Origin of the sequence: Lutibacter agarilyticus (assembly GCF_900188235.1) — a bacterium.
Classification (GTDB): Bacteria; Bacteroidota; Bacteroidia; order Flavobacteriales; family Flavobacteriaceae; genus Lutibacter; species Lutibacter agarilyticus.
The window spans coordinates 230,687-346,029 of the sequence record NZ_FZNT01000004.1 but is presented as its reverse complement, the minus strand read 5'-3'; the positions used below and the strand labels follow the sequence as shown (position 1 = coordinate 346,029).

The window sequence follows — 115,343 nt, the reverse complement described above, 5'->3', positions numbered from 1 at the left end:
ACAGGAAGTCTACGTAGAAAAGCACAGTGGTTGTATCGTTACCCAAATCATACCATTGTTGGTTTGCGAGGTAATGTAAATTCACGCCTTCAAAAGTTAGAAGATAATGATTGGGATGGAGCAATTTTTGCTAAAATTGGTTTAAAAAGATTGAGGTTATTGCCTCCACAAGAAGAACATATAATTTTAGATTGGATGGTTCCTGCGCCTGCGCAAGGAGCGGTAATGGTTGCTGCACTTGATAAGGATGAAGAATTATTAGAGTTTGTAAAACAAATTAATCACGAAGAAACTGCAAAATGTGTAAAAATTGAGCGTGATTTTTTACGTGTTTTAGAAGGTGGTTGTACAGCTCCAATTGGAGCATTGGCGTTAATTATAAAAGAAGAAGTAAAATTTAAAGCTTGTTTATTTAGCCCTGACGGAAGAAATAAAATGGAGTTTTCAAAAACGGTTCCTGTAGATAATGCTTGGGATTTAGGAGAATATGGTGCTAAATTTTTGTTAGAAAGAGGCGCTAAAAATTTAATGCGCTCTATTCATAATGAAGACATTGAAAAATCAACGCTTATTTATTCAACCAAAAGTTTATCCTTAGATCAAACAAATCAATTAGATTCAAAAATTGGGGTTGCAAGTAGCGATTTTATAACTATTAGAAATAATAGGTTAAAACCCGTTATTGTTAAAAAGCCAATTAAAAATGTGGTATTTACCAGTCAAAATGCAGTTGAAGCATTGTTAAATAACTTTGATGCTTTAGAACTAAATTTTGAAAATATTTATTGTGTTGGTAGAAGAACAAAAAGACTTATTGAAAAAAGAATAGGAAAAGTTAAGCAATCAGAAAACGATGCTCAAAAGTTAGCTGCGTATTTGGTTGATAATTTAGAAGATAAAAACATTACATTCTTCTGTGGAAATAAAAGAAGAGATGAATTACCTACTATTTTAACTGAAAACAGTATTACAGTAAACGAAGTGGAGTGTTATAAAACACAATTAACACCTCGAAAAATTGAAGAAAAATACAAAGGAATTCTTTTTTATAGCCCATCAGGGATTGAGAGTTATTTAAAAGATAATTCAACAAGTACAAGTGTTGCTTTTTGTATTGGAGATACTACTGCAGCCGAGGCTATAAAACATTTTGAAAACGTAATTGTTTCAAAAGTTTCAACAGTTGAAAGCTTATTGAAATCTGTAAATGCACATTTTGAAGAAATAGAAGAATCACAAAAAAATCAACAATGATAAATAGAACCAGACGTTTAAGGAAAACGGAAAACATTCGTCGTTTAGTTAGAGAACATAAATTAACTATTGACGATTTAATTTATCCTTTATTTATTGAAGAAGGAGAAAATATTGAAACGGAAATTGTTTCGATGCCCGGAATTAAACGTTTTTCATTAGATACTATTTCAAAAGAATTAGATGAGGTTGTTGCTTTAGATATACCAGCAGTTTTATTATTTGGAATTCCTTCTGAAAAAGATGATACTGGTTCTGAAACTTGGAATGATGACGGAATTATGCAACAAGCGGTTCGTTTCATAAAAAAGAATTACCCAAGTTTATATGTAATTACGGATGTTTGTTTTTGTGAATACACAAGCCACGGACATTGCGGAATTATTCACGAAAATGACGTTGATAATGATGCTACACTTGTAAATATTGCAAAACAGGTAATATCTCATGCAAAGGCAGGAGTTGATATGGTGGCGCCTTCAGGAATGATGGATGGTATGATTTTAAGTATTCGTGAAGCATTGGATAATACAGGTTTTCCAAACTTACCAATCATGTCGTATGCGGTAAAATACTCATCAGCTTTTTACGGTCCTTTTAGAGATGCGGCAGATTCTGCTCCAACTTTTGGTGATAGAAGAACCTATCAAATGGATCCTTCAAACAGAGATGAAGGTTTGCGTGAAGCTACTTTTGACGATCAAGAAGGTGCTGATATTTTAATGGTAAAACCAGCATTGGCTTATTTAGATATTATTCGTGATTTAAAAAACAATTTCGACCGACCAATAGCGTGTTATAATGTAAGTGGTGAATATGCCATGATAAAGGCTGCAGCTGAAAAAGGTTGGATTGATGGTGATCGTGTAATGATGGAAAGTTTACTATCTATGAAAAGAGCAGGAGCCGATATTATTATTACGTATTTTGCGAAAGATGTTGCAAAATTATTATTGAAAAAATAAAAACTATTGAGCAAAAATAGGTTACTGAGTCTTTCGATTAAGCTCAAAATAAACTAATTAGAAGTGATGAGTAATTTCAACTTCGCTCAATTACCAAAAAATAACAGATTATGAAGATAGATAAATCAATTGAATTATATACAAGAGGTAAAAAAAATCTAGTTGGAGCGGTAAATTCACCAGTAAGAGCATTTAAGTCTGTTGGTGGAGTTCCTATTTTTATTGATCGAGCTAAAGGAAGTAAAATATTCGATGTTGATGGCAATGAGTATGTAGATATGGTACTTTCTTATGGACCAATGATTTTAGGTCACAGAAATAGCACTGTTGAAAAAACGGTAAAAAAATACATGAAAAATGGTTACACTTTTGGGGCTTCTACCAAAGGTGAAATTATAATGGCAGAGTTAGTTTGTGATGCTTTTCCAGGAATGGATAAAGTTCGTTTTGTAAACTCAGGAACGGAAGCAGTTTTAAGTGCAATTCGTTTGGCGAGAGCTTTTACAGGAAAAAATAAAATTATAAAATTTGCAGGCTGTTACCATGGGCATTCAGATGCATTATTAGTTGCAGCAGGTTCAGGTTTGGCAACATTAAGTATTCCAGGAAGTAAAGGAGTGCCAGATGAAGCTGTAAAAAATACTTTAATTGCAGAATTCAACAATATTAAAAGTGTAGAGCGCCATTTAAGAAATGATGATGTTGCTGCCATAATTATTGAGCCAATTGCTGGTAATATGGGGGTAATTCAACCTTCAGCTAAATTTATAAAAGAATTAAAAGAACTTACAAAAGCAAGTGGTATTTTACTAATTGCTGATGAGGTTATGACAGGTTTTCGTTCTCAATTTGGTGGAGCTCAAGAGTTATTAGGTTTTGAAGCAGATATTACTTGTTTAGGTAAAGTTGTAGGTGGTGGTTTTCCAGTAGGAGCTTATGGAGCTAGAAATGAAATTATGGAAATGGTAGCGCCGTTAGGAGATATGTACCAAGCCGGAACTTTGTCAGGAAACCCAATTGCAATGAGTTGTGGAATTGCGACTTTAAAAGAGTTGAAAAATCAAGATCCTTATAAAGATTTTGAAAAAACAGCAGCGTTTTTAGAGCGTGAAATGAAAATGGCAGCAAAAGCAAATGGTATTGATTTACAAGTGAATAGATTCGGTTCTATGATCAATCCATTTTTTACAAAAACAAGAGTAGTTGACTTTAAAACAGCTCAAACAAGTGATACCGATAAGTTTAAAACTTTCTTCTGGAAGATGATGGAAAATGGTGTGTTTTTGCCTCCATCTCAGTTTGAATCTTGGTTTTTATCGACTGCAATGACAAAAAGAGATATTTACAAAGTGAGATCTGCAATTCAAATAGCAATGAAAGCTGTTGCAAATAAATTTAATAAATAAGAGTATACACCTAACTAAAAATACGACATAAGATAGATGATTAAGAACGATTTATTTTTAAGAGCCTTAAAAGGTGAAACAGTTGAGCGTCCACCAGTTTGGATGATGCGTCAGGCAGGAAGATATTTACCTGAGTTTATTGCAATTCGTGAGAAATACGACTTTTTTACACGTTGTAGAACTCCAGAATTGGCTTCGGAAATTACAGTACAACCAATTCGAAGATACGGAATGGATGCCGCTATTTTATTTTCTGATATTTTAGTAATTCCGCAGGCAATGAATATTGAGGTTGAAATGAAACCTGGAATAGGACCTTGGTTGCCAAATCCTATTCGTTCTCAAAAAGATGTAGATAATGTAATTGTACCAGATGTTACTGTTGAATTAGGCTACGTTATGGAAGCTATTAAAGCTACTAAAGAGTTGTTGAATGATGAAATTCCTTTAATTGGTTTTGCGGGGTCTCCTTGGACAATTTTATGTTACTGTGTTCAAGGTCAAGGGTCTAAAAACTTTGATAAAGCCAAAGAGTTTTGTTTTACACAACCAGTTGCTGCTCATACTTTATTACAGAAAATTACAGATACCACTATTGCTTATTTGAAAGAAAAAGTAAAATCGGGCGTAAATGCTGTTCAAATATTTGATTCTTGGGGAGGAATGTTATCTCCAACTGATTATCAAGAATTTTCTTGGCAGTATATCAATCAAATTATTGAGGCATTGAAAGATGATGCTCCGGTAATTGCCTTTGGAAAAGGATGTTGGTTTGCTTTAGAGGATATGGCAAATTCAAATGCATCAGCTTTAGGTGTAGATTGGACAGTTGCACCACAAGTTGCAAGAAAGTTAACAGGAAATAAAATAACTTTACAAGGTAACTTTGATCCGGTTCGTTTATTATCACCCCCAAAAGTGATTAAAACCGTGGTGAAAGAAATGATTGATGGTTTTGGAAAAGATAAATATATTGTGAATTTAGGTCACGGTATTTTACCACATGTACCATTAGACCACGCCAAAGCATTTATTGATGCTGTAAAGGAGTATAAATAGTTGTTAGTTTTTAGTTGTTAGTTTTTGATGAATATGAAACTAACAATAAGTAGCCAACAACCAACAACTAGACGCAAATGAAAAACTTAATTCAAAAATATAACATTCCAGGACCAAGATATACTAGTTATCCAACGGTGCCTTTTTGGGATAAAGAAGGTATAGCTCAGCAAGATTGGGAACGTACAGTTAAAAAATCGTTTGACGAAAGTAATCAAGTAGAAGGGATTAGCTTATATATTCATTTACCGTTTTGTGAAAGTTTATGTACGTTTTGTGCGTGTCATAAAAAAATAACCAAACGTCACGAAGTTGAACAACCGTATATGGATACCGTTTTAAAAGAATGGGATTTATATTGTGATTTATTGGTTGAACGACCAAAAATTAGAGAAATTCATTTAGGTGGTGGAACTCCTACTTTTTTTTCTTCGAAAAATTTAAAAAAGCTAATCAACGGTATATTTAAAAGAGCTGATAAGTTTGAAACCTTCGACTTCAGTTATGAAGGACATCCAAATCATACTTCCGAAGAACAATTGCAAACTTTATACGATTTAGGTTCACGTAGAAATAGTTTTGGAATTCAAGATTATGATCCTAAAGTTCAAAAAGCAATTCATAGAGTTCAGAGTTTTGAGCAAGTAAAACGTGTAAATGATTTGTCACGTAAAATTGGATATGAATCTATAAGTCACGACTTAATTTTCGGATTGCCGTTTCAAACAGAAGAAAGCATTAGAAATACCATAAAAAATACTATTGAATTAAAACCAGATAGAATAGCGTATTATAGCTATGCACACGTACCTTGGATAAAAGGTGTTGGTCAGCGTGGTTTTGATGAAAATGATTTACCTAAAGACAATGAAAAGCGTTATTTATACGAATTAGGAAAGCAGTTGTTTTTTGATAATGGCTATATTGAAGTAGGAATGGATCATTTTGCTTTACCAACTGATTCATTACACAAGGCTATGGAATCTAAAAAGTTACACCGTAATTTTATGGGTTATACAGCTGGTAAAACCGAATTAATGATCGGTTTGGGGATGTCTTCAATTTCAGATTCTTGGTATGCGTTTGCTCAAAATGAAAAAGATGTTGATGTATATACCGAAAAAGTAAATAGTGGTGTAATTCCAATATTTAGAGGTCATTTATTAACCGAACAAGATTTAATTGTAAGAAAACACATTTTAAATTTAATGTGTAACCTAGAAACTGAATGGAAAATTGGTTTAGACGTTACAATTAAAAATGAAATTATTGAACGTTTGCAAGAAATGATTGATGATGGTTTACTTGAAGTTTCTGATACTAAAATAACAGTAAAAGAGGAGGGAAGAATGTTTGTACGTAATATTTGTATGGCTTTTGACCTTAGACTACTTGAAAATAAACCTGATACGAGGGTTTTTTCAATGACTATATAAAAAAAGATTATAAACAAAAAAACCGAGCTAAGAGCTCGGTTTTTTTGTTTATAATATAGTGTATTATTCTCCTAAGGTTCTCATATAGCTTACTATGTACCACATATCATCTTCGTCTGGCATTTTCTTTTCAAAGTTAGGCATGTCATCTCTACCAATATAACTTTTGTAAAATAAAGCTCCATCAGATTGTGCTTGAAATTCTTCCGAAGAAAAATCTCCTAAATCGCCTTCAACTTCATCAGCTTTTTGACCATCACCTAAACCTTCTTTACCGTGGCAAGATTTACAATGTTTACCGTATAACATTTTTCCGTCAGAAATGTTGTCATCACTGGCTTCGGTAGGATTCGTCATTTTTTCATATTTAGCAGGTACAACCCACTCTTCTTGCACTAATTTAGTGAAAGAAAATAGACCAAGGGTAATTACCCCAATCAGCATTAAGATTTTGAATTTTTTCATTTTTTTAGGATTTTATTTTATTCGTTATTAATTAAATATCAAAAACAATACCAAATTTTTTAGGTTTTGTTGTGTTATTCTTCTGTTGCTAAATTAATACTTTTTCCTTCTTTTTTTATTTTAAATAGGTTAAAAATTGTATAAATGTAATTAGCCCAAACACCTAAAAGTAAAATACTTAAAACAATATACATCCACAGTGGAGCTGATTCAGACCATAGGGTGTTTTTTACTTTTTTTACAGGTGTAATTTTATGACTACCCCAATTTATAAATTTTTCTTGAGCTACGTTACCAAATTCATCGTGATCTTCAATGTTTGCTATAACAGTTACATCACCATCACCGTCGCCTGGGATATTGGTTGGGAATTCAAATTCAAATACACCATCTTCAATACTTCCTTCTTTAATTGGCATATTAGACAACATACCTTTAACAAAAATTGTAATATCAGCTTCTTCTAAAGGTACTTTTGTTTGTAGGCTGTCAAGGGTAAGCGTATAAGCTTTAACTATAACTGTTTTAACACTATCAATTTCTTTCAAATTTAGTTCTAAGTGTAAATCTTTTACAGCTAAACTTTTTTTAGCGCTTTTTAATCCTTTAGAACCTATAAAACGTGCTGTTAAATTTATGAATCCATCTTCATCTAATTCATAATTTTGGCTTGAAGGAAGCGTGAGTTTAGCTATTCCTTCTTTTGAAGTGAATGCTGTTCCTAATAATAATTCTTCATCGTTTAAAACATTGTAAAAATAAATTTCAGCTTCAAAAACTGGTATTTTATCTTTTCTGTCTTTTTTGTTTTGAACTATAAAACTAACTTCTAACAAGCGTGAATTATCACTTTGTTTGAACGAATTAAATTTATAAACCGTTTTATATTTACGAACATCAAATTCTTCTTTTTGTTCTTCTTGCTGTGCAAAACCTAAGTTGCTGAACAATAGAATTGCAATAAAAGAAGCGTAAAATGTATGTTTCATGAGATTACTTTTCATAATTTCTAATTTTATGACTATTACTTAACTGCTTTTTTAGGCTGCCTTTTATTATACTTTTTTTGGTCTCTTTCATAATCTATTATTCCAGACATTGGTATAATAGGAACAAACTTAATAAGCAATGTAAATAGCAAACAAAATGCTGCAATACCAGTTAGGCTTAATGAATATTCAACCCAAGTAGCAGAATAGTTTACAAATTCAGCTCTAGTATCTTGAATTGGTAAATAAGGTGTTTCTAATGTTGGAACAACAATTAAAAAACGATTTAACCACAATCCTAATACGGCAATAATGGCTGCAAAAGTGATGGATTTTATAGTTCTAAATTTTTTAAAAAACAAGATCACTATTGGCACTAAAACTCCAATGTAATTTGCGAAAATAAATTCCCAAAAATAACGGTTAAATAATGTATCTAACAAATGAACATCGTTTTCTTTATGACTAAACCAACGTGCGAAATATTCACTAAATGTAAAGTATCCAAAAAGTAACGACATTACGAGTAATACAATACCTGCAGCAATAAAATGTACTTTTCTAATATATCTTTCTAAATGAAAATATTTTCTAATAGCATACATTGAAATAATAATAACACCAACGCCAGAATACAAACCAGCAATAATAAAGTAAGGTGCAAATATAGTGCTATTCCATCCTGGTTGAAGGGTTAAACTAAATATCCAGGCAAGTACGGTATAGGCTACAATTGCCAATACAATTATCATTACAGACATTGTTCTTGTAATTTTATGTAACCGTTCTCTTTGTTCGGTTGTGTCTTGGTAATTTAATGCTAAAATTCGGTAAGCTTTCTTTTGCCACTTAGCGACTTTTAACTCTTTATTGTCTCTAAGGATTGCAAAATCTGGAATAAAAGTTAAGTATAAGTAAATAAAACATCCAACTAAATCTGTCATAATAGCAATAATATCCCAAGTAATAGGTGATTGAATTCTTGGGTATAAAAATAAATAATGAAGCCTATCCAATCTACCAATACATAGTAATATGAAAATAGGGCCAATTATTAAAGACAATACTGTAATTAATTCTACAATTCGAGACACAGAATTTTTCCATGGAGTTTTAAAAAAATGTAATATTCCTGAAATAAATGCTCCCGAATAACTAATTCCAACAAAAAATATAAAGTTAATAATGTAAATACCCCAAACTACATTGTCTCTCATTCCTGTTACAATATGACCATTTATCAATTGTACTAAAAAAGCATAAAATCCTACTAAAATAATTGCAACTAAGCAGCCAATCCAAATTTTAGTTTTTAAGCTATAATTTTCTAAAGCCGGAGAAAATTCTTTAACCAATTCTCTTTTTCTTTTATCTATATCCATAATTAAGAGTTGTTAAATTAAATTTTTCCGTCTTTTTTTAATTGTTGAACATAAGGAACGTCTTTATAACGTTCAATAATATCTTCATCTACATTAAATCCACGTTCAAGTGGAAATTGTCTATTCACAGCAGGTAAGTAATACACATTTGGCTTGGTACCTAAATGCTCTAAATGACGATAGCCACCACGATCTTTAATTAATTCTGAAAAACGAACAGTTTCATCTCCATTGGTAACAATGTCTTCATTTTTATCTCCAAAATAAATGACGCCCATAGGACATGATTGTGCGCAATGTGGTAATTTTCCTTGACGTAACATATCCGGACAAAAATCACATTTCATAACGGTGCCTTCTGCTGCGGGAACGCTTGTTTCTGGTGAATATGGTTGAGAAGTGTCTTTAAATTTATCTTTATGTCCCCAGTTGAATTGACGAGCAGAGTATGGGCAACTTGTTACACAAAATTTGCATCCAATACACCGGTCGTTATCAACAAGAACAATATTGTCATCTCTTTTAAATGTTGCACCCGTAGGACAAACAGTAACACAAGGAGGTTCATCACAATGAAAACAAGGTTTAGGTAACCAATAAGGTGAAGCTTCTGGATTATCTTGAATTAGTTGTACTTTCATAAACTCTTCATTATAATCTAAATCATGAGCTTTTTGACAGCCTTCAACGCATTTTCGTGCATTTTTACATTTAGCCAAATCTATTACCATTACAAATTTTCTATCTGGAATACCTTTTCTAGATTCTGAAGGTGTAATGTGAGCTTCTGGATATTTGTTAACATTTTCAGCGTCAACTTCAACCATTTTTCCGTCAGGAGTTAATAGTCTAATTTTTTCTTTTGAAGTTGATGTTTCTTCAGAAGTTAAATTTGAAATAAGTGAAGTACCTGCAACAGCTGTAACACTTGACAGTAATCCCAATTTCAGGAATTTACGTCTATCTGTGCTACTCTTTTCATTTTTATTGTTTTTCATAATACATCTTGTCAAATAAATTTAACATTTAATACAATGAAACAGGCTGTTTTTTATTATGAAAAAATAGTTTAAAGATAAATTATGTTTGAGTATCAGCCTGTTTCAGTGTGTATATTATTTTTAAAAATTGTAAATTCGGGTAATATTAAATCCAATTAAAATATCTCCTTTAAAGAAATCATTTTGATTGTACACATAGTTTTCTTGTGGAACTATACCCCAGTAGTTTGTAGCGAAAATTTGAAATGCGTGTGCTGCAGTATTAAATTCAGCACCTATACTAATCCCTGGTTTAGGTGTTTTTAAAGCATTTGAGCTAATAGGGTCTTGGTAACTAACTAAAGGCTGACTGTAATCAATTAATATATTTGTTCCTGGAGATACTTTAAATTTACCACCTAGAGCAATTCCAAACACATCATTTTTCATAGTTGTAGGAACCGCATTTACATGCGATAAACTAGCCGCAAATTGTAATGATACATTGTTGCTAAAACGTCTGGCAATTATTATTTGGTTGAAGAAAGAGTATCTATCTTGAACCATATTAAAATCTCCTTTAGGAAGTGCACTTATAGTTGCATTTCCATAATAAGTTATACTTAAAGGTGTACTGTTAGATCTTGTTTGTTGTAAAATAGCCCCTTTTATACTAAAATCTTGAAGCCTTTTATCTTTAGTTGTACCAAAACCAACTGATAATCGGTTTAAAATTGAGTAAGCTACGCCTATTCTAATATTTGAACGCCCCCAAAAACCAACTAAATCATTGGTTCCAGTTACCAATCCAAATCTATGTTGCATTGACACTTCAAAAGAGCCTTTATTGTACAAGTTTACACTTGGATTGTCAATAACAGCTGAGCTTTCAAAAGTAGGTCGAGCAAGCTTTTCTTTCACTTTTTTTTCTTTAACATCTTCATCTTGGGAAAACCCTATGAAAGGAAGCATTAAAAAAATAAAAAAGAAGGTTGTATATTTTTTCATAAGTAAAGTCTTAAATATTAATTGTTCTCAGCGCCTTGGTCAATCCATGCGTAAATTATTGCAACATCTTCATCACTTAATTCAAAACCTACATTTAATGGGTGTCCAATACCCGGAAGACTTTGAAAAAGTTTGCTGTTTAATGGGTCACCAGCAATAACATAATCTGGAACCAACGCATTATATGAATATCCTGCCCTTAAATCAGGGTTTAATGAACTTGTATGGCACGTAATACAATTGGTTGTAAATATTGGTTGAACTTGAGTGCTAAACGAAACATTTTCTGGAAGATCTGGTATTTCAGGAATATCAATTGGTCTATCAATCAATTCATCATAATAACAAGAAAAGCACAGTAAACTTAAGCTGCTAACGAGAACTATTTGGAATAGTTTTTTCATTTGTTTTTATTTTTAATGTTAGATTAACTTTTACTTATTAATCTCAATTTTGAAATTATAAGTTAAAAATAGCAATCTATAAATAGTTAAATAATAAGGTTTAGGAAGGAAGAAATCTACTTCCTAAACCTTTATCAATATCTAATAATTATTGCAATGCTTGTATTGAATTTTTAAGTAAAGCTTTAGCATATTTTGGATTATGAACACCATTACTTTTATCTTCTTGTAAAGTTTTCCAGTTCCAAGTTGCCTGAGCAACAGCAATAGGATAAGTTCCTGAAACGGTACTTCCTGATTCTGTTAATGAGCCAGCGGCAATTAATAAACCTTTTAAAGTTTCAAAATCAGCAGTAAAATCGGTAACTTCAGTTGGAGCTCCGTTTGTATGGCAAGTTGTACATGCATTTTTTGTTGGCCACATTGAATGTAATCCATCAGTGTCGTCAGTCGTAGTACCCATATGGCAAGAAACACAATTTGATGCAACTCCATTTAATCCTGTTCTATGACTATTATCTCCATCAGCTCCAATTCCTGGATATGCTTCAGAACCAGCTATATTTGCTCCTAAAATCCCTTCTAATATAGTAGATTGAGGTCCGTGGTGAGGCCCAAATCGTGAACTTGTAATTGTATAATCATCAACCCCTGAAGGAATCACATAGGAATTTCTTGGTTGATGACATGTAGTACAATTATTACTAGTTCCTTCAAAATCAACAACAGTTGTTCCATCATATACTAATACAACAGGATCAATATTTCTTAAAGCGAAATCTTGTCCATCAGTTTCGAAATCAAATGTACGATGTTCACTATGGCAGGTTTTACAACTTATAGTTTGTTTGCCAAATGGATATGATAAATCATCTGGGTATCCATCGCCTGGGTTAATAGGATATCCTGCAACATAGTCCTTATAACCATCACTAGTATGGCATTGCGCACAAGATCCTCTATTTGTATAATCTGATGTGTTTATTTCATCACCAGTACCACGATCGGTATGAAGAGGATCTAAGCCGTGTAATGATAAGTCATATGAAGCATAAATAGGGTCTCTATGGCTGTCTGAGTGACAGGCTAAACAAGAGGCCGTACTATCAACACCATCAATACCGTCAATACCATCAATGCCATCTATACCGTTTTCACCAGCTATTCCTTGTTCACCCTGTATAGGGTCGCTAGTACATTGAATAAACATTAAACTTGATGCTAAAATGATCAAGAAGCCTATTAATTTTAAATTTTTCATAATATTAGATATTTGTTTGATTTTAATTTCTATATAAATTTAGCTACAACTATTTTTAATTTATATGATATTTGTCATAAATAATAAAACATTAAAACTCAGTAAATCAGCTGATTAAGTCTTATTTAGATTGGTTAAAAGTAATATTTATGACTTTTGAGGATATAATGTTACTATGTACTGTAATTTTTGTTACTAAAACGTTTTTTAATTTTGTTTATGAGGTATTGGTTATTTTAAAAAATTATATTTTTATTATTTGTAGACTAGATATGCATATAATTAGGTAAATATTAGACTGTAAATAGCTTTTAAATTTAGATATGTTTAATTTCTCATATAGCAGATTTTTAATAACATATTTGTTATACTATTTTTGAGCTAATATTTTTGTAAATTTGCTCTTCTAAAAAAAACATCATGTCAAGATTTGAAATAAAGCTTCCAAAAATGGGTGAAAGTGTTGCAGAAGCAACTATTACTTCATGGTTAAAAAACGTTGGAGATCGTATTGATTTGGATGAAGCCATAGTTGAAATTGCTACTGATAAAGTAGATTCAGAAGTGCCTAGTGAAGTTGAAGGAACCATAGTAGAGATTTTGTTTGATGTAGATGCTGTTGTTAAAGTAGGAGAAACTATTGCTATTATTGAAACTCTAGAAGATGAAGCTAATTCGGGAAACCAAGTTACAGAAGAAGTTCAGAAAGTTTCTGAAGTTGAAATGTTAGAAACTGAGATTCATAATGTAATTGAAGCTTCAACTATTCAGAAAGTATCTGACTCAGGGAAATTCTTTTCGCCTTTAGTACGAAATATTGCCACTAAAGAAGGAATTTCAATGGAGGAATTAGAAGCAATTATTGGTACAGGTAAGGATGATAGAGTTACAAAAAATGACATTTTAGCTTACATTGATAGCGGTAGACAATCGGAAGATCAAAAAGTAGCTGTAACTAAAAAGGCTCTAGAAACTAAAATTGAAGTAGTGTCAGAAAAAGTTCCTTTAGCAGTTGTAAAAAAATCAACTACACCAGTTTCAGTAAATGGAGAAGATGAGATTATAGAAATGAGCCGGATGGGGAAATTAATTGCGCACCATATGGTTGAGTCTATTCAGACTTCAGCACACGTACAATCTTTTATTGAGGTTGATGTAACCAATATTGTAAATTGGAGAAATAAAGTTAAAGATGAGTTTTATAAGCGTGAAGGTGAAAAAATCACTTATACTCCAATTTTTATGCAGGCTGTAGCGATTGCTATTAAAGAGCACCCAATGATTAATATTTCAGTAGATGGTGATAAAATTATTAAGCGTAAAGCTATTAATTTAGGAATGGCAGCTGCCTTAAGCGACGGAAATTTAATTGTGCCAGTGATTAAAAATGCAGACCAATTAAATTTAGTTGGTATTACAAAAGCTGTGAATGATTTAGCTTCAAGAGCTAGAAAAGGAAAATTAAATCCTGATGACATTCAAGGAGGTACCTACACCGTTACAAATGTTGGTAGTTTTGGAAGTGTTTTTGGAACACCAATTATCAATCAACCACAAGTTGCAATTTTAGCTTTAGGAGCCGTAAGAAAAGTGCCAGCAGTTATTGAAACACCTGAAGGTGATTTTATTGGAATAAGACATAAGATGTTTATTTCACATTCTTATGACCACAGGGTGGTTAATGGCGCTTTAGGAGGTATGTTTATAAAAACAATAAAAGATAGTTTAGAAGCTTGGGATATAGATACCAAATTCTAAACTACCTTTATTAGTATAATCTCAGATTGTTTTTTCTGATTTAAAACTTTTCAGTCTTAAATTTTTGTCCGCCTAAAGATGCTTCATACATTAAGCCTCCAATTGCTTTTGTAAATACCATTATTCCATCTCTGTATTCAGCATCTAATGAAACGCCAGATTTTAAAGCAATAGCTGAAACTTGAGCGGCAAATTCAAATTTATTACCAACAAAACGTTCATAAGCTTCTTTATTTTCAAAAAAGATGACTTCAGCATATTTTTGACCACCAGCCTGAAACCCAATAGTAACTTGAGTCATTTTACAATCTGCTACGGCGGTACCTCCTTTAAAAACAGTTCCTCTGCCTGTTGCTCCACCAACCCCTAAGCCACCCTTTCCAATTCCTGAAAAAATAGCATAGCCATATGCTGAGTTAAAATATTTAGTTATTTCACTATTTGTTTTTTTAAAATCGGCAATTGTTTTAGTTGCTTTGTTAACATCATTTTTTTGAGCAGTTCCAATAAAAGAACAGCATGCAAAAACAATGGTTAAAAGTGTGATTTTTATTTTCATACGAATAATTTTAAGTTAAACACAAAAATAAATATAGTTTAATTTTCTTATATTTTTAGAAACAAATAAAGTATTTAACTTTCATTTACTTTAAGTCTAGCAGTTGCGCTTGTTTTATTTGTATCGTATTTGTTATTTATAAATTTTAAATAACCAACAATTGCAATCATAGCAGCGTTATCTGTAGTAAACTCAAACTTTGGAATATAGGTTGTCCATCCATATTTAGACTCAGTTTCTTTTAAAACTTTTCGTATTTCTGAATTAGCACTTACTCCACCAGCAATTGCTACGTGTTTAATACCAGTTTCTTTAACGGCTAATTTAATTTTATCAAACAAAATTTCAACAATAGTATGTTGAATAGATGCACAAATATCGTTAAGGTTTTCTTCAATAAATACTGGGTTTTCTTTTACTTGCTTCTGAAGAAAATATAATATAGCTGTTTTTAATCCGCTAAAACTAAAATTCAATCCATCAACTTTGGGTTTGGTAAATTTATACGCTTTAGGGTTTCCTAAACGGGCATATTTATCAACTAAAGGTCCGCCAGGATAAGGAAGTCCTAATATTTTGGCAGACTTGTCATAAGCTTCTCCAACAGCATCATCCAATGTTTCACCTAAAACTTCCATGGTAAAATAATCAGAGATTTTAACAATTTGTGTATGACCACCACTTATGGTTAAGCATAAAAAAGGAAATGGAGGTTTTTGTTGGTTTTCATCTTCAATAAAATGCGCTAAAACGTGTCCTTGCATATGATTTACAGCAATTAAAGGAATGTTTAAAGCTAATGAAAGTGACTTGGCAAAAGAGGTTCCAACTAATAAAGAACCCATTAATCCAGGTCCGCGCGTAAAAGCTATGGCATTTAAGTCTTTTTTGTCGATATTTGCTTGTTGAATTGCTTGTTGAATAACAGGAACAATGTTTTGTTGGTGCGCACGTGAGGCTAATTCAGGAACAACACCGCCATATTTAGCGTGAATTTCTTGGTTAGCAACAACATTTGATAGTATTTTGCCGTTGCAAATTACTGATGCACTGGTATCATCACAAGAAGATTCAATACCGAGAATATAGGTTGATTTATTTTTAATCATTTAATAACAAATTAGGGCACGAAAATTGCCTTAAAAATGCAAATTTAACGCAAATCAAACGAATTAAAAAAATAGTAGTTAGGATATTAAAAGTTTTGCTAATTATATTAGCTGTACTTAGTCTATTATTGTCGCTTCCTTTTGTGCAAACAAAATTAGGAAATAGCGCTACTTCATTTCTTCAAAAAGAATTCGACGTGGATATAAAAGTTGAAAGAATTGATATGTCAATTCTAGGAAGTGTTCAGTTTGAAAATGTATTGATTAAAGATCACCATGCCGATTCATTAATTTATGTTGAAAATTTAGAAAGTTCATTATATAGTTTCACCAAAATAATGAATAATAAATTAGAGTTTGGAAGCATTTCATTAGATAACTTTATGCTAAATATTAAAACCTACAAAAATGAAGTTGATGATGGTTTAACTGTTTTTGTAGATAAATTTAGTAGTGAAGATGATAGTGAAACACCTTCAACGTTTAAATTAACTTCAGATGCGCTTTTTTTAAATAAAGGTTATGTTGAAATTATTGATGAAAATATTGAAAATGTAACACCTATATTTTTTAAGAACATAAAAGGTTTGGGTAACGATTTTAAAATTGAAGGCCCTAATGTGAGTGTGGCAATTTCCGATTTTAGTTTTGTAGAAAATCATAATATAAATGTAACCTCTTTTTCTTCCAATTTTTATTACACAAAATCAGCGATGCAATTTCTAAACACAATTTTAGAAACAGATACATCAAACCTTGCTGCTGATATTGAATTTAATTATAAAAGAGAAGATTTTTCAGACTTTAATAATAAAGTAAATATTTTAGGAACTTTAAAAGAATCTCATATTTCATTAACCGATTTAAAATCGTTTTATAATGAAATTGGGACTGAAGATGTACTTTATTTAACAGCAAATATTTCGGGACAGTTAAATAGTTTAGTTATTAAAAATTTGAAGTTAAAATCAGAAGCCAATGCAATTATTGATGGAGATTTACATTTGGTAAATTCGTTTAATACTGAAAATGGTTTTTCGTTAGAAGCAGATTTTAATAATTTAACATCAGATTATGAGCATTTAAAAATATTGTTACCAAATTTATTGGGAGCTAATTTACCGGTAGCCTTAAAAGACTTAGGGAATTTTAAATTAAAAGGAAAAACGTATGTTACTTCAAACCTTATAAGTGCTAAGGTTTTAATTGACACAGAACTAGGTGTAGCAGAAACAGATCTTGAGCTTTCTGATCTTCATAATATTGAAAATGCTTCTTATAAAGGTTCCATAAAAACAATCGATTTTAAATTAGGTACAATTTTAAATGATGATTTAATGGGGATTGTTTCTTTGGATGCTGAAATTGACGGAGAAGGCTTTAGTTTTGATAATATAAATAGTTCAATAAAAGGTGTTATTTCTAAATTTGAATACAACACCTATCCATATAAAAATGTTTCTGTAAATGGGATTGTTAAAAACAAGCATTTTAATGGTGAAATGGAAGTAAATGATGATAACATTAAGTTGAATTTTAATGGTTTGGCAGATTTCTCAAAAGATGTCTATAAGTTTGATTTTAAAACAGCAGTTGATTATTGCGATTTATACAAACTAAATATATTTAAAAGAGATACAATTTCAATTTTAAAAGGAGATATAGATATTAATTTCACAGGAAACAAATTAGATAATTTGGTGGGTGAAATTAATTTTAAAAACTCATTATATACAAACCAAAAGGGAGATTATTTCTTTAAAGATTTTGCAATTACTTCTTCTAATATCGATAGTATTAGAACGGTTACCATTAATTCACCTGAAATAATACAAGGGGAAGTTACGGGGCAATTTAAATTTAATGAATTAGGTAAATTAGTTCAAAACTCCATAGGAAGTATTTATACAAATTATGAGCCTTTTAAAGTTACGCAAAATCAATATTTAGATTTTAGGTTTGAAATTTATAATAAAATAGTTGAATTGTTTTTACCTGAAGTGGTACTTTCGGCAAATACATTTATTAACGGAACCATTGATGCAGATAAAAACCTATTTAAGTTAAAAGTTAAATCGCCAAGAGTAAAGGCTTATTCAGCGCAAATTGATTCTGTACTATTACAAATTGATAATAAAAACCCGTTGTTTAACACACAGTTAATTATCGATAATATAAAGTCGAATATTTACAACGTTTCGGATTTGTATTTGGTAAATAAAACATTAAACGATACACTTTATTTTGGAGCTCAATTTAAAGGAGGTAAATATAAAACAGAAACATATAATTTAGCATTTTACCATACGTTTAATAAAGAAAATCAATCAGTTGTTGGTGTACAAAAATCCAGTTTTAATTTTAAAAACAATGAATGGTTTATAAATCCGAATAATAATGACGATAATAAGTTAGTTGTTAACGCTGCTAGCAAAACCTATACCTTTAGCCCATTTTTAATAAGTTCAAAAGAACAAAGTATTGATTTTTCAGGGGTTATAAATGATACCATTTCAAAAGATTTAAAGTTTAATTTTAAAAATGTTAATTTAGATGCTATTACCCCCGAAATAGATAGTTTAAATTTAGAAGGAATTATAAATGGAAATATTCAATATACCGAGTTTAACGAAATGGTGCGTCCTTCAGTAAATCTCTCAGTTACAAATTTTAACATCAACAATTCTTACCAAGGAAATTTAGATATCAATGTTGAGGGTAAAAACTCCGTAACCCAATATTTGTTAGATATTTCTTTAGAGCGTGAAAATGAGGTTAATTTTTCAGCAATAGGTGAAATTGATTTTGCAACACCAAAACCTACACTTGATGTTGTTATAAACTTTGAAGAATTCAAATTAGATGCTTTTAGTCCTTTGGGAGAAGATGTGTTTAATAAAATACGAGGGTATGCCTATGGGACTGTTCATGCAACAGGCCTAGTTTCAAACCCAACAATGGAAGGCGACTTGTTTTTAGATGAAGCAGGAATGTATTTTCCTTATTTAAATGTAAATTATGACTTTTTAGGTACAAGTGTAATTAACTTCCGTAACCAAACATTCGATTTTGAAGATGTTACTTTGAGAGATGTTAAACACGGAACAAAAGCCAGTTTAACAGGAACACTAAAACATCAAAATTTTGAGGTCTGGAGCTTAAATTTAGCTGTAGAATCAAATAATATATTGGTACTAGATACCGAGGAAGAAGAAACGTCACTTTATTATGGAACTGCCTATTTTGACGGCAATGCGACCATAGTTGGTCCTACCGATAAATTGCTGATTGATATCACAGGAAAAACCAATAAAGGCACACATTTTATTATGCCAATTAGCGATGTGAAAACTGCGGAAACATCTCAGCTAATTCGTTTTATAAACACAGATCCTTTTGTTGAAGATGAAGAAATTAGAAAGGCTTTTATTTCAGATAAATTAAAAGGATTAACGATGAATTTTAATTTAGAAGTAACAAAAGAGGCTGTTTTTGAAATGGTAATTGATAAAGTTTCACGAAGTTATTTGAAAGGAAGTGGTGAAGGGAATTTACAAATTGAACTTGATACTAAAGACAAGTTTAATATGTACGGTGATTTTGTGATTGACAATGGTATTTATGATTTTAAATATGGAGGTTTTATAAGTAAACCTTTTTCTGTTAAAAAAGGAGGTGTTATTTCTTGGAGCGGAGATCCTTTAACTGCAAATATGGACATACAAGCCATATATAGAGTTTCAGCAAATCCTAGAACACTGCTAGAAAACTTAAATTCTAGTCGAAAAATACCGGTTGATTTAATTACTCGTTTTACAGGAGAATTATTCAATTCAACTATAGATTTTGATATTGAAATACCTAATTCAAGTTCAACAGTAGCATCAGAGTTAGCTTTTAAATTAAGTAATGATAAAACCACACAGTTTATAGCGTTACTAGTTACGGGTAGTTTTTATAATGAAGGAGATTTAGGCGCAAATAGCAATACCGTTTTGTATGGTACAGGTATGGATATGCTAACAAATGCTTTTGATAATATTTTGAATAGTGACGATAGCCGATTTAGATTAACACCTGTTTATACTGTTGGAGAAAACAATGCTGTTGATAATTTAGATATCAATGATCAAGTTTCATTAGCGCTAGATTATCAGGTAAATGAAAGGATTTTAATCAACGGAAAGGTTGGAATGCCAATTGGTACAGGAACACAAACGGATATTATAGGTGAGGTAAATGTTGAGTTTTTAATGAATGAAGCAGGAACACTGCGTTCATCCGTTTTTAATCGTCAAAATGACATTCAATATTCAAATCAAGATGAAGAGGGCTATACGCAGGGTGTTGGTTTAAATTATCAAATTGATTTTGATAATAGCAAAGAACTGTTAGAAAAGTTATCTTTGAAAAAGAAAAAAGTAATAGATTCGGTTGGAATAAACAACCAAGCGATTGACACTATAAAAAACCAAAAATTAGTTAATTTTAAAACCAAAAAAAAGCAAGAAGATGAGTAAACCAACATTAGTAATTTTAGCAGCTGGAGTAGGAAGTAGATACGGGGGATTGAAACAATTAGATACATTTTCAGATCAAGGAGATACAATTTTAGATTTTTCAATTTACGATGCAATTCAGGCTGGTTTTGGAAAAGTAGTTTTTATTATTAGAAAATCTATTGAGGAAGATTTTAAAGCCTTTTTCAATCCAAAATTAGAAGGAAAAATAGATGTTGAATATGTTTTTCAAGAAACAGATAGTATTCCAGAAAGATTTAAAGAAAACAACCGAGAAAAACCTTGGGGAACGGGTCATGCATTGTTGATGGCTAAAGATGCGGTTACTGAAAATTTTGCAGTGATTAATGCTGATGATTTTTATGGAAGAGAAGCTTTTGAAGGAATTGCTGAAGCATTAAGAAATACCGATAAAAATTCAACAAGTTTTAATATGATGGGCTATGTATTAAAAAACACAATTTCTGATTATGGTTTTGTATCAAGAGGCGAATGTACTGTTAATCACGAAGGTTTTTTAGCAGGAATTGTAGAACGTACGCATATTGAAAAAGTAAACGGAGAATTAGTGTTTAAAGACGCTAACGAAACTTTAAAGCCAATTTCAGAGGAAACCATTGTAGCAATGAACTTTTTTGGGTTTACACCAAAATATTTCGATATCTCAGCATCTATGTTTGAAGCCTTTTTAGAAAAAAATTACAAAGAACCAAAAGCTGAGTTTTTTATTCCGTTGGTGGTAAACACTGTAATTGTTGATAAAACAGCGACTATGGAAGTGTTGAAATCAAACGCACGTTGGTTTGGGGTTACTTATAAAGAAGATAAGCCGTATGTAACTTCTGAAATTCAAAAATTAAAAGATTCAGGTGTGTACCCTAAATATTTATGGTCTTAAATTATAATAAGATATCTTTTTATTAAACATTAGTTAAAGGTTGTTTTATGAAAATAATGAATCTTTGAGTAAAATTAAAAAGAAATTAGCAAGTTAAAATAGCTGATAAATTGCACAATTTAAATAATGTAAAAATTCAATTTTAATTTGTAGATTCGATAAATAAAAATAAGAAGTAGTTTTTATACATATTAGTATTTTGTAAAAAAACAATATTCAAAAACATAACTATTAACTAATGAGTAAAAAAATAAAAAAAATTGGGGTAATGACTTCTGGAGGTGATGCTCCAGGAATGAATGCCGCTATTAGAGCAGTTGTTAGAGCTTGTTCATATTATAATGTAGAATGTGTGGGTATTTATAGAGGATACCAAGGGATGATTGAAGGAGATTTTGAACCAATGTCTTCTAGAAGCGTAAGTAACATTATAAACCGAGGAGGAACCATTTTAAAATCTGCACGATCAAATGATTTTAGAACAGTTGAAGGACGTGCAAAAGCCTATAAAAATTTAATAGCAGCAAATATTGATGCTATTGTTTTAATTGGTGGAGACGGAACATTTACAGGTGGAATGGTATTTAATGAAGAATATAAATTCCCTTGTATAGGAATACCAGGAACTATTGATAACGATATTTTTGGAACAAATTATACTATTGGATACGATACAGCTTTAAACACAGTTGTTGATGTTATTGATAAAATTAGAGATACAGCAAGTTCTCACAATAGATTGTTTTTTGTTGAAGTAATGGGGCGTGATGCTGGATTTATTGCTTTAAACGCGGGTGTTGGCGCAGGTGCCGAAGAAATATTAATTCCTGAAGAAGATTTAGGTTTAGAGCGTTTATTAGAATCATTAAAGCGAAGTAAGCGCTCAGGGAAATCTTCAAGTATTGTAGTGGTTTCTGAAGGAGATAAAATTGGTAAAAATGTTTTTGAGTTAGCCAATTATGTTGAGGAGAACATGCCAAAATACGATGTGAGAGTATCTGTTTTAGGTCATATGCAACGTGGAGGTTCACCAAGTTGTTATGATAGGGTTTTAGCAAGTAGATTGGGTGTAAAAGCTGTTGAATTATTATTAGATGGGCAAACAAATTTAATGGTTGGAATTATTAATAATAAAATTGAAACTACAGTTTTAGAAAAAGCTATAAAAGAGCATCATAGTATAAATAAAGAACTTTTAAGAGTTAGTGATATTATGTCTATTTAATTGAAATGATTAAAGTAGGTATTAATGGGTTTGGAAGAATAGGTAGCCTAGCTTTCAGGTCAATTATAAATCGAAATAATATTGAGGTTGTAGCTATAAATGATCTACTTTCTGTAGATCATTTAGCGTATTTGTTGAAATATGATTCTGTTCACGGTAAATTTAATGGTAGTATTCAAACAACTGAAAATTCGTTAATTGTTAACGGAAAAGTTATTAGGATTACTTCTCAAAAAAAACCTGAACTCATAAAATGGGACGATTTAAATGTAGATTTTGTAATTGAATCAACAGGTAATTTTACCAACAAAGATCAGGCGCAGTTACACCTTAAAGGAGGTGCTAAAAAAGTGGTAATTTCAGCGCCATCAAAAGATGCACCTATGTTTGTAATGGGAGTAAATCATACCAATTTATTGAAGACGGATGTTGTTTTTTCAAATGCTTCTTGTACAACCAACTGTTTAGCCCCAATTGTAAAAGTTTTACATAATAATTTTGGAATAGTTGAAGGCTTGGTTACAACCGTGCATTCAACAACAGCCAGTCAAAATACAGTAGATGGACCTTCAGAAAAATGGAGGAGAGGAAGAGCCGCTTTAAATAATATGATACCAACATCAACAAGTGCTTCAGATGCCTTGTTACATATTATTCCTGAAATGAAAGGTAAAATATTAGCAATGGCAGTTCGTGTTCCTATAGTTGATGTTTCTTTGATAGATTTAACGGTCCGTTTAGAAAACGCGACTTCTTACCATGAAATTAAAAATGCAATGAAACTTGCTTCTGAAAATGAATTGAAAGGCATTTTAGGATATACTGAAGATGAAGTGGTTTCTCAGGATTTTGTATCTGAATCTAGAACTTCAGTTTTTGACGCAAGTGCAGGGCTTGAGTTGAATAAAAACTTTTACAAAATTATAGCTTGGTACGATAATGAATTTGGCTATGCAACTAAAATAGTAGATTTAATACAATATTCAGCTTCATTATAGAAAAATAGTAAATACAAGAATAATACAACATAATATGGAAATAGCAATTATTGCTCACGATGGTAAAAAAACCGAAATGGTTCAGTTTTTAATGGATTTTAAAGCTTTGATAATAGCTAAAAATATTCAACTAATTTCTACAGGAACAACAGGTAAACATGCTGAAAAAGCAGGTTTGAAAGTAAGTAAATATTTATCGGGGCCTTATGGTGGAGATGCCCAAATAGCCTCAAGAGTTGCTGAAGGAAAAACAGATATGGTGTTCTTTTTTAGAGATCCGTTAGGAATGCATCCGCATGAACCAGACATCGCTATGCTTATGCGATTGTGTGATGTTCATGACGTGCCTTTAGCTACAAATCCTGCAACTGCTGAATTATTAATTAAAGCATTATAATAACGCCTTATTTTACTGCAATCATAGAAATTTCAACACCAACAAATTTTGGTAAGTTGGCTACTTCAACAGTTTCGCGAGCCGGAGCTGTTTCTGCATTAAAATAAGTACCATAAATAGCGTTTATTTTTGAAAAGTCATTCATATCAGCAATAAAGATTGATGATTTAATAACGTTTTCAAAAGTCATATCGGCGGCATCTAAAACAGCTTTCAAGTTTTCCATAACTTGTGTTGTTTCGTCTTCAATGGAAGCATTATTTAATGCTCCTGTTAAAGGGTTTAATGCAATTTGACCAGAAGTGTATAAAGTGTCTCCAGTTAATATTGCTTGGTTGTATGGGCCAATAGGAGCGGGTGCATTGGTGGTATTTATTATTTTTTTCATAATATCTAAAAATTAAAATAATCTTCTATCAGGTAATTGTCTTTGGTCGTATTTTAAATCACTTAGCATAGATGATTTAATTCCTATAAAGAAATAGTAGGTTTGTCTATTTCCAAAAGGAACCCAGTTGAACGACATCTTCCAACTATCTAAATCTCTTGCAAATCTTAATTGGGTATAACTAAAGCCTCCACCTTTAAAATCGTAACCCGAAGAAACTCCAACATCCCATTTAGGTGTTAGCTCAACATCTCCAGAAAACATAATGGAATTAGATGAGATTTCATTTTGTCTATTAGAATTTAAGTAATTAACAGCGTACGCAATTTTCAATGTCCACGGAAATCTAGCTGCATATAGTTTCGTTTTTTTAGTTTCTCTTTGACTGCTTTTATCTCTTCTGTCATTACTAAGATCTAGATCTTCACCAAATATACCGTCCGAGTTGTTATCAATAGCATTTTGTTGCTGAGAATTTGATTTTCCTTTTAATTCTTTACTAGAGAAGGAGTAATTCATTGTTAGACCAGCATTGGTTAATCTAAAAAGACTTCCTCCATTTTTTATATTGGCAGTATTTATTCTTTGACCATTAATACTTAACGCATAAGGATCTAAGGTTGCATTAAAATTAACTTGCATTTTTTTATCAAAAAGAAAAGTACCAGCACTCATTCTAACAGGACTCCATTTCATTGAGTCTGAAGCTATGTTATATGAGGTGCTAAAATTCAAGTTGTTAAGTAAAGTTACTTTTCTTGCTTCCGCTTCAACTGAATCTTTTGATGCCATTTTAGCTTCAAGAGTGTTGTTTAATGTAAAGTTTAAACTGTTTGAGATACCTCTACCAGGACTTCCATAAATACCATTTGCATAAGGAGAGTATTCTAGAAAATCATCATCAGGATCTGAACTTTGTTGCACTTCTTCGTAATATTCAAAATCAGGTCGATAACTGTATGAAACAGAAGGTCTCATTACGTGTCTAATGGCTTGTAAATTTCCTTTCTTGAAATTAACCATTCCGTAAACTGTAGTCGAAAGTGAAGCTCCTGCGGAAACTTCCCTAAAGGCATTAAACCCTTGAATAGTATCTGATACAACAGTGTCTTCGGTTTGGTCATAGGTTTTATTAATTCTATCAAAATACCAAACTTCTTTATAATTAGCATTTGGCGAAACTGTAAAATATTTCAAAAGTTTTAAATTGGTATTTAAAGAAGCATTGTGTTGCATTCCCGCTTTTGCAGTATCAAACATTTCTTTTTTGAAAAAGAATTCATCTGTAGTTGACATTCTCACATCTCCTCTTAGCGCATAGGTAAGTCCCATTTTTTGAATTGCATTCTTTTTTGCACCAGTTTTTCCTGCAAAAGGATAAATACGATCCATATTTAATAATAAGGAAGGTAGTGACATATTAATTACTTCGGTATTGGTGTTTTGAGAATGTGTTGCCGAAGCTGAAAAATTAAAAGGAGTACCTACTATTTTTTTATAAAATGAAATAGAGGAACTTAATGTGTTGTTAAGGAACGAGTTGTTGTTGAATTCATTTAAAGATTGTCTGTAATATTTACTACTACCTAAATTTACAGAAGCTGAAAACCTTGAATTTGGACTGGCTTTCGAATCTTGACTATGACTCCAACTAATATTGTAATTAGATGATTTTGAATAATCTTCAAAACCACGCAACCCATTAATTAAATATTCATACCTAAAACTAAAGTTTCCACTAAATTTATAGCGATAAGAATAGCTTGATTGCGTTCGAACTCCCCAACTTCCATTGGTGTAAATGTCGGCTAATACCGCTAAATCTACATAGTCATTTACGGCAAAATAATAACCTCCATTTTGTAAGAAAAATCCTTGCTCCTTACTATCACCCCAAGTTGGCATTAAAAAACCAGAGGCTCTACCTTCAGTTAAAGGAATGTATGCAAATGGTAAAAATAATGGTGTTGGAACATCTTGAATAACTAAATTACTAAAACCAACTACAATCTTTTTGTCTGGTACAATTTTAGCTTTTTTAGTTTGTATATAATAATCAGGTTTTTCTTTGTCTGAAGTAGTAAATTTGATATCTCTAACATAAATTACACTATCATTCTCTTTCTTAGTTACCTGACCTTTAATAATAACACCTTCCTGTTCTGTTAATAAACCAAAAATCTTTGCTTTTTCAGTTTTAAAATTAAAAATAATAGAATCTTGAGTGGTAGATTCTGCGCCTTGGGTAAATACAGGTAACTGAGAATATGTACCAATACTATCTTTTATACCTTTCGCTACAACTATATTGGTATTATTGTCTATTTCAATAAAACCAGCAACCAAGTCAATATCTTTATAATGTACGTGTGCATTATCGTACAAAAGTATTTTATTGTTTTTAATATCTTGTCTTATTAAACTGTCAGCGGTATGATCAATAATACCTTCTAAAAGTTCTTTTGGTTTTGAAATACTATCTTTTTTCTGAAGGCTTAAACTATCTAGTTTAGGAGCAACAAGCGTGTCTTTTGTGAAAACCTGGTTAGTATCAACTTTAGTAATAGGTATTTCAATATTGGAACTTTGCTTAATTTCTTGCGAATAAGAATTGGTTTTAACGCCACATAAAGCAACAACTAAAACTAAAATAGAGAATATGTATTTACAACGTATTATAATAATGATTTTTTATAAAAGTATGGTTAAAATTGGGCAGAAACCATAAGTTTTTTTAAATTAGCGTACTTAAATTTTATTCATATTTTTACGGTTGTAAATGTATGGCTCAATAATTGTATCACCAAATTACAGCAGACAAAAATAATTAAAATAATTGATGAACTCACTACTCTTTTATAAAATTAAAATAAGCGCAAATTTTAAACTGCTTTTTACATTTTTTATTTCATTTTTATTCTTAAATAATGGAATAATTGCGCAAAACCAAGATTTTATTGTGGTGCTTGATGCTGGTCATGGAGGTAAAGATCCAGGTAAAGTAGGTTATAAAAATCATAAAGAAAAAGACATTGCATTAAAAATTGTTTTAGAGGTAGGTAAATTGTTAGAAAACGAAAAAAATATTAAAGTAGTTTATACGCGTAAAACTGATGTTTTTATAGGTTTAAAAGAACGTGGAAAAATTGCCAATAAAGCTGATGCTAATTTATTTGTTTCAATTCATTGTAATGCTCATCATACACAAGCTTCTGGAGCTGAAACTTGGGCTTTAGGAACACACGCAAATAAGCAAAATTTTGAGGTAGCAAAAGCTGAAAACTCAGTAATTTTGTTAGAGGATAATTATAAGGTAAATTATAAAGGGTTTGACCCAAACTCACCAGAGTCTGTAATTGGATTGACATTAATGCAAGAAGAATATTTAGATCAGAGTATTTTATTGGCAAGTATGCTTCAAAATGGCTTTTCAACCGATTTGAAACGAAAAGATAGAGGTGTAAAACAAGCAGGTTTTGTAGTTCTACATCAAACATATATGCCAAGTGTTTTAATTGAAACAGGTTTTATCACCAACAAAGCAGAAGGTACTTTTTTAGGTTCTAAGGCAGGTCAATCAAAATTTTCAACATCTATTTATAACGGAATTTTAAAATATTACAAACAGTTAACTTTAAACACTGTAAATGGAGATAATATTGTTGTGAATTCAACCGAAAATAAAGTTGTTGAGAACACTTCAAAAGAGCATATGCATTCAGCTCAATTTAAGGTTCAGGTGGCTTCAGGTACTCGAAAACTTGAAACAAAATCATATAATTTTAAAGGTCTTAAAGGTATTGAAAGAGTAAAAGTAGGCAATAGTTACAAATACTATTTAGGAAATACTTCAAATTACAATGAGATTATAGATCTACAACGTTTGGCTAAGTCTAAAGGATATAAGACTGCATTTATAGTGGCTTTTAAAGATGGTAAAAAAGTTGATTTAGAATACGTCTTAAAAAAATCGTAGACTGTTTATTTACTACTCCCAAAAATTATTAGTAATATTGCTCTTCATAAAATAAGCATTTTGAAGATTTCTAGAGAATTAAAAACAGGTATTGTTTCAGTTAGCGTAATAGCTTTATTTATATGGGGTTATAACTTTATGAAGGGGCTTAATTTATTTGATGGCCAACTAAAAACATACTATACTGAATATAATAATGTTCAAGGTTTAAATACAGCAAGTGTTGTAACTATTAATGGTGTTGATGTTGGTAAGGTAGTTGATATAAAATTTAATAAAGACCCAAAAAAAAGAGGTCAATTAATTGTTGAATTTAGTGTTGTTAACGACTTCCAGTTTTCGAAAAAAAGTGTTGCTAAAATTTACAGCGCCAGTTTAATGGGGGGGAAATCTTTGGCAATTATACCTTCTTATGAAGGTGAAATGGCAGTTCCAGGTGATAATTTAAAAGGGGAAATAGAATCTGATATCTTTTCTTCGGTAACAGAAAAATTAAATCCGCTTCAAGCTAAGGTTGAGCATGTTATTGTGAGTGCAGATTCATTAATGACTGGTTTAAACAATACGTTAGATTATGAAGCTAGAGAAAATGTAAAATTAAGCCTAGAACGTCTAAACGTTTCTATACTAAATATTCAAGATTTAACCGTTTCATTAAATAAAATGGTTCAAAAAAATGGAGATAAATTAGAAAGTACATTATCAAATGCAGAAGTTTTAACAGCAAACTTGGCAAAATTATCAGACACATTGGTAAATGCAAACTTTGGTGTTACAGTTAAAAATTTAGAGACTTCAATTGCTAGTATAAATTCAATTTTAGCAAATTTAGAAGCAGGTGAAGGTACTATGGGTAAACTATTAACCGATGATGAAATGTACTTAAACCTTACAAACGCTTCAAAAGAATTAGAAGAATTACTACGTGAAGTAAAATTACATCCAAAACGTTTTGTACATCTTTCTGTTTTTGGAAAGAAAGATAAAGGTTATAATCCTGAAGTTGAACCAGAACAAGAAAACAAAGAGTAGCTTTTTAGTAAGCCATTATTCTAAAATAGTATGAAAAGATTGTTAAATGCTGAAGAAATAGTTGAAAATATTCTACTAAATTTACATTCTCATCAATTTTGTGAAATATTTGGCATGAAGTATGAGAAAGCGTTAAATAATGCTAAATTGCCTTCCTTAAATTCGGCATCAATAATAAAAAGGAATTGAGAAGATAATAATTGGAACCATTAATAATTAAATTGTATGAATTATATAGATAACATACTGTTTGCAGTGCTTCTTTTTTTAGGAATCGGATTTTTTATACGAAATATTAAAAAAATTAGCAGAAATATTAAACTGGGGAAAATTGTTGATAGGTCTGATAGAAAAAAGAATCGATTAAAAAATATGGTAATGATTGCTTTAGGGCAATCTAAAATGGTAAAACGACCTATTTCAGGAATTTTACATATAATTGTATATGTAGGTTTTATTATAATTAATATTGAAGTAATTGAAATTATTATTGATGGCCTTTTTGGAACACATCGTGTTTTACGATTTTTAGGTGGTTTTTATAGTTTCTTAATAGGTTCTTTTGAAATATTAGCGTTTTTAGTGTTAGTTTCCGTAATTGTTTTTTGGATAAGAAGAATGGTGTTAAGAATTCCTCGTTTTTGGAATAAAGAAATGAAAGGTTTTCCAAAAAATGATGCTTTGTACATTTTGTATTTTGAAATGATATTAATGTCGTTATTCTTATTAATGAATGCAACCGATGTACCTTTTCAACAAGTAAATGCAGGAAATCCTATAAGTCAGTTTTTAGTTCCTTTTTTCGAAAATTTTAATGCTGGTACTTTATTTTTAATAGAGCGTTCAGCTTGGTGGCTACATATCATAGGTGTTTTAATTTTCTTAAATTATTTATATTACTCAAAGCACTTACATATTTTATTAGCATTTCCAAACACCTATTTTGCTAATTTAAATCCAATAGGTCAGTTAACTAATTTGGAAGCTGTTACTAATGAAGTCAAATTAATGATGGATCCAACAGCCGATCCATTTGCTTCAGCTCCTGAAGGATCCGAGGATGAAGTTCTAGGGAAATTTGGAGCAAGTGATGTAACCGATTTAAACTGGGTACAATTAATGAATGCTTATACCTGTACAGAATGCGGGCGTTGTACATCATCTTGTCCGGCAAATTTAACAGGAAAAGAATTATCTCCAAGAGCTATTATGATGAAAACGCGTGATAGGTTAGAAGAGGTTGGAAAAAATATAGATAAAAATGGTGAATTTAAAGACGATGGTAAGCAATTACTAAACGATTATATTGCTCCTGAAGAATTATGGGCTTGTACAAGTTGTAATGCCTGTGTTGAAGAATGCCCGGTAAATATTGATCCACTTTCAATAATTATGGATATGCGTAGGTATTTAGTGATGGAGCAGTCAGCTGCTTCACCAGAATTAAATATGATGATGACAAATATTGAAAACAATGGAGCACCTTGGCAATACAACCAAATGGATAGATTAAATTGGAAAGACGAATAACAGAACTATAAAAATTAAAATTTAAATTAAAAACAAGAAGAATGAAAAAAGAAGATGTTGAAAAACTTTTACACGACAAAGTTGAAGATGGATTACATATTAGTCCTATTTTGCCTGAAGGAATTAAAAATTATTTAATTGATATTGACGGAACTGTAACCGAAGATGTACCTAATGAAGAGCCAGAAAGAATGGGGACTTGTGAGCCATTTCCAGATGCTTTAGCTACTTTAAACAGATGGTATGATGAAGGGCATATGATTTGTTTCTTTACATCAAGAACTGAAGAGCACAGAGAAGTTACTGAAACTTGGTTAAACAAACACGGGTTTAAATTCCATAGCTTATTAATGGGGAAACCTCGTGGAGGAAACTATCATTGGATTGATAATCACTTAGTAAAAGCAACAAGATACAGAGGTCAATTCACAGATTTAGTAGCAAAAGAAGTTACTATTGAAGTTTTTGACGACGGAAAACACGAATAAAAACCAATAAACAAATGAAAGTACCTACAATGGCAGAAATGTCAGCACAAGGAAAACACCCCGAAGTTCTATTTTGGGTGGGTTGTGCTGGAAGTTTTGATGATAGAGCGAAAAAAATTACAAAAGCTTTTGTGAAAATTTTGAACAAAGCAAATGTAGCATTTGCTGTTTTAGGTACAGAGGAAAGCTGTTCAGGAGATCCCGCAAAACGTGCAGGGAACGAATTTTTATTTCAAATGCAAGCAATGACTAATATTGAAGTGTTGAATGCATATGAAATAAAAAAAATTGTAACAGCTTGTCCTCATTGTTTTAATACCCTTAAAAACGAATATCCTCAATTAGGTGGTAACTATGAAGTAGTTCACCATACCGAATTGTTAAAATCATTGTTAGATGATGGTAGATTAACTATTGAAGGAGGTAAGTTTAAAGGGAAACGTATTACTTTTCACGACCCTTGTTATTTAGGAAGAGCAAACAATGTGTACGAAGCACCACGTGACTTAATTCAAAAATTAGATGTTGAATTGGTTGAAATGAAGCGTTGTAAAACAAACGGTTTATGTTGTGGAGCAGGAGGAGCACAAATGTTTAAAGAACCTGAAAATGGTAATAAAGACATTAATGTTGAGCGAACTGAAGAAGCAATTGAAGTGCAACCAAACATTATAGCAACAGGATGCCCGTTTTGTAATACAATGCTTACAGATGGTGTAAAAGCAACTGAAAAAGAAGATACTATTGAAGTGTTAGATATTGCTGAACTTATTGCTAACGCTGAAGATTTATAAAATTATGATACTAAAAAAAGGATTCTTTTTCATTATTGTTTTTATTTCATTAAATGTATTTTCTCAAGAAACCACTTTAGACAAAGTATCACAAGAAACTTGTGAATATTTAGATAGTGATGAAATGAAAAGTTTAGACGTGGATAAACGCACTGAAAAACTAGGTTTGTTTATTCTTAATTTATACAATAAATACGAAGAAGAATTTAATAAAGATGGTATTGTTGTAAATTTTTATGACGGAAGTGATGCAGCCTCAAAATTTGGAGAACAGGTTGGTATTAATATGGCTAAATTTTGTCCGGATGCTTTAATCGCTTTAGCTGAAGACATTAACGAAGAACCTGTTGAAGAACTTTTTGAAGTAACTGGTTCACTAGTTGGTGTGGTTGGAGATGAGTTTAGTACCGTAATTTTAAAAGATGAAGAAGGTAAAACACAAAAGTTTTTGTGGTTACAAAATTTTAAAGGTTCTGATCAATTAATTCAATCATTAGAAAATTTAAATGCATCATCTAACGTTACTTTGATTTACAATAACATTGAATGCTACTCACCTCAATTAAAAGATTACATCATTAGAAAGGTAATTGTGGAATTAACTTTTGTTGACTAATAAACAAAACTTTACCATCGTTTTTTAAGTTATAAAATGATAAAAAACTATATTCAGGCTGCTCGTTTAAGAACCTTGCCGTTATCCCTTTCAGGAATTATTGTTGGAAGTTTTATCGCTGCTTCCGAAGGGTTTTTTAATTGGCTTATTTGCTTACTCGCTTTATTAACAACCACCGGATTTCAAATTATTTCAAACTTTGCAAATGATTATGGTGATGGTGTAAAGGGAACTGATAATGAAGACCGAATAGGTCCAAAAAGAGCCATACAAAGTGGGGCTATTACACCAAATCAAATGCTATCGGCTATTAAAATTTCAGTAATAATTACTTTCATTGTTGCAATAGCCTTAATTTATGTTTCTTTTGGAAAAGATGATTTCTTAAACTTACTTTTGTTTTTTGTTTTAGGAATTATGAGTATTGTTGCTGCAATTAAATATACAATGGGTAAAAATGCATATGGTTATAGTGGATTTGGAGATGTATTTGTATTTTTATTTTTTGGTTTATTAAGTGTTTGTGGAAGTTATTACTTATATACAAAAACAATAAATTACACCGTTTTTTTACCTGCAATTTCAATAGGTTTACTAAGTGTAGGTGTTTTAAATTTAAATAATTTAAGAGATAGAGCGTCTGATATTAAAGCTGGTAAAAATACGCTGGTTGTAAAAATAGGAGCTGAGTTTGGAAAGTATTATCATTATTATTTATTAATAGCGTCATTATTAGTAGCCTTATTATACACAATGCTTCAATATACATCGCCATTTCAATTGTTGTTTTTATTGGCTTATATACCAATTATGAAGCATTTTCAAGTAGTGTATCAAAATAAATTTCCAAAGTTATTAGATCCAGAACTTAAAAAGTTAGCCTTAAGTACGTTTTTATTTGCATTACTTTTTGGAATAGGATTACTATTAAGTTAAAATAGCGTTATAATTATTACATAATTTATCGTTCTAAAAACTATATTTGTAACTGCAAATTTCAGGAATGAAAAATCAATTTTTTGGCATATTTTTCTATTTATTATACTTGTTGGCTATGATCAGGCCAATAATGCCTATTATTGAGTACCATGCCAATTACGATTATATTGCCAGTGTTTTATGTGAAAATAGAGACAAACCTTATTTGCAGTGTAACGGAAAGTGTTATTTAGAAAAACAGCTAAAAAAAACAAACCACAACTCTCACGATCATAAATCTACAATTCCTCAAATAAATTTTGACGATTATCCAGTAAGCCCTATCAATGAGTTTACGTATCAGTTACTATATACAAAAGAATATAATAATGAGTCAAATTCTATGATTCATTACAGTAAGCAAGAGTTTCTAATTACTGAATTTAAGCCTCCACAATTAATTGTTTCCTAAATATTTTACGAAAATTAGTAATAAATAGACAACTTTTTATCAAGCTTTTTCTTGGTTTAAAGGTGTTTTAGCTATGCGTAATTTTTAAATTAAATCTATAATTAATGCATTGTGTTTTTTATAAGAAGCCAATTCATTAAAAATTATAGATACATATTATGTAGATTACTACTAAAAAACAATCAAAATAATTTATTTTATAATGAAACAAAATATACTGCTATCTATAATAGCATTCATGTTTGTGTGTTTATTAAACGCGCAATCAACCAAAATAACAGGGAAAATTATTGATGAAAATTCAAATACACCAATTGAATTTGCAACCATAAAAGTATTAAAAACAAACAAATTTTCAATCTCAAATTCTAACGGAACATTTGCTATTGACGCTAATGAAGGAGATGCAATTGAAGTAACTCATCTTAGTTATAAAACTAAAAACACCAATCTTAAAAACAATCAAACTATTTCATTACAATTAGCACAAATTGAATTGAATGAAATTATTGTTTCTTCGAACCCTTTAGAAGATATTTCACATTCTGAAGTAATTGTAGATCAATTAAAAAGAGTAACACAACCAAGAAGTGTAGGCGATTTATTTAGAGATATTAAAGGATTCGGAATTGTAAAAAGAGGTGCTTATGCTTCTGAACCTGTATTTAGATCTTTTAAATACGAACAATTAAATGTTCAGTATGATGGAGGTATGAAAATTTTAAATGCGTGTCCAAATCGTATGGATCCTATTACAACGCATGTAATTCCAGAGGAAGTTGCTAAAATTGAAATTGTAAAAGGACCTTTTACAGTTCGTTTCGGTCAAAATTTTGGAGGGGTTATAAATATTGTAACCAATTCAAGAGCAAATACCGATAATGGTTTTCGAGGAAGCATTCAATCGGGTTTTGAATCTAACGGAGAAAATACTGCAACTGCAGCTTCCTTTTCATATTTTGCAAATAAAGTAGATATCCACGTAGTGGGTTCTTATCGCGATTTTGGTAATTATAAAGATGGAAACGGTACAGAAGTTCCTTCTTCATTTAAAACAGCTGATTATTCTGTAAAAATAGGTGTTGACCCAACCGAAAATCAACGTGTACAATTTACATGGAGACAATCTTTTGCACGTGATATTTTACATGCAGGTTTGCCAATGGATTCGCCTTTTGATAATAGTTTACTAGGAGGAATTGATTATAAATTAACTGAAATTTCAGAAAAAATAGAAAGCTTTACAGCTAAAGTATTTTATTCGTATGTAGATCATTTAATGACAAACGAAGAGCGTCCTAGTTTTAAAATGACTGACGCAGCTTCTCCTGTTCAATCAACAACTTATGGTGGAAAAGTAGAATTGGTAATTCGTCCTTCAGAAAAAACAAAGATTTTTACCGGAATTGATGCGAATTTCATTGGAAGAGAAGGAAACAGAACACGAATTGTGAAAATAATGAATGGTATGCCATTGCCAACACCAAAAACTTTTGTAGATAAAATTTGGCAAGATGCTACCCTAAATGATGTTGGTGTTTTTGGTGAAGGAAAATTTATTGTTGCCAATAATTTAACATTAACCACCGGAGTTAGAGCCGATTTTATTAATACCGGTATTGATGATCCTGCTGCAGATTTTGAAGCGTTGTATGGTGGTGAAATTAAAGATCAAAATGAAGTAAATATTAGTGCAAATGCATCATTAAAATATCAGCACAACAAATTTCAAGCACAATTTGCGTTAGGAAGAGGTGTAAGAACAGCGAATATGATAGAGCGTTATATCAACCATTTTAATGTTGGTGTAGATCCTTATGAATATGTTGGAAATCCAAACTTAAACCCTGAAATTAACAATCAAATTGAACTGTCTTTTATGCAAAATTTCAAGTTTATTGAAATAGGAGCTTCTGTGTTTTATTCGTTCTTACAAGATTATATTTCTGCGGAAGTAAATCCTGATATTCCACGTAAATTTATGCCTACTACACCACCAGTATACGCAAAACAGTTTATAAATCTAGACAAAGCTATGCAAACCGGATTTGAGTTTAACTTTAAATTAAAAGCTACCAAAAAATTAGCATTCACTTCAGATTTATCATATACCTATGCTCAAAATAAAGATTTTGATGAGCCGCTTCCTCAAATACCACCATTCATGGCAATTTTAGGATTGAAGTTTGAAGAAAGTAACTACTTTTTAGCGCTAAGTTCTAGGCTTGTTGCAAAACAAGACAGAATCTCAACTACGTTTATGGAAGAGGAAAGTCCGTCTTTTACAACCGTTGATTTTAGAGCTGGGTACCAACCTGTACAAGGGTTGTCAATTGGTGCTGCCGTGTTAAATATCTTTGATGAAGCGTATTATGAGCACTTAAATTATTCATATAAAAATTCAAGCATACTTTCGGGCAGAATTTATGAACCTGGAAGAAATTTTACCGTATTTGTTAAGTACAGTTTTTAATTGCTACTTAGTTGTTTATAAACCTCGAAAATAGAAATGTTTTCGAGGTTTTTTTTGTGAATTATTTTAGTTAAATTGCATAAACAACTAATTATACTACCACATGAAAATAACATATTTAGGACACGCAAGTTTAAGTATTGAAACCAAAGACAAAACATTATTAATTGATCCATTTATTACAGGAAACGAATTAGCTTCTCACATAGATATAAATAAGCTACAAGCTGATTATATTTTAATAAGCCACGCACACGAAGATCATATTTTAGATGTAGAAGTCATTGCCAAACGAACAGGAGCTAAAATTATTTCAAATTACGAAATAGTATCTTATTTTGGAAATAAAGGAATTGAAGGGCACCCTATGAACCACGGTGGTAAATGGACGTTTGATTTTGGTACAGTGCATTATACAAATGCCGTGCATTCAAGTTCTTTTCCTGACGGAAGTTATGGAGGACAACCAGGAGGTTTTGTAATAGAAACAAATCACCATAGATTGTATATTGCTGGAGACACCGCTTTAACCTATGATATGAAGTTAATTCCAGATGTAATTGGAGAACTAGATATTGCAATATTACCAGTTGGAGATAATTTTACTATGGGGGTTAAAGAAGCTTTAAAAGCAAGTTCATTTTTAAACTGTAATAAAGTTTTAGGTTATCATTTTGATACGTTCGGTTATATAAAAATAGATCATAAAGCTGCTATTGAACGCTTTTCAAAATCGAAAAAGGAACTATTTTTATTGGAAATTGGAAAGTATTTAAAGCTATAATTTTATAAAAAACGATACGATCTAAAATTTTAAAACTATGACTATCTTTTTTTATGTGATATTAATTCTAATTTTACTTGTTATTATTTTAGCAAACATTGCTCCTAAAAATTACGATGTAAGTAGAAGTGTCATTATTAAAAAACCGTTGCCTGAAGTTTTTACTTTTTTAAAACTATTAAAAAATCAGGATGAATGGTCTCCTTGGGCAGAAAAGGATCCTGCTATGAGAAAAACATTTACAGGAACAGATGGTGAAGTAGGTTTTGTATCTGCATGGGTTGGAAACAAGGAAGTTGGAGAGGGAGAGCAAGAATTAACAGGTATTATTGAAAATGAAGTAGTGAAATCACAATTACGTTTTTTAAAACCATTTAAATCTACATCTGACGCCTATTTAAAAGTTTTTGAAGATGAAAATGGAACTAAAGTTGTTTGGGGTTTTTCTGGAAAAAATAAATTTCCTTTGAGTATAATGATGCTGTTTATGAATATGGATAAATCTGTTGGGAAAGATTTTGAATATGGATTAAAGAAATTAAAAGAAATTTTAGAAGCTTAAATAATGAAAACATATAAAAATTGTCAAAGTTGTGCGATGCCTTTAAGTAAAGATCCTAAAGGTAAAGGAGGAGGTAAAAATGCAGATGGAAATCCTAGTTATAAGTATTGCAGCTATTGTTATGATGATGGAAAATTTTTGCAACCAGATATTACAGCCATAGAAATGCAGGCTTTTGTAAAAGAACAGCTTATAGAAATGGGTGGTTTTATGAAACTGTTTGCAGGTTTATTTTCAAAAGGAATTCCAAAATTAGAACGTTGGAAAAGTAAATAGAGTTTTCAATATTTTTTATCGTACAAGTTTTTAAATAGTTGTATTTTTCAGCTTTAAATATACAATGAAGGCAGCATTCAAAAAATACAGCTTAAATTTTAAGCAAGCCAGCGGTACTTCTCGTGGAATTTTAAAAACAAAGGAAACTTATTTTTTAAAATTAGCGTCTGCAAATAAAATTGGCATTGGAGAATGTGCTATTTTTAGAGGATTAAGCATTGATGATAGACCTGATTATGAAGATAAACTAAAATGGTTATGCAATCATATTCATTTAGATGAAGCTGTTTTATTGAATGAATTAATTGAGTTTCCTTCTATTCAATTTGGATTAGAGCAAGCATTTTTATCTTTAAAAAGCAGCAATCCATTTAAATTATTTCCTTCAAAATTCACTGAAGCTGAAGCTGCTATTAATATCAACGGATTGATATGGATGGGGAATGAAGCTTTTATGAATCAACAAATTCAAGATAAAATTGAAGCTGGATTTTCAACCATTAAAATGAAAATAGGCGCTATTGATTTTGAAACCGAATTAAAACTGTTAAAAAGTATTCGGGCTAGTTTTTCTTCCGAAGAAATTGAACTAAGGGTTGATGCAAATGGTGCTTTTCAACCGAATGAAGCATTAGAAAAATTAAAGAAATTAACTGATTTCGAAATTCACTCTATTGAACAGCCTATAAAACAAGGTCAAGTTGAAGAAATGGCTGAACTATGCTCAAAAACACCCTTGCCAATAGCTTTAGATGAAGAATTAATAGGTGTTTTTAATGTAACAAAAAAGGAAAAACTACTACAAATAATACAACCTCAATACATTATTTTAAAGCCAAGTTTAGTTGGCGGAATTAAAGGAAGTGAAGCGTGGATTCGCTTAGCTGAAAAACAGCAAATTGGTTGGTGGATAACTTCTGCATTAGAAAGCAATATTGGTTTAAATGCAATTGCACAATGGACCTATATTTTTCGAAATAAGATGCCGCAAGGTTTAGGAACAGGTAGTTTATTTACAAATAATGTAAAAAGCCCTTTGGAAGTAAAACAGGGACATTTAGTTTATAGCAAAAGTGAAAACTGGAATTTTAATATTTTATAACGCATGAAATTTATACAACAAGCTTACAAAGGAGAAAATAATTGGTGGGCATATCTTTTAACCATTTTTCTACTGTTTTTTGGTTGGCAATTAATTGGAATTCTTCCATTAGTTGGCGTTGCATTTTTTTATTCTGAAGATGTGGGTGAGTTTTCAAGTGCAGCGCTTGATAATTTTACAACATTAGGCATCAATTCAAATTTGTACTTAGGTTTAATGATTTTCACCTTTTTTGCTGGACTAGTATTTTTGTTGTTAGGTATTAAAACTATACACAAACGAAAAATAATTTCAGTAATTACAACACGTAAAAAAATAGATTGGAGTCGGTTTTTTTATGCATTTACAGTTTGGGCAATCATTGGGCTAGCTACTTTTTTTATAGACTATTTTATGTCGCCAAACGATTATGTTTTCAATTTTCAACCAATGCAATTTTTTATATTATTGATCATTTCCCTTTTATTTCTACCACTTCAAACAAGTATGGAAGAGGTGTTGTTTCGAGGTTATTTAATGCAAGGTTTTGGAACGTGGTTTAAAAATAGTTTTGTAGCACTTTTAATAACCTCAGTTATTTTTGGATTGTTACACGGTGCAAATCCTGAAGTTGAAAAATTGGGTTGGATTGTAATGATCTATTATATTGGAACCGGTTTTTTATTAGGGATTTTTACATTAATGGATGAAGGAATTGAATTGTCTTTGGGATTTCATGCAGCAAATAATATTATTGCAGCGGTGTTGGTAACTTCAAAATGGGCTGCGTTTCAAACTGAAGCATTGTTTTTAGATATTGCAGAACCGAATATTGATTTTGAATTCTTTTTGCCTTTTATTGTATTTTATCCGTTTGTTATTTTTGTGTTTTCAAAAAAATATGGTTGGACTAATTGGAAAGAAAAATTGTTTGGCACTGTAAGAAAACCAATCGTGTTAAATGAAGATGAATTTATAGCTTAAATTTTTTAAATCCTTTGAATTCAAACTAAATGAACGAATCAAAACCATTTCATAAGGCATTTAAATTACAAGGTAAATCTTTTAATTCTGCGGAAGAACTGATTGGTTTTTCGTTGTCGATTTCAGATGAAATTCATTTGTTTTTAAAAGAGTGGTTCAATAAAAAACAGTTTGTTGAAGTTAAAACTTCAGGATCAACAGGAACACCAAAAAAAATTAAACTTCAAAAGTCGCACATGAGACAAAGTGCGAAAGCAACCGGAGATTTTTTTAATTTGGGTGAAGGAACTACTGCGTTGTTGTGTATGTCTTCAACATATATTGCAGGTAAAATGATGTTAGTTAGAGCGCTAGAATTAGGGTGGGAGTTAGACGTAGTTGAGCCAGAATCTAATCCGTTAAAAGGAATTAAAAAGAATTATGATTTTTGCGCAATGGTTCCAATTCAGTTGTACAATTCATTAGATAAAATTTACAAGGTGAAGCAATTAATTGTTGGAGGCGGTATAGTTTCAAATGATTTGTTAAGTAAAATTCAACATTGTTCAACAGCTATTTTTGCAACTTATGGAATGACAGAAACGGTTACACATATTGCAGTAAAAAAGTTGAATAATTTTAAGAATGTTATTTCGAGTTCAAATGTCATTTCGAGCGCAGTCGAGAAATCTAACAAAAACGAAAACGCCAATGTTATTTCAAATGAATCTAAGCAATCACTTTATAAATTGTTGCCAAACATTTCAATAAAAATTGATGATAGAGGCTGTTTAGTTATTAAGGCTCCAAAACTTTCAAATGAAGAAATTATTACCAACGATTTGGTTGAAATTATTTCAGACACAGCATTTAAATGGTTAGGACGGTTTGATAGTGTTATAAATTCTGGAGGAATAAAGTTAATACCCGAACAAATTGAATTAAAAATTTCAAGTGTAATTCAACCTCGTTTTTTTGTAGCAGGAATTACAGATGCTGTTTTAGGAGAAAAATTAGTACTAATTGTTGAAGGTGAAAAAGAGGATACTATTTTAAACGATGTTAGAAGTTTAAAAACACTTTCTAAATACGAAATTCCGAAGGAAATTTTCTTTGTTAAAAAGTTTAAAGAAACACCTACTCAAAAAATAAATAGAATTAAAACGTTAAAGTTAATTAGTAGTACTTGCTAAGAATTTTAATGATCACTAATAATTTTATTGCAACAACGCCAATATAAAACCAAAAAGGGGTTTTAGTAACTTCTTTTAATTCGTAATACGCCAATTTAATTGCATCGGGCATTGTACTTAAATCATAAGTTTGTTTGCAATTATTACAAACCGATTTTCCAAATTTAGAACCTGCAAAAAAAGGGATTTGTAACAAGTGCTTGTAACTACCAAAAACAAAAACTACGGTATTGTTTTTAGTAGTGCAATTTGGACAAATTACTTTAGAAGCCGTTTCTCTATTTAATTCAGTGTTTTTTTTACCTGCTAAGAACATAGCTTACATTTGCAAAGAATGATACACATTTTGTACATCATCATCTTCCTCTAAACGTTCTAATAATTTCTCAACATCGGCTTGTTGATCTTCACTAAGCTTCACGGTAGTAGTTGGAATTCTTTCAAATCCTGAAGATAAAATTTCGATATTATTATCCTCAAAATAACTCTGAAGCGCTCCAAATTGTTCAAAAGGAGCATAAATTACAATTCCATCTTCATCTTCAAAAACTTCCTCAACATCAAAGTCAATTAATTCAAGCTCTAGTTCTTCTAATTCAGTAGTAATATTTTCTTTATTTAAAGTAAAAGTACACGTATGGTCAAACATAAAAACTACAGAACCAGAAGTTCCTAAGTTTCCGTCACATTTATTAAATGCAGCTCTAACATTAGCAACCGTTCTATTGTTATTATCTGTGGCAGTTTCAACAACAACAGCAATACCGTGTGGTGCATAGCCCTCAAATAAAACTTCTTTATAATTACTAGTATCTTTATCTGCAGCTTTTTTTATGGCGCGTTCAACATTTTCTTTCGGCATGTTTGCTGCCTTTGCATTTTGCATTACAGCCCTTAAACGAGCGTTTGTATCAGGATTTCCACCTCCATCATTAATAGCCATCACAATATCTTTACCTATTCTGGTAAAAGTTTTTGCCATTGCTGACCAACGTTTCATTTTTCTTCCTTTTCTAAGTTCAAAGGCTCTTCCCATAATTTGTGTTTATTTAAGTGGTGCAAATGTAAAAATAACTCGGTGTATTCACAATAAATTTACACTTGAATTACGCCTAAATTAAATTGTTTTGTAATAGGCGCGTGGTTTGCGGCTTCAATACCCATACTAATCCATTTTCTAGTGTCTAACGGATTGATAACACCGTCTGTCCATAAGCGTGCAGCGGCGTAATAAGGTGAGGTTTGTGCGTCGTATTTGGCTTCAATTGAGGCTAAAATTTCTTGTTCTTTTTCAGGTGTAATTACTTCACCTTGTTTTTTTAAGGAAGCAGTTTCAATTTGTAGCAAAACTTTAGCCGCTTGTGAACCACCCATAACAGCCAGTCGTGCCGATGGCCAAGCAACAATCAATCTAGGGTCGTAAGCTTTCCCGCACATTGCGTAGTTTCCGGCTCCATAAGAATTCCCTATAATAATGGTAAATTTTGGAACTACAGAATTACTTACAGCATTTACCATTTTGGCACCATCTTTAATAATTCCTCCATGTTCACTTTTACTTCCTACCATAAATCCGGTAACATCTTGTAAAAATACTAGAGGAATTTTCTTTTGATTACAATTCGCAATAAAACGCGTGGCTTTGTCTGCACTATCTGAATAAATGACTCCACCAAATTGCATTTCTTTTTGTCCGTTTTTTACAACTTTTCGTTGATTTGCAACTATTCCAACGGCCCAGCCATCAATGCGAGCATAGGCGCAAATAATGGTTTTTCCATAGTCTTTTTTATATTCTTCAAATTCTGAGTTGTCTACAATACGTTCAATAATTGATCGCATTTCATATTGATCGGTTCTTGTTTTTGGTAGAATTCCTAAAATATCTTCAGGATTTTCATTAGGTTGCTTTGCATTAACTCTGTTATAACCGGCTTTTTCAAAATCGCCAATTTTGCCAACAATTCTTCTAATTTTATCTAAAGCATCTTTGTCATCTGCAGCTTTATAGTCGGTTACGCCACTAATTTCACAGTGTGTTGTTGCACCACCTAAGGTTTCATTATCTATGCTTTCTCCAATAGCCGCTTTTACCAAATAACTTCCTGCTAAAAATATACTCGCTGTTTTATCTACAATCATAGCTTCATCGCTCATAATTGGTAAATAAGCACCTCCAGCTACACAACTTCCCATAATTGCAGAAATTTGTGTAATTCCCATACTGCTCATGATCGCATTGTTTCTAAAAATGCGTCCAAAATGTTCTTTATCAGGAAAAATCTCATCTTGCATTGGTAAATAAACACCTGCACTATCTACCAGATAAATAATCGGAATTTTATTTTCAATAGAAATTTCTTGAGCTCTTAAATTCTTTTTTCCTGTGATAGGAAACCAAGCTCCGGCCTTTACCGTTGCATCATTGGCAACTACAATACATTGCTTGCCTTCAATATATCCAATTTTTACAACTACACCACCAGACGGACAACCACCGTGTTCTTTGTACATATCTTCACCAACAAGCGCACCTATTTCAATAGATTCAGCATCTTTATCAAACAGATAATCAATACGTTCTCTGGCTGTTAATTTGCCTTTTGCTTTGTGTTTTTCAATTTTAGCATCACCACCACCTTTGTAAACCTTTAAAAGTTTTTTTTGTAAATCTTTTAGTTGAAGCTTGTTAAAATCTTCGTTTTTATTGAAGTTAATGTCCATTTATTTATGCAATTTATACGACTGCTAAAGTACAAAATGAATGTTAAATAACGTTAAATATATACCTAAACAATAATTACCTGGGTAATTATTAAATATTTTGCGTATTATTGTATAGAATTTAAAGCTAAAAAATAAAAACAATATGAGTAAAACAACTAAAATTATTTACTGGAGTTCAACAATTTTATTAAGTGCATTATTAATAACGTCCGCAGGAATGTATGTGTTTAACAATGTGGTTGTATCAGAAATGTTTAAAACATTTGGTTATCCAACATATATAATATATCCATTAGCAATTGCAAAAGTAGCTGCAGTTATTGTACTTCTTTCACAAAAACAATCAAATATTAAAGAATGGGCATATGCAGCCTTATTTTTTGAATTTATATTAGCATTTTTTGCACATTTTATGATTGGTGATGGTGAGCAAATGGGTGCAGTAATGGCAATAGCATTGTTATTGATTTCTTATTTCTTCGGAAAAAAAATATTTATTTCTAAAACAATTTAATTATGAAAAAAATTATCACAATAGGAGCAAGTTCAAGTAAAGCATCTATCAACAAAATATTAGCCGAATATACTGGCGATTTAGTAAACAATGTTGAAGTATTAAAAATAGATTTAAATAATTACGAAATGCCAATTTTTTCAGTTGATATTGAAGCAGAAAGTGGTCTTCCAGAGAAAGCAATTGAATTAAATGAAGTGTTCAATAAAGCTGATGGTTTTATAATTTCTTTTGCTGAACACAACGGTGCATACTCAGCTGCTTTTAAAAATGTTTTTGATTGGTTAACACGAATTGAAGGGAAGATTTGGAGAGAAAAGCCTATGTTGTTATTAGCAACTTCGCCTGGAGCTAGAGGAGGCTCAACAGTTTTAGATATTGCTTTAGGAAGATTTCCTTATATGGGTGGAAATATTATAGGAAGCTTATCGGTACCTTCATTTTTTGATAATTTTAAAGAAGGAGTATTGGTAAATAAAGAGTTAAAATCAGCTCTTGATGCATTAGTGAATGACTTTAAAAAGGAAATTTAGAAATGGCCGAATTTTCAAAAGAAATAAATTCAACGTTTCCCAATGAACGTGTAAAGGCTTTGTTAAACATAAAGTTTACGGCCAACTATTTAGATACCATTGGAGCAAGCATGCTAAAACCTTTTAATATTTCTGAACAGCAATACAATATCCTTCGAATTTTAAGAGGCGCTAAAGAAGCGATAACTGTAAACTCAGTGAAAGAAAGAATGGTGCAAAAATCGCCAAATTCTACACGTTTAATGGATAAGTTGTGCGATAAAGGTTTAATTGAACGCACACGATGTGAAAACGATAGGCGCGTAGTGTATGTTAAAATTAATGCAAAAGGGTTGGCTTTGTTAGAAGAAATTAAAATAGATGATTTTGATAATTATTTAAATTCAATTTCAGATAAAGAGGCTAAAGTTCTAAATGAATTATTAGATAAAATAAGAGAAAAATGAAATACAACATATATAAAGCAAACGAAAGAGGTACCGCTGATCACGGCTGGTTAAAAGCAAATTTTTCGTTTAGTTTTGCGCATTATTACAATCCGCAGAACATAAATTTTGGAGTATTAAGAGTTTTAAACGACGATTATATTGCCGGAGGAATGGGCTTTGGAACGCATCCGCATGACAATATGGAAATTATTTCAATTCCGTTAAAAGGCGCTTTAAAACATAGAGATTCTATGAGTAATAAATGGATTCCTTTGTATACGGGTGAAGTTCAGGTTATGTCGGCAGGTACTGGGATTCAACATTCAGAAATGAATAATCATCCAACGGAAGAAGTAAATTTATTTCAAATATGGATACTACCACAACAGCAAAATGTGACTCCAAGATACAATCAAAAAAAGTTTGAAAGTTCAGAGCGCTTTAATAAATTACAAATCCTAGTTTCTTCCATAGATAATCCTGTTGAAGGTTCTTTAACAATTCATCAAAATGCAAAAATTGCACGCATAGATTTAGACGAGAATAGCCTTTTTACTTATGAAGTAGTTGACAAAAACAACGGCGTTTATGTTATGGTAATTGAAGGTGAACTATCTATAGAAAACGAAGTGTTAACTAAAAGAGATGCTATTGGTATTGAACAAACCAATAGTATTAAAATTGAATCAAAAACAACATCAGAATTGTTATTTATTGAAGTTCCAATGAAATTTTAATTTGAACTAAATTTTGATCCGTCATTTTCATTAGAGAAACAAAACGACTGGGAAGTGGGTAAAATAAATGAAAATTCACTTCCTTTTCCGAAGGTGCTTTCTACAAATATTTCACCACCTTGTTTTTCTATAAATTCTTGGCAAAGTAATAAACCTAAACCTGTACCTTTCTCATCTTCTGTTCCTAGGAATGATTCGGTTTTATCAATTCTAAAAAGAGTTTTTAATTTATTAGGATGCATTCCCATTCCTGTATCCGAAACTGTAATTTTATGAAAGCATTTTTCATTATAAAAAATTGATTTTGAAGAAATCTTAATTTGTCCATTTCTTTCTGTAAATTTTATAGCATTTGAGATTAAATTTCGAAATACAATAGCTGTTAAATCTGGATCAGCAATTACAATTGAATTTTCTTCAATAGCATTTATAAAAGTTATGTCTTTTAATTTGGCCATATTATGAAGTTGCTCAAACAATTCATGAAATGTAGCTCTAACATTTAAAGTGTTTTTTTGTAAAATGATTTTTCCAGATTGAGACATGGACCATTTTAGTAAATCAGTGAGTAAATGATTTAGTTGTTCTGAAGATTTTTGAGTAGCTTTTAGAAGTTTTTTTCGGTTTTCATTATCCATAGCGTCATATTCGTTAATAATTAAGTCTAAAATTACTTTTTGTGACCCCAACGGATTTTTTAAATCGTGTGCAATTATAGAAAAAAACTGATCTTTCATGTTGTTCAGTTTTTTTAATTTTTGTTCAGATTCAATTAATAATTTTTCTTGTTGTTTTTTCTCAGTAATATCATAAGCATTCAAAATTACCGTATTGCTAGATTTTGGAGTTATTCTGGCTGAAAACCAATGTTGTTTATTTTTAATTTCAAGCGGATATTCAATATTTACTAAGCGCTGCTCTTTAGTACACTTTTCAATTGCATTTTTAAATTGAATTGCTTGTTCATTGCTAAATACTTCAAATATATTTTTACCAATAATCTCTTCTTCAGGAAGATACAATAATTCTTTATTAGAATAGTTGATGCTTAAATACTCACCTTCAATGCTAAATTCAACAATTACGCTATCAATAGATCCTAAAATAGCTTTCATCTCTTTTTCATTATGTCGAATTTTTAATAATGCTTTTGAAATGATTAAAATTAGGAAGCTAATAATAAAAATACTGATGATTAATATGATTAAAAGGGCTTTGTCTTGATCTAAGTAATTATCCCATCCACCTACTGGTATCGCTGCCAATTCCCAGTTTCCAATAGGCAAGTTTATTGCTGTAATTACAGGGCTTTTATTAAAAATAGAGGCATCTCCCCAAAAAATAGCACCATTTTTTCCATTACCATTATAACCTCTTAGTGCAAATAAAAAACCGCTTTCAAGCATTTTTAAATGAGCCTCTTCTAATAATTTATTTTTTTTAATTACAATATCTGTAACCCCCCAAAAATCATTTTCCTCTATGGTTTTTTTATTAAAAATAGGAGTGTAACTAACAAAAGCAGACCCGCCCTCAACTAATTCAACGGGGCCTGCCACAAAAGTGAGCCGAGTTTTAATGGTTTCTTCAACAATTTCTTTTCTTTCAGGGTGCTTAAGTAAATTTAATCCTATTGCAGATTCATGATTTTTAAGTGGATAAATAGCATTTAAAACACAATTTTTTGAAAGTGCCATTGAATTAATAACAGTATCGTTTTTTATATACTCTTTAGCTAATTCATTAAACTCATCATTAGAAATATTTGGATTTAATCCAACGTATGCGGCAACTCCTCGGGTATAATAAATTCTAGAATATAAGGCTTTTTCTAAGTTAGATTTTTTGCTAGTCATTAAATCTAATAGATTCGCTCTTTCATCTTTTTCCCATTGACCTTTAGCATAACGGGTGTAGCTTATTGCTAATAGCAATAAAACTACAAAAGTGATAAAAGCATAAATAAATGGATATAGTTTTTTTTTGGAGATTGCATTACGCTTTTTCATTGCGAATATTTTTTGTTAGAATACTTGGTAAGTGCTAATTTAATAATTAATCAGTTTATAATTAGCGAATAATTTTATTTATTGTGCTTTTTTTTAATTAAAGATTATTTACAGTAAAACTTGTTAGAATAAAAACAATTAATTTTACGATATTTGCACACTTAATTATTCTTTTTAAGAATAGTAATAAAAACAATATAAATAATGAATAAAAATACAGTATTAGGTTGGGCTACATTAGTAATGATATTAATGGGGATTTTATTAATAGCCTTAGGCGCATTTAGATATGATGATGTTGCAGGATGGGGATTTGCAGCTGTAGGTGTTGGTTTTTTTGCCAATGCTTGGGTTTTTAACGCTTTAAAAGGTAGAATGTAGTTACGTTTAAAGTTAGAAATTCGAAATTAGAAAAGGGTTAAAGCTGAATTTTTTTAACAATTCAATAGATTAACCATTAAATAAAATACATTTCAATAAATAAAAAATTATAATATATTATGTCAGACGATAAGAAAGTAATCTTTTCTATGTCCGCCCTAAGTAAAACTTACCAAGGGGCAAACAAACAAGTATTAAAAGATATCTATTTAAGCTTTTTTTACGGAGCTAAAATTGGAATTTTAGGTTTAAATGGTTCAGGTAAATCAACACTTTTAAAGATTATTGCTGGAATTGAAAAAAATTACCAAGGTGATGTAGTTTTTGCTCCAGGATATTCAGTTGGATACTTATCTCAAGAACCAAAATTAGATGAAGATAAAACAGTTATTGATATTGTAAAAGAAGGTGTTGCTGAAACCGTTGCAATTTTAGACGAATACAATAAAATTAACGATATGTTTGGTTTGGAAGAAGTGTATTCTGATCCAGATAAAATGGAAAAACTAATGGCGCAACAAGCAGTACTTCAAGATAAAATTGATGCTGCTAATGCTTGGGAGTTAGATACAAAATTGGAAATTGCAATGGATGCTTTACGTACGCCAGATGGTAATACTCCAATTAAAAACTTATCAGGTGGTGAACGCCGTAGAGTTGCTTTATGTAGATTGTTACTTCAAGAGCCAGATGTGTTATTATTAGATGAGCCAACAAACCATTTAGATGCTGAATCTGTACATTGGCTAGAACACCATTTACAACAATATAAGGGAACCGTAATTGCAGTAACGCACGATAGATATTTCTTAGATAACGTAGCTGGATGGATTTTAGAATTAGATAGAGGAGAAGGTATTCCTTGGAAAGGAAATTACTCTTCTTGGCTAGATCAAAAATCAAAGCGTTTGGCACAAGAATCTAAAACAGCTTCTAAACGTCAAAAAACATTAGAGCGAGAGTTAGAATGGGTACGTCAAGGAGCAAAAGGTCGTCAAACAAAGCAAAAAGCACGTTTAAAGAACTACGACAAATTAATGAGTCAAGACCAAAACCAATTGGATGAAAAATTAGAAATTTACATTCCTAATGGACCGCGTTTAGGTACCAATGTTATTGAAGCCTCTGGTGTTTCAAAAGCGTATGGTGATAAATTATTATATGAAGATTTAAACTTTAACCTACCTCAAGCTGGAATTGTTGGTGTTATTGGTCCGAATGGTGCTGGTAAAACTACTATTTTTAGAATGATTATGGGAGAAGAAACATCTGATAAAGGAGCATTTAATGTGGGTGAAACTTCTAAAATTTCTTATGTAGATCAAAGTCACTCAGATATTGATCCTGAAAAATCAATTTGGCAAAATTTTTCTGATGAACAAGAATTAATTATGATGGGTGGTAAGCAAGTGAATTCTCGTGCTTATTTAAGTCGTTTTAATTTCTCGGGAAGTGAGCAAAATAAAAAAGTGAATACCTTATCTGGTGGTGAGCGTAACCGTTTACATTTAGCTATGACTTTACGAGAAGAAGGAAACGTATTGTTGTTAGATGAGCCAACCAATGATTTGGATGTGAATACGTTGCGTGCTTTGGAAGAAGGTTTAGAAAACTTTGCAGGTTGTGCAGTAGTTATTAGTCACGACCGTTGGTTTTTAGACAGAATTTGTACGCATATTTTAGCTTTTGAAGGAGATTCTCAGGTATATTTCTTTGAAGGTTCGTTCTCTGATTATGAAGAGAATAAGAAAAAACGTTTAGGAGGAGATTTAATGCCAAAACGAATTAAGTATAAAAAATTAGTTAGATAATAATTGATAAGACATTAGAAGCCGTCTCATAACTTGAGACGGTTTTTTTTATTAAATGATTTGTATAAAAATGGGTCATTTTGTATCTTTAGGTATTGATAATCAAATATATGAATACAAATTTTCAATCCTATAATCAACAGCAAAGTTGGCTTTTTCCACCTTCTATTGAAGAGCTTATTGCTGATGATCATCCTGTTCGAATAGTCAATGGAATAGTTGAGCAACTCGACTTAAGTTTACTGGTAGAAGAATATAGTAAAGAAGGAAAACCAAGTTACCATCCAAAAATGATGCTCAAGGTAATGGTCTATGCCTATATGGATAATACCTATTCTAGCCGTAAGATAGAAAAGGCGATGCGAGAGAACATCAACTTTATGTGGCTTGCTGCGCAACAAGTTGCAGACCATAATACCATTGCACGTTTTCGCAGTAAAAAACTGAAGACTATTTTTAAAGACATTTTTAAACAAGTTGTTTTACTTTTAGCAGAAGAAGGACTTGTCACCCTCAAAGAAGTATTTACAGATGGTACAAAAATAGAGTCTATAGCAGGGAGATATACCTTTGTTTGGGGCAATTCCATCAAGACGCGCAAAGAGAAAATGGCAGAACAATTGGAAGCGATGTGGAAATATGCACAAAGCATTGCAGATGAAGAAGATGATGATCCCACTCCACCTGACTTCAAAAAAATTGATAAAGAAAAGGTTGCGGAAACAGCCCGAAAAATAGAGAAAATCATTCGTAAAAACCCAAAAGCTTCCACCAAGTCAAAAGCTAAATTACGGTATATTCAGAAAAACTTCCCACAGAATCTGGACAAGTACGAAAAGCAACAAGAAATCCTTGCAGAACGTGGAAGCTACAGCAAAACAGATCCCGATGCTACTTTTATGCGAATGAAAGATGACCATATGCAGAACGGACAACTTAAACCTGGCTACAACGTACAAGTGAGTTCAGAGTCACAGTTTGTTATCCACTACACCTTGCATCAGACTACCAACGACCTTAATACATTAAAACCACACCTTAATACTTTTGAATATTTATATGAATTTTTACCAGAACAATTGACCGCTGATGCAGGTTATGGAAGCGAAGAAAATTATGAGTTTTTAGAGCAAAAAAAGATAAACACCTATGTGAAATACAACACTTTTGATAAAGAACAAGGTATTTTAAAGTCAAAGCGAAAAAAGAAAAACGAGGACTTCAACAGAGATAAACTATATTACAACCAAGAGCAAGACCACTATATCTGTCCAATGGGTCAAACTATGGAAAAAATAGGTGAGCGAAAGAGAAAAACCAAATCAGGTTATGCACAAACTAGTAGCATATATAGCGCACAAAACTGTCAAGATTGTCAATTGCGAGGCGCTTGTTTTAAGGCAAAAGGAAATAGAATTGTAGAGCGGAATCACAAACTAGAGGCATACAAGGAAAAAGCAAAAAGGAATTTGCTTAGCGAAATAGGTGAACTAAAACGCAAACAGCGTACCGCTGATGTAGAACCTGTTTTTGCACACATAAAATCCAATCGAAATTTTAAACGATTTACCCATAAAGGAATAGAAAAAGCTGAATTAGAGTTCGGATTACACGCATTAGCACATAATATAAGAAAGAAATGTGCCTAATAAATGGCAACTTCTTGCCAAAAATTAAAACCTCCTAAAATTACCGATAGAAATTAAAAATAAAAAAAACCGCCCCAATTTAATTTTGAGACGGCTTCTATGCATTATTTTGAAAGATGTTTTCTAAAAATATTTTAAAACATCATTCTGAATTTATTTCAACCAAAAGCAGTCTGTAAAATCAGTCAGCATATGAAACAATAATCCTATTGCAATAATTCTTGTTTTTGAAGGAATTAAAAGAATAGTGTAAACAGCAATCGCATAGTAGGAGTGTAGCGGATGATAATTAATACTACATCTGTTCGGGTCAAATAATGGAGTGGCCACCAAATGATCTAAATCTACGAACATAGTTAGTGTGAAAATCAACCAAACTTTTTTCCATTCTTTTTTGAAAAAAATATAAGCAATGAGTCCTGGAACCAAGAAATGCATTCCGTAATGAATGATAAATCTTAATGCTTCCAATTTAAAATGTAATTTGTTGACTTTCTAAATAATTTAGCGCATTTGGACCTTCCATAAATAACAAATCCAACATACTTAGGTTTTGAATAAATCCATTATGTTCTTCAAAAACTTGAATGTAACGTTCTAATTGAAAAGGTTTTTCGCCTTTTGCGATGGCTAAGTTTCTTAAATCAGTACTAGTTGATTCAACTGAATATTCTGTAGTTTTAATGGTAGGTATTTCAACTTGTAAGCTGTCCATAATAAACTCGTGACACTTCAAATTAAGATCTAATAAAAAAGTAGTTTGTTTTTTAAAAACAGTCATTAAATCATCTATATAAAATTCAAAAAAAGGAGATGAGTTGTAAGCTGTTTGGAGTGTTTTTAAATGCAATTTATCCCAGCTATCTTTATAATCAATTTTAACATCTTTTGTTTTTTGTTTGATGCCTTTATTGTGTTGAACAGGAACATTTAATAAATGTTTACCGTTTGCAGTGTTTATATAACAACGGTTTCTATAGGTTTGCTTTTGAAAATTATCTTCAACTTCAAACATAATCTTAGATGAATTTACAATACCAACATATTGTATAATGGGCGAAAAGTAAGTTGGTTGAACTAAAATCATTGCTAAAAGTTAAATCGCTTTTTTGAAACAGTTCAAAAAAGCGATTATCTATATTGTTATTTATTTTCTTTTCTTCTTTTTCTGTAAATACTTACTCCATACCAAAGCGCTAAAGCAGCTAAAAAGTAATACAAATACGAGACAGGTTTACCGTTTCCGTGAACCGTTGTAAACAAGCGTTCCCATCTAATTTTATTGGAAATTCCTTGTCCATTGGTATCCCAACTAAACCAAATAAAAACGGGTTTTCCAACAACGTGGTCAAAAGGAACATATCCCCAATAACGCGCATCTTCAGAATTATGACGGTTATCACCCATCATCCAATAATAATTTTGTTTGAAGGTGTACGAAGTTGCTAACTTTCCGTTGATATAAATTTCATCACCATTTACCGTTAATTGATTGTGCTCGTACTCTTCAATAATTCTTTTGTAAAAAGGTAAGGAAGCAGCATTTAATTCAACCGTTTTCCCTTCTTCAGGAATATAAATTGGTCCAAAATTATCTTTGCTCCAAGGATATCTTGAATCATGTGGAAAAACACTAGCATCGTAATTTCCGCTTGGTTCAATTTCTTTGGTTACACTTTTAATTAAGGGGTTCTTTGCTAATTTAGCCGCATTTTCATCAGTTAAATTTAAGTAATAAAAATTACCCATATTTTGACCTTCGGTGATGTTATATCGTTTTAACATAGTCCCACTTAACTGTTGCCCTTCAGTTTCTACTTTGTGATAGTATTGTGTTTTTGCTCTGTCTGGAAGTACAGTTTTTTCACCATTAATGTAAATATACCCGTTTCTAATTTCTAAAGAATCACCTGCAATACCAACACATCGTTTTACGTAGTTAGATTTTTTATCAATAGGTTTTTGTATATGAATGTTTGACTTGTCAAAAAAGCGTTGAACGGTATCAACAGGCCAGCTAAAAACTACAATTTCATTTCGTTTTATATGTTGAAAACCAGGAACCCTCATATAAGGAAGTTGTGGTTTTTGAAGATATGATTTTGTTCCTACAAAAGGTAACGAATCATGAACCATAGGAGCAGCAATAGGAGTCATTGGAACTCTAGCTCCGTAATGAAACTTACTTACAAAAAGAAAATCACCAATTAATAACGACTTTTCTAAAGAAGAAGTAGGAATTGTATAGGGTTGCATTACATAAGTATGTACCAAAGTTGCAGCTATAATTGCAAAAGCTATTGAACTTACCCATTCTCCTAATTCAGTTCTTGGTTTTAAGCTTCTGTCTTCAATATAAGTTACATCAGCAACATAATTTAAATAGAAGTTGTAAAAGCCTAGCGTAACAACCGCTAAAATTGTATCAATATTAGAGTTTCTACCAAAGCTTCTAGCAGTTTCAATCCAAACTATTGGAAACATTAGTAAGTTAATAACAGGTATAAAAAGTAAAATAACCCACCAAGTTGGTCGGTTAATAATTTTCATTAAAACAATTGCGTTGTATATAGGTACAATTGCTTCCCAAGGTTTTCTTCCAGCTTTACTGTATAATTTCCAAGTTCCAGCAAAGTGGATTAGTTGAAGGATTAGAAAAGCAATGAATAATTCGGTTATGGTCATCATAATTATTTTTTAGTTTTATTTTAAGCCTAAAACATCTTTCATTGTAAAAATACCGTGTTTTCCAACAAGCCATTCAGCGGCAATTACAGCGCCTAAAGCAAATCCGTCTCTATTATGAGCTGTGTGTTTAATATCAATGGTATCAACTTCAGATGTATATGCTACAGTATGTGTTCCTGGAACATCAGGAATACGTTTTGCTACTATAGGTATTTCAAGTTCACTATTTGTTACATCTAAAGCCCAATTAGTTTTAGATGTATGCTTGATAATATCTTCAGCTAAAGTAATGGCAGTACCACTAGGAGCATCTAATTTTTTGGTGTGGTGAATTTCTTCCATTGAAATTTGATACTGGCTTAAATTTTTCATCATTTTGGCTAAAGTCTCATTCAATTCAAAAAAGATATTAACGCCTAAGCTAAAGTTTGAAGCATAAATAAAACCACCATTATTTTGTTTACAAAGTTCGGTAGCTTCTGAAAATTTATCTAGCCAGCCTGTTGTACCACTAACTACAGGTACATTGTTTGTTAAACAAGTTGAAATATTGTTAAATGCTACTGAAGGAATGCTAAAATCAATAGCAACGTCAGCTAAGGAAATATCGTAACTTTTAGTGTTTTCATCGACTTTTAAAACAATTTCATGACCTCTTTTTAAGGCTATTTGTTCAATTGTTTGACCCATTCTACCATAACCTAGTAAAGCTATTTTCATTTATTTAATTTTTAGTTTTTAATTATCAATTGAGCGTTCTTGCATTTAATTTTTTAAAACAAAGTGTTCTACAATTGACTTTAAAAGTTGTAATTTATTGAACCAACAAATACAGATTTATTGGTTACATGATTTTTAATTAATTTGGGTTTGAAGGATAAATTATCATCTACATTATGTTGAAGTAAATGTGCATTTACACTTGCCTCAACTATTTGTAAAACATACAAACCAACGGTAATTAGTAATGATAAATCGCGATCACTTTTATACGATTCTTGTGCTGAAATTAAAGTGTCTTCTGATAAAAATGGATTACCGTTTAACCCATTATAATCATCAGGTTTACCATTAGTTCTTAATTTGTATGCCTCTCTGTATTTTAAATAATTATCGTTGTTCCAAACATAAAAGTAAACACCTGTTCCTAAAGCAGCGTAAACAATAGGAATCTTCCAATACTTTTTATTGTAAGCTTGTCCCATTCCAGGTACAACAGCCGAATAAAAGGCAGCCTTAGCTGGTGATAATGGATTAAAATCGTTTGATTTTGAAATAATAGTATCTTTTGCTCTAACAGTTATTTCTCCTTGAGAAAATCCTTGAAATACCGTTAAAGTAGTTACAATTAAAAAGAGATATAGTTGTTTTTTTAACACTATTGTAATAATTTTTTTAGACGATTAAAATCTTCTTCGGAATGAAAAGGGATAATGATTTTTCCTTTGTCTTCCCCAGATAATTTAACGTCAATTTTATGACCAAAGTATTCACTAAATGTTTTTAATCCTTTACTAACAAATTTAGGAGTCTCAACTTTTTTAGAACTTGGTTCAGGAGTTGTTTCAACACCTTCTTTTATACTTTTTACCAATTGTTCCGTTTGGCGAACAGATAGTTTTTCTTGAATAATTTTTTCGTAAATTGTTAGTTGGTCCTCAGAATTTTCAATATTAATTAAAGCTCTTCCATGTCCCATGGATAAAAATCCATCACGCATTCCTGTTTGTACAATTGGATCGAGTTTTAATAAACGTAAATAGTTACTAATAGTTGAACGTTTTTTACCAACTCGTTTGCTCATTTCTTCCTGAGTTAAATCGATTTCATCAATTAAACGTTGGTAAGATAAGGCTACTTCAATCGGATCTAAATCTTTACGTTGAATGTTTTCAACCAATGCCATTTCAAGCATTTCTTGGTCGTTCGCAATTCTAATATAAGCAGGTACTGTTTTATTTCCAATTAATTTTGAAGCTCTAAATCTACGTTCTCCTGAAACAAGTTGAAATTTATTTCCTTCTAATTTCCGAACAGTTATTGGTTGAATTACTCCAAGTTCTTTGATAGAACTGGCTAATTCCTGTAAAGCTTCGTCGTTAAAGTAAGTTCTAGGTTGGTAAGGGTTTACTTCAATAAAATCTAATTCAATCTCAAGAATATTCCCAACAACTTTATCTGCATTTTGATCACTTGCTGAAGAAATATCTGATTTTGTTTCTTTTAATAAGGCAGATAATCCTCTTCCAAGAGCTTGTTTTTTAATTGCTTTTGCCATCCTTATTATGGTTTTTTAAAATTTCGTTTGCTAAGTTAATATAATTTACGGCACCTCTGCTTGTAGCGTCATAGGCTATAATACTTTCGCCATAACTTGGTGCTTCGCTTAGCCTTACATTACGTTGAATTATAGTTTTAAAAACCATATCTTGAAAATGTTTTTTAACTTCTTCAACAACTTGATTTGATAAACGCAAACGGGAATCGTACATAGTTAATAACAAGCCTTCAATATCTAATTCCGGATTGTGAATATTTTGAATACTTTTTATGGTATTTAGTAATTTACCTAAACCTTCTAAAGCAAAATATTCGCATTGAATAGGAATGATTACTGAGTCTGCTGCTACTAAGGCGTTTAGTGTAATTAAACCTAAAGAAGGAGCACAGTCAATTAAAATATAATCATAATCATTTTTAATATCTTCTAGTGCTTGCTTTAGCATAAATTCTCGATTCTCCTTATCAACAAGTTCAATTTCAATAGCTACTAGATCTATATGAGCAGGTATTAAAGATACATTTGGTGAAGTAGTTTCAATAATTGCTTCTTTTGCAGTAATTGCATGTTCCAATAGTTGGTAAGTTCCACCTTCAACGTCTTCAACTATAACTCCGAGACCTGAAGAGGCATTTGCTTGTGGATCAGCATCAATTAATAATACTTTTTTTTCCAAAACACCCAAAGATGCAGCTAAGTTTACAGTTGTTGTAGTTTTACCTACGCCACCTTTTTGATTGGCAATAGCAATAATTTTACCCATAAAAAATATTAAATTATTTTAAGTTGTAAAAATACAATTATTTATGGTTTTTAAAAGGGAATATTGTTAACAAACAAATAAAAGAAAAGAGGTTGAATTTTCAACCTCTTTATGCGTATTATCAGTTTTTTAATGGAATATTTTCTAAAATTGTTAACAGAAATTTCCAGAATTTTTGTGAAGATTTAATGTGAGCTCTTTCATCAGGTGAATGTGCTCCTTGAATTGTTGGACCAAAAGAAATCATATCCATTTCTGGGTAATTAGTTCCTAAAATACCACATTCTAATCCGGCATGGCAGGCAACTACATTTGCTTTTTCTCCAAACATTTCTTCATATTTATTACTAAGAACTTTTAAAATAGGCGAATCAATATTTGGTTTCCATCCAGGGTATGAGCCTGATTGAGTCACGGTATAACCTGCAAGTTCAAAAGTAGCTGTTAGTGCGTTTGCCAAATCTGTTTTTGAAGTTTCAACAGAAGATCTGGTTAAGCATAGAATGGTAATATCTTCATCTTTTACAATAATACGAGCCACATTATTTGAAGTTTCAACCAAACCTTCCATATCATGACTCATACGATACACTCCATTGTGAGCAATATAAATAGCTTTTAGTAAATTAGACTGACTAATGGTTGTCATTACCTTAGCAGGAACATCAATTTGTGTCACTTCTATTTCTAAGTTAGGATCAACTGTTTTAAACTCAGTCTTAATATCTTTGGTAACTTTTTTAATTAACTTTAAAAAAGCATTTTTTTGAGAATTGTAAACAGCAATTTTAGCAAAACTTTCTCTAGGAATAGCATTTCTTAGACTTCCACCATTGATTTCTGATACTCTAAGAAAATCTTGTGCCTCATATAAAACACGGTTCATAATTTTATTGGCATTTCCTAGGCCCTTATCAATATCCATTCCTGAGTGCCCTCCGTTTAATCCGGTTACAGCAATTGAATATCCAGTGCTATTTGTAGGTGTGTTAACTTCATTATAAGTGTTTTCAGCAGTAATATCTATACCTCCAGCGCATCCTATATCAATTTCATCGTCTTCTTCGGTATCTAAATTTAACAAAATTTCACCATCTAAATACCCAGCCTGAAGTCCCATTGCTCCAGTCATTCCAGTTTCTTCATCAATTGTAAACAGCCCTTCAATAGCAGGGTGTTTAATGTCTTTTGAAGCTAAAATACTCATAATAGCAGCAACGCCTAATCCGTTATCGGCCCCAAGTGTTGTTCCTTCAGCTTTTACCCATTCACCATCAATTTTCATTTTAATTCCCTCGGTATCAAAATCAAAAATGGTATCTGAATTTTTTTGGTGCACCATATCTAAATGCGATTGCAATACAACAGTTTTTCTGTTTTCGAAACCTTTAGAGGCAGGTTTCTTAATAATTACATTTCCAACAGGATCAACTATAGTCTCTAGGTTTAATTTGTTTCCAAAATCAACCATAAATTGTATTACTTTTTCTTCTTTTTTTGAACCTCTCGGAACCGAATTTAAATCGGCAAAATTATTCCATAAAACTGAAGGTTCAAGAGCTCTTACTTCTTTGCTCATAATTAATATTTTTAGTTATTTATAGTATTTCAATTATTGTTTCACTAAGTGGTTTTCTCACTTTCTTCATATTTCTCATCACATCATCATCTGCACCATATCCTACTGGAAGCATTAAAATGGAAGTTAAATTTTTGGCTGACAAATTTAACAGTTCATCAACTTTAGAAGGAACAAAACCTTCCATTGGGCAACAGTCAATTTTTTCAACAGCACAAACGGTCATTAAATTTCCTAATGCAATATATGCTTGGTAAATGGCAGATTGTTGTTTTTCTTCAAGAGTTTTGTTTTCATACATTTCAAGCAATTGTTTTCTGAAATCTGAAATGACATCTTCTTCAATGTTTCTAACTTTTTTTTCTAAGTCGAAATAATTGTTAATGTCTTCGGAAGTAGTATCGTTTTCAATACAAAAAACTAAAAGATGTGAAGCATCAGCAACTTGGCGTTGATAATAAGAGCAGGCTACAAATTTTTCTTGCAATTCTTTATTGCTAATTACAATCATTTTTAATGGTTGTAAACCAAAAGAAGTTGCAGTTAAATTAAATGCTTGTTTTAGTGTTTCAACTTGTTGGTTTGATAGTTTTTTAGATGGGTCGAACTTTTTAGTTGCGTACCTCCATTCTAAACTATTAATTATGTTCATTTATATAAAAAATTTAGGACTACAAAATTACTTAAATTAGATTAGAATTAAAGAACCTTTTTATTGTATTTTCGTAAGTAAAAGTTAATTTTTAACTTTATGGTTCTATTCAAATGCTATGAAAGAAAACTTACTTCATTTTATATGGAAATTTCAACTATTTTCAAATAAAAAATTACAAACTGTTACATCTGAAAATATTCAGGTTGTAGCCACTGGTTTGCACAATTTTAACACAGGTCCCGATTTTTCGAATGCTAAGATAATTATCAACAATCAGCTTTGGGCTGGAAATGTTGAAATTCATGTAAAATCATCCGATTGGTATTTGCACGCACATGAAACAGATGAAAATTACGATGCGGTTATTTTACACGTTGTTTGGGAACATGATGTAGATGTATTTAGAAAGTCAAATACCGTTATTCCTACGTTAGCATTAAAAAACTATATTTCAACACAGGTATTAGATAATTATCAAGCGCTTTTTAGTAAAAATAAAAAATGGATTAATTGTGAAAATGAAATTTCATTGATTGATGACTTTCTAGTTTCTCACTGGCTTGAACGTTTGTATTTTGAACGTTTAGAAGAAAAATCAGCAAAAATACAAGAAGTACTAAAATTAACAAATAACAATTGGGAAGCTGTTTTGTTTGTCCTTTTTGCTAAAAACTTCGGACTGAAAATTAATGGTGAAGCTTTTTTTAATTTTGCCACTTCTTTTGATTTTTCAATAGTTAGAAAATTGTCAACTAGCAGGTTACAATTAGAAGCATTATTTTTTGGACAGGCGGGTTTGTTGTTTAATAGTTGTGAGTCAGTGTATTTTGAAAATTTAAAAAGAGAATATGAATATTTGAAAATAAAATTCAAGTTGACTTCAATTTCAAAAGGACAGGTACATTTTTTTAGATTGCGACCAAATAATTTTCCAACCATTCGGCTTTCACAGTTAGTTTCATTGTATCATTTGTATCAAAATTTATTTTCAAAAATAATTGAAATTGAAACAATTGAGGATTATTATAGTTTATTTGATTTAGGAACTTCAGCCTTTTGGGAAACACATTATACGTTTGAAACGGAGTCTAAAAAAAGTGCTAAAAAATTATCGAAAGCATTTGTAGATTTATTATTGATAAATACAATTATTCCTTTAAAATTTAAACATTTACAAAGTTTAGGTAAAACAGATTTTAGTTCTTTAATAGCTATTGTTGAGGAAATAAAACCTGAAAAGAACAGTATTATTTCAAAGTTTGAAGCTTGCAAAATTAAATCAGATAGTGCTTTTAAAACACAGGCTTTATTGCAGTTGAAAAATAATTACTGTAGTAAACAATTGTGTTTACAATGTGAAATAGGAAAAGAAGTATTAAAAAATTAATGTTTAGGGTACCAATTGGCCAAACGAACTTCAATATTTTTATTTTTTTCGTTCACTAATTTTTTAAACTGTTTTACATCACTTAAACCATTCGTACCTCGGTAATGATAAGGGTAAACAACTTTAGGCTTAAATTCTAAAACGGCGCTAGCTGCCTGTTCAACTGTCATTGTGTAAGGTAAATTCATACACACAAACGCAATGTCAATATTTTCTAACATTCTCATTTCAGGAATATCCTCAGTATCTCCTGAAATGTAAATCTGTAGATTGTCAATGTTTAATAAATAGCCATTTCCTCTACCTTTTGGGTGTTTTTTACTAGGTGGGTCAACGGGTAAATTATACATTGGGACAGCTTTTATGTAAAAATCTAAACGGTGAATTCCTTGCCCGTTGTTCAATATATTTATTTGTGATTTGTATTTTTCAGGAAGTTTATCAGCTACAGCTTGTGGTGTTATAAAAATTGCTTTTGAAGTATTTATTGAATCTAAAGTTTCTAAATCTAAATGATCTCCGTGAATATCTGTAATTAAAATAATATCGGGAGCTTTTATGTTGTTATATAATTTTGAGTCTCCGTAAGGATCAACATAAATAGTTTTATCTTGAAACGTTAGCACCATACTACCGTGCAAAATAGGCTGAATTTTTAGAGTTCCAATTTCAGTTTTAAAAATTTCAAACGTTTGCGAATGAATAGTAATAATATTCAATAATAAAACTATGTATAAGTAAGTCAATTTGTTAGGTTTCATAGGAGAAATATAAATGAATTAAAGGTAGTACTTTTTTCTATTTTAATTAAATTTGCACCAAAATTTTAAAAAATAGATATGAAAAATTTTAAATTATTACTAGGTGTTTTACTTATTTCAACTACTTTATTTGCGCAACATTCAGAGGAGGAATTAGAAAATAATTCTCATAATGAAGGAACACACACAGTATCTCATGGTAAAAATATGATTGCAATTGACTACGGAATTGATCATATTAAAGAAGGTGTAAAACACGGTGATGCTATTGATGAAGAAGGACATTGGGTTTCAAGTATTGGAATAGATTATTTTAGAGGGATTTCTGAAAAATGGGGTGTTGGAGTTAAATTTGATATTCAATTAGGGCATTATATTATACCTCATAAAGAAAATTTAGAACGTGAAAATGCATTTATTGCATTGGCTGTTGGTTCATATAAAATACTACCTAAATGGGGAGTTTTTGCAGGAGCAGGTGTAGAATTCGAGAAAAATGAAAACTTAGGGGTTATAAGAGTTGGTACAGAATATCTATTTCATTTAAAACATGGTTGGGCAATACCAGTCGGTTTCTTTTGGGATATAAAAGAAGGATACGATGTTTACGCCTTTACTGTAGGTATAGCAAAACACTTTTAAGATTTTTTTTAAAAGTAAACTATTTATAAAAATCTTTAACCCAAGCCACAACTTGGTTTTCGGTTAAAAATTCTGAATTAGAAACAAACAACTAGTTTATTAGCTAGTTGTCTGTTTTTTTTATTTCTTTTTCAAGTAAATGTTCATTTTTGAAGAAAAAACCCACATTTATATTTCTTACTTTTAATTTTACCTATAGTTGATTCAATAATTTTTACAGTATGATTTTAGTTTAATAGCTTACAATAAATGCATGTTATGTGTCAATCCATATTCTTATTTTTCATTTCAAACTACTTGTTTAATGTTTGACAAATAGATAAGTATGCTAACCTATTGAATTCTATACGAAAGTTATAAAAATATGCTTGATAAATGAGTTGTATACAAAAAAGGCTGCAACAAATTTGTTGCAGCCTTTTTACTGTATGTAAATAGATAATATGTTAATAATTAAAAACAGTATTTGTTTTCAGCAATAACTTTTTCAGCAATAACTTTTCTTAAAGCAATAGGGTTTGGGTTGTTTACATATTTAGTAAATCGTTTTAAGCCCATTAACATCATGCGCTGTTCGTCTCCTTCAGCAACATATAAAATAGCTTCTTTACCAAAACTACTAGCAGTTTCAACAGCATTGAATAAATTTAATTTTGCCATAGCAATTTGACATTCAGCTTCTTTTTCTGAAGTTGATTTTACTATTTTTTCAGCTTTTAAAATAGCAGATTCAGCCATGTAAATTTCAATCATAATTTCAGCAGCAGCTAAAATTAATTGTTGGTGATTGTCTAACTCCATCCCAAAAGTTTGAACAGCTTTTCCGGCTACCATTAAAAAAGCTTTTTTTAGTTTTTCTACCATTGCTTTTTCTTCTGATAAAATTTCGGAGAAATCTGGAGTTTCAAATGATGGAATTCCCATTAAACTATTTCCAACTTCCATAGCAGGTGTAATTACATCAATTTCACCTTTCATTGCTTTTTTAAGCAACATTCCCACCGTTAAAAGTCTGTTTATTTCATTGGTTCCTTCATAGATTCGTGTGATACGAGCATCTCTCCAAGCACTTTCCATTGGTGTATCTTTAGAGAATCCCATTCCACCAAAAATTTGAATTCCCTCATCAGAAACAAATTGAGAAACTTCTGAAGCATAAACTTTTATAATGGCACATTCAATAGCATATTCTTGAAAAGCCGCTAATTCAGCATCTTGATGCGATTTTCCATCAGCTAGCAAACGATCAATCATATTTTGAATGTCTTTTGCAGCTCTATAACAACCAGCATCAATTGCAAAAGTTTTAGTACTCATTTCAGCATATTTTTTTTGAATAGCACCAAAATTTGAAATAGCTGTTTTAAATTGTTTACGTTCGTTACCGTAATTTACAGCTTCAGTGATAATTCTTCTACTGGCATCTAAACAAGCAGCACCTAATTTTATTCGACCAACATTTAAAGAATTCATGGCTATTTTAAAACCTTTTCCTCTTTCAGACAACATATTTTCAATAGGAATTAACGTATCGCTAAAAAACACTTGTCGAGTAGAAGAGGCGTGAATACCTAATTTTTGTTCCTCAGCACCTAAGGTAACGCCGTTCGGATTTTCTTTATCGAACACCATGATAAAAGCTGTAATGTTTTTATCATCTTCAATACGAGCAAAAACAATAAAAATTTCAGCAAAACCTGCGTTTGAAATCCACATTTTTTGTCCGTTAATTTTATAATGTTTTCCATCAGCAGTTAGTTCGGCAGTTGTTTTTCCTGAATTGGCATCACTACCTGCGCCAGGTTCAGTTAAACAATAAGCACCAAATTTTTCTCCTGAAGTTAGTAAAGGTAAATAGGTGTTCTTTTGATCTTCAGTTCCGTATAAAAAAATAGGCATAGTTCCAATACCAGTATGTGCCCCAAAGGCTGTACCTACAGATCCTGTTGCTGAAGACATATAATCTGTCACCAACATTGTAGAAACAAATCCCATTCCAATTCCTCCGTATTTTTCAGGGATTGAAACACCTAAAAACCCCATTTCTCCAGCTTTACGCATTACTTCTTCAGTAAGTGCATAATCTTTATTTTCGAAACGTTCTTTGTAAGGCCAAACTTCGCGATCAATAAAATCAATAACCGCTTCTTTCATCATTTTTTGCTCGTCGTTAAATTCTTCGGAAATAAATATATCTTCAGATTTTAATTCTTTTATAAGAAATTCTCCTCCTTTTATTGTTGCCATTTTATGCCCTCTTTTATCCCCAAAGGGGAAATTTCTATAAGAGAGAAATAGTTTTTATAGTTAGACTTTTATTTTTTTAAGCCTTCCCTTTGGGAAGGTTTGGATGGGCGTTTATTTCAATAATTCATAAACTCCTGCAGCTCCTTGTCCAGTTCCAACACACATAGTTACAATACCATATTTGTTTTTACGTCGTCTCATTTCATTCAGAAGTTGAACAGATAATTTTGCTCCTGTACAACCAAGTGGATGACCCAAAGCAATTGCACCTCCGTTTACATTTACAATATCTTGGTTGATATTTAACTCACGCATAACAGCCAATGATTGTGATGCAAAAGCCTCATTTAATTCAATTAAATCAATATCATTAAGTGTTAAGTTCGCTTGTTTTAATGCTTTCGGTATTGCTTTTACAGGTCCTATTCCCATAATTCTAGGTTCAACACCTACTGCAGCAAAAGAAACCATACGAGCAATAGGTTCAATATTTAGTTCTTTTACCATTTCTTCGCTCATTACTAATAAAAAAGCTGCACCGTCACTCATTTGACTAGAGTTACCAGCCGTAACAGTTCCACCTTGTTCAAATACGGGTCTTAGTTTAGATAATGCTTCAATTGAAGTTCCTTTACGCGGACCTTCATCAACTGAAACAGCATAATTCTTTGTTTGTTTTTTACCGTTTTCATCTAAAAAAATATTTTCAACGGTGATTGGAACTATATCATCATCAAACTTGTGTTGAGCTTGTGCTTCTAAAGCTTTCATATGAGAACCAAAAGCAAATGCATCTTGGTCTTCACGAGAAACTTTAAATTGAGTTGCAACTGCTTCAGCAGTTAAACCCATTCCCCAATAATAATCTTCGTGACCTTCTTTGGCAGATTTATAATTTGGAACTGGACGGTAACCACCCATTGGAATATAACTCATACTTTCAACACCACCGGCAATAATACAATCGGCCATTCCAGATTGTATTTTAGCAACTGCAATACTTACAGTTTCTAACCCTGATGCACAATAACGATTTACCGTCATTCCGGGAACATCTTCAATTTTTAATCCCATTAATGAAATTAAACGTCCCATATTTAAACCTTGTTCGGCTTCAGGCATGGCGTTACCAACAATTACATCGTCAATTCTTTTTTTATCTAACTGAGGTATATCTTTTAATAAATGTTCAATAGTTTCAGCGGCCAATTCATCAGGTCTTTTAAACCTAAAAACTCCTCGTGGAGCTTTACCCACTGCTGTTCTATATCCTTGTACTATATATGCTGTTTTCATCATTTAGTTTTTAGTTATTGGTTTTTAGTTGTTAGTTAATTTGATTAAGACTTCGACTCCGCTAAGTCACACCAAACTTTTAGACTTTTTAACTTTCAACTTTTAAACTCTAGTTACGTAATGGTTTACCTGTTTTTAACATATGCTCAATACGCTCTAATGTTTTGCGTTCAGCACACAAACTCATAAAAGCTTCGCGTTCAAGATCTAGTAAGTATTGTTCTGAGACCAGAGTAGGCTCAGATAAGTCTCCACCAGCCATTACATAACCTAATTTATTGGCTATTTTTTGATCGTGTTCTGAAGCAAATTTTCCATTCACCAAACTATCTGTTCCAACTAAAAACATACCCAATGCTTGTTGCCCATAAACTTGAACTTTTTTAGGAACAGGTTGTGTGTAACCGTCTTGAAGCATTTGAATTGCATGGCGTTTTGCTGTTGCAATTTGTCGGTCTTTATTCACAACAACAATATCTTTATGTTTTTTAAAGAAACCTAAATCATACGCTTCGTGAGCTGAAGTTGCTACTTTGGCCATTGCAACATTGATAAAATAATCCCGTAATTTATTTAACTTAACGTCATCTTTTAATAACCCTTCGGAAGCTCTTAAAGCCATTTCTTTTGAACCAGCACCTCCAGGAATAATTCCAACTCCAAATTCAACCAAACCAATATAAGTTTCTGCAGCGGCTATTACTTTATCGGCATGCATACTTAATTCGCAACCACCACCAAATGTATATCCGTGTGGAGCAATAATGGTTGGACATGATGAATAACGCAATCTCATTACGGTATCTTGAAAATATTTGACTGAGAAATTTAATTCATCATATTCTTGTTCAACAGCCATCATAAAAACCATTGCTAAATTGGCTCCAACTGTAAAGTTTGCAGCTTGGTTTCCAAGAATTACAGCATCGTATTCAGTTTCAGCTAAATCAATCCCTTTATTAATGGCTTGTAAAACTTCGCCACCAAGTGTATTCATTTTAGATTGAAATTCGATGTTTAAAACACCATCTCCTAAATGTTGAATGGATGCTCCTGAATTTGACCAAATAGTTTTTGCCTCTCTTATATTATCAAGAATTATAAAACTATCCTGACCAGGGATTTTAACCTGCTCTTTTGAAGCAATATCATAATAATACTTAGCTCCTTCGCAAACTGTGTAGAACGATTTATGTCCGTCAGCAACCATTTCAGTTACCCAATTTGCAACAGGAATGTTTTCGGCTTGCATTAGCTCAATACCTTTTTCAACACCAATAGCGTCCCAAATTTGGAAAGGTCCGTGTTCCCAACCAAAACCAGCTTTCATGGCATCGTCTAAACGGTATAATTCATCTGAAATTTCAGGAATTCTATTTTGAACATAGCCAAACATTGCGGCAAAATTCTTACGATAAAATTCACCTGCTTTGTCTTTTCCTTTTACCAACACTTTAAAACGATCAATAACTTTATCAATAGTTTTGGTAAGTTCAAGCGTTGCAAATTTTGCTTTTTTACTTGGTTTGTATTCCAGTGTTTCTAAATCTAAAGCTTGAATAGATTTTTTTCCACCTTCAACTACTTTTTTATAAAAACCTTGGTTTGTTTTGCTTCCTAACCACTTGTTTTCCATCATTGTATTAATGAAGGAAGGCAGTTTAAACAGTTCGTGCGACTCGTCGTTAGGGCAGTTTTCATAAATACCGTTGGCAACATGTACTAGTGTATCTAAACCAACTACATCAACAGTTCTAAAGGTCGCAGATTTTGGTCTACCAATAACAGGCCCAGTTAATTTATCAACTTCTTCAACAGTTAAACCTAATTCTTTTACCTGATGAAATAAACTCATGATTCCAAATATACCGACTCTATTTCCAATAAATGCAGGAGTATCTTTTGCTAAAACCGAAGTTTTTCCTAAGAATTTCTCTCCATATAGCATTAAAAAGTCAGTAACTTCTTGCGAACAATTTGGACCAGGAACCACTTCAAATAATTTTAAATAGCGTGGCGGATTAAAAAAATGTGTTACTGCAAAGTGCTTTTGAAAGTCTTCACTTCGCCCTTCATTCATTTGAATGATAGGAATTCCAGAAGTGTTTGAAGTTATTAATGTTCCGGGCTTTCTATATTTTTCAATCTTTTCAAAAACCGATTTTTTAATGTCTAAGCGTTCAATAACCACTTCAATTATCCAATCTACATCTTTAATTTTATGTAAATCATCGTCTAAATTTCCTGTTGAAATTCTACTCGCAAACTTTTGGTTGTAAATAGGTGACGGTTTTGATTTTAAAGCGGCCTTTAAACTGTCGTTTACCAATCTATTTCTAACAAATTTATTTTCAAGTGTAAGTCCTTTTGCTTTTTCGGCATCGTTCAGTTCAAACGGAACAATATCGAGCAGCAAAACTTCAACACCTATATTTGCGAAATGACAAGCAATACCAGATCCCATAATTCCGGAACCTATTACGGCAATTTTTTTTATTGGTCTTTTCATGTTAAGTTTATTTTATTTAGTAGGTATAGTATCAAAAATTGATTTCTCTGCAATTAGCTTGTTAATAGTTTTGGTTACTTCAAAAAAGTTTTCAATTTGTTGAGCGGTTAACTGGTTTTTTACAGTTTCGTTGAATTGAATTACATATTGTTTTGAAGCATTTCTTTTTGTTAAACCAAAATCTGTTAATTTTATAAGTACGCTTCGGCCATCATCGGGGTTTTTTTCTCGGTAAATAGCTCCCTTTTCTTCCATACTTTTTAAAATTCTAGATAAACTAGTAGGTTCCATTCCCATTTGTGGTCCTAATGCAGTTGAGGGAGTTCCATGTTCCTTATCAATATTCAACAAAACAAAAGCCATAGCCATAGTACTATCATGTTTTACAGCCTGTTCATTATACATTTTAGCTACCGCTTGCCAAGTGGCTCTAAGTGCGTGATCTATAGTTTGTTCTTTTTGCATTTACCAAATATATAAAAAAATACTATGCACGCATAATAAATAATTAAAATTTCTGTTTGTGTAGGTTTTGTTTGGTTTTTTAAAAAAAAATAGATAAGTTTAAAAAACTAAACTACAAAATTAAAATATTATGGCTTCATTAGAATATGTTGGGAAAATTATAAAGCAAGAAAATATAGATACAGTTAATGAGAACATACTACAAAAAACTTTTGTTATCAATGTTCAGAATGCATATGATTCCTATTATACAAGGTTTACAGATGTTGAAAAACCCGATTCCATTATTTTTGTTACCAAAACGCCGAATTCATTTGAGAAAATTTTAAGAGTTACCGCAGGTATTAATAGAAAGTATGGATTGAATTTAGATGGCGCTAAATGTGAAGTAAAAATAGGGGCAAGAAAGTTAAACGGTATTCGTGTAAAAGGGATTAATAGATACCCAGATATTGCTCAAGTTCAACAATATTACAAAGATGAAGGGTATGATTTTGCTAAAAGTGAAAAATTTAAAAATACAGATTCTTTAATACGTATCAATCGATTTTTTAATATAGAAAAACTAGCTGAAGGAATTTTTAAATCGAATGTTGAAGACGACGTTTATTACGTTACCGTACCAAGATATATGACTTGGGACGAATTTAGAACTATTACTTTTGAAATTAAGAATAATATGTCTGATAAAAATTATGATATAGCTAAAGGAATTGTATACATAGACGGAGGTATTAAAGAGTTTTTACGTATTGTAAAACCTAAGTTCACATTAGAAAGTATTCAATTAATTAGAGATAAGTACATTCAAAAACTTCAAGAATAATTTCAAAATACTACCAATTTCTCGTAAAGTAAGTTTATTTTCGTCTGTCGAATTAAAAACGAACAAATGAAAAATGTCTTAACTGTTGAGAGCGTATCTAAAACCTACGGAAAATATACAGCTCTCAACAATGTTTCAATTTCAGTTCCCAAAGGAAGTGTTTTTGGATTACTAGGTCCTAACGGAGCTGGAAAAACTTCATTAATAAGAATCATTAATCAAATAACATTACCCGATAGTGGTCGTATTTTATTGAATGGTGAAAACCTGCAACCACACCATGTGCTTGATATTGGGTATTTGCCTGAAGAACGCGGTTTGTACAAGCGGATGAAAGTTGGGGATCAGGCTTTGTATTTAGCACAACTAAAAGGAATGTCTTATGCTGATGCTAAAAAGAAACTGAAATATTGGTTCGAAAAATTCGAAATTACAGAGTGGTGGCATAAAAAAATTGAAGAGCTTTCAAAAGGAATGGCGCAAAAAGTACAGTTTATTGTTACGGTTATGCATGCTCCAAAATTGTTGATTTTTGATGAGCCTTTTAGTGGTTTTGACCCTATTAATGCCAATTTAATTAAAGATGAAATTTTAAAATTACGTGATGAAGGTGCTACCATTATATTTTCAACCCATAGAATGGAATCTGTTGAAGAATTATGTGATTATATTGCTTTAATTGATAAATCGAATAAAATTTTAGACGGAAAATTAAACGATATTAAACAAGAATTTAAAACCAATCAGTTTGAAGTTGGTTTAGCTTGTGAAAATAAAGAAGTACTTCTGCAAGATATCAATGCTCAATTTTTAACACAAAATTCACCAACACTATCTTTTAATGAAGATGTGCGTTTATTGGTGAATTTAAAGGAAGAAGAATCCTCTAAAGATTTAATTCAATTCTTAAATAACAAAGCACAAATAACTCATTTTACTGAAATTATTCCGAGTGCAAATGATATTTTTCTAAAAGCCGTAGCTAACAATGAATAAGTTAAAGTTAATTATCAAAAGAGAATTTTTAGCAAAAGTTAAAAATAAATCGTTCATAGTTATGACTATTTTAAGTCCGCTTTTAATGGTAGGTTTTATCATGTTAATGCTATTTTTAAATGAAAAAAATAGTGAAGAAATTAGAACCATTGCTGTTGTTGATGAATCTGAAATATTAACATCTGTTTTTGAAGATACAGAAGCTACAAAGTACATTAATTTAACTAGTTTAGGTTTAGATGAAGCAAAAGTAAAGACGGAAGAATTGTATTATGGTTTGGTATATATTCCAAAAAACGATTCATTAAAAAATCTTTCCGAAGGAATTTCATTTTATTCGGTTGATGCACCAAGTATCAATGTTATAAGTAGTATTGAACATAAATTAGAACGTAAAATAAGAGACCTTAAAATAGAACAATTACAAGTAGACATTGCTCAAATAAAAGCAGCTGAAACCAAGGTAAGCATTGCTTCTGAAAATTTTACAGGAGAAAAATCTTCAAAAGTTGGTAGTATTCTTCGTATGATTGCAGGTGGTGGCTTTGGTTATTTAATTTTTATGTTCATTATTATTTATGGTACCTCTGTAATGCGTAGTGTTATTGAAGAAAAAAATAGTCGCATTATTGAAGTTATTATTTCTTCAGTTAAGCCTTTTCAACTAATGATGGGGAAAATATTGGGGAATGCTTTTGCAGGTATTTTACAGTTTGTAATTTGGGCAATTTCCGCAGGTTTATTAATGTATTTAGTTTCGTTAATTTTTGGGGTTGAAGCAACAACTTCAAGTACTGCGATGGGACAAATGAATCCTGAAATGATGCAGCAGGTTCAAGACTCAGCTTCAAACAATGATTTACAAATAGCTTTTTTAGAAATGAAGAATTTACCAATTTTAACCATCTTTTTTTCATTTATAGTCTATTTTTTAGGAGGTTATTTAATTTATAGTTCCATTTATGCTGCAATTGGCGCTGCTGTTGACAGTGAAACAGATACGCAACAATTTATGTTGCCAGTAATGTTGCCTTTGGTTATAGCTATTTATGTAGGTTTTTCAGTAATTGAAAATCCACACGGACCAATTGCAGTTGCGTTTTCATTATTTCCGCTAACATCTCCAATAGTGATGCTTATGCGAATTCCTTTTGGAGTTCCTTGGTGGCAAATTTTAACGTCTATGTTTTTATTAATTATTACCTTTATAGGAATTGTTTGGTTTGCAGCTAAAATTTACAGGATAGGAATATTAATGTATGGCAAAAAACCAAGTTATAAAGAGTTGTATAAATGGTTAAAATATTAAAAAGGTGAATAAAATTAACGAATTTTTAAATTACACTTTTGATTTCACAGATCAAGTTCATATCTCTGTAAAGGCAATGTTAGTAGTTGCTTTGGCTTTTTTTATTACAAATAATATATTAAAATTTTCCAGAAAAATTATTAATAAACGGTTAGAAGAAGGTGACAAAGGTAAATTTAAAACGGTATTTACTTTTTTAAAATATTTTATTTATGTACTGGTAATTATTATAGCTTTAGAATCTTCAGGAATTCAAGTAAGTGTACTTTTAGCAGGTTCAGCAGCTTTATTAGTAGGACTTGGTTTAGGGCTTCAAACATTATTTCAAGATATTATTTCAGGTATTTTTATTTTGTTGGATAAGTCATTGCACGTAAATGATATTGTTGAAATTGATGATAAAGTAGGAAAAATATTCGAAATTAATTTAAGAACAACACGGGCGGTTACTATTGATAATAGAGTGTTAATTATTCCTAACCATGTGTTTTTAACACATAGTTTATTTAACTGGACTCAAAACAGTGTGGAAACCACAGAAGTCTTAACTGTTGGAGTAGCTTACGGTTCTGATGTTGAAAAGGTTAAGCAATTATTAATTCAAGTGGCAACTGAGCATTCAAGAGTTTTAAAAAATCCAAAACCAGATGTGTTATTTATGGATTTTGCTGATAGTGCCTTAATATTTAGGCTAGTTTTTTCAATTAATAATAGTTTTGCACACCTTAAAATTAAAAGTGATTTACGCTTTGCTATTGATAAAAAATTTAGAGAACAGAAAGTTCAAATACCTTTTCCACAAAGAGATATTCACCTTTATAACAATAGCGAAAAATAACATATAAATTAAAATTAATAATCTTGGAACGCTTTTTGAATAAATACAGTGAAATATAATTCAAAAGTCAATAACCAAAAACACCACTACATGTCTAAAATATTAATAATAGAAGATGAAGCGGCTATTCGCCGAGTTTTAACAAAAATAATTGCTGAAGAAAATGATTCGTATGAAGTTGAAAATGCCGAAGATGGTTTAGAAGGCTTAGAAAAAATTGCAAAAGCAGATTTCGATTTAGTTTTATGTGATATTAAAATGCCAAAAATGGATGGTGTTGAAGTTTTAGAAAAAATTAAAAAGCTAAAACCTGAAATTCCAGTAGTGATGATATCAGGTCACGGAGATTTGGATACTGCCGTAAACACCATGCGTTTAGGAGCCTTTGATTATATTTCAAAACCACCAGATTTAAACCGTTTATTAAATACTGTTCGAAATGCTTTAGATAGAAAAGAGTTGGTGGTTGAAAATACCTTGCTAAAGAAAAAAGTGAGCAAAAAATATGAGATGATTGGAGAAAGTGAAGCCATTACTCATATTAAAAATATGATTGAAAAAGTGGCGCCAACGGATGCTAGAGTTTTAATTACTGGACCAAATGGTACGGGTAAAGAACTGGTAGCTCATTGGTTACACGAAAAAAGTGACAGAACAAAAGCGCCAATGGTTGAAGTGAATTGTGCAGCAATTCCTTCGGAATTAATTGAAAGCGAGTTGTTTGGTCACGTTAAAGGTTCTTTTACCGGAGCAAATAAAGACAGGGCAGGAAAGTTTGAAGCAGCCAATGGAGGAACAATTTTTTTGGATGAAATAGGAGATATGAGTTTATCTGCTCAAGCCAAAGTTTTGCGTGCTTTACAAGAAAATAAAATTTCACGAGTGGGTAGTGATAAAGATATTAAGGTAAATGTAAGAGTAATTGCTGCCACTAATAAAGACCTAAAAAAGGAAATTTCTGAAGGTAATTTTAGAGAAGATTTATACCATAGATTGGCGGTTATTTTAATCCATGTACCTGCTTTAAATGAAAGAAGAGAGGATATTCCACATTTGGTAGATTTCTTTTCTAAGCAAATTGCTTCTGAACAAGGAACAGCTACAAAAACATTTTCAAACGAAGCAATAGCATTATTACAAGCCTACGATTGGACAGGTAACATTCGTGAACTAAGAAATGTTGTTGAACGGTTGATTATTTTAGGAGAAAAGCAAGTTTCTGAAAATGATGTTCGGTTATTTGCAAGTAAATAATAAATAAAAAGGAGGCATTTAAGCCTCCTTTTTATTTATTAAATCCCCATAAATTTTTCGAATAATTTATAAAACTTCTCAGGCTCTTCTAAATATGGATTGTGACCGCTTTGTTCAAACATTTCAAAAGTGGCTTGTGGCATAAACAGTTTGTACTGCACATTAAATTCAGGAGTTGAAACGCCATCATATCTACCAGCAGTTATTAAAGTTGGAGCGGTTACATTTTTTAGTTTTCTTCTAAAATCAATATCAATCATATCACCGCTTACTTCAAAATCGCCATCACGACCAATTATTTGAGCGTACACATCATTATTCCAGTTTCGGTATTTTTCTTTTGGTGAATTTCCTCTTATTTTAGTGTTGTGGTAATAAATATATTTTGTTGGAAAATCACCATATACTCTCATTAATTCTGGGTCGCTTGAAACATAACCTAGTGTTCTTAAAGAATCTACTTTTACCCATTTTTCAGGAAAATGTTTTTTTGCATATTCATTATAACTATCACAATTGGCTTGCCACATCAATCCGCTATGGAAACCAGAAATAAGCACTAGTTTATTGGTGCTTTCAGGATATTTAATCGCATAATTTTGAGCAGGTACTGTTCCGTAGGAATGACCAACTACTGAAATTTTGGAAAAACCTAAGTGCTTTCTAATTTTTTCAATTAAATCGGTATCGTTTTCAACAGAATATTCTTCCTTGTTTTTTGCATTGTCAGATTTTCCTCTTCCTAAAAAATCAAAAAAGACTAAGGTATTTGTGTTATAATAATGTCCAAAAGCACCTTGCATATAATCGTGAGAATTTCCTGGTCCGCCAGGTAAAAAAAAGATTGGATCACCTGAACCTTTTACTTCAATATTAATTTGATATCCATCAATAATAATAAATTTTGATTCATATTTTTCAAAAATATCAGAATCAACTTGGGCGTTTAAGGTTCCAATACAGATAAATAGGATTATAAATTTTAAAGAATGATTCATACGTTTATATTTTAGTCAAATGTATTGTTTTTTGTTAAAACTATTGATTTTTGCCATTAATAAAATAATATAAAACTTGAAGTTTTGTTCCATTTTTTAGTATTTTGTAAAAAATAAATACAGCTAAAAAAATGAATACATACAAAGTAAAAAAAACAATTAATTTAAAAAATATAGCTACAAAAGAAGTTGAAGAAAATGCAGAAAAGAAACTAAAAAAGGTACGTAAAAAGCTAAGTAAACTTCAAGATACCATGTATGCTGAAGGTAAATATGCCGCTTTAATTTGTTTGCAAGGAATGGATACTTCAGGAAAAGACAGCTTGATTCGTGAAGTTTTTAAAGAAGTAAATGCGCGAGGTGTTGAGGTACATAGTTTTAAAGTACCTACTGAAAATGAATTAAAACACGATTTTATGTGGAGGCATTATATAGCTTTACCTGCAAAAGGTAAAATAGGTGTTTTTAATAGAACGCATTATGAAAATGTGTTAGTTACACGTGTGCATCCCGAATATGTTTTTAGTGAAAATATTCCATCAATTAAAAGTATTGAAGATTTAAACGAGGATTTTTACAATAGCCGAATGGAAGCAATCAATAATTTTGAAAATTTCATTGTAAATAGCGGCACCATTGTTTTAAAATTTTTCTTACACCTTTCTAAAGAAGAACAAAAAAACAGGTTGTTAAGAAGGTTGCGTTTAAAACAAAAGAATTGGAAATTTTCACCAGGAGATTTAAAAGAACGAAAATTATGGGACAACTACCAATTTTGCTATCAAGAGTTGTTAAATAAAACCTCAAAAAAACAGGCGCCTTGGTTCGTAATTCCTGCAGATGATAAGCCAACAGCACGTTTAAGAGTTGCTGAAATTATTTTAGAGAATTTAAAGTCTTATAATTTTAAAGAACCAGAACTTGCTGAAAAGTATCAAGTTCATTTAAATGAATACCGTACACAACTAGAAAACGAATAAATTTCATCATTAAATATTTGTTAAAAAGTAAGGAAAACCTCTTTAGTTATTTTGTGAATCGTAAATTACAAATCGTATATTTACAACTTAATATTACTTAAAAAACTATGGAATTAAAGTTAGAAAAACCAATTATATTTTTTGATTTAGAAACAACAGGAATTAACATTGCAAAAGATAGAATTGTAGAAATTTCAATATTAAAAGTATTACCTAACGGAAACAAAGAAAGCAAAACTTGGTTGGTAAATCCAGAAATGGAAATACCTAAAGAAGCGTCAGACATTCACGGAATTACAAACGAAAAAGTAGTTACAGAACCAACTTTTAATGAGTTAGCTTTAAAAGTAAGTGAAATGATTAAAGGTTGTGATTTAGCTGGTTTTAACTCAAACAGATTCGATATTCCATTATTGGCAGAAGAAATGTTAAGAGCCAATGTAGATTTTGATATGAAAGGTAGGGTAGCTGTTGATGTGCAAGTAATTTTTCATAAAAAAGAAGAACGAACTTTAAGTGCTGGTTACAAATTTTATTGTGAAAAAAGTTTAGAGAATGCACACTCGGCCGAGGCAGATACAATGGCAACTTATGAAATTTTAAAAGCTCAGTTAGATAAATACGAAGATATTGAAAATAATATTAACTATTTAAGTGAGTATTCAACCTTTAAAAAACGTTCAGATTTTGCCGGTTTTATACAGTTTGATGATGACGATGATGAAATTTTTACGTTTGGAAAATATAAAGGTCAAAAAGTAGCTGATATTTTGAAGAAAGACAAAGGCTATTATTCTTGGATTCAAAATGCAGATTTTCCGTTATATACCAAAAAGGTTTTAAAAGAAATTAAAGAACGAATGTTTCCTCGTAAAGAGAAAAATACATTGAACGATTTACAAAATAAATTCAATCAAAAATTATAATTATGTATTTGAATTTTGAAGATTTAGATGATGCTGCAAGAGTTTGGGTTTACCAATCAAGCCGCGAGTTTTCTGAAAATGAAGTTGAAGAAATTAGTTTAAAAATTGAAGCTTTTATTCAGAAATGGCAACGTCATGGTGAGGATTTAAAAGCTTCATATCAAGTTAAATACAATCAATTTATTGTAATTGCTGTTGATGAAATTTTTAATAATATTTCAGGTTGTTCAATTGATGCTTCAGTAAACTTTATAAAAACACTTGAAAATGAATTTTCAGTAGATTTAACCAATAAATTGAATATTTCATTTAAAGATGATAGCAATATAAATATTGTTTCAATGGCCGATTTTCAAAAATACGCAAAGCTTCAAAAAATTACTTCAAACACCATTGTTTTTAACAATATGATTACTTCAAAAAGTGATTTTAAAACCAATTGGGAAGTTCCTGCTAGTGAAAGTTGGCACAAGCGTTTTTTAGTATCTTAAAAAGTAACATAATTAAAAGGGTTTTGTTTTAATGATTAAAAAAATTCTATTCATAGTACTTATAATGAATGGTTTGTTTTTAAAGGCTCAAGGTATTGACCCTTTAAAAACAACAGATTCTATAGCGCAAAAACAATGGGTTGATGCTATTATAGATTCTATGACCGTTGAGGAAAAAATAGGGCAACTATTTATGGTAGCTGCTTATTCAAATAAAGATGAAAAACATGAAAAATTCATCACCAATTTAATTGAGAAATACCATATTGGCGCACTTATTTTCTTCCAAGATCAACCATTAAAACAAGCACAGCTTACCAATAAATACCAATCATTATCAAAATACCCTTTGCTAATTGGTATTGATGGTGAATGGGGATTAAATATGCGTTTAAAAAGCACATTCAGGTATCCCTGGAATATGACGTTGGGCGCAGTAAGCAACAATGCATTAATTACGGCTTTTGGTGTTCAGGTTGCAAAGCATTGTAACAGCATGGGAATTCATATGAATTTCGCTCCAGTTGTTGATGTAAATATAAATCCGAATAATCCCATTATTGGAAATCGTTCTTTTGGTGAAAATCCAGAGAATGTTGCCCAAAAATCTATTGCATTTACCAAAGGTTTACAAAGTTTAAATGTATTGGCAAGTGCCAAGCATTTTCCTGGGCACGGAGACACAGATACCGATTCTCACTTAGCGTTACCTTTTATTGAATTTACTAAAGAAAGGTTAGATTCTGTTGAATTGTACCCGTTTCGTAAAATAATTAATGAAGGTGTTGCAGGTATTATGGTGGCGCATTTAAGTGTGCCAAATTTAGAACCAAACAAAGAGCTACCATCCTCTTTGTCAAAATCTATTGTTACAGATTTGCTTCAAAATGAAATGCAATTTAAAGGACTTGTAATTACTGATGCTATGAATATGAAAGCGTCGGCTAATTTTTCTTCCTCACAAGAAATTAATTTGGCAGCTATTTTAGCAGGAAATGATTTGTTAGATGTCCCTTTAAATATTCCAGAAACAGTTGAACGTTTCAAGCAAGCATTAGCTTCTGGGGAATTAACAGAAGAACGATTAAATCATTCAGTTCTAAAAATCTTAAAAACAAAATATTGGGCAGGTTTAAATAATTATAAGCCTATTGAAACAGAACACCTTATTGAAGATTTGAATACAGCAGAAGATGAGTTGTTACATCGTAAATTAGTAGAGAATTCTGTGACTTTACTGAAAAATGAGGAAGTTATTTTTCCTATTCAAAACTTAGATAAAAAGAAAATTGCTTATGTGAAGTTGGGTGATTCAAAAAATGATTCATTTGTGAATATGCTTAATAATTATGCGCAAGTTGATGTTATTTCAGAAACTAACTTAGATGAATTATTGGTGAAGTTAAAACCGTATAATTTAATTATTGTTGGTTTTCATAAGTCAAATGTAAATCCTTGGAAAGATTATAAATTTAGGTATGTAGATTTGGTTTGGCTGCAAGAAATAGCCCGAGAAAATAAAGTGATTTTAGATGTTTTTGCAAGCCCTTATAGTTTATTGCAGATAAAAACGTTTCAAAATATTGAAGGTATAGTTGTTTCTTATCAAAATAGTGAAGTTGCCCAAGAGGTTTCTGCTCAAATGCTTTTTGGAGCTTTAGATATTAAAGGGAAACTTCCTTTATCAATTAAAAATGTTTTTTCTGAAGGGCACGGATTAATGTCAACTTCATTAAATCGGTTAGGGTATTCTATTCCTGAAGATGTAGGAATGAGTAGTTCTAAATTAAAAAAAATAGATTCTATTGCAAGCGTAGTTTTAAAAGATGAAATGGCGCCTGGTTTACAAGTGTTAGTGGCCAGAAAAGGAAAAGTGATTTACAATAAAAGTTTTGGGTACCACACTTCTGAAAAAAAAATACGAGTTCAAAATTCTGATATTTACGACGTCGCTTCTTTGACAAAAATATTGGCTTCTTTACCTTTAATTATGGAATTGGAAGAAAATAAAACACTATCACTTGAGAGCACTTTGGGAGAACTTCTACCAAAATTCAAGAATTCAAATAAAGATACTTTAACAGTGAAGGAAGTCCTTTCTCATTATGGACGTTTGCACGCGTGGATTCCTTTTTATCTTAGAACGCTTGACAGTATTACAAAAAAACCTTCTGAAGCATATTATAGTCAAGTTCGATCTAAAAATTATGCATTAAAAGTAGCTGAAAATTTATATTTAAGAACCGACTATAAAGATTCTATTATCAACATTATAGCAAAAGAGGAACAAAGAGAACATGAAGGTTATAAGTACAGTGATTTGTCCTATTATATTTTTAAAGATTATATGGAAAAATACTATAGGAAAGATTTAGCCACACTCACAGAATCCCATTTTTATAAATCTTTAGGAGCAAATAGAACAAGTTATTTGCCGTTGAAAAAATTTAATAAGAGTGAAATTATTCCAACTGAAAATGATGATTATTATCGATTTCAATTAGTTCATGGGTATGTTCACGATATGGGTGCTGCAATGCAGGGAGGAATCGGTGGCCACGCTGGTTTGTTTTCAAATGCCAATGATATTGCCAAAATAATGCAAATGTACCTTCAAAAAGGGTATTATGGAGGAAAACGTTATTTTCAACCAAAGACTATTGATAAATTTAATCATAGGTATTATGCTGAAGATGAGGTAAGAAAAGGTGTTGGTTTTGATAAGCCACAAATTAAAGAGATAGAAAAAGCAACGTGTGGATGCGTGTCTGATTCAAGTTTTGGGCATAGCGGATTTACAGGGACCTATACTTGGGCAGATCCAGAATCTGAAATAGTGTATGTGTTTTTATCGAATAGAATATTTCCTACAGCAAGTAATAAGGACCTGATTCGTTACAATATTAGAACTGATATTCAGCAGTTTATACAAGATGCAATTATTGAGGAATAGGAGTTGTTTTTGTTGAAATAATCCCTAGGGCAACTGAAAAAACAATATAAATTAACGCATAATTTATAGTGAAGAAATAATAAATAACGGCAGACTGCAAAAGATATATAAACGGAAATAAGGTGGTTATTAATGCAAACCGAATTGTGTTTGTAAATAAAATATCGGTGATGCCTGCTTGTAATTTTTTCCAAATTAATAAAGGAACAATACTATTTATTTTTGCTACTAATTGTAACGGATAAAACCAGTTTGTTGGTTGTTGTTTCTTTGTAGTTGATTCAGGTAGTTTATCTATGTTTTTCAATAGATCATTGGCTGTTGAAGGATTTAAATAATCAATTCCGTTAGCTTCTAATTTAGAAATAATAGCATCATAATTTTCAATAGCATCAACATGTAGCGTTAATTTTTTCATAGCATTTGAAACCACTGAAATAAGTTCCGAGAATTTTAAATCGGGATTTTTAACATTTATATAGTCATTAGCTTTAATAGGTTCTCCATAGTAAATAGTTGTACTGCACGGATACGCTAAATGAGCATCAAAGTTAATTCCAACAGGGATAATTTGAATTTCTAAATCTGGATATTTTTGAAGTGTTCCTAAAATGATTCTTGCAAATCCTTTTTTTAACGGTATAATTCTTCTTTCAATATGATGTTCACCTTCAGCAAAAATTTCTAACCCTTTTTTCTGTTTTAATATTTCAAAGCATTTTTCAAAAATGGCTAAGTTTTTTTGAATGGTGTTCAATCCATCTCTAACTCTGTAAACAGGAAGCATATTTAATGAATCAAAAATTGTTGCTATTTTTTCATTTTTAAACACAGCAGCTCTTGTTAAAAAATGAGTGTTTCTAGCGTTTGTTGTTGGTACTAGAATGGCATCAACCAATCCATTTTGATGGTTTGGAATAAATAGTACAGCACCTTTTTTAGGAATATTTTCTTTACCATACACTGTAATTTTCTTCATCAGAAAAAACAGTCCAATTTTCACATAACTTTTCACAAGTTGATACCAAACAATTTTCAACATGACTATTCTTTTATTTTTTGTTTAGACCAATAGGTTGCTAAAGCCAAGCCTGAAAAGATATCCCAAATTGCCCAAAAAGCAACTAACAAAGCCATACCACCTAATCCGTTAAAAAAACTAAAAATAAGTAGCAAACCCAATCCTGAATTTTGAATACCTGTTTCTATAGCCAACGTTTTTTGATCTCGAAATGAGAGTCTCATAGATTTTGCAAAGTAAAATCCTGTGAAATAAGCTAATAGATTGTGAGCTATTACAATAATTAATACATAATGTATGTAGTTCATGAAAATGCTTAAGTTGTCGTAAAAAGCAACAATAATAAAAATCATGAATATAATTAGAGAAACAGGTTTCAATATTTTCATCAACTTTTTTGCTAATACAGGTTTGTTTTTTCGAACGAACATTCCAATAATTAATGGTAGTCCTAAGATTAATAGCACAAGTTTTACCAATTCAAACGGATCTAATGCTACTGTTTTTAAAATTTGAGCTGTTGGCGCATATAAATTCCCCCAAAAATGGAGGTTAAAAGGTGTCATTACTAAAGAAATAAGTGTAGCAAAAGCAGTTAAACTAACAGATAGCGCAGCATTTCCTTTTGCCATTTGTGTCATGAAATTTGAAATATTTCCACCCGGGCATGCTGCAACCATCATCATTCCTAAAGCAATACTTGGCATTGGATTGATTAATTTTATAAAAATAAAAGTAACCAGTGGAAGTAGCAGAAATTGAGATAGGATACCAGTGAATAGAATTTTAGGATTTTTAAATAAGCGCTTAAAATCGTTTTTGGTAATGCCTAATGCAACTCCAAACATAATAATTGCAAGCGTACTATTTAACACCCACAATCCTTCTGTATTAAAATTAATTTTGAGCGCATCTAAATTTTCGTTCATACTAGTTTTTAAAGGCGTATTCAATAATATTAGCCCCCATTTTTAGTGATTTTTCTCGGGTTTCAGCATCATCATTATGTACTTCTTCATCTTCCCAGCCATCACTTAAATCAGCTTCGTAATCGTAAAAACAAATCAATCTTCCTTCATAAAAAAGGCCGAAAGCTTGAGGAGGTTTATTGTCGTGTTCGTGAATTTTTGGTAAGCCATTTTCAAAAGAAAATGTTTGATGAAAAATAGGGTGGTTGTAGGGTATTTCTTGAAATTCTAGCGTTGGAAATAACAGTTTCATTTCCCTTCTAATATAAGTATCTAAGCCATAATTATCAGAAACATGTAAAAACCCGCCAGAGATTAAATAGCTTTTTAAATTTTCTTTAGCTTCTTCAGAAAAGAGTACATTTCCGTGTCCTGTCATAAACAGAATTGGATAGTTAAAAACATCAATACTTGTAGCTTCAACAGTTTCAGGATTACTATTGATGTTTGTGTGAATAGCATTATTGCAAAATTCAATTAAGTTGGGTAATGCGGTAGGATTTGCATACCAATCTCCGCCACCATCATACTTTAAAATGGCAACTTGTTGTGCTGGAGCTAAATACGAACAACCCAGCATAAAAGTTGTAAATAAAACTTTTATGTGTTGTTTTTTTAAGAAGAATTTTACAATATGAAGTATTTTCATGCACCTACTCATTTACAAAAGCAACACTGTGAACTGCAACAACACCCGCCGTTTCAGTTCGTAATCTGCTTAATCCCAAAGATACAGGAATAAAGTCATGAACCAAACTTTGCTCAATTTCTTTGGGTGAAAAGTCGCCTTCAGGTCCTATAAGTATGGTTGTTTCCTGTGCTGGTTTTAATTCGTTTTTCAGCGATTTTTTGTCGGTTTCTTCGCAGTGCGCTATAAATAACTGACCTTCAAAAGTTGAATTTATAAACTCTTTAAATAATATAGGCTCATTTAGTTTTGGAAAATGATATTTCAACGATTGTTTAGCTGCTGAATGAATTATTTTTTCCATTCTATCAACCTTCAGTACTTTTCGTTCAGAATGATCACAAATAATAGGTGTTATTTCATCAATACCAATTTCAGTAGCTTTTTCTAAAAACCACTCAAAACGATCGTTTAATTTTGTGGGTGCTATGGCAATATGCACATAATAATTCCAAGGTTTTTCTTGGTCTTCAAAATTTACAATTTTAACTAAGCACTTTTTATCGTTAGCTATTTGTACTTCAGAAGTAAAAAGTTGACCTTTACCATTGGTAATATAAACTGTATCCCCTTGTTGCTTGCGTAATACACGCACAATATGTCTGCTTTCGGTTTTGTCAAAAGTAAATAGCTCTGTACTTGTTTCTATGTCTGAATTAAAAAATAATTGCATTAAAAGTCTTTTCTAAAGGTACATCTTCTTTTATAAGTTTCTTGTCCAAAACCACTCCAAAGCGCACTTACAGCTGTGTTGTTAGCTAATTCTGGAGTTCTAAAGCAATTTTCAACCTTTAATTTATTAAAAGTTTTATAAAACTCATTAAAAATAATAGAAGGTACTCCTTTATTGTGATGTTTAGGAACCGTACCAATTAAGAAAAATAACATGTCTTTACTCGAATTTTTTGCTTTTAATAAGTGGTACCAACCAAAAGGGAAAATTTCTCCTTTTGCTTTTTGTAAAGCTTTTGAAAATGAAGGCATTGTAATGGCAAATGCAATTAATTTATCGTCTTTATCAGTTACAAATTTTATGTATTCAGGATTTATAAACTGAATGTATTTTTTTCTGAAATAAGCTTTTTGTGCAGGTGAAATTGGAACGAATGATTCTAACGAAACATAACTTTCGTTAAAAACATCAAACATTTCATCAACATAAGGCATTACATCTTTAGTGCGTGTAAAGTTAAGGGGTTTAAAGCCATATCTTTTTTCAACCATAGCACTTACTCTTTCAAGTTTTTTGTTTTCTACATTTTTAAACGAGAACTTGTTTTCAACATATTCTTTTTCAACATTAAAGCCTAATTCTTTTAAATGATCAATATAGTATGGGTAGTTGTACCAAGAAGCCATTGTACCAATATGATTGTAGCCTTCAGTTAAAAAACCAACTTCATCTAAATTTGAAAAGCCCATTGGACCTTCCATATATTCCAAATGGTGTTCCTTTCCAATTTCTTCAGCTTTTTTAAGTAGAAGTTTACTAACTTCTTTGTCATCAATAAAATCGAGCCAACCAAAACGTACTTTATTTACATCTTCTTTTAGGTCGAAGTTGTTGATAATAATTACTATTCTACCTACAATTTCATTGTTTTTAATCGCTACAAAAAAACGAGCTGTAGCATTTTCAAATACGGGATTTATAGTTTTATCGAAGGCTTCAAGTTGACCATTTATTAATGGCGGCACCCAGTATGGATTGTCTTTATACAATTTAAAAGGAAATTTTACAAATGCTTTCATTTCCTTTTTATCAACTATTTCTTTTATTGTAATCATTGTAATTTTACTGTTTTTTATGAATTTCCTCCAAATAATCTTGAGAAGAAGCCTCTTTTATTTTTTGCTTTTCGGGTAGGTGCATTTGTTTGAATTAATGCATCTTGATGCCTATCTAACCTCCATGAAACACCTGCTGAAGCGTACACATAAGAATATTCAGCAACTAAATTAGTTCTTACAGAAGCATCTAATTGTAAATTTGGAGAAAAAAGGTAGGCAGCACCAGTACCAAGTTGGTAATTATTGGTATAAGTTTTTTGGTATTTCCCTACATTTTCAATAAAGAAGGACCACCTATGGTTGATAGCATAGGTCATGGTAACAATGTACGAGTACAACATATTTTCAGTAGTAATTTCATCAACTATTAAATTGGTTAAAAGCACCAATCTGTCTGAAAAATCATTTTGTAACAATACAGCTCCTTTAAATGTAATACCTTCTTTTTTGTAATCTTCGCTTAAAAAATTGGTATTTACACCACCATAAATACCTACTGAAGGAATTAACCGTTTTGTATCAAAAGAATTTCTTGCTTTCCAACTTCTAATTTCTTTTGATTTATCAGTGTATTTTTGTTCGTAAATTAAATATTTAGCGCCAAATCTTAAATCGCTAATACCGCTTATTTTTTCTGAAATATCCAACGGATAATTTAGTTCATCGCCTTGGTAAGCTACATTTAAATTTACCTCAAGTCGCTCAATAAATTTACTAAACCTAAAAAAAAGTTCACCTCCAAATGTGTTGGTGCTTTCAAAAAGATTTTTAGTGTTGCTGTCACGGTAAAAAAGTCCTGCTTCAAACTGGTAAACATCTGTTCCTACGCCATAAGGACTTTCTGAAAAACCAGGTCTTTTAGAGTTAATAATATCAGTGTATTGTGCATGTATATTTTGAAAACTAATTAAAATAAACAATGCAAATAAAACTCTTTTCATAAATAGCGTATATTAATGGTGTAAATATAAGATTTTATATAATTAAACGTTTTAGTTACTGTCAAATTGTTATTTTTGAAAATTATATAAAACATATTTATTTTGATAGGATTTTTAAGAACAATCGCGATTTTTATCATTATTTATTATGCGTTCAAGTTTTTTAGCAGGTATATTGCTCCAATTTTCTTGAAAAAAGTAATTAGTAATGTAGAAAAAAAATATAAAGCACAGCAAGAGCAACAGCAAAATGCAACTACCGATGGAAAAGTTGGAGAAACGGTTATTGCGAAAAAGCCTTCAAATCAAAAAGAAGGAAATAAAAGTGTAGGTGAGTATGTTGATTTTGAAGAGGTAAAAGAAGATTAGTTTATGGATTTTTCATTTAAAAAGTTAGTACCTTACGTAATTGCAATTGCTACCTTTATTTTTGTTGCGTTGGCTTATTTTTCTCCAGTTTTAGAAGGGAAAAAGATTCAACAAGGTGATATTACACAGTTTATTGGCTCTTCAAAAGAAATTAAAGATTTCAGAAAAGACACAGGAGAAGAACCTTATTGGACAAATGCTACTTTTGGAGGAATGCCATCGTATGTGGTAAGTGCTTATTATCCAAATGATTTTATCAAGAAAATAGATAAAGCGTTGCGTTTTTTACCGCATCCAGCTAATTATTTGTTTTTATACTTTTTAGGATTTTTTGTACTACTATTAGTTTTAAAAGTTGATTGGAAACTAGCTATTTTTGGTGCGCTAGGTTTTGGATTATCTACTTATTTAATTATAATTTTAGGAGTTGGCCACAATGCAAAAGCACACGCAATTGCTTATATGCCGTTGGTTTTAGCCGGAATTTTATTGGTGTTTCAAAAAAAGTATTTAAGCGGTTTTATTGTAACAGCTTTGGCAATGGCGTTGGAAATAGCGGCGAGTCATATTCAAATGACATATTACTTGTTGTTTTTAGTGCTTATTTTTGGAATTGTAGAATTAATTGAAGCTGTTAAACATAAAGAATTACCATTGTTCTTTAAAAATATAGCTGTTTTAACAGTTGCTGTAATTTTAGCAATTGGTGTAAATGCTACAGGTTTGTTGGCTACACAAGAATATGCAAAACACAGTACGCGAAGTAAAAGTGAGTTAACTATCAATCCTGATGGTTCTCCTAAAGAAGCTACCAATGGTTTATCTAAAGACTATATTACAGAATATAGTTACGGAAAAAGTGAAACGTTTAATTTGTTTATTCCTCGTTTTAAGGGAGGTACGCGTCATGAAGTTGTTGAAGATAGTGAGTTGCGCAGTTTTTTACAAACTTCAGTTAGTAAAGGTTTAAGCGCTAATGACGCCAATTATTTAATGCAAATTTCATCTATGTATTGGGGAGATCAACCTATTGTTGCTGCTCCGGCATATATTGGTGCGTTATTTATTTTCTTGTTTGTATTGGCATTGTTTTTAGTGAAGGGAAAATTGAAAAATTGGTTGGTTGCGGCTACCGTATTTTCCATTTTATTAAGTTGGGGAAAAAACCTAGAGTTTTTAACCAATTTCTTTATTGATTATGTTCCAATGTACAATAAATTTAGAGCGGTTTCTTCTATTCAGGTAATTGCCGAATTGACCATTCCTTTATTAGGAATTTTAGGTTTGAAAGAAATTTTAAATTCAGAAATAACTAAAGAAACAAAACTAAATGCATTAAAATGGACAACCATAATTGTAGGTGGTTTGGCTTTAATTTTCACTGTTGCAGGAACAGGGTTATTTTCATTTGAAACAGCAATGGATTTGCAAATTGACGAACAAATTTCGGGTTATTTAGATGCTGTTGTTGCTGATAGACAAAGCTTGTTTTTTGGAGATAGTTTACGTTCATTAATTATTGTTTCACTTTTTGCAGCGATTATTTATGTGTATTTAAATGAAAAAATAAAGCGTTTAGTTTTAATCATTTCTTTTGGAGCTATTGTGTTGTTTGATTTGGTTAATGTGGGTCAACGGTACGTAAATAACGATTATTTCACTTCAGCAAGAAAGGTTGATAAACCATTTAGTGCAACTGCTATTGATAAAGAAATTTTAAAAGATAAGAGTTACTACAGAGTCGCTAATTTGTCTAAAAATATAATGGCAGATGGTTCTACTTCTTATTTTCATAATTCGATTGGTGGATATCACGCCGCAAAACCACGTCGTTATCAAGAGTTATACGATTTTCAATTGGCAAAAGGAAATATGGAAGTGTTTAATATGTTGAATACAAAATATTTAATAACGCCAGATGAATCTGGAAAAAATAGTTTAAGTGTAAATGATAAAGCCAACGGAAACGCTTGGTTTGTTGCCGAAATTAATGTTGTAGATTCTGCAAATGAAGAAATTACAGCCTTAAATAATTTAGCTACAAAAACAACGGCAGTTATCAATGCGAATACGGTTTCAAGCGATTTTAAAACAGCATATAAGGTTGATTCTTTAGCAACTATTCAGTTGGTATTGTATAAAGCAAATATGTTGAAGTATGAATTTTCTGCAAAGGAAGATCAGTTTGTAGTGTTTTCAGATATTTATTACAAAAATGGTTGGAATGCTTATGTTGATGGAAAATTAACTCCTCATTACAACGTAAATTATGTGTTAAGAGGAATGGAAGTTCCTAAAGGAAAACACACTATTGAGTTTAAATTTGAACCTACTGTAATTCAACAAGGAAACACCATAACATTGGTTTCATACTTTTTGTTACTGCTGATTCCTGTAGGTTGGTTTGTGGTTCAAAGAAAAAAGAAGGATAAGTAAATTTCTTAAAATTAAATAGTTATAATAATTTTAGTTGGAATTAATTCAACTTAATTAAGAATTCAACAACTAATTCACCTATTGTATTCATGTATAATATAGTACCAAAAAAAAGATATCAGCATACCTTAGAATTTTTACAAAATGTTTTGCCGGCGCCAGCTACAATTTTAGATTTAGGTGTTCGGAATCCATTTTCAGAAATTATGGAGCAAAATGGGTATACCGTTTACAACACCTCGGGTGAAGATTTAGATGAAGTTCCAGAAATTGTAAAAAAACACAAAGTAGATGCTGTTACTGCTTTTGAAATTTTTGAGCATTTATTAGCGCCTTATCAAGTGTTAAAAGAAATTGAAGCGCCCAAATTAATAGCTACAATTCCGCTTAATTTATGGTTTGCTTCGGCTTATAGAAGTAAAACTGATATGCGCGACAGACATTATCATGAGTTTGAAGATTGGCAGTTTGATTGGTTGGTTGAAAAAGCAGGTTGGACGATTAAGAACAAACAAAAGTGGACAAGCCCCATCAATAAAATTGGAATACGACCAATTTTACGAAAATTTACACCACGTTATTACGCTATTTACGCAGAAAAATAATTGCTATGCGCATAGGAATGATTTTAGACAAGACGTTTCCACCTGATCCCAGAGTGGAGAATGAGGCTATATCATTAATTGAAAAAGGGCACGAAGTTTTCCTATTTTGCTTAAAATACGAAGAAGAAAAAGAGAATGAGGTTGTAAAAGGCATCCAGGTTAAACGGTATATGTCTTCTAAATTACTATATAAATTATCGGCTTTAGTTTATACATTTCCTTTTTATTCTGCAGTAATGTCAAAAAAAATCGAGCACTTTTTAGAGTTCAATGAAATTGATATTATTCATATACACGACATTCAAATTGCTGAAGCTGTTTTTAAGGCAAACAAAAAGTTGAAATTAAAAACAACGCTTGATTTACACGAAAACCGACCAGAAATCATGAAGTTTTATCCTCATTTACAACAATTTCCTGGGAAGTTTTTAATCTCTTCAAAAAAGTGGAAACATAAAGAAGAAGAGTTTGTAAAAAAGGCAACTAACGTTGTGGTTGTTACTGAAGAAGCAAAACAGGAGCTTGTACATAGAGTAGGGAAGCCTTCAAAAAATATTGTTGTTGTGCCAAATACGGTACATAAATCCTATTTTGAAAAAGCGGTTTTTCAACCTGAAATTATAGAGAAATACCAGTCTAGTTTTGTGTTGTTGTATGTTGGTGATACTGGTTTAAGAAGAGGTTTACAAACGGCGATAGAAAGTATTTCAACCTTAAAAAATAACATTCCTTCTATTAAATTGGTGATTGTTGGTAGTAATACTTCTGATACTATTTTAAAAAATCAAGTTAAAAATTTGGGGATTGAAGCGTATGTAGATTTTGAAGGTTGGAAAAATGAAACATTATTTCCCTCTTATATAAAAGCAAGTGCTATTTGTATTTCGCCTTTAAAAAGGAATTTACACCACGACACTACGTACGCAAATAAAATATTTCAATATATGAGTTTTGCAAAGCCATTGATAGTGAGTAATGCCGTTTCACAGCAAAATATTGTTGAAAAAGCAGTAGCCGGTTTGGTTCACGAAGCTGAAAATACGACTGATTTTAGTTCGAAAGTTTTAGAGTTATACAACAATTCTACCTTACAAAAAGAATTAGGAGAAAATGGAAAGTCATTTATTGAAAATGAATTTTGTTGGGAATTAGCTTCAGAAAAATTAATAGCTTTATATCATAATTAAACAGCATGAAAAAAGTACTCATTATAACTTATTATTGGCCACCTGCAGGAGGTTCTGGGGTGCAGCGTTGGTTAAAGTTTGTAAAGTACTTTAGAGCTTTTGGTATAGAACCTGTAGTTTATACGGTTGAAAATCCGAGTTACCCAATACTAGATACTTCATTAGAAAATGAAATTCCGAAAGGCATAAAAGTTATAAAACAGCCAATTTGGGAGCCTAACAATTTGTTGTCATTATTTGGAAAGAAGAAAACCGAAAGTGCTGGTTTTTTAAATCCAAATCCTACTTTTATAGGCAAAGTATTACACTATATTCGTGCAAATTATTTTATTCCTGATGCGCGTAAATTTTGGGTGAAACCATCGGTGAAATATTTGAAAAAGTATCTTGAAGAATCCAATATAGATTGTGTAATAACCACTGGTCCGCCGCATAGTTTACATTTAATTGGCTTAGCGTTAATACAGCGGTTACCTGTGAAATGGATTGCAGATTTTAGAGATCCTTGGACAGAAATTGATTATTTTCATCAGCTACCACTTTCAAAAAAAGCGATAAAAAAACATCATTTTTTAGAAGAAAAAGTATTGAAAAATGCAGATGCTGTTTTAGTGGTTGGTAACACCATGAAAAAGAATTATGACCATTTTAATTCGAATATTCTTACGATAACTAATGGCTTTGATGGCGAAATAAAGGAAGTAAATACAAAGCTTGATGATAAGTTTACGTGTACCCATATAGGCTTAATGAATGCCGATAGAAACCCAAAAATGTTATGGGAGGTGTTTTCAGAACTTTGTTCGGAAAATGAAAGTTTCAAAAACGATTTTCAATTAAAACTAATTGGTAAAATTGATGTGTCTATTTTAAAGGATATTGAAACAAATCAGTTATCAAATAATGTAGAAATTATTGATTACGTTTCGCATAAAGAAGTATTGGAATTTCAACAAAAATCGCAAGTTTTAGTATTGGTGGTAAATAATGTGCCTAGTGCAAAAGGAATAATTACAGGTAAAATATTTGAATATTTAATGGCAAAACGCCCTATATTAGCTATTGCGCCAAGTGATGGAGATTTAGCTGAAATATTAAAAAATACACAGGCTGGTACAACCGTGAATTTTGAAGATAAAATACAATTGAAAAATAGTATACTCGATTTGTATGTAAACTATAAAAAAGGCGATTTGAGTATTCAGTCAAAAAATATAGAACAATTCCACAGAAAAGAATTAACGAAGAAAGTTGCTGAACTAATAATTGATCTTACCAAATGAAAAAAATAGTTACCATATTAGGTGCAAGACCACAGTTTGTAAAAGCTGCAGTTTTAAGTAGAGTTATTTTAAAATACAAAGCTATTAAAGAAGTAATTGTACACACAGGTCAGCATTACGACGCCAATATGAGCGACATATTTTTTGAGGAAATGAACATTCCAAAGCCTACTTATAATTTAGCAATTAACGGGTTGAATCATGGTGCAATGACTGGACAAATGTTACAGAAAATAGAGGAGGTTTTATTGATTGAAAAACCAGATGTTGTGGTGGTTTATGGAGATACAAATTCAACGTTGGCTGGTGCGTTAGCAGCCAAAAAATTGGATATTAAGGTGGTTCATATTGAAGCTGGTTTACGTTCATTTAATATGAAAATGCCTGAAGAAATCAATAGAATTTTAACCGATAGAATTTCCGATCTTTTAATTTGCCCTACAGATACAGCTGTTGAAAATTTAACGAAAGAAGGTTTTTTAACAATGCCTTCAAAAGTGGTAAAAAGTGGCGATATTATGAAAGATGCTGTTGCTTTTTATAGTGAAACTTCTTCTGAAAAATCAGATATTATTTCAACCTTAAATCTTCAACATAACAAATTTGTATTGGCAACGATTCATAGGCAAGAAAATACTGATGACATTGAGAATTTAAAAGCAATTTTTGAGGCATTAGCCCATATAAACAAAGATAAAAGAGTAATTGTACCACTGCATCCACGTACAAAATCAATTTTAGAAAAACAGCATTTAAACTTCGCGGTTGAAATAATTGACCCGATTGGTTATTTTGATATGTTAGAATTATTACAACATTGTAATTTGGTGGTTACTGATAGTGGCGGATTACAAAAAGAAGCGTTTTTTAATAAAAAGCATTGTATAGTTGCACGTGAAGAAACAGAGTGGGTAGAGCTAGTTTCAAATGGATTCGCAAAAATTGCAGGAGCTCATAAAAATACGATTATTTCTGCTTATAATGAATTTCAACAGACAGTAACAAATTTTGAAATGAATTTATTTGGCGAACATGTAGGAGAAAAAATTTATAAAGAAATTATAGAAATCGTATAATGGGAATTGTTATAAAACAATCATTTATTAATACCTTAATTTTATTTTTAGGTTTTGCCATTGGTGGTTTAAATGTGTTGTTTTTATATACTCATTTTTTAGAAGAAGATTATTTTGGCCTAATCACATTTTTGTTATCTACTGCTAATATTTTAATGCCTTTATTGGTATTTGGAATGCAGCATACAATTATAAAGTTTTATTCTTCATACAAAACACTTAAAGAACAAGATAGTTTTTTAGTAAGTACACTTTTATTACCACTATTTGTAATTATTCCTTTAGCTTTTATAGGAACTTATTTTTATAATAGTATTGCAAATTGGCTTTCGGTTGAAAACCCATTGATTAAAAACTACACCTATTTAATTTTTATAGTTGCGGTTTTTATGGGTTATTTTGAAGTTTTTTATTCTTGGACCAAAGTACAGTTTAAATCTATTTTTGGGAATTTTATAAAAGAAATATTTGCGCGTGTTTGTACTTCATTTTTACTGTTTGCCGTGTATTTAAATTGGCTATCTAACGATGAGTTTATTTATGGTGTTGTTATAGTTTACGGACTTAGAACTTTAATTATGAAGCTGTATGCTTTTTACGTGTACCGTCCTAAATTTATTTTTAAGTTACCACAAAATTTAAAAGAGATTCTATCTTTTTCAGGATATATTATTATTGCTGGTTCAGCATCAGGTGTTTTGTTGGAAATAGATAAGTTTATGATACCACAAATGGAACAAATAGCGCAAGTAGCTTATTATTCTGTAGGTGTTTATATTGCAAGTGTAATAGCAATACCGACAAGAGCTATGCAGCAAATTACAACCCCAATTACAGCCAAAGAAATGAACGAAAACAATATGGTTGAGGTGGAAGATTTATACAAAAAAACATCGTTAAACTTATTAATTATAGGTGGACTTTTATTCCTCTTAATTAATTTAAATATCACCGATTTGTATGCAATAATTAACAAGCCAGAATTTACAAACGGTATTTGGATTGTTTTTATAATTTCAATTACAAAATTGGTTGAACTATCTTTAGGGACAGGAAATGCCATTTTAGTGAATTCTAAATACTATAAAATTTATTTTTATTTGTCAATTGCAATGGCACTTAGTGTTATTTTTTTAAACAAATGGTTCATTCAGTTAATAGGTATTAACGGAGCTGCTTTGGCAACTTTTATAGTTGTTTTTATGTATAGTTTTATTAAAATAATGTATATAAATGCTAAAATTAAGGTACAACCTTTTGGGCTAAATACGCTTAAAGTGTTACTAAGTATCACACTAATTTATGTTGTTTTTTATTTCTGGAATTTTAATTTTCACCCAATAATTAATATACTTTTAAATAGCTGTTTTATTATTGTTTTATATATAGTAGTTGTGAATAAACTAAATATTTCAAATGATCTAAAAGAATTAGTGTTGAAATTTGTAAGGAAAAATTAAAATGGCAACTAAGATTTAAAGTTAAACGAACTACTCAATTTTTATTTAATGGATTATTTTTTACACGTATTATATGGTTTATTAATAGCATATCTTGCTATGATATCTCCCGGGATGTTAAACATGACAGCCTTAAAAGTTCGCATTGATTTTGGGAAAAACGAAAGTGAAAAATTTGCTTTAGGCGCAGCAGTAACAATTTTAATTCAAGCAGGAGTCTCCTTGTTTTTTGCAGATTATTTTGTAAGTAACCCCAAAATAATAACAGTTTTAGAGAAAGCAGGTGTATTTGTGTTTTTTTCATTAGCAATATTTTTCTATATACTTTCTAGAAATAAAGTTGACCCCAAGGCAAAATCAGGGAAAGGTAATTTTTTTGTAAAAGGTTTCATGATGTCTGCATTAAATATGCTTTCAATTCCTTTTTATTTGGCTAGTTCTATATTTTTAGCATCTAAAGGTTATATTGTAATAGAGCAGCCTTACATTTTGTTTTTTGTATTTGGGGTATTTGTAGGTTCGTTATTATTGTTTGGAACTTATATTTATTTTGCGAATATTATTTCAACTAAAGTATCTTTTATTGCAAAAAATATAAACCTTATTTTATGTGGTGTTTTCATTGTTTTAGGAATTATAACAATCGTAAGATTGTTCCCATAAATATTTTTATATTTACGAATATTTAAGAATTTAATATGATTGAAGCTATTAAAAAGAATTTAGAAAGAGGAATTAACTTACTAAATCATATATCTGATGAAGATTATTCTAATACTACAATAGCTCCTTATTACTCAAGTATAGGTAGCCATATGCGTCATGTATTAGATGTTTTTGATTGCGTTTTTGATGGCTTAAATAACAATTCTATTAATTTAATTAATAGAAAAAGAAATCAAAAAGCTGAAAACTTTACAGCTGATGGTCTTATTTATTTTAATGAGATTGTTAAGAAGTTAGATTATTTAGATACTGAAAAATGCAATACAATGGTTACTGTAACAGACGATTTAGGTTTGGGTGTTGTAACCGCTAATTATACACTTTCAGCCATTTTAATTCAGGCACATAGCCACGCAATTCATCATTTTGCTAGCGTAGGTTATGTAATATCACAATTAGGAATTGAATTACCTGACGAGGACTTTGGTTTTAATCCTACAACACCTAAAATAACCCTAAATAATAAATAGTTTATTAAAAAAGTAACTTTTATTGTTTCAAGCTTTGTTTTTGAATTTTCCTTGTATACCTCTTTAATTGTTTTAAACTATTTGTAAAATCAGATAATTTATCGTACTCAATGTTGAATTTTGTATGATTTAAGTTTGCAATTTGAAACATTATTTTCCAATGTTTTCTAATTTCTTTTAAAGCTTTGAAATAACTAATTTTTTCAGGATCGTAAATGTGAGTTGGTTCTGAAATAATACCGTTTATTTCAATTATTTTAAAATTTTTAAGCTGAACAAGTTCTTCAAAAGTATTGTATTTTAAATCTAGTCTTCCATAAAACCAATTTGGTATTTGTTTATAAATTGAATCAATTCCATTTTCTAATTCAGAAGAAATTAAATGATTTCCATTGATGAATTGCGTTCCTTTAGAATGGTTTCCAATACTGTTTAAGGTTTTTATTTCATCCTTTTTAAGCACTGTATTAAGCTTGTTTTTGTGTAATTCTGTTAAAAGTGAAATGTATAATTTTGCTCGCTTATCATTTTTAATTAACTCTTTTAAAGAGGATTTTCCATCGCCCTTTATAGTTAAATATCTTTTAAGTGTTATCGATGTTATTTTTCCTTTTTTTTCTGAAGGAATTCTATGATAAAAAATACCACATTCATTTTTGAAATCTATAAATTCTTGAATTATTAAATCTAGCTCGTGATGTTTTTCAAGGTAGGAAATCAATTCATTTTCTGAATTTATTTTTTTAACTAACAAACCTCTAAAACCAATATCTGGTTTTATAATTACAGGGTATTTTAGATTGTTTTTTGCAACTTGAAGTAGTGTGTTTGAGATTTTATCTTTGGTTTTTATAAAAATAGATACAGGTTTAAAAGCTTCTGGAATTAATTGGATGGTTGAAAACTTAGATTCACTACCATTTCCTGAATGTTTAATCGCAGGATTTGTTGCTGAAAAAAATACAAAGTTTTTAGCTCTTAAAGCTAAATAAATTGCGTAGGGTATGTTAGGTACATAAAATAGATAGCTTGGCCAATATTCCCATTTGTTAAATTTAAAAGCGCCCATTAATCTTTTTCAAAAAAAGCATTTAATATAATTTTAATCCCTAAAAAACCTAATACAATAGCACTTATTGCTAGTAGAATTCCAACAATTAGCCAAATATAATTGTTTTGCTGTTTAATAGCTTTAAAGCCCATAGTTATTAATATAGGAGCAATAATTAAAAGTGGTAATGCTCCTAGTTCGTACTTTAAGCCTCTTCCTAATTCTTTTCTATTGGTTGCCATTATTAAAGTTATTTATTGCAGCTCTTACATTGTTATGCTTCAAAAGTAGTTTTTCCGCTTTTGCTTCTGAAATATTTAATTCGTCCATCAGCATTTTAGTTCCACGGTCAACCAATTTATTGTTTGATAATTGCATATCAACCATTCTATTGCCTTTTATTTTTCCTAGTTGAATCATCACACTTGTTGAAATCATATTTAAAACAAGTTTTTGAGCGGTTCCTGCTTTCATTCTTGAACTACCTGTTACAAATTCAGGTCCAACAATTACTTCAATAGGATGTGTAGCAGTTTTACCCAGTGGACTTCCTTCATTGCAAGTGATACAGCCAGTTAAAATTTGATATTTATTACACATCTCTAAACCAGCAATTACATAAGGCGTAGTGCCAGATGCAGCGATACCAATTACTGTATCATTTTTGTTAATTGAATACGCTTTTAAATCTTCCCAACATTGCGTTGTAGCATCTTCAGCAAATTCAACAGCTTTTCTTATGGCTACATCTCCACCTGCGATAATACCTATAACTACATCATGTGAAACACCAAAAGTAGGAGGGCATTCCGATGCGTCTACAATTCCCAGTCTTCCACTTGTGCCGGCTCCAACATAAAATAAGCGTCCACCATTTTTCATTCTGGAAACTATTTCATTCACTAACTTTTCAATTTGTGGTATTGTTTTTTCAACAGCCAATGGTACAGATGTATCTTCTGCATTTATATTTGTAAGAAGTTCTTGTACGGTCATTTTTTCTAAATGATTATACTTTGAAGGTTGTTCGGTTGTTTTTGTAAAACTCATTTTTCAAAAATAAAAAAAAGCGAGCATAACAGCTCGCTTTTATATTTAAAAAAACATTTTAGATTACATTAAAACGCTTTCTGCAGGAATTGATGCAATAATTTTATTAAATGTTTCACTAGGTCTCATTGCTTTATTAGCCAATTCATCATTAGGTAAATAGTAACCTTTTAAATCAATCTCGTCTCCTTGTGCACTGTTTAGTTCTAATAATATTTTTGATTTTGAAGCAAAAAGTTCTTTATAAATTTTAGTGAAGAGGTTCTTTAAATCGGCATCTTTACTTTGATTCGCAAGTGCTTCAGCCCAATATAAAGCTAAATAGAAATGACTTCCTCTATTATCTAACTCATAGACTTTTCTTGATGGAGATTTTTTGTTTTCTAAAAACTTATCGGTTGCCAAGTCTAAAGTCTCCGCTAAAATTAAAGCTTTAGAATTTTTTAAATTTTCACCTAAATGTTCTAATGAAACTGTTAAGGCTAAAAATTCTCCTAAAGAATCCCAACGCAAGTGTCCTTCTTTTACAAATTGTTGTACGTGTTTTGGAGCAGATCCTCCTGCACCAGTTTCAAATAATCCACCGCCATTCATTAATGGTACAATAGAAAGCATTTTTGCACTTGTACCAACTTCTAAAATAGGAAATAAATCGGTTAAGAAATCACGTAATACATTTCCTGTTACTGAAATTGTATCTAAACCTTCTTTTATTCTATCTAAAGTAAAAAGTGTTGCGTAATACGGTGATAAAATATGAATTTCTAGTAAAGAAGTATCGTAGTTAGATAAATATTTATCTACTTTCTTAATTAATTCAATATCGTGTGCTCTTGTTTCATCAAGCCAAAAAACAGCAGGTGTATTAGTTGCAGTAGCTCTTTTAACAGCTAATTTAATCCAGTCTTGAATAGGAGCATCTTTAACCTGACACATTCTCCAAATGTCTCCATCTTCAACATTGTGTTCAATTAAAGTTTTACCAGAAGCATCAACTACACGAACAACGCCATTTCCTTTAATTTCAAATGTTTTGTCGTGTGATCCATACTCTTCAGCTTTCTGAGCCATTAATCCAACATTAGGAACAGTTCCCATTGTTGTTGGGTCAAAAGCGCCATTTTGCTTACAGAAATTAATAGTAGCTTCATAAATAGGAGCGTAACTACTATCAGGTATAACGGCTTTTGTATCTTGTTGTTCACCTTTTGCATTCCACATTTGCCCAGAAGTACGAATCATTGCTGGCATAGAAGCATCAATAATAACATCACTTGGTACATGCAAATTGGTAATTCCTTTGTCTGAATTTACCATAGCCAATGCCGGACCATTATTATAACAAGCATCAATATCGTCTTCAATCTCTATGCGTTTTGCTTCAGGCAGCGCTTGAATTTTAGAAATTAAATCTCCGAAACCATTATTTTCTTCAACGCCAAGTTCTTCTAAAACAGCTTGGTGTTTTTCAAAAACAGGTTTAAAGAAAGTGGTAACAGCGTGTCCAAAAATAATTGGGTCTGAAACTTTCATCATGGTAGCTTTCATATGTAAAGAAAACAACACATTATTTTCTTTTGCATCTTTAATTTGTTCGCTTAAAAATGCTAATAACGCTTTCTTACTCATTACAGAAGCGTCAATAATTTCTCCTGCAAGAAGCGGGAAACTGTCTTTTAAAACACTTGTGTTTCCTTCATTATCTGTAAACTCAATTTTAACATTAGTTGCTTCTGAAAGTGTCAAAGATTTTTCATTTGCTCTAAAATCATTTTCGCTCATAGTGGCTACATGAGTTAGAGAGTCTGAAGACCAGGCGCCCATTGAATGCGGATTGTTTCTTGCGAAATTTTTCACTGCTTTTGGAGCTCTTCTGTCTGAATTACCTTCCCTTAACACAGGATTAACAGCAGAACCTTTTACAGAATTATATCTTTTTTGAATGTCTTTTTCTTCAGGGGTATTAGCTTCTTCAGGATAATTAGGAATCTTAAATCCTTGTTCTTGAAGTTCTTTTATAGCGGCTTTTAACTGTGGAACAGATGCTGAGATATTTGGTAACTTAATAATGTTTGCTTCTGGGTTTTTAGCTAATTCGCCTAGCTCGCTTAAATTATCAGGTATTTTTTGATCATTTGATAAATATTCTGGAAAAATGGCTAATATTCTAGCAGCTAATGAAATGTCTTTAGATTCTACATTAATTTTAGCAGGAGCTGTAAAAGCTTTAATTATTGGTAAAAAAGAATAAGTAGCTAGCGCAGGAGCTTCATCTGTTTTAGTGTAAACAATCTTTGGTACTATACTCATAATATTTTAGGTGTTTTTTTACAAATATTTTAACGAACTGATAAAAATATTCATATTTTTATTTTAGCTTAAAGTAAAGCAAATGTACTATATTTTAGCAAAATACACATTGCGAAAACGTTATAAATAAGGCAATGTAATAATAATAACATAAAAATAAATATGGAAAAATGAGGAAATAATAATATATAAAACAAAAGCCATCATATTGATTTCTCATTATCATGGCTTTTTGCTGAAACACTTTATTTAATAAGTTTTCTGTTCGTTTTATTTAATTGCTTTGCTTTCGTTTTTCAACTATTAGCCAAGTAACAAACAATCTCACTTCAACTTGTTAGTTCTTACAAACCCAACATCTTATTAAATTAGTTACTTCTTTTAAAACACTGCCTAAAACTTTGTTGTAATTAAAAATTACTTGCCTTAGAACATTATTTTAAAAATGTTGTTTTTAAAACCTGTTTCCATTATTCATGCTAAATACTTGGCTACATTACGCTCTAAAAGTGTGGTTATAAAAACGATGTTCAAGAACATTTTGAATTGAACTTTGAATTTTTATTGCTGACTCCGAAAAGTTGCATTAAAATGCATTGCTTTATTTTTCATCGTTTAATTCTAATGTAAATTAACAACCAATATTTAACAGAAACAAATTTATAACTATGTTAATATCAACAGGATATGAACTAGTGTTATGAACAATTGTTAACAATAAAAAAGCCCGTATTGAATATTCAATACGGGCTTTGTAAGATTTTTGAAATTAAGACTAGCGTCTTCTTTCTTGAATTCTTGCTTTTTTACCAGTTAAACCTCTAAAATAGAAAATACGTGCTCTACGTACTCTACCTTGTTTGTTAACTTCAATTTTTTGAATTGCAGGTAAGTTTACAGGGAAAATACGTTCTACACCTACAGTACCAGACATTTTTCTGATTGTAAATGTTTCAGATGATCCAGTTCCTCTTCTTTGAATAACTACACCTCTAAAAAACTGTGTTCTAGTTTTTTCTCCCTCTTTAATTTCGTAATAAACTGTAATAGTATCTCCTGCTTGAAATTGAGGAAATTCTTTTTTAGTTACAAATTCGTCTTGTATAAATTTTACTAAAGCTTCCATTGTTAATTTTTTAATGGTTTTTCTAAAACTAACATTCACGATTTTCGTCAGAGGTTAATTTTGAGTGTGCAAATTTAATGAAAAATATTAGTCTTCCAACAAATCAGGTCTAATTTTTTTTGTATGCTCGTAAGCTTTATCGCTTCTCCATTCTTCTATCTTTGGAAAATTGCCAGAAAGTAGCACTTCAGGAACCTTAAGTTCTTTATATTCAGAAGGTCTTGTGTAAACCGGTGGCGACAATAAATTGTCTTGAAAAGAGTCTGTAAGGGCCGAAGTTTCATCACCTAAAACACCTGGAATTAACCGTATAATGGTATCGCATAAAACAGCAGCACCTAATTCGCCGCCGCTTAGTACAAAATCGCCTATTGAAATTTCTTTGGTGATAAATAAATCGCGTACGCGTTGGTCTACACCTTTATAATGTCCGCATAAAATAATCATGTTTTCATTTAATGAAAGAGTGTTTGCTGTTTGCTGATTTAACGTTGGAGCATCAGGAGTCATGTAAATAATTTCATCATAATCGCGCTCTGCTTTTAATTTTGAAATACAATTATCAATAGGTTCTATCATTAAAACCATTCCTGCACCACCGCCAAACTGATAATCATCAATTTTTCCGTAGCTATTTAACGCATAGGTTCTTAAATCGTGAAAATGAACTTCAACCAATTCTTTATCTATAGCGCGTTTAATAATTGAATATTCAAACGGACTTTTAATTAATTCTGGTGAAACTGTTATAATGTCAATTCGCATAGTGCAAAGTTACTTTTTTGAGTTTAAAAAGTATAATTAATTTAAAATACTAATTCTAACTTTTCTCTTTTTTAGTCTGCTGTTGTTTAGTTGCTCAACTAAATCTTTTACGTTTGAGGTTGATACAGCAACATAAGAACAATCTTGTTTTACTTCAATAATGCCAAGTGCATCTTTTTTTAGATTTCCTTGTTTAAAAAATAAACCAGCAATATCTCCTTTTGAAATTTTGTCTTTTCTTCCGCCAGAAATATATAAGGTTTTCCAGTTGCTGTTTGCTAATTTTTTAGTTTTTTCAATACTAATTTCTTCGACGTCTTTAATAAAAACTGGTAATTCTTCTTGTTCCCATTTTAAAATATAAGCTGTTCCGTTGCTGTTCATACGGGCGGTTCTTCCGTTTCTATGAATAAATTCATCAGGTCTTGAAGGTAATTCATAATGAATAATAAAATCCATTTCTGGAATATCAATACCTCTTGCCGCTAAATCTGTAGCAACTAAAATTTTACTAGTGCCGTTTCTAAATTTCAATAGCGATCTTTCTCTATCAAGTTGTTCTAAATCACCCGAAAAAGTGCCGTGATTTATCCCTTTTTTGTATAAAAAATCACTTATAACTTCAATGCTAGCTTTTAAATTGCAAAATATGATTCCGCAGCCTTGACCAATATTGCCTAGTAGTTTTTCTAAAGCTTGTAATTTGTTTTGGTTTTCAGTTTCTAAAACGGCAAGTTTTAAATTAGTTGATTTGTTACTTAGGTAATTTAACCTTTTCGGACTTTTAATTGCCATAAAATCCGGAATCTTTACTTTTTGCGTGGCAGAGGTTAATACTTTTTTTTGTGTCGAAGTTAATTCTTGTACTATAAACTTCATATCCTCTTCAAAACCAATTTCTAGTGATTTATCAAATTCATCAAGCACCAATGTTTTAATATCGTGTATTTCAAAAGTTTCTCGTTCAATATGATCTGCAATTCTTCCGGGTGTTCCAATTAAAATTGCTGGTGGATGTTTTAATTCTACTTTATCTTTTGAACCAGATCTTCCGCCGTAAACGGCATTTGCTTTGTAGCCGCTGCCCATTTCTCTAATTACTTGTTCAATTTGAATGGCAAGTTCTCTGGAGGGTGTTAAAATTAAAACTTGTATGTTTTTTAGAGCGGGATTTAAATTTTCAATGATTGGTAATAAAAACGCTAATGTTTTTCCGGTTCCGGTAGGCGATAATAAAATAATTTCTGAATTCGTTGAAATTGCTTCAAAAGCATCTTCTTGCATTTGATTCAGCTTTTCAATACCTAATTTGTTAAGAATTGCCTCCTGATTTTTTATGTTTTTTACCATTTGGCAAAGGTACTTGTTTTAGAATTAAGTATGGTTAGAGAAATAACTTCAAAAACGACAAAGAATTACGAGTTATTAAAAGATGCTTTTATCATTCGGTCTACTCCAAAAAGATCTTTTTTCAGTTCAATAGTTGTAAATCCTTTAGTTTTTAAGAGTTCAACAGTTTCTTTTCCTAAATATTGATTGATTTCAAAATACAATTGCCCATTTTTTGATAAATAATTTTTTGCTAAATCAGCAATTTTATCATAAAATAAAAGCGGATTTTCATCTTCTACAAACAATGCTAATTGTGGTTCATATTCTAAAACGTTTTTTTGCATTTCTTGTTTTTCTATCTCGCGGACATAAGGAGGATTGCTTACAATTACATCAACTATGTATGGAAGATTGGAGGTGTTTAAAATATCAGCTTCCATAAATTGAATATCAACGTTGTTTAAAGTTGCATTTTTTTCAGCAGTTTTTATGGCTTCGGAAGAAATGTCAATGGAAGAAACTTCTGCATTAGGAATATTTTTGGCCAATGAAATTGGAATGCAGCCACTTCCTGTTCCAATGTCTAAAATTTTGATTGAATTTTTTGAGTCTTCAGCTTTCCTGTCGTTGATAATCCAAGCTACCAATTCTTCAGTTTCAGGTCTTGGAATTAATACGTTTTTATTTACATAAAAAGGAAGTCCGTAAAATTCCGTTTCACCTATTATATATTGTATAGGAATTTGGCTTTTTAAATCTGAAGTTGCTTTTTTAAGAAAATCTAAAGCTGTTGTTTCAATTTCAAAAGAAGGCTGTAAGGCAGCGTCTATTCTTTTTAAATGAAGTTTAAATTCAATTAAAATATTGAAAAACGATTGAATTTCTGTTTCAGGATATATTTCAGACAACGCTGAAAAAAAGTGTTTTTTAAAAGCTATTAGTTCCATTATAAATTTTTAAGCATCCATAAATTACAAGAATAATGACCAGTATCTCCCATTGGAGCGTCTAAATCTTTAAATCCAGCTTTTCGGTATAATTTTCTAGCTTCTTCCATATAAGGAAGTGTTTCTAAATAGCATTTTTCAAAACCAAATTCAATTGCTTTTTGCAGGCAACTATCCATCATTTTACTTCCCAAACCCATTCCTCTAGCTTCAGATTTAAAATACATTTTTTGAAGTTCACAAATATTTCCATCGTAATTGTCTAATTGTTTAATTCCTGCACCGCCATAAATCTCTCCATTTTTTTCAACCACAAAATAAATCGAATTTTGAACGGTGTAAGCTTCAGATAACGTATCTAAAATAGTATCGGCATAAGCAGTGCCAACTTTTGGTACGCCAAACTCAATTAAAACTTCCCGAATAGCTTTGGCAATTTTAGGGTTGTCTTTTGGTTCAATTTCTCGTATTGTAAAGTTGTTGAGAGTCATTTTAAAATGCTATTTTTGCGCTGTGAATTTACATGAAAAATACATAAAACGTTGCATTCAACTTGCTAAAAATGGAATTGGCACCACCTATCCAAATCCTATGGTTGGTAGTGTTGTGGTTTTAAATGATACTATTATAGGTGAAGGTTGGCATAAAAAAGCGGGTGAGCCTCATGCTGAAGTAAATGCTATAAATGCGGTTGAAGATAGATCGTTGTTAAAAAATGCGACTATTTATGTGAGTTTAGAGCCTTGTTCTCATTTTGGAAAAACACCTCCTTGCGCTCATTTAATTGTTGAAATGGGGATTAAAAATGTTGTTGTAGGAATTGTAGATTCAAACAGTAAAGTTAGTGGAAAAGGAGTGAAATATTTGATAGAAAACGGTTGTGATGTTTTTGTGGGTGTTTTAGAAAACGAATGTTATCAACTAAATAAACGCTTTTTTACGTTTCATGCTAAAAAGCGTCCTTTTATTGTGTTGAAATGGGCTGAAACAAAAGATGGTTTTATTGATAAATTAAGAAATGAAACAGATGCTGTTTCTCCAAACTGGATTTCAAATACCTATTCTCAGCAATTAGTGCATAAAATGCGTGCTGAAGAACAAGCAATTTTAGTTGGAACCAATACCGCTTTAAATGACAATCCAAGTTTAACAGTTAGAAGTTGGGGTGGAAATAATCCAATTCGCGTAGTTATTGATAGAACAGCTAAAATTCCATCGAATTATAATTTGTTGAATGGAACTACCAAAACAATTGTTTTTTCAGAAGTAAAACAGGTCATAAATTCTTATGAAAATGTAGTTTTTGAACAGATTAACTTCAAAGAAAATGTACTTCAACAAATTTGTGATGTTTTATATAAGTATGAAATTCAATCCATAATTATTGAAGGAGGGAAGCAAACTTTACAAGGTTTTATGGATGCAGATTTATGGGATGAGGCTGTTGTTTTTGTTGGAGATGTTTTATTTGAAAAAGGGTTGAAAGCACCTGAATTAAAAAAAGCACCATTTGAAATTAAAGAAATTTCGAATGATACGTTGTCCATTTATAAGAATTATTAGTTCTTCTATTTAATATTTATTTATGGATTTAGAAAAAGATACATACAAAACAATTGATATTGCTGGTGGAGACGCTCTTTTTAAAGATAAAGGAAGCAAATTTATTGGGTATGTATTCCCAGTTACTTCTGAAGAAGAAGTAAAATTACATATTGATGCATTGAAGAAAAAACACCATACTGCAAGGCATTGGTGTTATGCTTATAGAATTGGAGTAGAAGATATGCGTTATCGTGCAAATGATGATGGAGAACCTAGTAATTCTGCAGGTCAACCAATTTACGGGCAAATTTTATCTTTTGATTTAACAAACGTTTTAGTGGTTGTTGTACGTTATTTTGGGGGAACTAAACTAGGTGTTGGTGGTTTAATTAACGCGTACAAAACATCTACTAAATTAATTTTAGAGGAAGTTATAGTTGTCGAAAAAACAATTGATGTTTATTTTCAAATAATTTTTGAATACCAACACATGAATAAGGTAATGCGAATTGTAAAAGAGCAGTCCTTAATTCTATTAGATCAAAAAATGGAACTCAATTGTGATTTTTTAATTGCTGTTCGAAAAAAAAATGCAGCAAAAATCCATCAATTGTTTTTAGACTTACGCTGTTTAAAAATTAAAAAAGTTACTTCTTAAAGTTTATTTTATTTAACAAGTCTTCTGGAATACGAGTTGGTCGGTTCGTTTTCATGTTTACAAACACCAAAGTTGCAGTTGCAGTTGTTAACAATTCGTTATTTTCATTGTGAATTTCAAACTCAAATTCTATTCTTGCTGTTGGTTTTTTTGCTAAAGTAGTTTTGAGGGTTAAAATATCATCATATTTTGCAGGTTTTAAGTAATTTGTATTTAGATTAATTACAGGTAACATAATGCCATTTTCTTCCATACTTCTGTACGAAACCCCTAGTTTTCTTAGCCATTCAGTTCTTCCCATTTCAAAATAGGCCGCATAATTTCCGTGATAAGCATAACTCATTTGGTCGGTTTCACCATATCTCACTCTAAATTGTATTTTATCTGATATCATTTTGTATATTTATGAAGTGTTATTTACGCAAAAAAAAATTAATAATCAATAGATATTTTATTTTTTTATGATGAAAAATATTCACATTTTTGTACAGCCAAAGAATGACAAGAATTGCTCTAATGTAATCAATTAATTATTAACTTTTTAATACTTTTTTAGTACCAATGACGAAAACTGCATCATCAGTTTGGGGTGAGTGTTTATCTTTTATAGAGGATAATATCAAGCAACAAGCGTACAAAACATGGTTTGAACCTATTAAGCCTATAAAATTATCTGGTGAAGCTTTAACAATTCAGGTGCCAAGTAAGTTTTTTTATGAATGGTTAGAAGAGCATTACATTAAGTTATTAAGAGTTGCTTTGGTAAAACAATTGGGTGCTGATGCAAAGTTGATTTATGATGTGAGAATGGAAAATAATTACAGTAGTAGCAATCCGCATACTGTGAAAATTCCAAGTTCTAATAGAAACCCAATTCATTCTAGTCAAGGAGTAAACGCTCCCTTAGATTTGAATAAACGAGAGTTAAAAAATCCGTTTATCATTCCTGGGATTCAGAAAGTTAAAGTTGAATCTCAATTAAACCCTAATTATAATTTCGCAAGTTTTGTTGAAGGTGACTCAAATAGGTTAGGGCGTTCTGCTGGTTTGGCAGTGGCTAATAAGCCTGGAGGAACATCGTTTAATCCATTGTTAATTTATGGAGGTGTTGGTTTAGGTAAAACACACATTGCGCATGCGATAGGGGTTGAAATTAAAGATAAGTATCCAGACAAAACAGTTTTATATATTTCTTCTGAAAAGTTTACACAACAATACATTGATTCTGTAAAAGGAAATACTAGAAATGATTTTATTCATTTTTATCAAATGATTGATGTGTTAATTATTGATGATGTTCAATTCTTATCTGGTAAGACAGGAACTCAAGATGTATTTTTCCATATTTTTAATCACTTGCACCAAAATGGGAAGCAGGTTATTTTAACTTCAGATAAAGCTCCTGTTGATATGCAGGATATTGAACAACGATTGCTTTCAAGATTTAAGTGGGGATTGTCTGCTGAGTTACAAGCACCTGACTATGAAACACGAGTTTCTATCTTGCAAAATAAATTGTACAGAGATGGTGTAGAAATGCCAGATGAAATTGTAGAATATATTGCAAAACATATTAAATCGAACGTTAGAGAGTTAGAAGGTGTTTTAATCTCAATGATTGCACAAGCTTCATTCAATAGAAAAGAGTTTACCTTATCTTTAACCAGACAAATTGTAGATAAATTTGTAAAAAACACCAAAAGAGAAGTTTCTATAGATTACATTCAAAAAATTGTTTCTAACTATTTTGAATTAGATGTAGCAACTTTACAATCTAAAACGCGTAAACGTCATATTGTTCAAGCGCGTCAGTTGGCAATGTACTTTGCTAAAAGAATGACCAAAGCTTCATTGGCAAGTATTGGTTCTCAAATTGGAAAAAGAGATCACGCAACGGTACTGCATGCTTGTAAAACAGTTGATAATTTAACGGAGACTGATAAGCAGTTTAGAAAATACGTAGACGATATTACTAAAAAACTTACATTTTAATTACAATGACTAAAGTATTAATGGTTTGCTTGGGGAACATTTGCCGATCGCCATTAGCTGAAGGTATTTTAAGATCTAAAGTTTTTTCTCACAAAACTTTTATTGATTCAGCTGGTACAGGTGGGTATCATATAGGTGCAAAACCTGATAAAAGATCTATTTCAGTAGCTTCGGTACATGGAATTGATATTACAAATCAACAAGCTCGAAAATTTATAGTGAAAGATTTTGATAATTTCGATTTGATTTATGTGATGGATCAATCAAATTATAGAGATGTTATTGAGTTGGCTCGAAATGAAGAGGATAAAGCAAAAGTTAGCTTAATTTTAAATGAAGTTTTTCCTGGTGAAGATTTAGATGTTCCAGATCCATATTACGGAGGTGAATTTGGGTTTAAGAATGTTTACAATATGTTGGATGAAGCTTGCGATGTGATTTCAAAAAAAATTAATTCAAATGAATAATCAAAAAGGTAAATTATATTTAATTCCTACAACTTTAGGTGATAATGAACCTTTAGAAGTGCTTCCGTATTCAGTAAAAAAAATCATTGAAGAGTTAAATCATTTTGTTGTTGAGAATGAAAAAACAGCACGAAGATTTATAAAAAAAATTACACCTAAAAAGTCGCAACCTTCTTTGGTTTTATACAAACTAGATAAATATGTAGAAGAGGTTGAAGTGCAAACTTATTTAGATGTTTGTGAGCAAGGCATTTCAGTGGGATTGCTTTCTGAGGCTGGAGTACCTGCTATTGCAGATCCTGGCGCTGATGTTGTAAAGTTGGCGCACGAAAAAGGAATTAGAGTAGTTCCTATGGTTGGACCTTCATCAATTGTTTTGGCTATGATGGCTTCTGGGTTTAATGGTCAAAATTTCGCATTCAATGGGTATTTACCTATTGATGCTGCTGAAAGAAAAAAAGCAATTAAAGATTTAGAGCGTTTATCTAAAGAAAAAAAACAATCTCAAATATTTATTGAAACTCCGTACAGGAATGAAAAAATGTTTGCAGATTTAAAAAATGCATTAAGCTCGTCAACAAAACTTTGTATAGCTTGTGATATTACTCTGAAAGATGAATATATTAAAACGTTGACCATTAAAGAGTGGGATAAAGAGCATCCAGACTTGCATAAAAGACCAACTATTTTTGTAATTCATAAAGAATAAAAAACTCAAACTGAAAAGTTTGAGTTTTTTATTTTCACAATAATTCGAAAATTATAATACTGGTTTTTGATTTGCTTCAATAAATGAAGTGTCGTAACCTGAGAATTTTTTAATGTAATGTTGTATTGAGCTCCCGTAGGCGTCTTTAAATTGAGAACTTCCATTACTTCGTAAATATTTTTTAACGTTACCAGCGCCCGCTAAATGAGCTGCAGCTAATATACCTGACTCAGTAATTTCAGTTCCGTTGATTTTTTTACCTACTTTTCGCTTGATGTCTTTTCTTAAAATCCATTTATTAACAGAGCATAATGCTATAAAAGCATCTTCCTGTAATTCAGGACTTTCTAAGAATGTTTTAGTGTTGTAAATGTTGAATCTTTCTAATGTGCTTCTTCCGAATTGGTATTTTCCTAAATACCCAAGAGTGTTAACAGCATTATATTTACCTTGTGATTCTTTAAATGCAAGCGCTTCTCTAAATCCATTAAATGAATTGCCTACAAAAGGAATCTGGAAAATAGGTTCAATGCTTTCTGTTTCGGTAGGAACGTAGCTTAAGCTAGCCGTTAAGTTTGTTGTGTTATTAGTTATTAATTTAATTTCTGAAAATCCAGAAATAAAAATAACTAAAATAATTAAACTTAAAAATATGATTGTTTTTCTCATAATTTAAAGGTTTTAAATACCTAGTAAATTTCGGGGTGCAAAATTAGACTATTTTTTAATATAAACAAGTTTTTTGTAAAAAATAATTTAATTTAGTAAATCATTAGTAAAAGTTAATTTTTGTTGTATAAAAATAATGAATTTATTTATAAGTGTGAAAAATATTTAAAATAAAGTGGTGTGAAAACGTTTGAGGTTAAGGGTTTTTACCTGTTAACACCTTGCTTGCTTAACCATTTTTGATACTTGGCGGCATTTCTGTTGTGTTGCGCTAAATTTTTTGCAAATTCGTGCTGACCAATGTTAGTTATACTGGCGCACATGTAGTAGTATTTATGCTTGGTTGGGTTTAATACAGCGTCTATTGAAGAGATGTCAGGCATAGCAATCGGCCCTGGAGGTAAACCACTATTTTTATAAGTGTTGTAAGGAGAATCTATAGTCAAATCCTTTGTTAAAACACGCTTAATTACGGTGTCAGATCCGTATTGTTGTTTCAATGCAAAAATTATGGTAGGATCGGCTTGTAATGGCCATTTATCGTAATATCTATTTAAATATAATCCAGCAACAATTGGTCTTTCTTTTACAAGAGCTGTTTCTTTTTGAACTATGGATGCTAAGGTAATTACCTGATTTTTAGTTAATTTTAATTTTTTAGCTTTATTAATTCTACTTTCATTCCAAAATCGTTGATATTCCTTTTCCATTTTTTGTTGAAAAGCTTCAGCAGAAGTATTCCAATAAAATTGATAGGTATTAGGAATGTACATGCCAATACTGGTTTTAGAATTAAAACCTTTTTTTGTTGTAAATTCTGAATTTTTAAAGACTTTTAGCAGTGAAATTGAATCAGCTTCAATTTGTTCAGCAATTCTTCCGGCAAGTTTTTCAAAAGTATCTTGATTGTTGAATGATAATTTTACAGGAGTTTGTTTTCCACTTCGTAATAAATTTACCAAATCGTTGTTATTCATTCCTTCTGAAATAAAATATTTCCCCGGTTTAATCGTGTTTGGGTAGTTTTTTTTAGTGGCAACCCAAATAAATGGTTTCACCCTTTTTAAAAATGGTCGTGTTAAATTTTCGACTTCATTAAAACTACTACCTGTAGGAATGTATAAATAGCCTTCTTTTACCGTATTCGGTTTGTATATTTTAGTGTAAAAATTAAAAGCAGATACACCTGCAATTATAATAAGTAGGCCACTTATGAATAGAATTAACTTTTTTAAACTCATGTTAATGTTTAATTAATTGGTATAATAATTCATTTTTATAGCCATTATTAAAAAATATCCAATCTTTTTTAGTTCCGGCGATTTTAAAATTGAATTTTTCAAATAAGGCAATACTTTTATTATTATCTTGAGTGATATTGGCAAATAGTTGATGCGCATTTAAACGTGTAAAAGCATACTCAATTACAAGTTCTAATGCTTCTGAAGCATAACCTTTTCTTTGATAATTAGGAAGTACTAATAAGCCAATCCCAACTCTGCTATGCTGAGGTTCAAATTCAAACAAATCAATCATTCCAACAGGAGTGTTTGCGGTGTTGCAAATTACAAAGCGATATTGTTTGGCTTCATATATATCTTGATGTGCGTTTTCAATATAATTTTTAAGAATATATTTTGAAAATGGCAACTGAGTATTGCTAATTTCCCAAAAAGATTCGTCGTTTTCAATAGAAAACAAAAAATTTAAATCTTCAGGTTCTAATGCTCTTAAGCTTATATGTTTACCAAGTAATGTAGCCATTAAATTTGAATATCTCCTTCAAAAACAAATTGAGCAGGACCTTTTAAAAACACATTCGTGTAGATATTTTCACTTTTGTCAAATGAAACTTCTAAGTTTCCACCCAATACTTCAAGTTGTATGGTATTTTTTGAAGTTTTATTAGCGCTGTTAGCTGCAATAGCAACCGCTGTAACACCAGTTCCACAAGCTAAAGTTTCATCTTCAACACCACGTTCATAGGTTCTTACTTTGAAAGCGTTTTCAGAAACTTGCTCAGCAAAATTCACATTAGTTCCTTCTTCAAAATAAGGAGCGCCATATCTAATTTTGGCACCTAATTCTTTTACATTAATAGCAGCAACATTATTACTAAACTGAATATGATGTGGAGAGCCTGTGTTTAAAAATAGGTCAGTATTTTGAGTGCTAATTTCATAAACGTCAATCATTTTCAAGCTTACAATACCATTATTTATGGTTGCATAGTGTAATCCGTCAACAGCATCAAAAGTAGTTTCGTTCTTAATCACCTCAAGTTGGTTTGCAAAAGCAACTAAGCAGCGACCACCATTTCCACACATACTGCCTTCGTTTCCATCAGCATTATAGTAGACCATTGTAAAATCTGCAGTTTTAGATGGTTCTAATAAAATTAAGCCATCAGCACCAATGCCAAACCTGCGATCGCAAAGTTTATTTATTAATTGAACGTCATCTTTCGGGAAAAATAATGAACGATTATCAATCATAACAAAATCGTTTCCGGTTCCCTGATATTTGTAAAAATGTAGTTTCATGAGTACAAATGTACTAAATTCAACTAAGTTTTTTTGCTAAAAATTCTGTAAGAAATGTAAAATGTTAAAATCCGTTAAATGAGCGTTAACATAGCGTTAAAGCATTTTTTTGAATATAATAAAGATTTAAATTTGAGTTATAATTTACAAAAATCAATCAAAAATGAAAAAATTTTTAAGTATTGTATTGTTTTCTGCAATTGGAGGTGCTTTAACATTAGGCACTTATAAATTATTTATTGAAGAGGCTCCAATAGTTTATGAAAAACAAGTTAAGGCTCAACCTGCCACTGTTCAAGCAAATTATTTAAATACGGTGAATGCTGTTGAAAACACAGATTTTACGGTAACAGCCGAAAAAACATTGAATACTGTAGTGCATGTAAAGAACACTTCATATAAAACAGTTAGAGATCCATACAGGGAATTTTTCTATGGTCAAGGAAACGGAACCAAGCAATATTCACAAGTTGGAACAGGAAGTGGTGTAATTATTTCATCAGACGGGTACATAGTTACAAATAACCATGTTATTAAAGGGGCTTCAGAAATTGAAGTAACCTTGAATAATAAAAAAGTATTGAAAGCTGAATTAATAGGTGCTGATCCAACCAACGATATTGCGTTGTTAAAAGTTAAAACAGATGAACTTCCTTATATTACCTTCGGAAATTCAGATGCAGTTAAAGTTGGTGAGTGGGTGTTAGCTGTTGGAAATCCCTACAACTTAACATCAACAGTAACTGCTGGAATAATTAGTGCTAAGGGGCGTGACTTGCATGGAAACGGTAAAGTAACCGATTCTTTTATTCAAACTGATGCAGCTGTAAACCCAGGAAATAGTGGAGGTGCTTTGGTGAATACTAGAGGGGAGTTAATTGGAATTAATACCGCTATTTCTTCTCAAACAGGATCGTTTGTTGGTTATTCTTTTGCGGTACCTTCAAACATTACTAAAAAAGTGATTGAGGATTTAATGGAGTATGGAAATGTTCAAAAAGCAATTTTAGGAGTAAAAGGAGGTGAGTTGAACAATAAAGTAGCTGAAAACTTAGATATTGATACTACTGAAGGTTTTTATATTTCAGACGTTACGGAAGGTTCTGGTGCTGAAAAAGCTGGGTTAAAAGGGAATGATATTATCATTCAAATGGATGGTGTTAAAATTTCAACTTATGCCGATTTAACGGGGTTTATTAGAACAAAGCGCCCAGGTGATGTGGTAAACGTTTCTTATTTAAGAGATGGGAAAAAGTATATTTCGAATGTAACTTTAAGTAAAAATGAAATGAGTAGTGTTTCTTCTTTAGGTATGGAATTGAAAAATTTAAATGCTAGTGAATTGAAGAAACTGAACATTGAAAATGGAGTGAGAGTCGAAGATATTACTAACCAAGAGTTGATGTATTATGGTGTTAAAAAAGGCTTTGTAATTACTGCCATTAATAATAAAAAGGTAACAACGGTTGATGATGTTGTTGATATGATTTCAAACAAATCAGGTAACGATGTGTTGCGTATTGAGATGCTTAATTTAGATGGTGAGTTAGAGCGTTATATTTTTAGGTAAAATAGTTTTTAAAAACAATAAGTGGGTTTTTGAAAGAAAACTTATGTTTTCGTAAACCTAAAATAAATTCAGAATTAGGAGTTGTTAAAGTGGCAACAATTTAAACGATGTCTGCTCATTCTTCGGATGTTATAAGAATGATTTGATTTTTCTATAGATTTGTATATTGAAAAATCAAATTGTTTTTAAATGAACTTTAGGAGTTCAGTTGTGATTTTTACTTTTTTGGCATTTTAATATACAATGCTATAATTTCAAAAAGTATATAGTATTCCTAAGGTGTTTCTATGATGTAATCTAATTGTATTTCTATAATTTTTTTAATTGTGTAATTAA

General features: G+C 31.0%; 110 protein-coding genes (2 of these 110 running past the window's edge). 59 read left to right on the top strand and 51 right to left on the bottom strand.

From position 1 onward, the window contains the following. From hemC to hemN, 5 genes are all read left to right on the top strand, one after another. Positions 1–1,254, top strand: partial view of a hydroxymethylbilane synthase gene (hemC, locus tag CHB67_RS08935; RefSeq protein WP_089381415.1) — the 3' portion only. The gene continues 366 nt to the left of window position 1, outside the view; only the last 1,254 of its 1,620 coding nucleotides appear in the window; the start codon falls outside the window, past its left edge; the stop codon is at positions 1,252–1,254. Then, on the top strand, positions 1,254–2,219 hold the full coding sequence (gene hemB, locus CHB67_RS08930) for a porphobilinogen synthase (protein WP_089381507.1): 966 nt from the start codon (positions 1,254–1,256) through the stop codon (positions 2,217–2,219). The genes hemC and hemB overlap by 1 nt, the downstream gene beginning before the upstream one ends. 110 nt (positions 2,220–2,329) lie before the next feature. Next, positions 2,330–3,625 (top strand): glutamate-1-semialdehyde 2,1-aminomutase, encoded by a 1,296-nt coding sequence (gene hemL, locus CHB67_RS08925; RefSeq protein WP_089381414.1) that lies wholly within the window; start codon positions 2,330–2,332, stop codon positions 3,623–3,625. A 36-nt stretch (positions 3,626–3,661) separates the two neighbouring features. Then, entirely contained in the window at positions 3,662–4,684 is a 1,023-nt protein-coding gene (hemE, locus tag CHB67_RS08920; RefSeq protein WP_089381413.1) for a uroporphyrinogen decarboxylase, read from the top strand. A 77-nt stretch (positions 4,685–4,761) separates the two neighbouring features. Then, complete coding sequence (gene hemN, locus CHB67_RS08915; protein ID WP_089381412.1) at positions 4,762–6,120, top strand: oxygen-independent coproporphyrinogen III oxidase; 1,359 nt, start codon at positions 4,762–4,764, stop codon at positions 6,118–6,120. Positions 6,121–6,183: 63 nt separating this feature from the next. Here hemN and CHB67_RS08910 read toward each other — a convergent pair whose 3' ends face one another. The 7 genes from CHB67_RS08910 to CHB67_RS08880 form a co-directional block, all read right to left on the bottom strand. Beyond that, on the bottom strand, positions 6,184–6,585 hold the full coding sequence (locus CHB67_RS08910) for a c-type cytochrome (RefSeq protein WP_245813485.1): 402 nt from the start codon (positions 6,583–6,585) through the stop codon (positions 6,184–6,186). Positions 6,586–6,659: 74 nt separating this feature from the next. After that, complete coding sequence (locus tag CHB67_RS08905) at positions 6,660–7,574, bottom strand: hypothetical protein (RefSeq protein ID WP_089381411.1); 915 nt, start codon at positions 7,572–7,574, stop codon at positions 6,660–6,662. Positions 7,575–7,609: 35 nt separating this feature from the next. Continuing rightward, a complete protein-coding gene (nrfD, locus tag CHB67_RS08900) occupies positions 7,610–8,956 on the bottom strand; it encodes an NrfD/PsrC family molybdoenzyme membrane anchor subunit (protein WP_089381410.1) in 1,347 nt (448 codons plus the stop codon). 17 nt (positions 8,957–8,973) lie between these two features. After that, entirely contained in the window at positions 8,974–9,954 is a 981-nt protein-coding gene (locus CHB67_RS08895) for a 4Fe-4S dicluster domain-containing protein (protein WP_089381409.1), read from the bottom strand. 123 nt (positions 9,955–10,077) lie between these two features. Next, positions 10,078–10,944, bottom strand: a complete 867-nt coding sequence (locus tag CHB67_RS08890; protein ID WP_245813484.1) for a DUF5777 family beta-barrel protein — start codon at positions 10,942–10,944, stop codon at positions 10,078–10,080. A gap of 17 nt (positions 10,945–10,961) precedes the next feature. Continuing rightward, positions 10,962–11,348, bottom strand: a complete 387-nt coding sequence (locus CHB67_RS08885) for a cytochrome c family protein (RefSeq protein ID WP_141119698.1) — start codon at positions 11,346–11,348, stop codon at positions 10,962–10,964. Between the two features lie 148 nt (positions 11,349–11,496). Then, positions 11,497–12,609, bottom strand: coding sequence for a multiheme c-type cytochrome (locus CHB67_RS08880; protein WP_089381407.1), 1,113 nt, complete (start codon positions 12,607–12,609; stop codon positions 11,497–11,499). Between the two features lie 420 nt (positions 12,610–13,029). Between CHB67_RS08880 and CHB67_RS08875 the strand changes: the two genes are divergently transcribed. Beyond that, complete coding sequence (locus CHB67_RS08875; protein WP_089381406.1) at positions 13,030–14,367, top strand: dihydrolipoamide acetyltransferase family protein; 1,338 nt, start codon at positions 13,030–13,032, stop codon at positions 14,365–14,367. Between the two features lie 40 nt (positions 14,368–14,407). Here the strand turns inward: CHB67_RS08875 and CHB67_RS08870 are convergent, their stop codons facing one another. After that, complete coding sequence (locus tag CHB67_RS08870; RefSeq protein WP_089381405.1) at positions 14,408–14,926, bottom strand: lipid-binding SYLF domain-containing protein; 519 nt, start codon at positions 14,924–14,926, stop codon at positions 14,408–14,410. A gap of 74 nt (positions 14,927–15,000) precedes the next feature. Then, a complete protein-coding gene (gene tsaD / locus CHB67_RS08865) occupies positions 15,001–16,035 on the bottom strand; it encodes a tRNA (adenosine(37)-N6)-threonylcarbamoyltransferase complex transferase subunit TsaD (RefSeq protein WP_089381404.1) in 1,035 nt (344 codons plus the stop codon). A gap of 95 nt (positions 16,036–16,130) precedes the next feature. On the opposite strand from tsaD, the gene CHB67_RS08860 reads away from it, so the two are divergent. The 5 genes from CHB67_RS08860 (at position 16,131) to CHB67_RS08840 (ending at position 24,073) form a co-directional block, all read left to right on the top strand. Then, the gene (locus CHB67_RS08860; protein WP_141119697.1) at positions 16,131–20,555 is read left to right on the top strand and encodes a translocation/assembly module TamB domain-containing protein; all 4,425 of its coding nucleotides are present in this window, start codon (positions 16,131–16,133) and stop codon (positions 20,553–20,555) included. Further along, entirely contained in the window at positions 20,548–21,453 is a 906-nt protein-coding gene (locus CHB67_RS08855) for a sugar phosphate nucleotidyltransferase (RefSeq protein WP_089381402.1), read from the top strand. The genes CHB67_RS08860 and CHB67_RS08855 overlap by 8 nt, the downstream gene beginning before the upstream one ends. A gap of 238 nt (positions 21,454–21,691) precedes the next feature. Continuing rightward, a complete protein-coding gene (gene pfkA / locus CHB67_RS08850) occupies positions 21,692–22,678 on the top strand; it encodes a 6-phosphofructokinase (RefSeq protein WP_089381401.1) in 987 nt (328 codons plus the stop codon). Further along, positions 22,678–23,676: a type I glyceraldehyde-3-phosphate dehydrogenase gene (gene gap / locus CHB67_RS08845; RefSeq protein WP_089381400.1), complete on the top strand. Its 999-nt coding sequence runs from the start codon at positions 22,678–22,680 to the stop codon at positions 23,674–23,676. The genes pfkA and gap overlap by 1 nt, the downstream gene beginning before the upstream one ends. Positions 23,677–23,710: 34 nt before the next feature. Then, positions 23,711–24,073 (top strand): methylglyoxal synthase, encoded by a 363-nt coding sequence (locus CHB67_RS08840; RefSeq protein WP_089381399.1) that lies wholly within the window; start codon positions 23,711–23,713, stop codon positions 24,071–24,073. A 7-nt stretch (positions 24,074–24,080) separates the two neighbouring features. On the opposite strand, the gene CHB67_RS08835 is transcribed toward CHB67_RS08840, so the two are convergent. Continuing rightward, a complete protein-coding gene (locus tag CHB67_RS08835) occupies positions 24,081–24,461 on the bottom strand; it encodes a Rid family detoxifying hydrolase (protein WP_089381398.1) in 381 nt (126 codons plus the stop codon). 12 nt (positions 24,462–24,473) lie between these two features. Continuing rightward, complete coding sequence (locus tag CHB67_RS08830) at positions 24,474–26,846, bottom strand: putative LPS assembly protein LptD (protein WP_245813482.1); 2,373 nt, start codon at positions 26,844–26,846, stop codon at positions 24,474–24,476. A 454-nt stretch (positions 26,847–27,300) separates the two neighbouring features. Here CHB67_RS08830 and CHB67_RS08825 point away from each other — a divergent pair, with 454 nt between their 5' ends. From CHB67_RS08825 to CHB67_RS08755, 15 genes are all read left to right on the top strand, one after another. Further along, a complete protein-coding gene (locus CHB67_RS08825; RefSeq protein WP_089381396.1) occupies positions 27,301–28,437 on the top strand; it encodes an N-acetylmuramoyl-L-alanine amidase family protein in 1,137 nt (378 codons plus the stop codon). A gap of 60 nt (positions 28,438–28,497) precedes the next feature. Further along, positions 28,498–29,469 (top strand): MlaD family protein, encoded by a 972-nt coding sequence (locus CHB67_RS08820; protein WP_245813480.1) that lies wholly within the window; start codon positions 28,498–28,500, stop codon positions 29,467–29,469. A gap of 225 nt (positions 29,470–29,694) precedes the next feature. After that, positions 29,695–30,999, top strand: coding sequence for a (Fe-S)-binding protein (locus CHB67_RS08815; RefSeq protein WP_089381395.1), 1,305 nt, complete (start codon positions 29,695–29,697; stop codon positions 30,997–30,999). 41 nt (positions 31,000–31,040) lie between these two features. Then, complete coding sequence (locus tag CHB67_RS08810) at positions 31,041–31,487, top strand: LNS2 domain-containing protein (protein WP_089381394.1); 447 nt, start codon at positions 31,041–31,043, stop codon at positions 31,485–31,487. 14 nt (positions 31,488–31,501) lie between these two features. Next, the gene (locus CHB67_RS08805) at positions 31,502–32,281 is read left to right on the top strand and encodes a (Fe-S)-binding protein (protein WP_089381393.1); all 780 of its coding nucleotides are present in this window, start codon (positions 31,502–31,504) and stop codon (positions 32,279–32,281) included. A gap of 4 nt (positions 32,282–32,285) precedes the next feature. Continuing rightward, the gene (locus tag CHB67_RS08800) at positions 32,286–32,897 is read left to right on the top strand and encodes a hypothetical protein (protein ID WP_089381392.1); all 612 of its coding nucleotides are present in this window, start codon (positions 32,286–32,288) and stop codon (positions 32,895–32,897) included. Positions 32,898–32,933: 36 nt separating this feature from the next. After that, complete coding sequence (locus tag CHB67_RS08795) at positions 32,934–33,833, top strand: 1,4-dihydroxy-2-naphthoate polyprenyltransferase (RefSeq protein ID WP_089381391.1); 900 nt, start codon at positions 32,934–32,936, stop codon at positions 33,831–33,833. A 67-nt stretch (positions 33,834–33,900) separates the two neighbouring features. Continuing rightward, on the top strand, positions 33,901–34,287 hold the full coding sequence (locus tag CHB67_RS08790; RefSeq protein WP_089381390.1) for a hypothetical protein: 387 nt from the start codon (positions 33,901–33,903) through the stop codon (positions 34,285–34,287). Between the two features lie 202 nt (positions 34,288–34,489). Then, positions 34,490–36,760 (top strand): TonB-dependent receptor domain-containing protein, encoded by a 2,271-nt coding sequence (locus tag CHB67_RS08785; protein ID WP_089381389.1) that lies wholly within the window; start codon positions 34,490–34,492, stop codon positions 36,758–36,760. Positions 36,761–36,863: 103 nt separating this feature from the next. Then, the gene (locus CHB67_RS08780) at positions 36,864–37,544 is read left to right on the top strand and encodes a metal-dependent hydrolase (RefSeq protein WP_089381388.1); all 681 of its coding nucleotides are present in this window, start codon (positions 36,864–36,866) and stop codon (positions 37,542–37,544) included. A 37-nt stretch (positions 37,545–37,581) separates the two neighbouring features. Then, complete coding sequence (locus CHB67_RS08775) at positions 37,582–38,106, top strand: SRPBCC family protein (RefSeq protein WP_089381387.1); 525 nt, start codon at positions 37,582–37,584, stop codon at positions 38,104–38,106. 3 nt (positions 38,107–38,109) lie between these two features. Then, positions 38,110–38,382 (top strand): zinc ribbon domain-containing protein, encoded by a 273-nt coding sequence (locus CHB67_RS08770; RefSeq protein ID WP_089381386.1) that lies wholly within the window; start codon positions 38,110–38,112, stop codon positions 38,380–38,382. A 64-nt stretch (positions 38,383–38,446) separates the two neighbouring features. After that, positions 38,447–39,484, top strand: coding sequence for an o-succinylbenzoate synthase (locus CHB67_RS08765; protein WP_089381385.1), 1,038 nt, complete (start codon positions 38,447–38,449; stop codon positions 39,482–39,484). Positions 39,485–39,487: 3 nt separating this feature from the next. Further along, complete coding sequence (locus CHB67_RS08760) at positions 39,488–40,447, top strand: CPBP family intramembrane glutamic endopeptidase (RefSeq protein WP_089381384.1); 960 nt, start codon at positions 39,488–39,490, stop codon at positions 40,445–40,447. 29 nt (positions 40,448–40,476) lie between these two features. Beyond that, positions 40,477–41,619: an AMP-binding protein gene (locus CHB67_RS08755; RefSeq protein WP_089381383.1), complete on the top strand. Its 1,143-nt coding sequence runs from the start codon at positions 40,477–40,479 to the stop codon at positions 41,617–41,619. On the opposite strand, the gene CHB67_RS08750 is transcribed toward CHB67_RS08755, so the two are convergent. Genes CHB67_RS08750 through CHB67_RS08740 form a run of 3 tightly spaced genes read right to left on the bottom strand, consistent with a single transcriptional unit; the run spans position 41,603 to position 44,343 of the window. Then, on the bottom strand, positions 41,603–41,935 hold the full coding sequence (locus CHB67_RS08750) for a hypothetical protein (protein ID WP_089381382.1): 333 nt from the start codon (positions 41,933–41,935) through the stop codon (positions 41,603–41,605). The genes CHB67_RS08755 and CHB67_RS08750 overlap by 17 nt on opposite strands. A 3-nt stretch (positions 41,936–41,938) precedes the next feature. After that, positions 41,939–42,655 carry a YebC/PmpR family DNA-binding transcriptional regulator gene (locus CHB67_RS08745; protein ID WP_089381381.1) on the bottom strand — a complete coding sequence of 239 codons (717 nt, stop codon included), beginning with the start codon at positions 42,653–42,655 and terminating at the stop codon, positions 41,939–41,941. 59 nt (positions 42,656–42,714) lie between these two features. Next, a complete protein-coding gene (locus CHB67_RS08740; protein WP_089381380.1) occupies positions 42,715–44,343 on the bottom strand; it encodes an acyl-CoA carboxylase subunit beta in 1,629 nt (542 codons plus the stop codon). Between the two features lie 145 nt (positions 44,344–44,488). Here CHB67_RS08740 and CHB67_RS08735 point away from each other — a divergent pair, with 145 nt between their 5' ends. The 4 genes from CHB67_RS08735 to CHB67_RS08720 are packed head-to-tail and all read left to right on the top strand — an operon-like array spanning position 44,489 to position 46,558. Next, on the top strand, positions 44,489–44,860 hold the full coding sequence (locus CHB67_RS08735; RefSeq protein WP_089381379.1) for a DoxX family protein: 372 nt from the start codon (positions 44,489–44,491) through the stop codon (positions 44,858–44,860). Positions 44,861–44,862: 2 nt separating this feature from the next. Continuing rightward, positions 44,863–45,393, top strand: coding sequence for an NADPH-dependent FMN reductase (locus CHB67_RS08730; RefSeq protein ID WP_089381378.1), 531 nt, complete (start codon positions 44,863–44,865; stop codon positions 45,391–45,393). A 2-nt stretch (positions 45,394–45,395) separates the two neighbouring features. Continuing rightward, positions 45,396–45,839, top strand: coding sequence for a MarR family winged helix-turn-helix transcriptional regulator (locus CHB67_RS08725; protein ID WP_089381377.1), 444 nt, complete (start codon positions 45,396–45,398; stop codon positions 45,837–45,839). Beyond that, on the top strand, positions 45,836–46,558 hold the full coding sequence (locus CHB67_RS08720; RefSeq protein WP_089381376.1) for a pirin family protein: 723 nt from the start codon (positions 45,836–45,838) through the stop codon (positions 46,556–46,558). The genes CHB67_RS08725 and CHB67_RS08720 overlap by 4 nt, the downstream gene beginning before the upstream one ends. Here CHB67_RS08720 and CHB67_RS08715 read toward each other — a convergent pair. Then, positions 46,555–48,567: an ATP-binding protein gene (locus CHB67_RS08715; RefSeq protein WP_089381375.1), complete on the bottom strand. Its 2,013-nt coding sequence runs from the start codon at positions 48,565–48,567 to the stop codon at positions 46,555–46,557. The genes CHB67_RS08720 and CHB67_RS08715 overlap by 4 nt on opposite strands. Positions 48,568–48,771: 204 nt before the next feature. Here CHB67_RS08715 and CHB67_RS17200 point away from each other — a divergent pair, with 204 nt between their 5' ends. The 3 genes from CHB67_RS17200 to CHB67_RS08700 all read left to right on the top strand — a co-directional run bounded on the left by CHB67_RS17200 (position 48,772) and on the right by CHB67_RS08700 (position 52,408). Continuing rightward, positions 48,772–48,948: a CAL67264 family membrane protein gene (locus CHB67_RS17200; RefSeq protein ID WP_089381374.1), complete on the top strand. Its 177-nt coding sequence runs from the start codon at positions 48,772–48,774 to the stop codon at positions 48,946–48,948. A 119-nt stretch (positions 48,949–49,067) separates the two neighbouring features. Beyond that, positions 49,068–50,759, top strand: a complete 1,692-nt coding sequence (gene ettA, locus CHB67_RS08705; RefSeq protein WP_089381373.1) for an energy-dependent translational throttle protein EttA — start codon at positions 49,068–49,070, stop codon at positions 50,757–50,759. A gap of 110 nt (positions 50,760–50,869) precedes the next feature. Continuing rightward, positions 50,870–52,408 (top strand): IS1182 family transposase, encoded by a 1,539-nt coding sequence (locus CHB67_RS08700; protein ID WP_089381372.1) that lies wholly within the window; start codon positions 50,870–50,872, stop codon positions 52,406–52,408. A 153-nt stretch (positions 52,409–52,561) separates the two neighbouring features. On the opposite strand, the gene CHB67_RS08695 is transcribed toward CHB67_RS08700, so the two are convergent. The 9 genes from CHB67_RS08695 to CHB67_RS08655 all read right to left on the bottom strand — a co-directional run bounded on the left by CHB67_RS08695 (position 52,562) and on the right by CHB67_RS08655 (position 60,371). Next, positions 52,562–52,879 carry a DUF6122 family protein gene (locus CHB67_RS08695; protein WP_245813477.1) on the bottom strand — a complete coding sequence of 106 codons (318 nt, stop codon included), beginning with the start codon at positions 52,877–52,879 and terminating at the stop codon, positions 52,562–52,564. Position 52,880: 1 nt separating this feature from the next. Further along, the gene (locus CHB67_RS08690; RefSeq protein ID WP_089381371.1) at positions 52,881–53,495 is read right to left on the bottom strand and encodes a WbqC family protein; all 615 of its coding nucleotides are present in this window, start codon (positions 53,493–53,495) and stop codon (positions 52,881–52,883) included. Positions 53,496–53,551: 56 nt separating this feature from the next. Beyond that, positions 53,552–55,093: a signal peptidase I gene (gene lepB, locus CHB67_RS08685; protein WP_089381370.1), complete on the bottom strand. Its 1,542-nt coding sequence runs from the start codon at positions 55,091–55,093 to the stop codon at positions 53,552–53,554. 18 nt (positions 55,094–55,111) lie between these two features. Further along, positions 55,112–55,816 carry a 4-hydroxy-tetrahydrodipicolinate reductase gene (dapB, locus tag CHB67_RS08680; RefSeq protein WP_089381369.1) on the bottom strand — a complete coding sequence of 235 codons (705 nt, stop codon included), beginning with the start codon at positions 55,814–55,816 and terminating at the stop codon, positions 55,112–55,114. Positions 55,817–55,896: 80 nt separating this feature from the next. Next, a complete protein-coding gene (locus tag CHB67_RS08675; protein WP_245813475.1) occupies positions 55,897–56,475 on the bottom strand; it encodes a DUF5683 domain-containing protein in 579 nt (192 codons plus the stop codon). Further along, positions 56,475–57,374, bottom strand: a complete 900-nt coding sequence (locus CHB67_RS08670; protein ID WP_089381368.1) for a ParB/RepB/Spo0J family partition protein — start codon at positions 57,372–57,374, stop codon at positions 56,475–56,477. The genes CHB67_RS08675 and CHB67_RS08670 overlap by 1 nt, the downstream gene beginning before the upstream one ends. Next, the gene (locus CHB67_RS08665) at positions 57,358–58,140 is read right to left on the bottom strand and encodes a ParA family protein (RefSeq protein WP_089381367.1); all 783 of its coding nucleotides are present in this window, start codon (positions 58,138–58,140) and stop codon (positions 57,358–57,360) included. Before CHB67_RS08665 ends, CHB67_RS08670 begins: the two co-directional genes overlap by 17 nt. 121 nt (positions 58,141–58,261) lie before the next feature. Then, entirely contained in the window at positions 58,262–59,719 is a 1,458-nt protein-coding gene (locus CHB67_RS08660; protein ID WP_089381366.1) for an aminoacyl-histidine dipeptidase, read from the bottom strand. Positions 59,720–59,738: 19 nt separating this feature from the next. Next, the gene (locus CHB67_RS08655; protein WP_089381365.1) at positions 59,739–60,371 is read right to left on the bottom strand and encodes an NAD(P)H-dependent oxidoreductase; all 633 of its coding nucleotides are present in this window, start codon (positions 60,369–60,371) and stop codon (positions 59,739–59,741) included. Between the two features lie 118 nt (positions 60,372–60,489). On the opposite strand from CHB67_RS08655, the gene CHB67_RS08650 reads away from it, so the two are divergent. After that, positions 60,490–61,761, top strand: a complete 1,272-nt coding sequence (locus CHB67_RS08650) for a DUF2851 family protein (protein ID WP_089381364.1) — start codon at positions 60,490–60,492, stop codon at positions 61,759–61,761. On the opposite strand, the gene CHB67_RS08645 is transcribed toward CHB67_RS08650, so the two are convergent. Next, positions 61,758–62,522, bottom strand: coding sequence for an MBL fold metallo-hydrolase (locus tag CHB67_RS08645; protein ID WP_089381363.1), 765 nt, complete (start codon positions 62,520–62,522; stop codon positions 61,758–61,760). The genes CHB67_RS08650 and CHB67_RS08645 overlap by 4 nt on opposite strands. Positions 62,523–62,600: 78 nt before the next feature. On the opposite strand from CHB67_RS08645, the gene CHB67_RS08640 reads away from it, so the two are divergent. After that, positions 62,601–63,164, top strand: a complete 564-nt coding sequence (locus CHB67_RS08640; RefSeq protein ID WP_089381362.1) for a hypothetical protein — start codon at positions 62,601–62,603, stop codon at positions 63,162–63,164. Positions 63,165–63,617: 453 nt separating this feature from the next. On the opposite strand, the gene CHB67_RS08635 is transcribed toward CHB67_RS08640, so the two are convergent. The 4 genes from CHB67_RS08635 to CHB67_RS08620 all read right to left on the bottom strand — a co-directional run bounded on the left by CHB67_RS08635 (position 63,618) and on the right by CHB67_RS08620 (position 69,681). Beyond that, positions 63,618–65,411 (bottom strand): acyl-CoA dehydrogenase family protein, encoded by a 1,794-nt coding sequence (locus tag CHB67_RS08635; RefSeq protein WP_089381361.1) that lies wholly within the window; start codon positions 65,409–65,411, stop codon positions 63,618–63,620. A 111-nt stretch (positions 65,412–65,522) separates the two neighbouring features. After that, positions 65,523–66,707 (bottom strand): thiolase family protein, encoded by a 1,185-nt coding sequence (locus tag CHB67_RS08630; RefSeq protein ID WP_089381360.1) that lies wholly within the window; start codon positions 66,705–66,707, stop codon positions 65,523–65,525. A gap of 109 nt (positions 66,708–66,816) precedes the next feature. Next, on the bottom strand, positions 66,817–69,216 hold the full coding sequence (locus CHB67_RS08625) for a 3-hydroxyacyl-CoA dehydrogenase/enoyl-CoA hydratase family protein (RefSeq protein ID WP_089381359.1): 2,400 nt from the start codon (positions 69,214–69,216) through the stop codon (positions 66,817–66,819). Positions 69,217–69,228: 12 nt separating this feature from the next. Next, positions 69,229–69,681, bottom strand: coding sequence for a MarR family winged helix-turn-helix transcriptional regulator (locus CHB67_RS08620; RefSeq protein ID WP_089381358.1), 453 nt, complete (start codon positions 69,679–69,681; stop codon positions 69,229–69,231). A 130-nt stretch (positions 69,682–69,811) separates the two neighbouring features. Between CHB67_RS08620 and CHB67_RS08615 the strand changes: the two genes are divergently transcribed. The 5 genes from CHB67_RS08615 to CHB67_RS08595 all read left to right on the top strand — a co-directional run bounded on the left by CHB67_RS08615 (position 69,812) and on the right by CHB67_RS08595 (position 74,904). Then, complete coding sequence (locus tag CHB67_RS08615) at positions 69,812–70,507, top strand: hypothetical protein (RefSeq protein ID WP_089381357.1); 696 nt, start codon at positions 69,812–69,814, stop codon at positions 70,505–70,507. A 66-nt stretch (positions 70,508–70,573) separates the two neighbouring features. Further along, entirely contained in the window at positions 70,574–71,503 is a 930-nt protein-coding gene (locus CHB67_RS08610) for an ABC transporter ATP-binding protein (protein WP_089381356.1), read from the top strand. Then, positions 71,496–72,812, top strand: a complete 1,317-nt coding sequence (locus CHB67_RS08605) for an ABC transporter permease (RefSeq protein ID WP_089381355.1) — start codon at positions 71,496–71,498, stop codon at positions 72,810–72,812. The genes CHB67_RS08610 and CHB67_RS08605 overlap by 8 nt, the downstream gene beginning before the upstream one ends. Before the next feature lie 4 nt (positions 72,813–72,816). After that, positions 72,817–73,650, top strand: a complete 834-nt coding sequence (locus CHB67_RS08600; protein ID WP_245813473.1) for a mechanosensitive ion channel family protein — start codon at positions 72,817–72,819, stop codon at positions 73,648–73,650. A 90-nt stretch (positions 73,651–73,740) separates the two neighbouring features. Continuing rightward, positions 73,741–74,904, top strand: coding sequence for a sigma-54-dependent transcriptional regulator (locus CHB67_RS08595; protein ID WP_089381354.1), 1,164 nt, complete (start codon positions 73,741–73,743; stop codon positions 74,902–74,904). Positions 74,905–74,942: 38 nt separating this feature from the next. Here CHB67_RS08595 and CHB67_RS08590 read toward each other — a convergent pair whose 3' ends face one another. Next, complete coding sequence (locus tag CHB67_RS08590) at positions 74,943–75,902, bottom strand: alpha/beta fold hydrolase (RefSeq protein ID WP_089381353.1); 960 nt, start codon at positions 75,900–75,902, stop codon at positions 74,943–74,945. Positions 75,903–76,033: 131 nt separating this feature from the next. On the opposite strand from CHB67_RS08590, the gene CHB67_RS08585 reads away from it, so the two are divergent. From CHB67_RS08585 to CHB67_RS08570, 4 genes are all read left to right on the top strand, one after another. Continuing rightward, positions 76,034–76,882 (top strand): PPK2 family polyphosphate kinase, encoded by an 849-nt coding sequence (locus tag CHB67_RS08585; protein ID WP_089381352.1) that lies wholly within the window; start codon positions 76,034–76,036, stop codon positions 76,880–76,882. Between the two features lie 107 nt (positions 76,883–76,989). Beyond that, on the top strand, positions 76,990–77,808 hold the full coding sequence (locus tag CHB67_RS08580; protein ID WP_089381351.1) for a 3'-5' exonuclease: 819 nt from the start codon (positions 76,990–76,992) through the stop codon (positions 77,806–77,808). A gap of 2 nt (positions 77,809–77,810) precedes the next feature. Beyond that, positions 77,811–78,299: an ABC transporter ATPase gene (locus CHB67_RS08575; RefSeq protein WP_089381350.1), complete on the top strand. Its 489-nt coding sequence runs from the start codon at positions 77,811–77,813 to the stop codon at positions 78,297–78,299. 31 nt (positions 78,300–78,330) lie between these two features. After that, complete coding sequence (locus CHB67_RS08570; protein ID WP_176461243.1) at positions 78,331–81,252, top strand: glycoside hydrolase family 3 N-terminal domain-containing protein; 2,922 nt, start codon at positions 78,331–78,333, stop codon at positions 81,250–81,252. On the opposite strand, the gene CHB67_RS08565 is transcribed toward CHB67_RS08570, so the two are convergent. From CHB67_RS08565 to CHB67_RS08540, 6 genes are all read right to left on the bottom strand, one after another. After that, positions 81,239–82,231, bottom strand: a complete 993-nt coding sequence (locus tag CHB67_RS08565) for a 1-acyl-sn-glycerol-3-phosphate acyltransferase (RefSeq protein ID WP_176461242.1) — start codon at positions 82,229–82,231, stop codon at positions 81,239–81,241. The genes CHB67_RS08570 and CHB67_RS08565 overlap by 14 nt on opposite strands. 65 nt (positions 82,232–82,296) lie before the next feature. Beyond that, the gene (locus CHB67_RS08560) at positions 82,297–83,202 is read right to left on the bottom strand and encodes a bile acid:sodium symporter family protein (RefSeq protein WP_089381348.1); all 906 of its coding nucleotides are present in this window, start codon (positions 83,200–83,202) and stop codon (positions 82,297–82,299) included. Between the two features lies 1 nt (position 83,203). After that, positions 83,204–83,890 (bottom strand): DUF4159 domain-containing protein, encoded by a 687-nt coding sequence (locus CHB67_RS08555; protein ID WP_394335358.1) that lies wholly within the window; start codon positions 83,888–83,890, stop codon positions 83,204–83,206. 4 nt (positions 83,891–83,894) lie between these two features. Beyond that, positions 83,895–84,602, bottom strand: coding sequence for a 16S rRNA (uracil(1498)-N(3))-methyltransferase (locus CHB67_RS08550; protein WP_089381347.1), 708 nt, complete (start codon positions 84,600–84,602; stop codon positions 83,895–83,897). Continuing rightward, positions 84,602–85,717: a GTP cyclohydrolase gene (locus CHB67_RS08545; protein WP_089381346.1), complete on the bottom strand. Its 1,116-nt coding sequence runs from the start codon at positions 85,715–85,717 to the stop codon at positions 84,602–84,604. Before CHB67_RS08545 ends, CHB67_RS08550 begins: the two co-directional genes overlap by 1 nt. Positions 85,718–85,734: 17 nt before the next feature. Beyond that, a complete protein-coding gene (locus CHB67_RS08540; RefSeq protein ID WP_089381345.1) occupies positions 85,735–86,661 on the bottom strand; it encodes a transporter in 927 nt (308 codons plus the stop codon). A gap of 102 nt (positions 86,662–86,763) precedes the next feature. Here CHB67_RS08540 and CHB67_RS08535 point away from each other — a divergent pair, with 102 nt between their 5' ends. From CHB67_RS08535 to CHB67_RS08495, 9 genes are all read left to right on the top strand, one after another. Beyond that, the gene (locus tag CHB67_RS08535) at positions 86,764–87,030 is read left to right on the top strand and encodes a DUF4834 family protein (protein WP_245813472.1); all 267 of its coding nucleotides are present in this window, start codon (positions 86,764–86,766) and stop codon (positions 87,028–87,030) included. Positions 87,031–87,033: 3 nt separating this feature from the next. Continuing rightward, a complete protein-coding gene (locus CHB67_RS08530) occupies positions 87,034–89,466 on the top strand; it encodes a YfhO family protein (RefSeq protein WP_089381343.1) in 2,433 nt (810 codons plus the stop codon). A gap of 89 nt (positions 89,467–89,555) precedes the next feature. Beyond that, on the top strand, positions 89,556–90,071 hold the full coding sequence (locus CHB67_RS08525) for a methyltransferase domain-containing protein (RefSeq protein ID WP_089381342.1): 516 nt from the start codon (positions 89,556–89,558) through the stop codon (positions 90,069–90,071). A 5-nt stretch (positions 90,072–90,076) separates the two neighbouring features. Further along, positions 90,077–91,258 (top strand): glycosyltransferase, encoded by a 1,182-nt coding sequence (locus CHB67_RS08520; RefSeq protein ID WP_089381341.1) that lies wholly within the window; start codon positions 90,077–90,079, stop codon positions 91,256–91,258. Between the two features lie 5 nt (positions 91,259–91,263). After that, positions 91,264–92,541: a glycosyltransferase gene (locus tag CHB67_RS08515; RefSeq protein ID WP_089381340.1), complete on the top strand. Its 1,278-nt coding sequence runs from the start codon at positions 91,264–91,266 to the stop codon at positions 92,539–92,541. Next, positions 92,538–93,617, top strand: a complete 1,080-nt coding sequence (wecB, locus tag CHB67_RS08510) for a non-hydrolyzing UDP-N-acetylglucosamine 2-epimerase (RefSeq protein ID WP_089381339.1) — start codon at positions 92,538–92,540, stop codon at positions 93,615–93,617. Before CHB67_RS08515 ends, wecB begins: the two co-directional genes overlap by 4 nt. Further along, the gene (locus tag CHB67_RS08505) at positions 93,617–95,077 is read left to right on the top strand and encodes a lipopolysaccharide biosynthesis protein (protein ID WP_089381338.1); all 1,461 of its coding nucleotides are present in this window, start codon (positions 93,617–93,619) and stop codon (positions 95,075–95,077) included. Before wecB ends, CHB67_RS08505 begins: the two co-directional genes overlap by 1 nt. A 48-nt stretch (positions 95,078–95,125) precedes the next feature. Next, positions 95,126–95,740, top strand: a complete 615-nt coding sequence (locus CHB67_RS08500; protein ID WP_089381337.1) for a LysE family translocator — start codon at positions 95,126–95,128, stop codon at positions 95,738–95,740. A 35-nt stretch (positions 95,741–95,775) separates the two neighbouring features. Continuing rightward, entirely contained in the window at positions 95,776–96,273 is a 498-nt protein-coding gene (locus tag CHB67_RS08495) for a hypothetical protein (protein ID WP_089381336.1), read from the top strand. Between the two features lie 19 nt (positions 96,274–96,292). Here the strand turns inward: CHB67_RS08495 and CHB67_RS08490 are convergent, their stop codons facing one another. The 9 genes from CHB67_RS08490 to CHB67_RS08450 all read right to left on the bottom strand — a co-directional run bounded on the left by CHB67_RS08490 (position 96,293) and on the right by CHB67_RS08450 (position 105,345). After that, positions 96,293–97,342 carry an ATP-grasp domain-containing protein gene (locus CHB67_RS08490; RefSeq protein ID WP_089381335.1) on the bottom strand — a complete coding sequence of 350 codons (1,050 nt, stop codon included), beginning with the start codon at positions 97,340–97,342 and terminating at the stop codon, positions 96,293–96,295. Continuing rightward, positions 97,342–97,566: a DUF6095 family protein gene (locus CHB67_RS08485; RefSeq protein WP_089381334.1), complete on the bottom strand. Its 225-nt coding sequence runs from the start codon at positions 97,564–97,566 to the stop codon at positions 97,342–97,344. The genes CHB67_RS08490 and CHB67_RS08485 overlap by 1 nt, the downstream gene beginning before the upstream one ends. Next, positions 97,553–98,374, bottom strand: coding sequence for an N-acetylmuramic acid 6-phosphate etherase (gene murQ, locus CHB67_RS08480; RefSeq protein WP_089381333.1), 822 nt, complete (start codon positions 98,372–98,374; stop codon positions 97,553–97,555). The genes CHB67_RS08485 and murQ overlap by 14 nt, the downstream gene beginning before the upstream one ends. A gap of 63 nt (positions 98,375–98,437) precedes the next feature. Continuing rightward, the gene (locus CHB67_RS08475) at positions 98,438–100,684 is read right to left on the bottom strand and encodes an NADP-dependent isocitrate dehydrogenase (RefSeq protein WP_089381332.1); all 2,247 of its coding nucleotides are present in this window, start codon (positions 100,682–100,684) and stop codon (positions 98,438–98,440) included. Between the two features lie 775 nt (positions 100,685–101,459). Then, positions 101,460–101,810 (bottom strand): 50S ribosomal protein L19, encoded by a 351-nt coding sequence (rplS, locus tag CHB67_RS08470; RefSeq protein WP_089381498.1) that lies wholly within the window; start codon positions 101,808–101,810, stop codon positions 101,460–101,462. An 87-nt stretch (positions 101,811–101,897) separates the two neighbouring features. Then, a complete protein-coding gene (gene trmD, locus CHB67_RS08465) occupies positions 101,898–102,575 on the bottom strand; it encodes a tRNA (guanosine(37)-N1)-methyltransferase TrmD (RefSeq protein ID WP_089381331.1) in 678 nt (225 codons plus the stop codon). A gap of 36 nt (positions 102,576–102,611) precedes the next feature. After that, complete coding sequence (locus tag CHB67_RS08460) at positions 102,612–103,925, bottom strand: DEAD/DEAH box helicase (RefSeq protein ID WP_089381330.1); 1,314 nt, start codon at positions 103,923–103,925, stop codon at positions 102,612–102,614. Positions 103,926–103,990: 65 nt separating this feature from the next. Further along, the gene (prmC, locus tag CHB67_RS08455; protein WP_089381329.1) at positions 103,991–104,854 is read right to left on the bottom strand and encodes a peptide chain release factor N(5)-glutamine methyltransferase; all 864 of its coding nucleotides are present in this window, start codon (positions 104,852–104,854) and stop codon (positions 103,991–103,993) included. Continuing rightward, entirely contained in the window at positions 104,854–105,345 is a 492-nt protein-coding gene (locus CHB67_RS08450) for a GNAT family N-acetyltransferase (RefSeq protein WP_089381328.1), read from the bottom strand. The genes prmC and CHB67_RS08450 overlap by 1 nt, the downstream gene beginning before the upstream one ends. A 22-nt stretch (positions 105,346–105,367) precedes the next feature. Here CHB67_RS08450 and ribD point away from each other — a divergent pair, with 22 nt between their 5' ends. Beyond that, the gene (gene ribD, locus CHB67_RS08445; protein WP_089381327.1) at positions 105,368–106,417 is read left to right on the top strand and encodes a bifunctional diaminohydroxyphosphoribosylaminopyrimidine deaminase/5-amino-6-(5-phosphoribosylamino)uracil reductase RibD; all 1,050 of its coding nucleotides are present in this window, start codon (positions 105,368–105,370) and stop codon (positions 106,415–106,417) included. A gap of 22 nt (positions 106,418–106,439) precedes the next feature. Continuing rightward, complete coding sequence (locus CHB67_RS08440; protein WP_089381326.1) at positions 106,440–107,057, top strand: IMPACT family protein; 618 nt, start codon at positions 106,440–106,442, stop codon at positions 107,055–107,057. On the opposite strand, the gene CHB67_RS08435 is transcribed toward CHB67_RS08440, so the two are convergent. Continuing rightward, on the bottom strand, positions 107,047–107,451 hold the full coding sequence (locus tag CHB67_RS08435) for an acyl-CoA thioesterase (RefSeq protein ID WP_089381325.1): 405 nt from the start codon (positions 107,449–107,451) through the stop codon (positions 107,047–107,049). The two genes, CHB67_RS08440 and CHB67_RS08435, sit on opposite strands and share 11 nt — an antisense overlap. 167 nt (positions 107,452–107,618) lie before the next feature. Here CHB67_RS08435 and dnaA point away from each other — a divergent pair, with 167 nt between their 5' ends. The 3 genes from dnaA to CHB67_RS08420 are packed head-to-tail and all read left to right on the top strand — an operon-like array spanning position 107,619 to position 110,225. After that, positions 107,619–109,049 carry a chromosomal replication initiator protein DnaA gene (dnaA, locus tag CHB67_RS08430; protein WP_089381324.1) on the top strand — a complete coding sequence of 477 codons (1,431 nt, stop codon included), beginning with the start codon at positions 107,619–107,621 and terminating at the stop codon, positions 109,047–109,049. A 5-nt stretch (positions 109,050–109,054) separates the two neighbouring features. Further along, positions 109,055–109,516: a low molecular weight protein-tyrosine-phosphatase gene (locus tag CHB67_RS08425; protein WP_089381323.1), complete on the top strand. Its 462-nt coding sequence runs from the start codon at positions 109,055–109,057 to the stop codon at positions 109,514–109,516. After that, positions 109,509–110,225 (top strand): SAM-dependent methyltransferase, encoded by a 717-nt coding sequence (locus CHB67_RS08420; protein ID WP_089381322.1) that lies wholly within the window; start codon positions 109,509–109,511, stop codon positions 110,223–110,225. The genes CHB67_RS08425 and CHB67_RS08420 overlap by 8 nt, the downstream gene beginning before the upstream one ends. A 51-nt stretch (positions 110,226–110,276) precedes the next feature. Here the strand turns inward: CHB67_RS08420 and CHB67_RS08415 are convergent, their stop codons facing one another. The 4 genes from CHB67_RS08415 to dapF form a co-directional block, all read right to left on the bottom strand. Then, positions 110,277–110,894: a peptidoglycan-binding protein LysM gene (locus CHB67_RS08415; protein ID WP_089381321.1), complete on the bottom strand. Its 618-nt coding sequence runs from the start codon at positions 110,892–110,894 to the stop codon at positions 110,277–110,279. A 206-nt stretch (positions 110,895–111,100) separates the two neighbouring features. Beyond that, positions 111,101–112,135: an endolytic transglycosylase MltG gene (gene mltG / locus CHB67_RS08410; protein ID WP_089381320.1), complete on the bottom strand. Its 1,035-nt coding sequence runs from the start codon at positions 112,133–112,135 to the stop codon at positions 111,101–111,103. A 1-nt stretch (position 112,136) separates the two neighbouring features. Beyond that, complete coding sequence (locus CHB67_RS08405) at positions 112,137–112,658, bottom strand: GNAT family N-acetyltransferase (RefSeq protein WP_089381319.1); 522 nt, start codon at positions 112,656–112,658, stop codon at positions 112,137–112,139. Continuing rightward, a complete protein-coding gene (dapF, locus tag CHB67_RS08400; RefSeq protein WP_089381318.1) occupies positions 112,658–113,437 on the bottom strand; it encodes a diaminopimelate epimerase in 780 nt (259 codons plus the stop codon). Before dapF ends, CHB67_RS08405 begins: the two co-directional genes overlap by 1 nt. A 163-nt stretch (positions 113,438–113,600) precedes the next feature. On the opposite strand from dapF, the gene CHB67_RS08395 reads away from it, so the two are divergent. Beyond that, entirely contained in the window at positions 113,601–115,007 is a 1,407-nt protein-coding gene (locus tag CHB67_RS08395; RefSeq protein WP_089381317.1) for a trypsin-like peptidase domain-containing protein, read from the top strand. 332 nt (positions 115,008–115,339) lie between these two features. Here the strand turns inward: CHB67_RS08395 and CHB67_RS08390 are convergent, their stop codons facing one another. Then, positions 115,340–115,343, bottom strand: the 3' end of a protein-coding gene (locus CHB67_RS08390) for a DUF2452 domain-containing protein (protein WP_089381316.1). It continues 401 nt past the right edge of the window; only the last 4 of its 405 coding nucleotides appear in the window; its start codon lies off the right edge, out of view; the stop codon is at positions 115,340–115,342.

Excerpts from the sequence above, each read along its gene's own strand:
- CHB67_RS08840 (WP_089381399.1), top strand. The coding sequence starts at position 23,711 with ATGGAAATAGCAATTATTGCTCACGATGGTAAAAAAACCGAAATGGTT.
- CHB67_RS08700 (WP_089381372.1), top strand. The coding sequence starts at position 50,870 with ATGAATACAAATTTTCAATCCTATAATCAACAGCAAAGTTGGCTTTTT.
- hemL (WP_089381414.1), top strand. The coding sequence starts at position 2,330 with ATGAAGATAGATAAATCAATTGAATTATATACAAGAGGTAAAAAAAAT.
- CHB67_RS08425 (WP_089381323.1), top strand. The coding sequence starts at position 109,055 with ATGACTAAAGTATTAATGGTTTGCTTGGGGAACATTTGCCGATCGCCA.
- CHB67_RS08735 (WP_089381379.1), top strand. The coding sequence starts at position 44,489 with ATGAGTAAAACAACTAAAATTATTTACTGGAGTTCAACAATTTTATTA.
- dapB (WP_089381369.1), bottom strand. The coding sequence starts at position 55,816 with ATGAAAATAGCTTTACTAGGTTATGGTAGAATGGGTCAAACAATTGAA.
- CHB67_RS08615 (WP_089381357.1), top strand. The coding sequence starts at position 69,812 with ATGGCTTCATTAGAATATGTTGGGAAAATTATAAAGCAAGAAAATATA.
- rplS (WP_089381498.1), bottom strand. The coding sequence starts at position 101,810 with ATGGAAGCTTTAGTAAAATTTATACAAGACGAATTTGTAACTAAAAAA.
- nrfD (WP_089381410.1), bottom strand. The coding sequence starts at position 8,956 with ATGGATATAGATAAAAGAAAAAGAGAATTGGTTAAAGAATTTTCTCCG.
- CHB67_RS08405 (WP_089381319.1), bottom strand. The coding sequence starts at position 112,658 with ATGGCTACATTACTTGGTAAACATATAAGCTTAAGAGCATTAGAACCT.
- CHB67_RS08415 (WP_089381321.1), bottom strand. The coding sequence starts at position 110,894 with ATGAGAAAAACAATCATATTTTTAAGTTTAATTATTTTAGTTATTTTT.
- trmD (WP_089381331.1), bottom strand. The coding sequence starts at position 102,575 with ATGCGAATTGACATTATAACAGTTTCACCAGAATTAATTAAAAGTCCG.
- CHB67_RS08495 (WP_089381336.1), top strand. The coding sequence starts at position 95,776 with ATGATTGAAGCTATTAAAAAGAATTTAGAAAGAGGAATTAACTTACTA.
- CHB67_RS08815 (WP_089381395.1), top strand. The coding sequence starts at position 29,695 with ATGAATTATATAGATAACATACTGTTTGCAGTGCTTCTTTTTTTAGGA.
- CHB67_RS08715 (WP_089381375.1), bottom strand. The coding sequence starts at position 48,567 with ATGAAAAAGCGTAATGCAATCTCCAAAAAAAAACTATATCCATTTATT.
- CHB67_RS08670 (WP_089381368.1), bottom strand. The coding sequence starts at position 57,374 with ATGGCAAAAGCAATTAAAAAACAAGCTCTTGGAAGAGGATTATCTGCC.
- CHB67_RS08575 (WP_089381350.1), top strand. The coding sequence starts at position 77,811 with ATGTATTTGAATTTTGAAGATTTAGATGATGCTGCAAGAGTTTGGGTT.
- CHB67_RS08690 (WP_089381371.1), bottom strand. The coding sequence starts at position 53,495 with ATGATTTTAGTTCAACCAACTTACTTTTCGCCCATTATACAATATGTT.
- CHB67_RS08520 (WP_089381341.1), top strand. The coding sequence starts at position 90,077 with ATGCGCATAGGAATGATTTTAGACAAGACGTTTCCACCTGATCCCAGA.
- CHB67_RS08775 (WP_089381387.1), top strand. The coding sequence starts at position 37,582 with ATGACTATCTTTTTTTATGTGATATTAATTCTAATTTTACTTGTTATT.
- CHB67_RS08640 (WP_089381362.1), top strand. The coding sequence starts at position 62,601 with ATGAAAAATTTTAAATTATTACTAGGTGTTTTACTTATTTCAACTACT.
- CHB67_RS08540 (WP_089381345.1), bottom strand. The coding sequence starts at position 86,661 with ATGAAAAGAGTTTTATTTGCATTGTTTATTTTAATTAGTTTTCAAAAT.
- CHB67_RS08770 (WP_089381386.1), top strand. The coding sequence starts at position 38,110 with ATGAAAACATATAAAAATTGTCAAAGTTGTGCGATGCCTTTAAGTAAA.
- CHB67_RS08800 (WP_089381392.1), top strand. The coding sequence starts at position 32,286 with ATGATACTAAAAAAAGGATTCTTTTTCATTATTGTTTTTATTTCATTA.
- CHB67_RS08590 (WP_089381353.1), bottom strand. The coding sequence starts at position 75,902 with ATGAATCATTCTTTAAAATTTATAATCCTATTTATCTGTATTGGAACC.
- CHB67_RS08525 (WP_089381342.1), top strand. The coding sequence starts at position 89,556 with ATGTATAATATAGTACCAAAAAAAAGATATCAGCATACCTTAGAATTT.
- CHB67_RS08490 (WP_089381335.1), bottom strand. The coding sequence starts at position 97,342 with ATGGGCGCTTTTAAATTTAACAAATGGGAATATTGGCCAAGCTATCTA.
- CHB67_RS08550 (WP_089381347.1), bottom strand. The coding sequence starts at position 84,602 with ATGCAATTATTTTTTAATTCAGACATAGAAACAAGTACAGAGCTATTT.
- CHB67_RS08870 (WP_089381405.1), bottom strand. The coding sequence starts at position 14,926 with ATGAAAATAAAAATCACACTTTTAACCATTGTTTTTGCATGCTGTTCT.
- CHB67_RS08565 (WP_176461242.1), bottom strand. The coding sequence starts at position 82,231 with ATGAAGAAAATTACAGTGTATGGTAAAGAAAATATTCCTAAAAAAGGT.
- CHB67_RS08545 (WP_089381346.1), bottom strand. The coding sequence starts at position 85,717 with ATGATTACAATAAAAGAAATAGTTGATAAAAAGGAAATGAAAGCATTT.
- CHB67_RS08910 (WP_245813485.1), bottom strand. The coding sequence starts at position 6,585 with ATGAAAAAATTCAAAATCTTAATGCTGATTGGGGTAATTACCCTTGGT.
- CHB67_RS08595 (WP_089381354.1), top strand. The coding sequence starts at position 73,741 with ATGTCTAAAATATTAATAATAGAAGATGAAGCGGCTATTCGCCGAGTT.
- CHB67_RS08620 (WP_089381358.1), bottom strand. The coding sequence starts at position 69,681 with ATGCAAAAAGAACAAACTATAGATCACGCACTTAGAGCCACTTGGCAA.
- hemE (WP_089381413.1), top strand. The coding sequence starts at position 3,662 with ATGATTAAGAACGATTTATTTTTAAGAGCCTTAAAAGGTGAAACAGTT.
- CHB67_RS08905 (WP_089381411.1), bottom strand. The coding sequence starts at position 7,574 with ATGAAACATACATTTTACGCTTCTTTTATTGCAATTCTATTGTTCAGC.
- CHB67_RS08785 (WP_089381389.1), top strand. The coding sequence starts at position 34,490 with ATGAAACAAAATATACTGCTATCTATAATAGCATTCATGTTTGTGTGT.
- CHB67_RS08570 (WP_176461243.1), top strand. The coding sequence starts at position 78,331 with ATGATTAAAAAAATTCTATTCATAGTACTTATAATGAATGGTTTGTTT.
- CHB67_RS08440 (WP_089381326.1), top strand. The coding sequence starts at position 106,440 with ATGGATTTAGAAAAAGATACATACAAAACAATTGATATTGCTGGTGGA.
- CHB67_RS08655 (WP_089381365.1), bottom strand. The coding sequence starts at position 60,371 with ATGAACATAATTAATAGTTTAGAATGGAGGTACGCAACTAAAAAGTTC.
- CHB67_RS08580 (WP_089381351.1), top strand. The coding sequence starts at position 76,990 with ATGGAATTAAAGTTAGAAAAACCAATTATATTTTTTGATTTAGAAACA.
- CHB67_RS08780 (WP_089381388.1), top strand. The coding sequence starts at position 36,864 with ATGAAAATAACATATTTAGGACACGCAAGTTTAAGTATTGAAACCAAA.
- CHB67_RS08515 (WP_089381340.1), top strand. The coding sequence starts at position 91,264 with ATGAAAAAAGTACTCATTATAACTTATTATTGGCCACCTGCAGGAGGT.
- CHB67_RS08560 (WP_089381348.1), bottom strand. The coding sequence starts at position 83,202 with ATGAACGAAAATTTAGATGCGCTCAAAATTAATTTTAATACAGAAGGA.
- CHB67_RS08420 (WP_089381322.1), top strand. The coding sequence starts at position 109,509 with ATGAATAATCAAAAAGGTAAATTATATTTAATTCCTACAACTTTAGGT.
- CHB67_RS08855 (WP_089381402.1), top strand. The coding sequence starts at position 20,548 with ATGAGTAAACCAACATTAGTAATTTTAGCAGCTGGAGTAGGAAGTAGA.
- CHB67_RS08765 (WP_089381385.1), top strand. The coding sequence starts at position 38,447 with ATGAAGGCAGCATTCAAAAAATACAGCTTAAATTTTAAGCAAGCCAGC.
- lepB (WP_089381370.1), bottom strand. The coding sequence starts at position 55,093 with ATGACCATAACCGAATTATTCATTGCTTTTCTAATCCTTCAACTAATC.
- prmC (WP_089381329.1), bottom strand. The coding sequence starts at position 104,854 with ATGGAACTAATAGCTTTTAAAAAACACTTTTTTTCAGCGTTGTCTGAA.
- CHB67_RS08605 (WP_089381355.1), top strand. The coding sequence starts at position 71,496 with ATGAATAAGTTAAAGTTAATTATCAAAAGAGAATTTTTAGCAAAAGTT.
- CHB67_RS08610 (WP_089381356.1), top strand. The coding sequence starts at position 70,574 with ATGAAAAATGTCTTAACTGTTGAGAGCGTATCTAAAACCTACGGAAAA.
- dnaA (WP_089381324.1), top strand. The coding sequence starts at position 107,619 with ATGACGAAAACTGCATCATCAGTTTGGGGTGAGTGTTTATCTTTTATA.
- CHB67_RS08755 (WP_089381383.1), top strand. The coding sequence starts at position 40,477 with ATGAACGAATCAAAACCATTTCATAAGGCATTTAAATTACAAGGTAAA.
- CHB67_RS08555 (WP_394335358.1), bottom strand. The coding sequence starts at position 83,890 with ATGAAAATACTTCATATTGTAAAATTCTTCTTAAAAAAACAACACATA.
- CHB67_RS08665 (WP_089381367.1), bottom strand. The coding sequence starts at position 58,140 with ATGGGTAAAATTATTGCTATTGCCAATCAAAAAGGTGGCGTAGGTAAA.
- CHB67_RS08805 (WP_089381393.1), top strand. The coding sequence starts at position 31,502 with ATGAAAGTACCTACAATGGCAGAAATGTCAGCACAAGGAAAACACCCC.
- CHB67_RS08880 (WP_089381407.1), bottom strand. The coding sequence starts at position 12,609 with ATGAAAAATTTAAAATTAATAGGCTTCTTGATCATTTTAGCATCAAGT.
- hemN (WP_089381412.1), top strand. The coding sequence starts at position 4,762 with ATGAAAAACTTAATTCAAAAATATAACATTCCAGGACCAAGATATACT.
- dapF (WP_089381318.1), bottom strand. The coding sequence starts at position 113,437 with ATGAAACTACATTTTTACAAATATCAGGGAACCGGAAACGATTTTGTT.
- CHB67_RS08740 (WP_089381380.1), bottom strand. The coding sequence starts at position 44,343 with ATGGACATTAACTTCAATAAAAACGAAGATTTTAACAAGCTTCAACTA.
- CHB67_RS08790 (WP_089381390.1), top strand. The coding sequence starts at position 33,901 with ATGAAAAATCAATTTTTTGGCATATTTTTCTATTTATTATACTTGTTG.
- mltG (WP_089381320.1), bottom strand. The coding sequence starts at position 112,135 with ATGAGTTTAAAAAAGTTAATTCTATTCATAAGTGGCCTACTTATTATA.
- CHB67_RS08885 (WP_141119698.1), bottom strand. The coding sequence starts at position 11,348 with ATGAAAAAACTATTCCAAATAGTTCTCGTTAGCAGCTTAAGTTTACTG.
- CHB67_RS08505 (WP_089381338.1), top strand. The coding sequence starts at position 93,617 with ATGGGAATTGTTATAAAACAATCATTTATTAATACCTTAATTTTATTT.
- CHB67_RS08450 (WP_089381328.1), bottom strand. The coding sequence starts at position 105,345 with ATGACTCTCAACAACTTTACAATACGAGAAATTGAACCAAAAGACAAC.
- tsaD (WP_089381404.1), bottom strand. The coding sequence starts at position 16,035 with ATGATTAAAAATAAATCAACCTATATTCTCGGTATTGAATCTTCTTGT.
- CHB67_RS08650 (WP_089381364.1), top strand. The coding sequence starts at position 60,490 with ATGAAAGAAAACTTACTTCATTTTATATGGAAATTTCAACTATTTTCA.
- CHB67_RS08825 (WP_089381396.1), top strand. The coding sequence starts at position 27,301 with ATGAACTCACTACTCTTTTATAAAATTAAAATAAGCGCAAATTTTAAA.
- CHB67_RS08760 (WP_089381384.1), top strand. The coding sequence starts at position 39,488 with ATGAAATTTATACAACAAGCTTACAAAGGAGAAAATAATTGGTGGGCA.
- CHB67_RS08730 (WP_089381378.1), top strand. The coding sequence starts at position 44,863 with ATGAAAAAAATTATCACAATAGGAGCAAGTTCAAGTAAAGCATCTATC.
- CHB67_RS08795 (WP_089381391.1), top strand. The coding sequence starts at position 32,934 with ATGATAAAAAACTATATTCAGGCTGCTCGTTTAAGAACCTTGCCGTTA.
- murQ (WP_089381333.1), bottom strand. The coding sequence starts at position 98,374 with ATGAGTTTTACAAAAACAACCGAACAACCTTCAAAGTATAATCATTTA.
- CHB67_RS08530 (WP_089381343.1), top strand. The coding sequence starts at position 87,034 with ATGGATTTTTCATTTAAAAAGTTAGTACCTTACGTAATTGCAATTGCT.
- CHB67_RS08875 (WP_089381406.1), top strand. The coding sequence starts at position 13,030 with ATGTCAAGATTTGAAATAAAGCTTCCAAAAATGGGTGAAAGTGTTGCA.
- CHB67_RS08395 (WP_089381317.1), top strand. The coding sequence starts at position 113,601 with ATGAAAAAATTTTTAAGTATTGTATTGTTTTCTGCAATTGGAGGTGCT.
- CHB67_RS08585 (WP_089381352.1), top strand. The coding sequence starts at position 76,034 with ATGAATACATACAAAGTAAAAAAAACAATTAATTTAAAAAATATAGCT.
- CHB67_RS08475 (WP_089381332.1), bottom strand. The coding sequence starts at position 100,684 with ATGAGTATAGTACCAAAGATTGTTTACACTAAAACAGATGAAGCTCCT.
- CHB67_RS08835 (WP_089381398.1), bottom strand. The coding sequence starts at position 24,461 with ATGAAAAAAATAATAAATACCACCAATGCACCCGCTCCTATTGGCCCA.
- CHB67_RS08725 (WP_089381377.1), top strand. The coding sequence starts at position 45,396 with ATGGCCGAATTTTCAAAAGAAATAAATTCAACGTTTCCCAATGAACGT.
- wecB (WP_089381339.1), top strand. The coding sequence starts at position 92,538 with ATGAAAAAAATAGTTACCATATTAGGTGCAAGACCACAGTTTGTAAAA.
- ettA (WP_089381373.1), top strand. The coding sequence starts at position 49,068 with ATGTCAGACGATAAGAAAGTAATCTTTTCTATGTCCGCCCTAAGTAAA.
- CHB67_RS08645 (WP_089381363.1), bottom strand. The coding sequence starts at position 62,522 with ATGAAACCTAACAAATTGACTTACTTATACATAGTTTTATTATTGAAT.
- CHB67_RS08635 (WP_089381361.1), bottom strand. The coding sequence starts at position 65,411 with ATGGCAACAATAAAAGGAGGAGAATTTCTTATAAAAGAATTAAAATCT.
- CHB67_RS08485 (WP_089381334.1), bottom strand. The coding sequence starts at position 97,566 with ATGGCAACCAATAGAAAAGAATTAGGAAGAGGCTTAAAGTACGAACTA.
- CHB67_RS08625 (WP_089381359.1), bottom strand. The coding sequence starts at position 69,216 with ATGAAAAGACCAATAAAAAAAATTGCCGTAATAGGTTCCGGAATTATG.
- CHB67_RS08720 (WP_089381376.1), top strand. The coding sequence starts at position 45,836 with ATGAAATACAACATATATAAAGCAAACGAAAGAGGTACCGCTGATCAC.
- CHB67_RS08460 (WP_089381330.1), bottom strand. The coding sequence starts at position 103,925 with ATGGTAAAAAACATAAAAAATCAGGAGGCAATTCTTAACAAATTAGGT.
- pfkA (WP_089381401.1), top strand. The coding sequence starts at position 21,692 with ATGAGTAAAAAAATAAAAAAAATTGGGGTAATGACTTCTGGAGGTGAT.
- CHB67_RS08745 (WP_089381381.1), bottom strand. The coding sequence starts at position 42,655 with ATGGGAAGAGCCTTTGAACTTAGAAAAGGAAGAAAAATGAAACGTTGG.
- CHB67_RS08630 (WP_089381360.1), bottom strand. The coding sequence starts at position 66,707 with ATGAAAACAGCATATATAGTACAAGGATATAGAACAGCAGTGGGTAAA.
- CHB67_RS08660 (WP_089381366.1), bottom strand. The coding sequence starts at position 59,719 with ATGAGCAAAGAAGTAAGAGCTCTTGAACCTTCAGTTTTATGGAATAAT.
- CHB67_RS17200 (WP_089381374.1), top strand. The coding sequence starts at position 48,772 with ATGAATAAAAATACAGTATTAGGTTGGGCTACATTAGTAATGATATTA.
- CHB67_RS08890 (WP_245813484.1), bottom strand. The coding sequence starts at position 10,944 with ATGAAAAAATATACAACCTTCTTTTTTATTTTTTTAATGCTTCCTTTC.
- CHB67_RS08435 (WP_089381325.1), bottom strand. The coding sequence starts at position 107,451 with ATGATATCAGATAAAATACAATTTAGAGTGAGATATGGTGAAACCGAC.
- CHB67_RS08895 (WP_089381409.1), bottom strand. The coding sequence starts at position 9,954 with ATGAAAAACAATAAAAATGAAAAGAGTAGCACAGATAGACGTAAATTC.
- CHB67_RS08810 (WP_089381394.1), top strand. The coding sequence starts at position 31,041 with ATGAAAAAAGAAGATGTTGAAAAACTTTTACACGACAAAGTTGAAGAT.
- CHB67_RS08750 (WP_089381382.1), bottom strand. The coding sequence starts at position 41,935 with ATGTTCTTAGCAGGTAAAAAAAACACTGAATTAAATAGAGAAACGGCT.
- CHB67_RS08500 (WP_089381337.1), top strand. The coding sequence starts at position 95,126 with ATGGATTATTTTTTACACGTATTATATGGTTTATTAATAGCATATCTT.